Annotated in this window: 119 protein-coding genes and 1 pseudogene; 16 read left to right on the plus strand and 104 right to left on the minus strand. The window is 45.0% G+C overall.

Annotated features, from left to right (window positions below):
* Positions 1–259: 259 nt before the first annotated feature.
* The 15 genes from AC6CIF_RS16150 to AC6CIF_RS16220 all read right to left on the minus strand — a co-directional run bounded on the left by AC6CIF_RS16150 (position 260) and on the right by AC6CIF_RS16220 (position 20,101).
* Entirely contained in the window at positions 260–907 is a 648-nt protein-coding gene (locus AC6CIF_RS16150) for a nucleotidyltransferase family protein (RefSeq protein ID WP_498200427.1), read from the minus strand.
* Positions 873–2,150, minus strand: a complete 1,278-nt coding sequence (locus tag AC6CIF_RS16155) for an XdhC family protein (protein ID WP_498200428.1) — start codon at positions 2,148–2,150, stop codon at positions 873–875. The genes AC6CIF_RS16150 and AC6CIF_RS16155 overlap by 35 nt, the downstream gene beginning before the upstream one ends.
* A 42-nt stretch (positions 2,151–2,192) precedes the next feature.
* Entirely contained in the window at positions 2,193–3,515 is a 1,323-nt protein-coding gene (locus AC6CIF_RS16160) for a 5'-deoxyadenosine deaminase (RefSeq protein WP_498200429.1), read from the minus strand.
* Between the two features lie 137 nt (positions 3,516–3,652).
* Complete coding sequence (gene ggt, locus AC6CIF_RS16165) at positions 3,653–5,248, minus strand: gamma-glutamyltransferase (protein WP_498200430.1); 1,596 nt, start codon at positions 5,246–5,248, stop codon at positions 3,653–3,655.
* Positions 5,242–6,483, minus strand: a complete 1,242-nt coding sequence (locus tag AC6CIF_RS16170) for a pyridoxal-phosphate-dependent aminotransferase family protein (RefSeq protein ID WP_498200432.1) — start codon at positions 6,481–6,483, stop codon at positions 5,242–5,244. Before AC6CIF_RS16170 ends, ggt begins: the two co-directional genes overlap by 7 nt.
* 6 nt (positions 6,484–6,489) lie before the next feature.
* Complete coding sequence (locus tag AC6CIF_RS16175; RefSeq protein WP_498200433.1) at positions 6,490–7,797, minus strand: M20 family metallo-hydrolase; 1,308 nt, start codon at positions 7,795–7,797, stop codon at positions 6,490–6,492.
* Positions 7,794–9,197, minus strand: a complete 1,404-nt coding sequence (allB, locus tag AC6CIF_RS16180; protein ID WP_498200434.1) for an allantoinase AllB — start codon at positions 9,195–9,197, stop codon at positions 7,794–7,796. Before allB ends, AC6CIF_RS16175 begins: the two co-directional genes overlap by 4 nt.
* Positions 9,198–9,240: 43 nt before the next feature.
* Positions 9,241–9,618, minus strand: coding sequence for a hydroxyisourate hydrolase (uraH, locus tag AC6CIF_RS16185; protein WP_498200435.1), 378 nt, complete (start codon positions 9,616–9,618; stop codon positions 9,241–9,243).
* Positions 9,618–11,123, minus strand: coding sequence for a factor-independent urate hydroxylase (gene pucL / locus AC6CIF_RS16190; protein WP_498200436.1), 1,506 nt, complete (start codon positions 11,121–11,123; stop codon positions 9,618–9,620). Before pucL ends, uraH begins: the two co-directional genes overlap by 1 nt.
* 239 nt (positions 11,124–11,362) lie before the next feature.
* Positions 11,363–12,985 carry a PucR family transcriptional regulator gene (locus tag AC6CIF_RS16195; protein WP_498200438.1) on the minus strand — a complete coding sequence of 541 codons (1,623 nt, stop codon included), beginning with the start codon at positions 12,983–12,985 and terminating at the stop codon, positions 11,363–11,365.
* Positions 12,986–13,206: 221 nt separating this feature from the next.
* The gene (locus AC6CIF_RS16200; protein WP_498200439.1) at positions 13,207–15,951 is read right to left on the minus strand and encodes a CHASE3 domain-containing protein; all 2,745 of its coding nucleotides are present in this window, start codon (positions 15,949–15,951) and stop codon (positions 13,207–13,209) included.
* 176 nt (positions 15,952–16,127) lie between these two features.
* Positions 16,128–17,516 carry a class II fumarate hydratase gene (fumC, locus tag AC6CIF_RS16205; RefSeq protein WP_017688147.1) on the minus strand — a complete coding sequence of 463 codons (1,389 nt, stop codon included), beginning with the start codon at positions 17,514–17,516 and terminating at the stop codon, positions 16,128–16,130.
* Between the two features lie 132 nt (positions 17,517–17,648).
* Positions 17,649–18,659, minus strand: coding sequence for an aldose 1-epimerase (locus AC6CIF_RS16210; protein WP_498200441.1), 1,011 nt, complete (start codon positions 18,657–18,659; stop codon positions 17,649–17,651).
* A 179-nt stretch (positions 18,660–18,838) separates the two neighbouring features.
* Positions 18,839–19,648 carry an MBL fold metallo-hydrolase gene (locus tag AC6CIF_RS16215; protein WP_339297056.1) on the minus strand — a complete coding sequence of 270 codons (810 nt, stop codon included), beginning with the start codon at positions 19,646–19,648 and terminating at the stop codon, positions 18,839–18,841.
* Between the two features lie 180 nt (positions 19,649–19,828).
* A complete protein-coding gene (locus AC6CIF_RS16220; protein ID WP_047843332.1) occupies positions 19,829–20,101 on the minus strand; it encodes a hypothetical protein in 273 nt (90 codons plus the stop codon).
* A 210-nt stretch (positions 20,102–20,311) separates the two neighbouring features.
* Between AC6CIF_RS16220 and AC6CIF_RS16225 the strand changes: the two genes are divergently transcribed.
* From AC6CIF_RS16225 to AC6CIF_RS16240, 4 genes are all read left to right on the plus strand, one after another.
* On the plus strand, positions 20,312–21,544 hold the full coding sequence (locus AC6CIF_RS16225; RefSeq protein ID WP_498200443.1) for an aminopeptidase: 1,233 nt from the start codon (positions 20,312–20,314) through the stop codon (positions 21,542–21,544).
* Between the two features lie 90 nt (positions 21,545–21,634).
* The gene (locus AC6CIF_RS16230; protein ID WP_498200444.1) at positions 21,635–22,867 is read left to right on the plus strand and encodes an aminopeptidase; all 1,233 of its coding nucleotides are present in this window, start codon (positions 21,635–21,637) and stop codon (positions 22,865–22,867) included.
* Positions 22,868–23,114: 247 nt separating this feature from the next.
* Entirely contained in the window at positions 23,115–23,705 is a 591-nt protein-coding gene (locus tag AC6CIF_RS16235; RefSeq protein WP_498200446.1) for an RNA polymerase sigma factor, read from the plus strand.
* Complete coding sequence (locus AC6CIF_RS16240; RefSeq protein WP_498200447.1) at positions 23,683–24,636, plus strand: hypothetical protein; 954 nt, start codon at positions 23,683–23,685, stop codon at positions 24,634–24,636. Before AC6CIF_RS16235 ends, AC6CIF_RS16240 begins: the two co-directional genes overlap by 23 nt.
* 2 nt (positions 24,637–24,638) lie before the next feature.
* Here the strand turns inward: AC6CIF_RS16240 and AC6CIF_RS16245 are convergent, their stop codons facing one another.
* The gene (locus AC6CIF_RS16245; protein WP_498200448.1) at positions 24,639–25,151 is read right to left on the minus strand and encodes a hypothetical protein; all 513 of its coding nucleotides are present in this window, start codon (positions 25,149–25,151) and stop codon (positions 24,639–24,641) included.
* A 233-nt stretch (positions 25,152–25,384) separates the two neighbouring features.
* Here AC6CIF_RS16245 and AC6CIF_RS16250 point away from each other — a divergent pair, with 233 nt between their 5' ends.
* The gene (locus tag AC6CIF_RS16250; protein WP_498200449.1) at positions 25,385–26,035 is read left to right on the plus strand and encodes a hypothetical protein; all 651 of its coding nucleotides are present in this window, start codon (positions 25,385–25,387) and stop codon (positions 26,033–26,035) included.
* 69 nt (positions 26,036–26,104) lie between these two features.
* Here AC6CIF_RS16250 and AC6CIF_RS16255 read toward each other — a convergent pair whose 3' ends face one another.
* The 24 genes and pseudogenes from AC6CIF_RS16255 to AC6CIF_RS16370 all read right to left on the minus strand — a co-directional run bounded on the left by AC6CIF_RS16255 (position 26,105) and on the right by AC6CIF_RS16370 (position 47,035).
* On the minus strand, positions 26,105–27,421 hold the full coding sequence (locus AC6CIF_RS16255; protein ID WP_036613746.1) for a hemolysin family protein: 1,317 nt from the start codon (positions 27,419–27,421) through the stop codon (positions 26,105–26,107).
* A gap of 371 nt (positions 27,422–27,792) precedes the next feature.
* On the minus strand, positions 27,793–29,376 hold the full coding sequence (locus AC6CIF_RS16260; RefSeq protein WP_498200450.1) for a sigma-70 family RNA polymerase sigma factor: 1,584 nt from the start codon (positions 29,374–29,376) through the stop codon (positions 27,793–27,795).
* 233 nt (positions 29,377–29,609) lie between these two features.
* Complete coding sequence (gene gerQ, locus AC6CIF_RS16265; RefSeq protein WP_036613981.1) at positions 29,610–30,068, minus strand: spore coat protein GerQ; 459 nt, start codon at positions 30,066–30,068, stop codon at positions 29,610–29,612.
* A gap of 75 nt (positions 30,069–30,143) precedes the next feature.
* The gene (locus tag AC6CIF_RS16270) at positions 30,144–30,566 is read right to left on the minus strand and encodes a cell wall hydrolase (protein WP_076217086.1); all 423 of its coding nucleotides are present in this window, start codon (positions 30,564–30,566) and stop codon (positions 30,144–30,146) included.
* Positions 30,567–30,726: 160 nt separating this feature from the next.
* Positions 30,727–32,412: a hypothetical protein gene (locus AC6CIF_RS16275; protein ID WP_498200451.1), complete on the minus strand. Its 1,686-nt coding sequence runs from the start codon at positions 32,410–32,412 to the stop codon at positions 30,727–30,729.
* 204 nt (positions 32,413–32,616) lie between these two features.
* Positions 32,617–33,366: a glucose 1-dehydrogenase gene (locus AC6CIF_RS16280; protein ID WP_498200452.1), complete on the minus strand. Its 750-nt coding sequence runs from the start codon at positions 33,364–33,366 to the stop codon at positions 32,617–32,619.
* 146 nt (positions 33,367–33,512) lie between these two features.
* Entirely contained in the window at positions 33,513–33,905 is a 393-nt protein-coding gene (locus tag AC6CIF_RS16285; RefSeq protein WP_017688132.1) for a DUF2500 domain-containing protein, read from the minus strand.
* A 306-nt stretch (positions 33,906–34,211) separates the two neighbouring features.
* Positions 34,212–34,685 carry a hypothetical protein gene (locus AC6CIF_RS16290; protein ID WP_498200453.1) on the minus strand — a complete coding sequence of 158 codons (474 nt, stop codon included), beginning with the start codon at positions 34,683–34,685 and terminating at the stop codon, positions 34,212–34,214.
* A gap of 227 nt (positions 34,686–34,912) precedes the next feature.
* A complete protein-coding gene (locus AC6CIF_RS16295) occupies positions 34,913–36,007 on the minus strand; it encodes a collagen-like protein (protein ID WP_498200454.1) in 1,095 nt (364 codons plus the stop codon).
* Positions 36,008–36,325: 318 nt separating this feature from the next.
* Positions 36,326–36,919: a C39 family peptidase gene (locus AC6CIF_RS16300; RefSeq protein ID WP_498200456.1), complete on the minus strand. Its 594-nt coding sequence runs from the start codon at positions 36,917–36,919 to the stop codon at positions 36,326–36,328.
* A gap of 41 nt (positions 36,920–36,960) precedes the next feature.
* A complete protein-coding gene (locus tag AC6CIF_RS16305) occupies positions 36,961–37,455 on the minus strand; it encodes an AAA family ATPase (RefSeq protein WP_498200457.1) in 495 nt (164 codons plus the stop codon).
* Between the two features lie 143 nt (positions 37,456–37,598).
* Positions 37,599–38,345 carry a class I SAM-dependent methyltransferase gene (locus AC6CIF_RS16310; protein WP_498200458.1) on the minus strand — a complete coding sequence of 249 codons (747 nt, stop codon included), beginning with the start codon at positions 38,343–38,345 and terminating at the stop codon, positions 37,599–37,601.
* 34 nt (positions 38,346–38,379) lie between these two features.
* A complete protein-coding gene (locus AC6CIF_RS16315; RefSeq protein WP_498200459.1) occupies positions 38,380–38,802 on the minus strand; it encodes an NUDIX hydrolase in 423 nt (140 codons plus the stop codon).
* Positions 38,803–38,827: 25 nt separating this feature from the next.
* Positions 38,828–39,254: pseudogene (locus AC6CIF_RS16320) on the minus strand (NUDIX hydrolase).
* Positions 39,255–39,318: 64 nt separating this feature from the next.
* Positions 39,319–39,954, minus strand: a complete 636-nt coding sequence (locus AC6CIF_RS16325; protein WP_498200460.1) for an SMI1/KNR4 family protein — start codon at positions 39,952–39,954, stop codon at positions 39,319–39,321.
* Between the two features lie 207 nt (positions 39,955–40,161).
* Entirely contained in the window at positions 40,162–40,941 is a 780-nt protein-coding gene (locus AC6CIF_RS16330) for a phosphotransferase family protein (protein ID WP_498200461.1), read from the minus strand.
* Positions 40,942–40,962: 21 nt separating this feature from the next.
* Positions 40,963–42,756 carry a serine hydrolase domain-containing protein gene (locus tag AC6CIF_RS16335; RefSeq protein WP_498200463.1) on the minus strand — a complete coding sequence of 598 codons (1,794 nt, stop codon included), beginning with the start codon at positions 42,754–42,756 and terminating at the stop codon, positions 40,963–40,965.
* A 260-nt stretch (positions 42,757–43,016) separates the two neighbouring features.
* Positions 43,017–43,190, minus strand: coding sequence for a hypothetical protein (locus AC6CIF_RS16340; protein ID WP_498200465.1), 174 nt, complete (start codon positions 43,188–43,190; stop codon positions 43,017–43,019).
* Positions 43,191–43,571: 381 nt separating this feature from the next.
* Positions 43,572–44,939: an RNA-binding domain-containing protein gene (locus AC6CIF_RS16345; protein ID WP_498200466.1), complete on the minus strand. Its 1,368-nt coding sequence runs from the start codon at positions 44,937–44,939 to the stop codon at positions 43,572–43,574.
* A gap of 377 nt (positions 44,940–45,316) precedes the next feature.
* Positions 45,317–45,427 (minus strand): YolD-like family protein, encoded by a 111-nt coding sequence (locus tag AC6CIF_RS16350; RefSeq protein WP_498200468.1) that lies wholly within the window; start codon positions 45,425–45,427, stop codon positions 45,317–45,319.
* 96 nt (positions 45,428–45,523) lie between these two features.
* Positions 45,524–45,817 carry a hypothetical protein gene (locus AC6CIF_RS16355; protein ID WP_498200470.1) on the minus strand — a complete coding sequence of 98 codons (294 nt, stop codon included), beginning with the start codon at positions 45,815–45,817 and terminating at the stop codon, positions 45,524–45,526.
* 2 nt (positions 45,818–45,819) lie between these two features.
* Entirely contained in the window at positions 45,820–46,023 is a 204-nt protein-coding gene (locus AC6CIF_RS16360; RefSeq protein ID WP_498200471.1) for a hypothetical protein, read from the minus strand.
* Between the two features lie 147 nt (positions 46,024–46,170).
* Positions 46,171–46,524: a DUF1878 family protein gene (locus AC6CIF_RS16365; protein WP_315936587.1), complete on the minus strand. Its 354-nt coding sequence runs from the start codon at positions 46,522–46,524 to the stop codon at positions 46,171–46,173.
* 19 nt (positions 46,525–46,543) lie between these two features.
* A complete protein-coding gene (locus AC6CIF_RS16370) occupies positions 46,544–47,035 on the minus strand; it encodes a YqxI family protein (RefSeq protein ID WP_211085464.1) in 492 nt (163 codons plus the stop codon).
* 480 nt (positions 47,036–47,515) lie between these two features.
* Between AC6CIF_RS16370 and AC6CIF_RS16375 the strand changes: the two genes are divergently transcribed.
* A complete protein-coding gene (locus AC6CIF_RS16375) occupies positions 47,516–48,187 on the plus strand; it encodes an SOS response-associated peptidase (protein WP_498200473.1) in 672 nt (223 codons plus the stop codon).
* A 67-nt stretch (positions 48,188–48,254) separates the two neighbouring features.
* Here the strand turns inward: AC6CIF_RS16375 and AC6CIF_RS16380 are convergent, their stop codons facing one another.
* Entirely contained in the window at positions 48,255–49,037 is a 783-nt protein-coding gene (locus AC6CIF_RS16380) for a hypothetical protein (RefSeq protein WP_341130522.1), read from the minus strand.
* Between the two features lie 218 nt (positions 49,038–49,255).
* Between AC6CIF_RS16380 and AC6CIF_RS16385 the strand changes: the two genes are divergently transcribed.
* Both AC6CIF_RS16385 and AC6CIF_RS16390 read left to right on the plus strand, forming a co-directional pair.
* Positions 49,256–50,437 (plus strand): AAA family ATPase, encoded by a 1,182-nt coding sequence (locus AC6CIF_RS16385; RefSeq protein WP_341130521.1) that lies wholly within the window; start codon positions 49,256–49,258, stop codon positions 50,435–50,437.
* On the plus strand, positions 50,430–51,170 hold the full coding sequence (locus tag AC6CIF_RS16390) for an HNH endonuclease (protein WP_498200476.1): 741 nt from the start codon (positions 50,430–50,432) through the stop codon (positions 51,168–51,170). The genes AC6CIF_RS16385 and AC6CIF_RS16390 overlap by 8 nt, the downstream gene beginning before the upstream one ends.
* A gap of 13 nt (positions 51,171–51,183) precedes the next feature.
* Here AC6CIF_RS16390 and AC6CIF_RS16395 read toward each other — a convergent pair whose 3' ends face one another.
* The 25 genes from AC6CIF_RS16395 to AC6CIF_RS16515 form a co-directional block, all read right to left on the minus strand.
* Entirely contained in the window at positions 51,184–51,363 is a 180-nt protein-coding gene (locus AC6CIF_RS16395) for a hypothetical protein (protein ID WP_341130519.1), read from the minus strand.
* Positions 51,364–51,507: 144 nt separating this feature from the next.
* Entirely contained in the window at positions 51,508–52,854 is a 1,347-nt protein-coding gene (locus tag AC6CIF_RS16400) for a GH25 family lysozyme (RefSeq protein WP_498200478.1), read from the minus strand.
* Positions 52,841–53,287, minus strand: a complete 447-nt coding sequence (locus AC6CIF_RS16405; RefSeq protein ID WP_498200480.1) for a phage holin family protein — start codon at positions 53,285–53,287, stop codon at positions 52,841–52,843. Before AC6CIF_RS16405 ends, AC6CIF_RS16400 begins: the two co-directional genes overlap by 14 nt.
* Positions 53,288–53,344: 57 nt before the next feature.
* Positions 53,345–53,554 (minus strand): hypothetical protein, encoded by a 210-nt coding sequence (locus AC6CIF_RS16410; protein ID WP_411734877.1) that lies wholly within the window; start codon positions 53,552–53,554, stop codon positions 53,345–53,347.
* Positions 53,551–55,197 (minus strand): hypothetical protein, encoded by a 1,647-nt coding sequence (locus AC6CIF_RS16415; RefSeq protein ID WP_498200481.1) that lies wholly within the window; start codon positions 55,195–55,197, stop codon positions 53,551–53,553. Before AC6CIF_RS16415 ends, AC6CIF_RS16410 begins: the two co-directional genes overlap by 4 nt.
* Positions 55,190–55,510 carry a hypothetical protein gene (locus AC6CIF_RS16420; protein ID WP_113054531.1) on the minus strand — a complete coding sequence of 107 codons (321 nt, stop codon included), beginning with the start codon at positions 55,508–55,510 and terminating at the stop codon, positions 55,190–55,192. The genes AC6CIF_RS16415 and AC6CIF_RS16420 overlap by 8 nt, the downstream gene beginning before the upstream one ends.
* Complete coding sequence (locus AC6CIF_RS16425) at positions 55,510–56,163, minus strand: hypothetical protein (RefSeq protein WP_498200482.1); 654 nt, start codon at positions 56,161–56,163, stop codon at positions 55,510–55,512. Before AC6CIF_RS16425 ends, AC6CIF_RS16420 begins: the two co-directional genes overlap by 1 nt.
* Positions 56,160–56,984: a baseplate J/gp47 family protein gene (locus AC6CIF_RS16430; protein WP_498200483.1), complete on the minus strand. Its 825-nt coding sequence runs from the start codon at positions 56,982–56,984 to the stop codon at positions 56,160–56,162. The genes AC6CIF_RS16425 and AC6CIF_RS16430 overlap by 4 nt, the downstream gene beginning before the upstream one ends.
* Entirely contained in the window at positions 56,981–57,424 is a 444-nt protein-coding gene (locus tag AC6CIF_RS16435; RefSeq protein WP_498200484.1) for a DUF2634 domain-containing protein, read from the minus strand. The genes AC6CIF_RS16430 and AC6CIF_RS16435 overlap by 4 nt, the downstream gene beginning before the upstream one ends.
* 3 nt (positions 57,425–57,427) lie before the next feature.
* Positions 57,428–57,751 carry a hypothetical protein gene (locus tag AC6CIF_RS16440; protein WP_498200485.1) on the minus strand — a complete coding sequence of 108 codons (324 nt, stop codon included), beginning with the start codon at positions 57,749–57,751 and terminating at the stop codon, positions 57,428–57,430.
* Positions 57,751–58,731: an XkdQ/YqbQ family protein gene (locus AC6CIF_RS16445; RefSeq protein ID WP_498200486.1), complete on the minus strand. Its 981-nt coding sequence runs from the start codon at positions 58,729–58,731 to the stop codon at positions 57,751–57,753. Before AC6CIF_RS16445 ends, AC6CIF_RS16440 begins: the two co-directional genes overlap by 1 nt.
* A gap of 11 nt (positions 58,732–58,742) precedes the next feature.
* A complete protein-coding gene (locus tag AC6CIF_RS16450) occupies positions 58,743–59,396 on the minus strand; it encodes a hypothetical protein (protein ID WP_498200487.1) in 654 nt (217 codons plus the stop codon).
* Positions 59,397–59,399: 3 nt separating this feature from the next.
* On the minus strand, positions 59,400–62,834 hold the full coding sequence (locus AC6CIF_RS16455; RefSeq protein WP_498200489.1) for a tail tape measure protein: 3,435 nt from the start codon (positions 62,832–62,834) through the stop codon (positions 59,400–59,402).
* Positions 62,835–62,980: 146 nt separating this feature from the next.
* Complete coding sequence (locus AC6CIF_RS16460) at positions 62,981–63,391, minus strand: hypothetical protein (protein ID WP_211085483.1); 411 nt, start codon at positions 63,389–63,391, stop codon at positions 62,981–62,983.
* Between the two features lie 71 nt (positions 63,392–63,462).
* Positions 63,463–63,702 (minus strand): hypothetical protein, encoded by a 240-nt coding sequence (locus AC6CIF_RS16465; RefSeq protein WP_211085484.1) that lies wholly within the window; start codon positions 63,700–63,702, stop codon positions 63,463–63,465.
* Positions 63,703–63,803: 101 nt separating this feature from the next.
* Positions 63,804–64,247, minus strand: a complete 444-nt coding sequence (locus tag AC6CIF_RS16470) for a phage tail tube protein (protein WP_211085485.1) — start codon at positions 64,245–64,247, stop codon at positions 63,804–63,806.
* Between the two features lie 3 nt (positions 64,248–64,250).
* The gene (locus AC6CIF_RS16475; RefSeq protein WP_498200491.1) at positions 64,251–65,603 is read right to left on the minus strand and encodes a phage tail sheath subtilisin-like domain-containing protein; all 1,353 of its coding nucleotides are present in this window, start codon (positions 65,601–65,603) and stop codon (positions 64,251–64,253) included.
* On the minus strand, positions 65,584–65,829 hold the full coding sequence (locus AC6CIF_RS16480; protein WP_498200493.1) for a hypothetical protein: 246 nt from the start codon (positions 65,827–65,829) through the stop codon (positions 65,584–65,586). The genes AC6CIF_RS16475 and AC6CIF_RS16480 overlap by 20 nt, the downstream gene beginning before the upstream one ends.
* Positions 65,826–66,293 carry a hypothetical protein gene (locus AC6CIF_RS16485; protein WP_498200494.1) on the minus strand — a complete coding sequence of 156 codons (468 nt, stop codon included), beginning with the start codon at positions 66,291–66,293 and terminating at the stop codon, positions 65,826–65,828. Before AC6CIF_RS16485 ends, AC6CIF_RS16480 begins: the two co-directional genes overlap by 4 nt.
* Positions 66,293–66,817, minus strand: coding sequence for an HK97 gp10 family phage protein (locus tag AC6CIF_RS16490; RefSeq protein ID WP_498200496.1), 525 nt, complete (start codon positions 66,815–66,817; stop codon positions 66,293–66,295). The genes AC6CIF_RS16485 and AC6CIF_RS16490 overlap by 1 nt, the downstream gene beginning before the upstream one ends.
* Entirely contained in the window at positions 66,807–67,130 is a 324-nt protein-coding gene (locus tag AC6CIF_RS16495) for a hypothetical protein (protein ID WP_341130501.1), read from the minus strand. Before AC6CIF_RS16495 ends, AC6CIF_RS16490 begins: the two co-directional genes overlap by 11 nt.
* Positions 67,127–67,513 (minus strand): head-tail connector protein, encoded by a 387-nt coding sequence (locus AC6CIF_RS16500; RefSeq protein ID WP_498200498.1) that lies wholly within the window; start codon positions 67,511–67,513, stop codon positions 67,127–67,129. The genes AC6CIF_RS16495 and AC6CIF_RS16500 overlap by 4 nt, the downstream gene beginning before the upstream one ends.
* On the minus strand, positions 67,491–67,811 hold the full coding sequence (locus AC6CIF_RS16505; RefSeq protein ID WP_498200500.1) for a Rho termination factor N-terminal domain-containing protein: 321 nt from the start codon (positions 67,809–67,811) through the stop codon (positions 67,491–67,493). The genes AC6CIF_RS16500 and AC6CIF_RS16505 overlap by 23 nt, the downstream gene beginning before the upstream one ends.
* A complete protein-coding gene (locus tag AC6CIF_RS16510; RefSeq protein WP_498200501.1) occupies positions 67,811–68,758 on the minus strand; it encodes a phage major capsid protein in 948 nt (315 codons plus the stop codon). The genes AC6CIF_RS16505 and AC6CIF_RS16510 overlap by 1 nt, the downstream gene beginning before the upstream one ends.
* A 23-nt stretch (positions 68,759–68,781) precedes the next feature.
* The gene (locus AC6CIF_RS16515; RefSeq protein WP_498200503.1) at positions 68,782–70,032 is read right to left on the minus strand and encodes an XkdF-like putative serine protease domain-containing protein; all 1,251 of its coding nucleotides are present in this window, start codon (positions 70,030–70,032) and stop codon (positions 68,782–68,784) included.
* A 65-nt stretch (positions 70,033–70,097) separates the two neighbouring features.
* Between AC6CIF_RS16515 and AC6CIF_RS16520 the strand changes: the two genes are divergently transcribed.
* Positions 70,098–70,382, plus strand: a complete 285-nt coding sequence (locus tag AC6CIF_RS16520) for a hypothetical protein (protein WP_127550611.1) — start codon at positions 70,098–70,100, stop codon at positions 70,380–70,382.
* Here AC6CIF_RS16520 and AC6CIF_RS16525 read toward each other — a convergent pair.
* From AC6CIF_RS16525 to AC6CIF_RS16570, 10 genes are all read right to left on the minus strand, one after another.
* Positions 70,379–71,209: a phage minor head protein gene (locus tag AC6CIF_RS16525; protein WP_498200505.1), complete on the minus strand. Its 831-nt coding sequence runs from the start codon at positions 71,207–71,209 to the stop codon at positions 70,379–70,381. The genes AC6CIF_RS16520 and AC6CIF_RS16525 overlap by 4 nt on opposite strands.
* Positions 71,202–72,683: a phage portal protein gene (locus AC6CIF_RS16530; protein ID WP_498200507.1), complete on the minus strand. Its 1,482-nt coding sequence runs from the start codon at positions 72,681–72,683 to the stop codon at positions 71,202–71,204. The genes AC6CIF_RS16525 and AC6CIF_RS16530 overlap by 8 nt, the downstream gene beginning before the upstream one ends.
* Positions 72,684–74,375 (minus strand): terminase large subunit, encoded by a 1,692-nt coding sequence (locus AC6CIF_RS16535; RefSeq protein ID WP_498200509.1) that lies wholly within the window; start codon positions 74,373–74,375, stop codon positions 72,684–72,686. It lies immediately after the preceding gene.
* Entirely contained in the window at positions 74,369–75,262 is an 894-nt protein-coding gene (gene terS / locus AC6CIF_RS16540; RefSeq protein WP_498200511.1) for a phage terminase small subunit, read from the minus strand. Before terS ends, AC6CIF_RS16535 begins: the two co-directional genes overlap by 7 nt.
* 308 nt (positions 75,263–75,570) lie before the next feature.
* Positions 75,571–75,780: a hypothetical protein gene (locus tag AC6CIF_RS16545; RefSeq protein ID WP_498200513.1), complete on the minus strand. Its 210-nt coding sequence runs from the start codon at positions 75,778–75,780 to the stop codon at positions 75,571–75,573.
* A gap of 131 nt (positions 75,781–75,911) precedes the next feature.
* Positions 75,912–76,949 carry a DNA cytosine methyltransferase gene (locus AC6CIF_RS16550; RefSeq protein WP_498200515.1) on the minus strand — a complete coding sequence of 346 codons (1,038 nt, stop codon included), beginning with the start codon at positions 76,947–76,949 and terminating at the stop codon, positions 75,912–75,914.
* The gene (locus AC6CIF_RS16555; RefSeq protein WP_498200575.1) at positions 76,946–77,482 is read right to left on the minus strand and encodes a ParB N-terminal domain-containing protein; all 537 of its coding nucleotides are present in this window, start codon (positions 77,480–77,482) and stop codon (positions 76,946–76,948) included. The genes AC6CIF_RS16550 and AC6CIF_RS16555 overlap by 4 nt, the downstream gene beginning before the upstream one ends.
* A gap of 53 nt (positions 77,483–77,535) precedes the next feature.
* Positions 77,536–78,354: a hypothetical protein gene (locus tag AC6CIF_RS16560; protein ID WP_498200517.1), complete on the minus strand. Its 819-nt coding sequence runs from the start codon at positions 78,352–78,354 to the stop codon at positions 77,536–77,538.
* Positions 78,355–78,606: 252 nt separating this feature from the next.
* Positions 78,607–78,975, minus strand: coding sequence for a hypothetical protein (locus AC6CIF_RS16565; RefSeq protein WP_498200519.1), 369 nt, complete (start codon positions 78,973–78,975; stop codon positions 78,607–78,609).
* Positions 78,976–79,101: 126 nt separating this feature from the next.
* On the minus strand, positions 79,102–79,440 hold the full coding sequence (locus AC6CIF_RS16570) for a hypothetical protein (RefSeq protein WP_017687522.1): 339 nt from the start codon (positions 79,438–79,440) through the stop codon (positions 79,102–79,104).
* Positions 79,441–80,412: 972 nt separating this feature from the next.
* On the opposite strand from AC6CIF_RS16570, the gene AC6CIF_RS16575 reads away from it, so the two are divergent.
* The gene (locus tag AC6CIF_RS16575) at positions 80,413–80,979 is read left to right on the plus strand and encodes a hypothetical protein (protein ID WP_433581280.1); all 567 of its coding nucleotides are present in this window, start codon (positions 80,413–80,415) and stop codon (positions 80,977–80,979) included.
* A gap of 272 nt (positions 80,980–81,251) precedes the next feature.
* Here AC6CIF_RS16575 and AC6CIF_RS16580 read toward each other — a convergent pair whose 3' ends face one another.
* The gene (locus AC6CIF_RS16580; RefSeq protein ID WP_498200521.1) at positions 81,252–81,731 is read right to left on the minus strand and encodes an ArpU family phage packaging/lysis transcriptional regulator; all 480 of its coding nucleotides are present in this window, start codon (positions 81,729–81,731) and stop codon (positions 81,252–81,254) included.
* A 256-nt stretch (positions 81,732–81,987) separates the two neighbouring features.
* Between AC6CIF_RS16580 and AC6CIF_RS16585 the strand changes: the two genes are divergently transcribed.
* Positions 81,988–82,299 carry a hypothetical protein gene (locus AC6CIF_RS16585; RefSeq protein ID WP_498200522.1) on the plus strand — a complete coding sequence of 104 codons (312 nt, stop codon included), beginning with the start codon at positions 81,988–81,990 and terminating at the stop codon, positions 82,297–82,299.
* A gap of 42 nt (positions 82,300–82,341) precedes the next feature.
* Here the strand turns inward: AC6CIF_RS16585 and AC6CIF_RS16590 are convergent, their stop codons facing one another.
* From AC6CIF_RS16590 to AC6CIF_RS16700, 23 genes are all read right to left on the minus strand, one after another.
* A complete protein-coding gene (locus AC6CIF_RS16590) occupies positions 82,342–84,432 on the minus strand; it encodes a DNA cytosine methyltransferase (protein WP_498200524.1) in 2,091 nt (696 codons plus the stop codon).
* 57 nt (positions 84,433–84,489) lie between these two features.
* Positions 84,490–85,362: a hypothetical protein gene (locus AC6CIF_RS16595; RefSeq protein WP_498200526.1), complete on the minus strand. Its 873-nt coding sequence runs from the start codon at positions 85,360–85,362 to the stop codon at positions 84,490–84,492.
* Between the two features lie 20 nt (positions 85,363–85,382).
* Entirely contained in the window at positions 85,383–85,808 is a 426-nt protein-coding gene (locus AC6CIF_RS16600) for a RusA family crossover junction endodeoxyribonuclease (RefSeq protein ID WP_498200528.1), read from the minus strand.
* Positions 85,805–85,963, minus strand: coding sequence for a hypothetical protein (locus AC6CIF_RS16605; RefSeq protein ID WP_498200530.1), 159 nt, complete (start codon positions 85,961–85,963; stop codon positions 85,805–85,807). The genes AC6CIF_RS16600 and AC6CIF_RS16605 overlap by 4 nt, the downstream gene beginning before the upstream one ends.
* The gene (locus tag AC6CIF_RS16610; RefSeq protein ID WP_498200531.1) at positions 85,947–86,096 is read right to left on the minus strand and encodes a hypothetical protein; all 150 of its coding nucleotides are present in this window, start codon (positions 86,094–86,096) and stop codon (positions 85,947–85,949) included. Before AC6CIF_RS16610 ends, AC6CIF_RS16605 begins: the two co-directional genes overlap by 17 nt.
* Positions 86,097–86,149: 53 nt before the next feature.
* Positions 86,150–86,308 carry a DUF6906 family protein gene (locus AC6CIF_RS16615; RefSeq protein WP_162842437.1) on the minus strand — a complete coding sequence of 53 codons (159 nt, stop codon included), beginning with the start codon at positions 86,306–86,308 and terminating at the stop codon, positions 86,150–86,152.
* A 13-nt stretch (positions 86,309–86,321) separates the two neighbouring features.
* The gene (gene dnaB, locus AC6CIF_RS16620; protein WP_498200533.1) at positions 86,322–87,740 is read right to left on the minus strand and encodes a replicative DNA helicase; all 1,419 of its coding nucleotides are present in this window, start codon (positions 87,738–87,740) and stop codon (positions 86,322–86,324) included.
* Positions 87,706–88,044 carry a replicative helicase loader/inhibitor gene (locus tag AC6CIF_RS16625; protein WP_074092989.1) on the minus strand — a complete coding sequence of 113 codons (339 nt, stop codon included), beginning with the start codon at positions 88,042–88,044 and terminating at the stop codon, positions 87,706–87,708. The genes dnaB and AC6CIF_RS16625 overlap by 35 nt, the downstream gene beginning before the upstream one ends.
* Positions 88,031–88,966, minus strand: a complete 936-nt coding sequence (locus tag AC6CIF_RS16630; RefSeq protein WP_498200535.1) for a DnaD domain protein — start codon at positions 88,964–88,966, stop codon at positions 88,031–88,033. The genes AC6CIF_RS16625 and AC6CIF_RS16630 overlap by 14 nt, the downstream gene beginning before the upstream one ends.
* Positions 88,967–89,017: 51 nt before the next feature.
* Positions 89,018–89,299: a hypothetical protein gene (locus tag AC6CIF_RS16635; protein ID WP_498200537.1), complete on the minus strand. Its 282-nt coding sequence runs from the start codon at positions 89,297–89,299 to the stop codon at positions 89,018–89,020.
* A complete protein-coding gene (locus tag AC6CIF_RS16640) occupies positions 89,296–89,490 on the minus strand; it encodes a hypothetical protein (protein WP_498200539.1) in 195 nt (64 codons plus the stop codon). Before AC6CIF_RS16640 ends, AC6CIF_RS16635 begins: the two co-directional genes overlap by 4 nt.
* Positions 89,491–89,492: 2 nt before the next feature.
* A complete protein-coding gene (locus AC6CIF_RS16645) occupies positions 89,493–89,681 on the minus strand; it encodes a hypothetical protein (RefSeq protein WP_498200541.1) in 189 nt (62 codons plus the stop codon).
* A gap of 5 nt (positions 89,682–89,686) precedes the next feature.
* The gene (locus AC6CIF_RS16650) at positions 89,687–90,394 is read right to left on the minus strand and encodes an MBL fold metallo-hydrolase (RefSeq protein ID WP_498200543.1); all 708 of its coding nucleotides are present in this window, start codon (positions 90,392–90,394) and stop codon (positions 89,687–89,689) included.
* Positions 90,394–91,422, minus strand: coding sequence for a recombinational DNA repair protein (RecE pathway) (locus AC6CIF_RS16655; protein ID WP_498200545.1), 1,029 nt, complete (start codon positions 91,420–91,422; stop codon positions 90,394–90,396). The genes AC6CIF_RS16650 and AC6CIF_RS16655 overlap by 1 nt, the downstream gene beginning before the upstream one ends.
* Positions 91,423–93,501 carry an ATP-binding protein gene (locus AC6CIF_RS16660; protein WP_498200547.1) on the minus strand — a complete coding sequence of 693 codons (2,079 nt, stop codon included), beginning with the start codon at positions 93,499–93,501 and terminating at the stop codon, positions 91,423–91,425.
* Positions 93,498–93,701, minus strand: coding sequence for a hypothetical protein (locus AC6CIF_RS16665; RefSeq protein WP_062319452.1), 204 nt, complete (start codon positions 93,699–93,701; stop codon positions 93,498–93,500). The genes AC6CIF_RS16660 and AC6CIF_RS16665 overlap by 4 nt, the downstream gene beginning before the upstream one ends.
* A 93-nt stretch (positions 93,702–93,794) precedes the next feature.
* A complete protein-coding gene (locus AC6CIF_RS16670; RefSeq protein ID WP_339309759.1) occupies positions 93,795–94,055 on the minus strand; it encodes a hypothetical protein in 261 nt (86 codons plus the stop codon).
* Positions 94,056–94,182: 127 nt separating this feature from the next.
* Complete coding sequence (locus AC6CIF_RS16675) at positions 94,183–94,419, minus strand: hypothetical protein (RefSeq protein WP_498200550.1); 237 nt, start codon at positions 94,417–94,419, stop codon at positions 94,183–94,185.
* Entirely contained in the window at positions 94,416–94,688 is a 273-nt protein-coding gene (locus AC6CIF_RS16680) for a hypothetical protein (protein WP_498200552.1), read from the minus strand. Before AC6CIF_RS16680 ends, AC6CIF_RS16675 begins: the two co-directional genes overlap by 4 nt.
* A gap of 10 nt (positions 94,689–94,698) precedes the next feature.
* Positions 94,699–95,214: a helix-turn-helix transcriptional regulator gene (locus AC6CIF_RS16685; protein ID WP_105599227.1), complete on the minus strand. Its 516-nt coding sequence runs from the start codon at positions 95,212–95,214 to the stop codon at positions 94,699–94,701.
* A 91-nt stretch (positions 95,215–95,305) separates the two neighbouring features.
* Entirely contained in the window at positions 95,306–95,551 is a 246-nt protein-coding gene (locus AC6CIF_RS16690) for a hypothetical protein (protein ID WP_105599228.1), read from the minus strand.
* Positions 95,551–95,868, minus strand: a complete 318-nt coding sequence (locus AC6CIF_RS16695; protein WP_498200554.1) for a DNA-binding protein — start codon at positions 95,866–95,868, stop codon at positions 95,551–95,553. Before AC6CIF_RS16695 ends, AC6CIF_RS16690 begins: the two co-directional genes overlap by 1 nt.
* A 22-nt stretch (positions 95,869–95,890) precedes the next feature.
* The gene (locus tag AC6CIF_RS16700) at positions 95,891–96,118 is read right to left on the minus strand and encodes a helix-turn-helix domain-containing protein (protein WP_498200556.1); all 228 of its coding nucleotides are present in this window, start codon (positions 96,116–96,118) and stop codon (positions 95,891–95,893) included.
* A gap of 170 nt (positions 96,119–96,288) precedes the next feature.
* Between AC6CIF_RS16700 and AC6CIF_RS16705 the strand changes: the two genes are divergently transcribed.
* The 4 genes from AC6CIF_RS16705 (at position 96,289) to AC6CIF_RS16720 (ending at position 99,299) form a co-directional block, all read left to right on the plus strand.
* Positions 96,289–96,618, plus strand: coding sequence for a helix-turn-helix domain-containing protein (locus tag AC6CIF_RS16705; protein ID WP_339309765.1), 330 nt, complete (start codon positions 96,289–96,291; stop codon positions 96,616–96,618).
* Positions 96,619–96,652: 34 nt separating this feature from the next.
* Entirely contained in the window at positions 96,653–97,381 is a 729-nt protein-coding gene (locus AC6CIF_RS16710; RefSeq protein WP_498200558.1) for a hypothetical protein, read from the plus strand.
* Between the two features lie 78 nt (positions 97,382–97,459).
* Positions 97,460–97,843 carry an ImmA/IrrE family metallo-endopeptidase gene (locus AC6CIF_RS16715; protein ID WP_498200560.1) on the plus strand — a complete coding sequence of 128 codons (384 nt, stop codon included), beginning with the start codon at positions 97,460–97,462 and terminating at the stop codon, positions 97,841–97,843.
* Positions 97,844–98,093: 250 nt separating this feature from the next.
* Entirely contained in the window at positions 98,094–99,299 is a 1,206-nt protein-coding gene (locus AC6CIF_RS16720; protein WP_498200562.1) for a tyrosine-type recombinase/integrase, read from the plus strand.
* An 85-nt stretch (positions 99,300–99,384) separates the two neighbouring features.
* Here AC6CIF_RS16720 and AC6CIF_RS16725 read toward each other — a convergent pair whose 3' ends face one another.
* Positions 99,385–99,594, minus strand: coding sequence for a hypothetical protein (locus AC6CIF_RS16725; RefSeq protein ID WP_091029464.1), 210 nt, complete (start codon positions 99,592–99,594; stop codon positions 99,385–99,387).
* Positions 99,595–99,741: 147 nt separating this feature from the next.
* A complete protein-coding gene (locus tag AC6CIF_RS16730) occupies positions 99,742–101,022 on the minus strand; it encodes a WD40/YVTN/BNR-like repeat-containing protein (protein ID WP_498200564.1) in 1,281 nt (426 codons plus the stop codon).
* A 337-nt stretch (positions 101,023–101,359) separates the two neighbouring features.
* Here AC6CIF_RS16730 and AC6CIF_RS16735 point away from each other — a divergent pair, with 337 nt between their 5' ends.
* Complete coding sequence (locus AC6CIF_RS16735) at positions 101,360–102,289, plus strand: L-lactate dehydrogenase (RefSeq protein WP_076217081.1); 930 nt, start codon at positions 101,360–101,362, stop codon at positions 102,287–102,289.
* 180 nt (positions 102,290–102,469) lie between these two features.
* On the opposite strand, the gene AC6CIF_RS16740 is transcribed toward AC6CIF_RS16735, so the two are convergent.
* On the minus strand, positions 102,470–103,678 hold the full coding sequence (locus AC6CIF_RS16740; RefSeq protein WP_498200566.1) for a hypothetical protein: 1,209 nt from the start codon (positions 103,676–103,678) through the stop codon (positions 102,470–102,472).
* A gap of 63 nt (positions 103,679–103,741) precedes the next feature.
* The coding region (locus AC6CIF_RS16745; RefSeq protein ID WP_498200568.1) for a hypothetical protein at positions 103,742–105,260 on the minus strand (1,519 nt) is incomplete at its 5' end.

The following is a 105,260-nucleotide window of genomic DNA, read 5'->3' on the forward strand; positions in this document are numbered from 1 at the left end:
CAGGAAATTCAACCGTCTGATCCAGATAATTCTTCAAATCATATGAGAGTTCAGCAGCAACGTCAATTACCTTTACATCGTTTTGGATAAATGTATAAAACCTGCGTTTTATTTGTGCTTGATGCATCATGATCTATCGAAAGCTAACATTGGCTCTCTTTCACCATACTTGAAAAGAAGACAAACAGGCCAACCAGACTGCCTGGCTGACCTGATCATGTAATTAAATTATACATAGTCATTAATCTTCTCCTGTTATTTAGTCTGTCTGCTGTGATTCATATACATGACTCAGAATGCGTTCCAATTCCGGTTCTGTATCCGCATCCCAGAAACTAGTCTCAGACAGTGGCACATGTACACCTGAATAGTTAGCGCTGCGCATAATCTTACGTGCCCCCTCATCTCCATGCAAGGATAACAGAGGTCCGAACATATGGGAGCGAAAAGCAACGGGCGGCTTGCCTCCCTCACCGTCGGTAGCTGCGACATAGTCACACAACTTGTGGGAAGCCAGTGCTGTGGTCACCTGATTGATATCCTGTGCTTGTAATAAAGGCTGATCCCCCAGCAGCATGAGGATGCCCTCCGGTTTGTACTCCATGGCGGACAATACGCCAGAATGAAGAGAATTGGCCATGCCGCAGGCATAGTCAGCACAGACCACAATTCGAAGTCTCGCTGAGGGATGATAGGCATACGCGGCAGAATCAAACCATTTTACAGGCAGCCATGCCAGCGAATCTTCCGGTTTGACCACACAGACCACTTGATCCAACTCCGAATTCAGCGCAGCTTCCAGTGACCATGCAGCCAGGGACCTCCCGTCAGGCATGACAACCGAGAGTTTATCCCGACCAAGGCGACGACTCTTACCTGCTGCCAGAACTATGCCCGTCATTCGCATGTGCAACGCTCCCCCTCTGCACCTCAGAACTCAAGGAAGAAACCTTATGTTTACATGCGATCAATTCCGCTGCAATGCTGATGGCGATCTGTTCGGGACCGTCTGCTCCGATGCTCAAACCAACGGGAGAATGCACATATTTCAACGGTGGTAAGCCATCCAGCAGACGGGCTGTTCGTGTTTTGGAACCCATGATGCCAAGATACGCGTACTCACAGTCCACTACCATCTCCAACAGTTCACGTTCGCGGGGAAAATTGTGACTCATTAAAATCAAATAATCTCCGTTGTTTACGTTTAACTGAGGCATGATCTCACATGGGAAACCAAGCACAAGTTCAGTTTCTGGGAACCTTTCCGAGGTGCACAAGGACTCTCGCCAATCGGCTACCACAACACGGAATCCTGCAGACCCGGCGAGTCTGACAACAGGAATAACATCATTCCCGGCTCCGATGATAATCAGGCGAGATTTAGGCGTGTACAGCGAAGTAAGTTGCTGCGGAAGCTCCCAAGGATTCGTTGAAATCCCGTCATTTGTAGGTATTTCAGCATCAGTATCAGAGATATGTTGTGAATCACCGGATAGATGGGAAGAGTGAGATTCGTTTGACGTAGCAGTTACCACTTCAGGCACAAGCGTAAGGCGAGGTATGTCGGGAGAATGTTGTTTTGATACCGCATGTTCATACTTGATATTCCCACTGCTGTGTCCATCAACCTGCAATGAAGCTGGATTATAATTCGCCACGCGATCATGAGGAGGGACGAGCGAAGGACGCAAGATTGGCTGACGCCGAGTACCCGTTGGTTCAATCCGTTTCCAGTTATATTGAACCTTCGTATAATCATCTTGGAACGTTCGTGTTAACGCTGTTGCGATGCCGGATTGAAAACACTCAAGCATCTTCTGTAACGTATATCGGAGTTCACCACACACAGGTTCAAGCAACACAACAACGAGTCCGCCGCAGCCAATCGTCTCACCCCAGGACAGATCATCCTCGGGACGCATGTCGTATTCCGCGAATTCCATCTGCTTCGTATCCAGCACATGGCTCACCCGGGCCTGAAGATCACTCTCCAGACATCCCGGACTGATACTGCCAACCATTTTACCATCCTCGGTCAACAGCATAGAGACTCCCTGCTTACGGTAAGCATGACCCTCTACCTTGATCGCTGTTGCGAGCACGCAGCGCGTTTCACGGGCTGCGATTGCACACAGATCATGCATTTCCATAGTGGTCTCCATCCTTTCTGGAATTGCATAAACTTCCTTCGATCAGATACGTTTCATCAATCTTGCAATACTCTTATCCGACTCACGCAGCACAATGCCACGATCAATCGTCTGAATCTTACGATTCTGGAGCACGATACTTCCGTCAATAATAACGGTATCCACACAGCTACGTGTTGCGGAATACACTACGCGGGAATAGACATCCGTCTCATAGGAAGGGTACGTGTGGAAATCATCCAGATCCAGCAGCAGCATATCTGCCTTTTTGCCCACTTCGAGACTGCCAATTTCCTTCGACAAGCCAAGCACCTCTGCTCCTCCCATGGTAGCCATGCGTAATACAGTCCGGGCATCCATCACTGTTGGACCATGAGGAATCTTCTGCATCAGGGCTGTGAGGCGCATCTCCTGAAACATATCCAGATTGTTGTTGCATGCGGCACCATCGGCCCCAATCCCAACGGCGATCTGACGATTCAGCAGATCCGGAATATCGGCTACCCCGGAGGAAAGTTTCATATTCGATCCAGGGCAGTGGGTGACTTTGACTCCGCGCTTGCGGATGATCTCTTTCTCTTCTTCACTCAGCCATACACAGTGTGCCAGCACCAATCTGGGGGTCGCCAGACCGATATGATCGAGGTATACGATGTTACGCATTCCGCGTTCGTGTTCTACCAGTTCGATCTCTCCGCGATTCTCGGAGGCATGGGTGTGGACTTTGACATGATATTTATTCGACAGGTCGCGCACCTCTACCAGCAATTCTTCGGTACACGATACAACGAAGCGTGGACAGAAAGCATATTGAATGCGACCTCCGCCAAACCCGTTCCATTTCTCCAGCAGATCCACACTCTGTTGCAGCGAAGTTGCTGTATCCTCACGCAGGGGTTCCGGAACCTCGTCTCCATGATCCATCATTACCTTGCCGGAGATGACCCGGATGCCACTCTGTGCCATCGCCTGAAACGCCGAGTCTGTGTGATGTACCGTCTCCATATCAAGAATGGTCGTGGTTCCGCTAGAGATCAATTCGCCCAATCCGAGCATTGCCGAATAATACACGGACTCCTCATCATGCGCTGCTTCCAGCGGCCAGATACGTTGACGGAGCCAATCCATCAGTTCCAAATCATCCGCACGTCCACGGAACAAGGTCTGACACAGATGAATATGCGTCTGGATGAAGCCTGGCAGCAGCACTTTACCACGAGCATCCAAGACCTGGTCTGCCTGAACGTCAATGCGAGCTGCAATCTCCTTAATTTTGTTATCCTCGATCAACAGATCTCCAATGAACACTTCCTCTTCTGCATTCATCGTCACAAGCTGTGCGCCTTTCAGCAGGATCGTTCCCATGCCAATCTCCCCTATCTGTGTCTGTCTATATAGTACAACTCATACATATTTACACTTTCACTCCGATGACAGGTTAACCTTCTGATTGCTGTTATCGTGTAAATATCTAGTTGAACTTATAAGTGTTCATGTAGCTGTTACCACCCAATAGCCATGCCATCGCCTCTGGGATCTGCTGCGCCACTAATCATGCCGTCCTCACGAATGACAATGCCTTGCGATTGTCCCATAATCCCGTCCCACGGCGCTCTCGCTTCAACGTTATGTCCCCACTGGGCAAGGGTTGCACATACGTCATCATGATATCGGTTCTCCACACGCATCGTATCGCCTTCTTCGCCCCAGGTACGTCCGTACACCCAACGCGGCAGGCTGATTGCTTCCTGAATGTTCAGCCCATAATCAAGCACTCCGGTAAGCACAGATAATTGTGTCTGCGGCTGCCCTTCTCCCCCCTGTGTACCCACGAGCATATAAGGTTTGCCATCTCGTGTAACAAGGCCCGGCATAAGGGTGTGGAATGAGCGTTTGTTCGGTTCCAGTACGTTGGCATCCCTCGGATCTAAGGAGAAAAAAGACCCCCGGTTCTGCATGATAACTCCCGTATCCCCCGGAACATAGGCTGCACCGAAGTCAAAATACAGGCTTTGGATGAATGAAACGGCATTGCCTTCGCTATCAACAACCGCTGCATACGCCGTGTCCTGGCCTATTGTTTTGGACAAAAACGGCTGGGCCACAGGTGGAGCAGCCTGAATCTCATTCCACAACTGGTCTCCATAACCCTTGGATAACAGATGTTCCAGCGGAATGTCCCTGAAATCAGGGTCCGTCAGATAACGGTCACGATCACGAAACGCCTTTTTTACCACTTCCGCCATCAGATGATAGAATTCCGGTGAGGTACGTGCAACCGAGGACAGATCAATATGCTCCAGCATATTTAACATCATTAACATGGAGAAACCCTGCGAGTTGGGCGGCATCTGATGAACTTCATAACCACGATACCCCGTACTAACCGGCTTCACCCACTCGCCACGATGACCCGCAAAGTCTGCTGGTGCAAGCATGCCCCCATCCTCACGAATAGCCGAAGTCAGACGAACTGCAAGTTCTCCTGTATAAAAAGTATCTCGCCCTCCCGTCTGAATCAGACGAATGGAGGCAGCAAGATCAGGTTGGATCAGCAGCTCGCCCTCCTGCAAAAGTGTACCCAAAGGCGCAAATACCGCTCGCAGCGGTGTATGCCCCATAATGAAATCTTCATCCCTTTCCATCCACAGGCGGAGATTCCGAGATACAGGGCATCCTTTTTCTGCATACTGCGCGGCAGGTTCAAGCAATTGCTCCCACGGTAACTTTCCGTACCGAGACCATACTTCCCACCAGGCATCCACCATCCCCGGAACTGTAATTGCACTAAGGACACCGCGCTGAGGGATAGCATTCATGCCCATCGCTTTGAACGTATCCGCATGAATGCCTGCGGCTGAGCGGCCACTTCCGTTATAAGCGGTAATCTCACCGCTGGCTCCGTCATGAATCAGGAAGAAAGCATCCCCTCCAAGTCCGGTCATATGCGGATATACCACACCCAGCGCTGCACTGACCGCAACAGCAGCATCATAAGCATTCCCGCCCTGTTGGAGGATGGAGCTTCCCACTGCACTCGCCAGATAATGAGGAGTAGTAACCATGACTTCTCTGGAGATTGGCATCTGATTTAACATAAAGCGCCCTCCTTCCCTGCATACACATCCATTGCCGCCTGCACTGCTTCACCGGCAGGTAACACGTGACGATGACGGAGAAGAACAGCTTCCAGCGCTCCCAGCACATGAAGTACGTTCTTGCGTTGGCAGCTGAATCCCATCGTACCGATCCGCCAGATCTGCCCTTTCAACGGGCCAAATGAACTGGCAATCTCAATGCTGAAATCGTTCAGCAACATGCTGCGCACCGATTCACCATCAATCCCCTCCGGAATTGTGATACAAGTGACCACCGGAAGTTTACTGGACATATCCCCATACAACTGCAATCCCATTCCCTGAATTCCGGCAACCAACGCACGTTCATTCACCCGATGTCTCTGGAACCTGGCCTCCAACCCTTCTTGCAGCAGAATGCGCAACCCTTCGTGAAGACCGTAGAGCATGGAAGTTGCCTCCGTATGGTGGTTCAACCGTGCTGAACTCCAGTAATCCTGCAATTGGCTCAGGTCAAAATAATTGCTGGCAATGGTGCGGCCTTCTGCCCGCGCACTGGTTGCATCTCGCAGTCCGCGTTCAACTGTTTTGCGGCTCATCAGTTTCTGTTCCACACGACTGTTGTACGTGAGAGGTGCCATCCCTGAAGGAACGGAGAGGCATTTCTGCGTTCCACCCATCACCGCATCCAGATGCCAGGCATCCGTCTGTACCGGAGTCCCGCCAATGGTTGCTACAGCATCAACAACGAGTAAAATATCAAGGTCGCGACAGGCTTTGCCAATCTCGGCAAGGGGCTGCATCTGACCGGTGGAAGTCTCACCGTGAACCATCGCAACCAGACACGGTTTATGGGTATGAATCGCCTTGATCACTTCTTCCGGATCAAATACCGTTCCCCATTCCGTTTCGAAGAAGACGACCTCCGCACCACAGCGTTCCGAGATTTCAACCAGCAGATGTCCGAATCGTCCGTAGATCGGGACGAGAACTTTGTCACCGGGCTGGATCAAACTAACCAACACAGCTTCAATGCCTGAACGGGAAGTACCATCGACTGGATAACACCACTCGTTATCTGTCATATATAACTCACGCAGCATCGCCATCGTCTCGTTCATCAAGGATGTGAACTCCGGGTCAAACTGCCCCAGGATCGGAAAGGATAATGCTCTGAGAACACGTGGATCAACTTCAACCGGTCCCGGGGTCATAATGGTCCGCAAGGACGGAGATAACTCTTTATAGGTGGACATCTTCATTCAACTCCCGTAACCGTATTTATAGAGTAGCCGGACCAGAACCCGAAAACCGTGCATCAGGTCTGCTTCAGCTGTATATTCAAGTGGATTATGACTGATACCGTCCTGACTTGGCACAAATATCATGGCTGTTGGACAAGCTGGCTGAAAAATCTGCGAATCATGTCCCGCGCCGCTTGGCATCAGCCAATAGGACAACTGCTCCTGCTCACAGGTATCCTGAATGTCTGAGATCATCTCTGCATTCATAGGAATGGGCGTTACCGACAGATGTTCTTCCCAGTCCAGTCCGAGCTGCTGCTCGGCTGCGATTCGACTAAAAGCCTGAAGCATATCCTGCCAGCAGCGATCAATACTCTCCTGCCGGATATGGCGGATATCCAATGAAAACACCGCCCGTGCTGCAACCACATTCCCAACACCTGGATCGGCTGTGATTCGCCCAACCGTGGCTACCAGCGGTTCTCCTGCTTCCAATGCGATATTTCTTACTGCAGTAATCATCTCGGCTGCTCCGGCAAGTGCGTCTTTGCGCCAAGACATCGGCGTCGTCCCCGCGTGATTCGCTTCACCGCTTACGGTGATACTGAACCGCTTCTGACCTACAATGTCGGATACAACTCCAATCGAATGTCCAAGACGTTCCAGAACCTGACCTTGCTCAATGTGAAGCTCAATAAAGGCACCGTAATTTTTCGCGGCAGGTCTATATGCACTATCGGGTCCAAAGCCTGCATCGCGGATCGCTTGTGCAAAGGTAATGCCGTCTTGATCCTTCAGATGCTCTACATCTTCCAGAGTCGTGATTCCTGTTATACTGCGTGAACCCCAATACGCAAAAGGGAATCGACTTCCCTCTTCTTCGCATAACGATACCACTTGAAGTGTGCGCTTCGGTGCTCCGAAATGCTTCTGTAAATATTCCAAAGCAAGGACACCCGCCACCACACCGTAAGCACCATCATATTTGCCGCCATACACCACCGTATCAATATGTGATCCGGTCACAATCGGTAATACTTCAGCACCCGTCGCTGATTCCTTACCCTCGCTCTTGAGTGTGCCATACAGATTACCGGACTGGTCAAATTCGGGAGACAGCCCTTTCTCCTGCATTTTGGCAGCAAGAGCACCTTGTGCTTCACACCAAGCCGAGTCATACAACAGTCGTGTGACGCCACCCTGTGCATCCGCACCATAGGTCGACAGCCAGTCAAGCATGGCTTGCAGCTCCACCTGTTCCACATCTGGCAAAGGAAGAGGTGCGTTATTTGTACCGGATGACCGGTATACTCCAGACTCATTCATGACGTCTCCTCCGTTCCCGCTTCGATGGGACTAGAAGAGTAAGCCGCAATGTGTTGCCCGATAGGCACAGGAGATAACCCGGATTCCGAGTTGTAAACGCGCTGCCCACGGCAAAATACGTCTGCAATCTGACACTTAAATGTACGTCCCACATACGGGCTCTGTTTATGCGTATAGAGCAGATCCTCCGTGTTCAGGATTGTGCTCTTCTCCCAGTCAATCAGGACCAGATCTGCATCCTTGCCAATGGCAATCTCCCCTTTACTCTCCAGACCAAGCCTTCTGGCAGGTTGCAGGGAGAGAACTCTTCCGAGCAACGGGAGGTCGATATTTCGCTGAAGATGTCCATCCTCCAGCATGATTAGCAGTGTGCTTTGTGCACCGGATATGCCGCCCCAGATTTCAAAGAAGTTATCAGATTGTTTCATGGATGGTGGACATGGAGAATGGTCTGAGGCAATAACATCAATCAATCCCGAAGTCAGTGCATCCCATAACTGCTCCTGTTCGGAAGAGCTGCGAAGCGGTGGAGCGCATTTCGCCACAGCACCCAAACGGACCACATCCTGATCGACCAGCGTCAGATAATGAGGGCATGTCTCCGAAGTCACATCCTGCCCACGCCGTTTTGCTTCTGCAATTAGATCCAGTGCTTCCCGGGTGCTAATATGCACAAAATGCAGCGCACACTCGGTCTGTTCACCGTATTTCAACGCTCGCGCAACCGCGACGACTTCGGCTTCCACAGGACGGGACCGGACATAGTCCATTGGTCCAGTCTTTCCCTCCGCAATGCTTTTTGCACCAAGTTCGGCAACCATGCCTTCGTCCTCTGCATGAAGTGCCAGCACACGGTTTAATGTTGCAATTTCGTGCATTCCGTCCAATAGCGTGTGGTCATCGGCCCTGGCAAAGATATCTTCCCCTTCGCCTCCCGGCTCAGACATAAATGCCTTGAATCCGGCAGCACCCAACCCTGCCAGTGGAACAAGTTCATCACGATTGCCGGGAACCAAACCTCCCCAGAACGCATAATCAACATAGGATTGGTCTGCAGATGCTTTCTTTTTCATCTCCCATGCTTCCGGCCTTGTGGTTGGTGGTACCCCGTTAAGCGGCATATCGACATAGGTCGTGATTCCCCCTGCGGCAAGGGCTGCCGAACCCGATCGAAATCCCTCCCAACTGGCGAGTCCGGGTTCATTGAAATGTACATGAATGTCCACGACACCCGGCATCACTGTAAGCCCCTCAGCTTCTATGATGCAAGTCGCTTCACCAGCGGTCAGCCGCGTGGATAGTTCCGTTATTTTTTCACCAGTTATGCCAATATCCAGTTGTTCTACCCGATCTCTCAGCACTACCCGGGCCCCCCGGATGATGGTATCAAATGTTGTCATGTGGATGACCCTCCCCCTGAATCAGAACCGGATGTGTGCATATTCAGCTTCCCCGGTATGTACTGTAACCTCCTGGAGCAATCAATAATGGAATATGGTAATGGCTTGATGCATCAGATACGGCAAAACGAATTGGAACGACCGTCCACAATGCCTGCCCCAGCTCCTCCAACGAACGCTGTCCATAATAACTCTCGACATGGAATTGAAGCTCATATATGGCTTGCTCCAACTTGCCTCCAGCCAGCAGCGGCGCATCCAAACGCCCATCCGCATTGGTCACCGACTCAGCAACTTTTATCTTGATTTCCTGCTCTCCATCCCTCTTCAGGATATACAGTTTGATCCGAACACCCGCAGCAGGCACGCCTTTGGATGTATCCAGCACATGTGTCGTAATACGTCCACCAGATATCGACATCAGACGTCACCTGCTTTCCCGGCGTTTCGGCCGTGTGTTCCCAGATCATCTCTTGTCATCGAGAAACCCTGGAATCCATATGGCGGTCTAGGCTCGGTAAATACTTTGCCTTCCCCCTCTTTTACTTCCTCCAGCACTGTCTCCCATGTCCGATTGTTGGACTCAAATGAAATCTCACTCAGTTGCTCAAATCGACTTAACAACCTTCGTCCAATCTGATAGATCAGATGTTGAATAGAAGCGGATCGACACTCATGAAATACAGCAGCAGCCAAATCTCTGACTTGTTCCGCCGCCACATACCGTCCGCGCTGATCGTCGATGCCATCTCTCGGATCTTCATAACGCCAATTGATGTTCAGAAAAATAAATAACGGTCGATCCCATGTCTCTGGAAGAGTGGTATATTCATCCTGCATGAATCCGGCAAATTCACTGCCTTTGACCTTGATCAGTCTCAGATCGGCTACACCACTGAAATGGTTGCTGAGTTCAATCGAGTCTCCTGATCGTTCTGCTTCCACGGCAGCTGTCGCCCGATCATTCTGCGAATAACGAAATACGAGCGCACTCGGTCGATATCTCCCTTCTAATCCAATGGGTATATCTTCAAACGGAATCTGGTCCGCTGTCATCTGAACCTTGCTCATCTGCGGATACGTCTCCAGGAAACGCCGACTTACCAGCGCAAGAAATCCTTCCACCGTCGCTCCTGTGTAATCCGCTGCATGTTTGAGAATGAAGTTTTTCATCGAATCGGTTGCGACCACCAGCGAATTATCCCCTTCTGCAAAAGAAGGCAAGAATTCATCCCCCTGCACAGCCACCTTGATGTTCAATCCAAACAGAATATTACTGCGTCCCATAAAAGGAGATTCCGGAATGGACTGTATACCCGTCAACGGTTTGGCGTAGGAACGGTACATCCACACATCCCCTTTACCGTAATACATCGTCCGCTGCTGCACTACGGCTCGCTTGCTCACGAACTCATGTTCATGACCGATCTGTGCAAGCCACTGCTCCAAGCGAATGCCCGCGATCTTGAATACTTCCTTCAATGCAGTCTCGAATTCTTCTTCCTTGCCTCGGCGATGACGTTGCCTCATGGATTCGAGGATGGAGCTTGCGGTATGGCCTTTTACGGCCAATATGAAAGGAAAGCCAAATTGGCTTGTGTATGCTTTGTTTAATTGTTGAATTTCGTTGAATTGTTCCTGTGAAAGTGAATCCAGCCCTGCACCAGCCTGCTCCTGAACGGAGTTGCTGCTCATGCTGATTCGTGCTCCAAGATCCGGGTGATTTCGAAGCAACTGCAACTTCACCTGGTCATCCGATGCCTGAACCACGTTTTTCATCACTTTCATCATCTGTGCAAATGAATCAAAAGGTCGTAAAAGCCCGGCTCGCTCAGCCACCCATGGTGATTCCTCAAATAAGCCGCCAAACGTATGCACAAACTGTGTGATAGACCAGTTGTTAACAAGTTTAATTAAGTCGCTCATGTTAGAACCTCCGGTCTGTTGTGGATTATTGTTCTTCATTCTAAGTGCCGTTCAATGTCGCGACAACAATATTTACGCAATTTTGTAATATAACATAACATCAGAGTTGTGATTTGTTTGCTGTGCACGGGAAGAGCAGCTTTTGTTACCCTTAAACATGAAAAAACCGCACTCCATCAACGGAATGCGGTTCTTGGGGGTATGACCCTGTAGCATTGTCATGTTGCACAATGTGCGGTCTAGAGTTGGACATTGTGCGGTCTTGAAGCTGTTTTGTCCCGCACAAACTTGCGGAAGGTGAATACCAGCTTTAATTTGAGCAGATCATTCGTTTTCTTAAAGTCCATTTGCAGCAAGCTGCCGACTTTCTCCATACGATAAGTGACCGTGTTGCGATGCACAAACAGTTGCTTGGCAGCTTCATTGATCAGTCCATCATTCTCGATAAAGGACTCCAATGTATTCATCAATACCTGATTGGGGTCACCGTCCCTGGCAAGTAACGGTTCAAGTACTTTATTGCAGTAGTTCTCCATGATGTTATCCGGTACGTGTTGGAACACATAGGCAAATTCGAGCATTTCGAATTGCAACGCACGGTCTTTCATGCCGAATCGACGAGCCAGTTGCCGTGTATCCAGACACTCCTGGTACGCTTCACGGAGCGATTTGGGTTCATGTTTCATTTTGCTGATCCAGAAACGCGGAGCTGGTGCCCCTTTTGCTTCTTGTGCTGCCAGAACATCACCGAACCGGTTCAACAGAAAACCTGACAGTTCCTCTCCATAATCTCGCCCTGTTGGACAGGTATAGATGGACAGGATGCCATCTTCGATCTGAAAATGCTGTGAGGCCGTGAACTGCATCAGCGGATTGTATTGCAACTCACGATGAATCTGTTTAAGCAGCTTCCCCTCGGCAAACAGAGTCGGCTCAAGCGTAATCAGTACGCATTGATAAGTTCCCTGGAACAAATGTACACCTTTGTTTTCACTCAAAGTGGTCATTTCCTGGATGGTCATTTTGTTATCCAGATACTGTGAAAGCAGCGTACGCATCTCATCTTGCACGGTTGGATTAATATGCTCGCGATAAGTCATATCCATATAAAATGCCAGTACATCGGCAGCCTGCTGGAACAGCTCTTCTTCCGCTCGAAGGGATAAGGCTGAATCGGTAAACACAAGCAACGATCCGTATTCTTCATCATTTTGTTTAATCGGTACGCGATGACAACTTCCCTGATTCCATTTCACTCGGTGCATGACGGATTTCCAAGGCCAGCCTTGGGTTACGGCATCCCCTGCGATGCCTTCACTCCCATAGAGCACATGCCCACGTGAACCAATGACGGCAAGCGGATAGTTCAGCACCGTGGCAAGTTCGGCAAACACATTCCGATGTGGCTGCTGTTGCAGTGCAAACTGCATTAATTTTTTCTGCTTTTGCACAACCTCATGCAACAATCGGTTGCTACGTTCATGTTCAGCCTTGAACAAGGCATTCATCTGGTCCGAGAAGGTGAATTGAAAGGGGAGTTCAAGCAGCGGCAAACGAAGCCGATCAGCTTCCTCGACAATACCTTGGGGAATGGACTGCCAGAAACGTCCCAGCTTGATGCCGAGTCCTGCACAGCCGCGTTCATTCAAACGTCGCATCAAACGCAGTGCATCCGTTTCACTGTCTTTCATAATAAAAGCGGTGGTGAACAACATTTCTCCGGATTTGATCCAATCCGCGATATCAGGAGCGTCCATGACGTTAACGGATTTCATCATCCGTGAAGTCCCTTCTCCACCCGCAACCAGTTTGGCCTCTGACAACGGGTATACCTGTAAAGCCTCTTTAACCGTAAGTTGCATGGACACTACCTCCCATATATATAACACGATATTATGTCATTCTGATTACTATAACTAAATTTCGCATTATTTTTCGAATTAAATCCATATTCAGTCGTTTAACTTTTATTTGTTGTTAAGTATTATAACATCAATTTCCTAAATAAAGCTTACACGACAAAAAAATAAAACCTATGACCTAATTACAGCGCACTTCCCTGTAATCGGCATAGGTTTTTAGATCAGATTTCCATGGTTTCGTGATTCATCCATAATTTCATACGGGATAATACATCTTTGATATTTAGGGGTTTGCTGAGATAGTCCGAAGCACCTGCAGCAATACATTTCTCCCGATCCTCTTTCATGGCCTTGGCTGTCAGTGCAATAATCGGAAGCTGAGTCATGCCAAGCCGTTCACGGATCTGGCGAGTTGTCTCATAACCATCCAGTTCCGGCATCATAATATCCATCATGATGATATCAGGTTTGACTCCTCCACGCTCCAGCAATTCCAGACATTCATACCCATTCTGAGCTGAAATGACATTCATGCCGTATTGCTCGAGAGCGTTAGCCAGCGCATATACATTTCGAATATCATCATCAACGACAAGCACTTGACGACCACTGAGCAAAGATTCTTCCAGAGGTGTCAATAAAACATCAGTTTGTTCGGAAGTCATTGAAGGAAGTTTATTAATCTCAGGTGTAGTGCTAGCCACTTCATTCAGGAACAACCGCGATACGTTCATAGTCTCAGGTTCATCTCTTCGCAGAGGCAGGAACAGCGTGAACACACTGCCATGTCCTTCACGACTTGTTGCCGAGATTGACCCACCCAGCAAAGTTGCAAGCGATTGAGAGATAGACAGGCCAAGCCCTGTTCCGCCATATTTACGTGCCGTAGCCCCATCCGCCTGTTTGAATGCATCAAAGATCTGCAGAAGTTTGTTTTCCGCTATGCCAATCCCTGTATCACTGACGGAGAAAGCAATCACGTCGGTCTCTTGGTCTTTCACCTCAGGATGAGCCAGGCTCATTCTAGAGATCGTTAGGGCAACTTCACCCTCACTGGTGAACTTGAATGCATTCGAGAGCAGATTTCGGAGAATCTGATGCATTCTCATCTCGTCAGTCACGATGGTTTCCGGTAAAGGACTTTGGAGCTGAATTCGGAAATCTATTTTTTTCTGCTCAGCTGTTTTTAGGAAATACTGATTCATGACTTCAGGCAGACTGCTCAGATAGACATCATCAAAATCCACTTCCATCTGTCCAGCCTCTACCTTGGATAGATCCAGAATATCATTGATCAGATTCAACAGGTCCTTGCCTGACTTGTGAATGACCGAAGCATAGTTCTGCTCTTCACTATTCAAGTGTTGATTTTTATTTTCAGACAAGATTTCGGATAAAATCAACATGCTGTTGAGCGGTGTCCGCAGTTCATGGGACATGTTCGCCAAGAATTCGGATTTATACCCCGAGCTTGTTCGTAACTGATCTGCCACAACTGCAAGTTCATTGGCTGATGTCTCAGCAGCGCTCTTCTGTATTTCCAGGCGTTCATTAAGCATATGAAGCTCTTCGGTCTGCATTTGCAGTTCCTCCGTCTGAGACAACATTTCTTCGGTCTGAGACTGTAGTTTCTCCGACTGTGCCTGTAATTCTTCATTCAGAACTTGGGATTCGTCATATAATTGCTGTAATTCCATACGAGTGACGGTCGAGTGCAGTGAAACTCCAAAAATGTCCGTCAGTTCTTGCATCAGCTTCATATCATTCTCTTGCAATGGCTTCATTGAAGCAAGCTCAATTACTGCAATCGTTCTGCCTTCGAACAGGATCGGTACTACAGTTAGTGATGTGGCAGATGTATACCCGAGACCCGAAGAGATTCGGATATAGTTCTGGGGTAGATCATTCATGCGTAGAACTCGCTTCTCTACAGCACTTTGACCTACAAGCCCCTCACCTGGTGCAAGCGACACTTTACCGAGCGAACGTTCTTTCTCTCCATCCCCAGCATATGCAGCCACGCGCAGCAGTCGATTGTCTTTCCAGTAATATAAAACGCTATAGGGAACTTCAAACAACTTGGCAAGCTCGTTCAGGAACAAGCGGGACAATCCCTCCAGATTGGTCGGGTTCTGTAAGAGTGTGGCAATGCCTGTGATCTGGTCCTTGACCCGATTCTGTTCCTGTACTTCATCCAGTAATTTGTTGGTTTCGTGGCCCAGGTCTCCCACTTCATCATGTGTGCGCACCTGAATCCGCTGCTTCAGGTTTCCACCTTTGGAGATATCACTAATGGTTTGCATAACATCTCGCAACGTTTTGACGATATTTCCTGATATCACAATCGCAGCTGCAATGGATAATGCTGCAATAATACCCCACAGCGTGTACATAATCGTCAGCAGTGTGGAACTGCGTCTGGCAAGTTCAGTAACCCTCGCTTCGGTCAGAGCGATCTCTGTGTTACGGAAGGTTGTAAGTTGAGAGCGCAGTAGATCAATTTCAGTTTTACCCGGATCAGATTGAAAGAATGCAACAACTTTCGCTTGATCCCCTTGCTTTTTCAAGTCCACCGACGGCTCCCCAGCAATCTCAATCCAGCGTGTAATATGTGATTTGATGCTTTGCAAACTCTGCTGCTGGGAAGGATTGTCGCTAATAAGAGCATTCAACTGATCATAGTTGGAACTCCACTGGGATAGACCTTGGGAATAAGGCTCCAAGTAACTCTCATTGCCTGTAATCATGAATCCACGCTGTCCTGTCTCCATGTTCAAGACATTTTTTTCAATCGCGTTGGTCAGATTATGTACTTCCAGATCATGATGGGAGATAAAATCATTTTCCTTCTGTAACACATTAATTTGGGCCGTAAGCACTAACAGAACAGCTCCAAACAAAAGCACAACCACAAGATAGCCCAATAAAATTTTGGAGCGTATCGTAAATCTTCTCGTTTTTGACAACGCGGAAACCTCCAAATATATGAATCCCATTCAATTAAATTAAAACTGGTGCATATGTAGTTTATATGTATACGTATAGTCTGACAAGCTTTAAGTTCATCGATTTGCATTAGAAAAACGACCTGCTTGTGCAGGTCGTCCTCTTCAGTGATCTATATTGCTCATTATGGCTGATTTTAGGCCTTTGGAGCGATCATTTTGGCCGGATCGACATATTGATCAAATTGCTCTTCGGTAAGCAGGCCCGTTTGTAACGTCGCCTGTTTCAAAGACAAGCCTTCTTTATGCGCAAGCTTCGCAATTTTGGCTGCATTCTCATAACCAATGTGCGGATTGAGAGCGGTAACCAGCATGAGTGAATTATTTAGATTATGTTCAATCTGATCCAGGTTAGGCTCGATGCCTACGGCACACTTGTCATTAAAGGCAATAATGGAGTCCGCCAGGAGTTGCACGGATTGCAAGAAGTTATAGATGATAACCGGTTTGAATACATTCAGTTCAAAATTACCCTGACTTGCCGCGAAACCAATCGCTGCATCATTACCCATGACCTGCGTAACCACCATAGTAATGGCCTCGCTCTGAGTTGGGTTGACTTTACCCGGCATAATAGAGCTGCCTGGCTCATTCTCAGGAATACGGATTTCGCCCAATCCACTACGAGGGCCACTGGCCAACCAGCGGACATCATTGGCAATTTTCATCAAATCAGCTGCAAGCGCTTTAACCGCACCGTGCGCATACACAACTTCATCATGACTTGTAAGTGCGTGGAATTTGTTTGGTGCAGATACAAAATCTTTCCCCGTATGTTTGCCAATCTCCTTGGCAGTGAAGTCCCCAAAGTCCGGATGTGCATTAATGCCCGTTCCGACAGCTGTACCGCCAATTGCAAGCTCCTTCAGATACTGTACACTTTCACGGATCATACGCTCACTCTTGCCCAGCATGGCTTCCCAACCACTAATCTCCTGACCAAGCGTAATTGGTGTTGCATCCTGGAGGTGAGTACGTCCAATCTTGATAATATCCTTGAATGCCTCCGACTTGTCTGCAAAAGTAGCTTTTAATACCGCAATGGCCGGCAAGAGTTGATCCTCAACAGCCAGAACACCTGCGACATGCAGAGCCGTTGGGAATGTATCGTTGGAGCTCTGGGACATATTCACGTCATCATTTGGATGCAGACGCTCTTCCTTGCCCTTTTGCTCCAGCAGTTGGTTCCCAAGATTCGCAATCACTTCGTTCACGTTCATATTGGATTGTGTTCCGCTTCCCGTCTGCCATACTACCAGTGGGAAATGGTCATCAATTCGGCCTGCAATAATCTCGTCTGCTGCATAAGCAATAGCATCGGACTTAGCCGCAGATAATTTACCTAATTTATGGTTACTGGCCGCAGCACTTTTTTTCAAAATGGCAAGGGCACGGATAACTTCCATCGGCATATGTTCATTGCCAATCGGGAAGTTCTCTTTGCTGCGCTGCGTCTGAGCTCCCCACAGCCTGTCGGCTGGTACTTTCATTTCGCCTAACGTATCTCTCTCAATGCGGTATTCCACTTGCTTGTCCTCCTCCAAAAAGATGGTTTGGGTCTCTACAAAGCTTGTGTATCTCGTCATATTATACATGATTTACGAGCAGGTTTTCACCTGTTCGACAAAATTGTAAGCGTAGCGCAAAATGAGCGTGAATTATTTTTGTGACGCAATTGGATACAATCGGCTGCTCTGTTCGAATAATTCGCCTGGTTCCAAACCGATCAATCCGATTTCTTCTGCAGGGATGCCTTCAACATTCGGGGCATTAACCAGGTTCATCTGTGGTTCAGGACAGAAGAATTCGCCACCCATGTTATTGTTCCAGATCATCCAGTGTTTGTACGATGTACCCACATCATATACCAGTTTGTCTCCAGTACGGTGATCCGTAAGTTCCATATAGTTACGTCCATTCTGCGGCTCTGCTGTGTAATGATTATCCATGGCAGCAAAAAACGGACTAACCCCATCTTTTTTCATTTGTTCTTCCTCAGGTGTAAGCGGTTGAAATTGTCCTGTTGGCAGAGAACGCTCGTTCAATTCACGACGTTGTCCAATCGTAACTTTGGCCGTGTAATCCGAGGCTTGACTGTCCGGTGCAAAAGGTACAGCAATTGCCGTGTGGAATGCAAACAAATTCGGCATATATTCAGTCCCGTTGTTGCGGACGATCAATTGTTGCTGGAGTCCTTGGTTACTCAAAGAGTAACGAAGCGTCACCGTGAACGTAAACGGCAGGTACTGATGGAATGTATGCCCTTCTTTCACGTCCTGGCTAAGCAACACATAACTCTCCAGCTGATCGGAACCGTATCCTTCCACCTTCCACTCGGCATCATGCAAAAATCCATGCAAATGGTTACCTGTAGCCGGTTCGTTCACAGGCAACTGATAAACTTTACCATTCCAAGGGAAACGTCCATCCTCATAACGGTTCGGTGGAGAAAGAATCGGAATTCCATAAACCGCAGGTGCAGCCATAAACTCATCCATCTGATCCTGGTTCGGTTCTCTCAAGTAACGGAAACCCTTTTCTGTATCACGGAAAGCAACGAGGTTGGCACCCACGCTAGGAATAACTGCCGCTTCAAACTGATTGAAACGAAGCCAAACGGCCGGTATCCCTCCAAATTGTTCTTCAAATGCTGCATTTTGTTGTGTCATCGTTATATGTACCTCCTGCATACTAAGGTTATATTATACGGCTCGACTATATCATGCCCGAGCGCAAAATACCAATCTATGATAGAGAACAAATTCATGATAGAAAGTAAAAAAAGACAGAAAAAAGACAGCTGTAATCCGTTACGGCTGTCTCTGCTGTCTTTCATATGATGGTTCAATTAATCCACATATTTGCCATGATCCGGCACAGTGCTCTCTTCAAAGTCCAGATCAAGCCGCTTCAAGGATTCACTCAGCATATCTCCACTCAAGGCATGCCCATGGCCGGTAATCGCAAGCTTCGGCTCCAGATGCCTTATATGCTGGACAGATTGATGAGCAGCCTGCCAATCGGTTGTGAAATAAGATGGTGGGCCATGCAACTGTTTGTCCTGAAGCAACACACTCCACAGCGACTCCTGCTTCACTGTGATGATTGCGTCTCCCGCAATTAACAAACGGTCTGCTTCTCGAAACAGCGACACATGTCCAGGCGTATGACCTGGCGTGTGCACCCACTCCCATCCTGATACGCCTGGAACGGAATGATCTTTGGGTAGACTGAATATCCGATCATCCAGATTGATCGCCTCATTAGGATATGCGAATGACAACCTGGACATTAAACCTCCACCTACAGAAGGGTCCGCTGGCGGGTAATCTTTTAATCCCGTTAAATACGGAATTTCAAGCGGATGAGCATACACTGGCACACCCCAGAATTGTTCCAGCTCAATAACGGTTCCTACATGGTCGAAGTGACCATGCGTCAATATGATCGCAGACGGCGGACCTTGAAATCGTTCTGTTGCAACCTGAACAATATGATCTGTAAACCTCGCCATTCCGGTGTCCACGAGGACCCAGTTCCTGCTTCCTGGCTCTCCGATGAACACGACATTAACGAATAGTGTACGTAGACTGAGAATATCGGGCGCGACTTCTTCAAGTCCCGTCAACCCTTCAGTAATCAGATTGTCAGATGCCATTCACGGTTACCTCCCATTAGGCGGATTGTCTCTCTGGTTCCATTCATCTCGTAGACTTCCCTTTTCTGGATCATCTATTCAACATTTCCAATAAAATAGACGGTATACACCCTGTTTCGGGCATACACCGTCTAGTATAGTCATCGACACAACACAATAGAACAAGAACATCTCGGCCAGTTAAGCCGGAAATGCCTCCAAAGCAGCATCGAGCAATTGATTGTACAGATCGTCATCATTCTCAAGCAACTCGTCCATACGCAGTAACTCTTCTTCATCACCGGATTGCTCCGTGAAATGCAAGCTATAGTCCCAATCTTTTCCGTTCTTGCTCATGAAGGTAATCTCATATACTGACTTTTCGCCTTCTGTGCGGTAAACGGTATTTCCCACGTATCCTTTTTCACCTTCACGGCGCATTTCAGCACTTATAATTTCAATATTCACAATCATTCTCTCCTTTAATCTTTCATCTACAGTCGGTCTCCAACATTTCTGGTAAACCTAGTTTGGTAATTATTATTGGTTAATTGTACAATATATAACGTAGCAACGTATACCTTATTCAATGAAGGAACCATTCTGAGTCCTTACATAGTTGTAATGAGGACTATAATAGCCAACAAGCTACGATATTATTATCACATTGGAGGAAAAAATAGCATGAATACTTTTGAAACGAATCTGCAGCAATATGCTGAACTGGCTGTGCAAGTCGGTGTCAATGTCCATCCTGGGCAGACACTCGTGGTTAACGCTCCAATCTCGGCAGCACATTTTGTACGACTGATTGTCAAATCGGCTTACGGTAAAGGTGCGAAATTGGTCAAAGTAAACTGGAGTGATGAAACCGTTACACGTCTACATTACGATCTTGCACCTGATGAAGCCTTCTCCATTGAACCGAAATGGTTTGCAGCTGAAATGACTGAACTGGTTGAAGAAGGTGCCGCTATTCTGCACGTCATCGCTGAAAATCCGGATCTGCTGAACGGTGTAGCGCAGGAACGCATTATTACCAGCCAAAAAGTGCGTGGCAAGGCGCTCGAAAAATATCGTTCTTATCAGATGGCTGACAAATTCAGCTGGTCTATCGTGGCCGTTCCTTCTCCGGAATGGGCAGCTAAAGTATTCCCGGATCTGCCGGAAGCGCAACAAGTCGACCGCCTGTGGGATGTCATTTTCAAAACGGTACGGATCGGTGAGCAGGATGCTGTTGCCGAATGGAAAACCCATTTGCAAAACCTGGATTCCCGCGCTGATCTGTTGAACAACAAAAAATACAAGAAGCTTCACTATACAGCTCCAGGCACAGACTTGACCATTGAACTTCCAGAAGGCCACATCTGGGTATCCGGTGGAAGTGTGAATGAGCAAGGACATGTCTTTATTGCCAATATGCCTACGGAAGAAGTATTCACGGCTCCGCTGAAAACGGGTGTTAACGGTACAGTGCGCAGCACGAAACCACTGAGCTACGGCGGCAACCTGATTGACGGTTTCTCACTAACATTCGAGAACGGCCGAATTGTTGACTATACCGCCGATCAAGGTCTCGATGCACTCAAAAACCTGATCGAGATGGATGAAGGCGCACACTATCTGGGTGAAGTAGCCCTCGTTCCACATCAGTCCCCAATTTCCGATACCAATATTTTGTTCTACAATACTTTGTTTGATGAAAATGCCTCCAACCATTTGGCGATTGGTAATGCCTATGCCTTCTGTCTGGAAGGTGGTAAAACGATGTCCAAAGAAGAATTGATTGAACGTGGCATGAACTCCAGCCTCACTCATGTAGACTTCATGATTGGATCTGGAGACATGAACATCCACGGCGTGACCTCCGAAGGTGCAGAAGAGCCAATCTTCCTGCAAGGAAACTGGGCATTTTAATCCCGTTTGATGTGATTTAGGAGAGAGGAGATTACTCCTCTCTTTTCCTGCGTCAACAGGTCAAAAATTCAACAATTGGAGGGAACTCATATGTTAAGTTTTGAACAAAAACTGGATCGTTACGCCGAACTTGCTGTAAGAGTAGGTGCTAACGTGCAACCAGGGCAAGTATTTGTTATCTCTGCGATGATTGATAACGCTGAATTCGTACGTTTGCTGGTACGTAAGGGATATGAAGCTGGAGCCAAGCATGTGATTGTAAAATACGGAGATGAAACCGTCAATCGATTGCGGTTTGAGATGGCCCCAGAGGAATCCTTCCAAGAGCCGCCGAAATGGCATGCAGCGGAGCTTGAAGAACTAGCGGCCAATAATGCAGCCTTTCTGACCGTATTGTCATCCAGCCCAGACCTGATGAGAGGTATTGACCCGGAGCGGATCTCGACCCATCAGCGTACATATGGTCAGGCGATGGCCAAGTACCGTCAGTATCAACAGGCGGATAAAATGAGCTGGACGGGTGTGGCATGTCCTTCGCCCGATTGGGCAGCCAAAGTATTCCCGGATCTCCCGGCAGCCGAGCAGGTTAGCCAGTTGTGGGAAGCCATTTTTGCTGCGGTGAGAGCCGATCTGGAGGACCCTGTAGCGGCTTGGGAACAGCATATTGAACGACTGGAGACCAAGGCTGTTGCACTGAATGACAAAAAGTATCAAGCATTACATTTCCTCTCTCCGGGGACGGATCTTACTGTCGAGCTTCCTGAAGGTCATATCTGGGCGCAGGCGGGTAGCGTAAATGAGCAAGGTATCCCTTTTGTTGCCAATATCCCGACAGAAGAAGTATTCACCGCTCCAGCCAAGCATGGTGTTAATGGCAAGGTGTCCAGCACCAAACCACTCAGTTATGGCGGCAGTATCATTGATCGTTTTTCACTCACATTTGAGAACGGACGTATCATTGATTTTCATGCTGAAGAAGGTCAGGATATGCTGGAAAGACTCATTTCCATGGATGAAGGATCTCATTACCTCGGCGAAGTCGCTTTGGTTCCCTTCCATTCACCGATCTCTGAGAGTGGTATCCTGTATTACACTACATTGTATGATGAGAATGCGTCTTGTCATCTTGCGATTGGCAGTTCCTATGCATTTAATATCGAAGGTGGCAAAACGATGTCTCCGGAAGAACTTGCAGCCCGTGGCATGAACACCAGTATTACTCATGTGGACTTCATGATGGGCTCACCCGAGACGGACATCTACGGTATCACAGCAAACGGCGAACGTGAAGCCATCTTCCTTAAGGGAGACTGGGCGTTTTAACTGATCACGGAGAGTTATCTCCTGTAATGTATTTTCTCTGAACAGTCGAAAAGGCTGTCTTGCAACCATGTTTTCATGGTTGACGAGACGGCCTTTTATTAATCTTCAGCAAACTTTCCCGCATGTTATACACACTTCCCTCATCTGGTTTTCCTCGGACCAACCTCCCATTGTATCGTTTCCATATTATGTTGTAAAATGTAATGATACCAATGTTTGTGGATTGTTCACCAGAAAGGAGAACATCATGGCCAATCGGCTTCAGTTATTACTCGCCTCAGATTTCCATAATTTAGGCTCTGCACTTCAGGAAGAAGTGTATTATGAATATTATAATATGGTACATGGTCTTATTGTTTATATCATCAAGGAGCGTGCTGCAGCAGAAGATATTATTCAGGAAGCTTTTATCAAAATCATTAAAAATAAACCCATTTTCGAAGACGAGGTCAAACTGAAAGCTTGGCTCAAGGTCGTCACGCGGAACACAGCTATTAATTATCTGAGAAAAAATAAAAATAACCGTAACCAAGTGGATACGGATAGTGTTTTTATAGATATGGAGACGATGAATCAGACGGCATCTTCCGTGGAAAGCATGGTAGAAACGCAGATGATGGAAGAGTCTATTGAATATTATCTCAGACAGCTCAAACCGGAATACCGTGTACTGGTGGAGTTACGGTGGAAAAAAGGTCTCTCTTACCGAGAGATGGCCGAACTGCTGGATACCTCCGAAGACATTGTGAAGCAACGTTTGTTCAGAGCCCGTGGCAGTATCAAGAAGAAATTACATAAGGAATGGGGTGGAGGCATTGAGCAAAGGCAAGTCCGATAAACATGTGGAGCCATTCGATTCAGAACTGGAAGATGAATATTTCGACGCTGCGTTTGATCTGGCTTTTGATGAAGCTTTCCATCAGGCCGTCTCTGCCCCTTCCGCCTCCCATACCGAATCCATGCAGCAATCCTGGCAGAAGGTACACAGGGAAATTAACAGAATCGGTTTACGTAAAAAAAGAATACGTACTTTACGGCTGTCTGTTGTAGTCGCTGCATCCGTGACCATCGGGGCCGTTATTTTCAGCCTGCCGTCCGGTACGCAAGCAGTATCCCCTTTTGTGCAATCCATCAAGGATTGGGGCAATGGCATGAAATCCATTATTATCGAGGATCGCACGACCCATCTGGGGGCTGATCCATCAACAGCCAAAACGCCTCCACCACCGGAAACCAGCTTGGACGACATTCTTAAAGTACAAGAAGAAGAGGCTCTTAATACACCTTCGTATGAGTTATCGAGCCATCAGTTTCGTCCAGTACTTGTTACGGAAGAGATTGCACGTGAAGGGTTCATGGGTGACTTTCTGTTATCCAAGGCCATTCCCCAGCGATTCAACAAGGTCAAATTCGAACTCGTGCTTGATACTGAAAACCCTGTGAATCCAGACGATTATTATGAGTCCAACCAAATGAGAGTCCAATATACCAGTGAAGGCAAAAGCATAGAAGATGAGATTATCCAGTTTGATTATATCTATGTCATGCCTGGGGAGAAAATTGAAGGGGCCATGCTTCGTGATATGAGCACCGTAAAGCTGGCGGACGGCACGGAAGCACTGATGTATATCGGCCCACCCTATAACTCCTTTCAATGGATGATGGGTTCCAACAATATGAGTCTGTTTGGCACCCTTTCGGAAGAAGAAATGACTGCTATTGCAAACGATTTTCAAGAGCAGAAGTTTCCCGGCAGCACCCGCCGATAAGATCAGAATAATACGGTGCCAGAGACATGTTTGCTTGTTTCCGTGGTACTTCCATCATACGCTGTATGGATACTGGTAACGCGATAATAGTATCCTGGCATAACGGTCCAATCCGATGTGGCATTCAGTAAGTTTGTATTCGTTGCATTGTTGGAACTGGCTTTAAAAGTTACCCATGCTGTTCCTGTCCAGCGCTCAAGTCGATAATCTACGGAAAGTGTCTTCATTGCTGTATATGTCATGGTCTTGGTATTGACGATAGCCGATAGTCCACCCCCTGGAATGACTGCACCGACCGCTTGATAGATATGTCCAAGTTCTCGAGTGTTAGCAAGCGAATGGATGGATGGTTCTGGCGGTGGCGGAGCTGTAAGGGCACCAGAGGACACGTTGATCATCGGACTTGCAACGGCTGGTTCGGACGTAGGTATAGCCAGGATTGTTGGCACCATTAACAAGGCAACAAGGGTTATTTTTAGTATAGATGCTGCACTCTTTGTTTTCGTTTTCCGCATATTGATCCATCCTCCGCTTCCATATTTGATTTTGTGTAAGGGTATAAACGGACGGATCGGGTGGCAGGTTTCAAAAAAAATTTAGACGCTCCGATGTTTCTGTCGGCAGCGTCTTTTGTCTTTGCTTGCATCTCCAGCATGGTTGAAACCTAAATTATTCCATCCCGTATGTATTGGGTAATGGATACACGAAACCATATGAACCAACCAGATTTGCAAATGAGGTGTGTAACTTGAGTAAATTTCAATCCAAATCCAGAAGGCATCGTCACAGCTCCAATCCGAATCAACTACATATCGAAGTTTCCGGCTCGTTCAAACGTTGGCTTGTTATCTTGGTGAGTGCGCTTGCCGCAGGGACCTTAATATATTTCTTGGCTACAGCTCGGGAAAGCTGGATAAGCATGGGGATTGACCGCTATGTATTGCCCTTTATGATCTGGGGACTTGTACTGTCCCCCATCCTTGCTTTTCTTTTCCTCAAGCAGAGCGGACGGACCCTTTCCCATGTCAAATTTTTACGTGTTTTCGGGATTGCTTTCTGCCTTCTGCCTCTGGTACTTCTGTTTTATGTGTTACCGGTAACACTTGGCATGGTGAATGATCACCTGACCCAGTTTAAGCAAAATCCCGTGTTATCCACCACTAAGGTGGGGGACTACAATTCTTACGAGGTTACTTTTGTCGATACGCCTATGTACGCCATCATCACCATTAAGACACCGACAACAACCCAATCCACTCGAAAAAAGCTGAATATCCAGCATGATCTGGCTCCCGGAGAGAATGTTTACGTCACTTATAAGCGAATTTCTATCGAGAATAGCTTGGTCACGGAGAATCGTTACGCCGATATTGTCATTCATGCACCCAAAGAATCATGAGCATGCAAAAAAGCTGTACGATGACCATTACGTCACCATACAGCTTCATTTGTTACAATTTCGATCTGGCTACGCGCCTTCTTCTTCAACCAACAGTTCCAGCTTAATCACATTTACTCGGGAAATCCGCTTATGCTCTGTCTCTTGAATGACAAATACATAACCCCCATACTCAACCGATTGACCGACCTCAGGTGGAATGGCATCTACTCTGGAGTACAGCCAGCCCCCAATGGTATCGTAATCGGCACGATCCATCTCCAGTCCGAATCGTTCGCTGACTTCTTCAATCAGCATCAATCCATCAATAGAGTATTCCATCTCATCCACTTGTTCAATGACAGGACGCTCATGGTCGAATTCATCCTGAATCTCGCCTACGATCTCTTCCATGATATCCTCAAGTGTGACAAGCCCGGAGGTTCCCCCGTATTCATCAATCAGAATCGCAATCTGTGTCTTGCTACGCTGCATACGCTTGAGCAGATCACTGATCAGCGTGGTATCTGGCACAGCCAGGATGGGCCGGATCACGGAGATGGTATCCGTGAGTTGGGATCGCATTAGATCCTTAATGTGAATAAAACCGATAATATGATCCTTGTCTCCGTTATATACTGGATACCTTGTTCGCATACTCTCACTGGCAATCTCCAGATTCTCCAGCATGGACTCATTGGCATTCAGACAGATCATTTCCGTCCGCGGAATCATAATTTCACGGGCGGTTGTATCCGTAAAATCAAATATATTATCAACAAGTGCTAATTCAGTGTTATCAATTAAACCGCTCTTATTGCTTTCTTTCATCAGAATGCGTATTTCATCTTCGCTATGTGCGGAGTCCATCTCCGAAGCAGGTGCCATTCGGAACAGTCTCAACAAACCGTTAGCCATACCGTTCAGTGCCCATATGAATGGATACATTAACTTGTAGAAGAACGTTAGCAAAGCCGCAGACCACAACGTGATCGTCTCAGACTTTCGAATCGCCATCGTTTTGGGAGCAAGTTCTCCCAGTACAATGTGCAAGATCGTAATAATCACAAATGCAATGGCAATAGAGATTCCATGAACGTAGACTGGTCCCAGTCCAAATGCGGTAAACATGGGCTCTAACAGATGTGCAATTGCCGGTTCTCCCAGCCACCCGAGTCCCAGTGAAGCCAAAGTTATACCTAGTTGGCAAGCTGATAGATATGCATCCAGATTACGTACGATATTGGAAGCATAGATGGCATTTTTGTTGCCTGTTTCCACCAAAGCCTCAATCCGGCTTCCACGAACTTTCACCATCGCAAATTCCGCCGACACAAAGAAACCATTCATTAATACAAGTAAACCAATGATTACTAAATTTAAAATACTCGGTAAGGGGTCACTCAAATTTTCATCCTATTCGCCGTCATTCTTCGGCAAATAGGTCCACCTCCTTCGAAAATGTAGGATATTTGCCATTCTGCCGCTCATATGCAATTTCAACTTCCCAATGCTTCCACCTCCACCTTGTTCTGTCGAATAAAAAAGATATGCTTCTTTTATTATATAATTCTAAACTACACAGTCAATCCGTGTCCTATGACAACGAAATGGCACAAACGCCTTTTTTCTTTAACAAAAGTCTCGATTACGCTGTTTTTTTAACATTTCACAAACAATGATCTAACCAAACCAAAGAGAGTATCCTCGCTCATGCTTCCGCATGTCTGGATACTCTCTTTTTGCAATACTGTTATTTTCTTAAATTCTATCGCTGATTACGATGTGGACTCAATCTCCACTACGGTTTCCGAAGCGGGGTTCCAACGCCATCTGGCTTGTTTCCCGCTTTCGTTATGCAATCCACCGATCCAGAATTCATCCTGCTTCAGCAGTGCCCAATCGACTTCTTCATTCAACACCTTAATTCCGAGTTCCGTTAGCGACAGGACACCGTCACGGAATTTTTCATCATGCTGCTTGAAATTAGGGAACGTGGTTGCACCGCTCATCTGAAGCAGGGCATGAGGTCCTTCTGTCATCCGCTTCAGATGTGCCCAGTATTCAAGATCACCTAGACCGAGAATATGCAGCTTGTCCCCTACCTCGCGAAATAATGGATACGGATGCTCCACACCTGCTCTAATGGTCTCTAGTGTTGTCTGCTCAATGAGCCCCAGACCGTTCGATACAGATGGCAGACGGGACAAATGTGCCTTAAAGGCAGCTTTTGCAAAGGGTAGCGCAGAAGTGTCTGCCTGCAAGTAATCCAGATGATGCCGGAAATCAGTCGATGTATAGGCTTCCCAGAACTGTGCACCGGCTTGTAACTCGTTTTTCTCAATCACATGCCAACTGCCGGACAGACGTTCAATCTGTGTGGAGGTAAGCTGTCCCAGTCCTCTAAAGTGCTCAATCTCTGGATACGAGTCAATGCAGAGCAGATTCAGTTTCGTATTCTGGAGTGCTTGTCCTTTGAAATAATGCAATAGATACGATAACATTGTCTGGTCATAGAGATCATATTCGAACCATAAGACAATTTCCTTGTATTGTTGAAACGAATTCAACTTGCGTTCAAGTTCCTCAATCTTCAAGTATTCCGCCTGTGGAATGCCCAACTGCTGCTCTAACACGGATGCCCGGTTCTGCCGCTCCTTCGTATCTCCCATCTCTTTGGCTACCGGGCCGAACGTATACAACTCTCTCCATACCAAGATGTCTCCCTGAATTCCACTCTCTCTTAAACGATTGGCAGCGTGATCCCCATTCATAATGTGTAACAATCCTTTTCCTCCTTCATACAAGTCACTGAATACAGAGACCAGATCCCTTACAGGCATAGAGCGCTTGAGTTTGGATCGGGCATCGAACAATCTTTTCTTTAATGCAGGTACTTTGACCCCGAGGAAATCCGATATTTCCTTGAGCGAGTATCCTTCCAAATAAAACAGTTCAACAGCAATCCGCATTGATGATGGCAGTATTGCAATGGAATCACGCAGCGTACGATGCATTTCATTTTGCACCGCTTGTTTTTCTGGATCATGCGCCTGATCCTCTTCATGGAATACATGCTCCAGCTCCTGAACTGGAATCATGGTATGCTGCTTGCGTCTTAGCCAGCGATAACACTGCCTCTCCACGATTACCTTGAACCACCCGGGAAAAGCCTCAGGAGCTTCCAGCTTGGACAGATTGCCAAAGGCTTCAGTAAATGCTTCCTGTACGACATCTTCAGCCCAAAATGTATCTCCTAAACGATTATAGGCAACAGCAAGAGCCATCCCGCGATATTGAGACATCAGTTGTGCATAAGCTTCCGTTTCGCCCTTCATCGCTCCTTCAATCCATGAATTCAATGCTATGGACTCCCTTCATATAAGCATGCTGCTTGTTCTATTCATGTATAAGTGCCATGTTATCGCCAAAAGGTTACGTATGACTCTAAACCTAGAGTAACCTTCGTATATATGTTTATGTAAAAAGCTGTCCTGTCTGCGGATTACCTCCACATTCAGGACAGCGAAGTAAATCAGTATGTGTTAGACATGTGACATGTCAGTTATCAATCAACATGATGAGGTGCCAATGATTATCTGCTTGGAGCTTGCGGGTAATTGCCTACTACGCCCGGATATTGATACAACAACGGCTCATCAAATGTAGCATAGTCGAAGTTGACCATCAACAGCATGATCCGTCTTCCTGTCTTCGGATCACTGATGATAATATGATCACGGCCCGCTGCTTCAATAATCCCTTGGAATATGCGAGCGTTCCATTCTTTGTTGCCTTCATATGTCATGTAGAACGTACCGAATTTCCCGAGATTCAAACGTAAAATATTCTCAATGTATGACTGCTCAAACTGTGGAGCCGTTGTTGTAATCACTGCACCCGTTGGTGTCATTGGGCTACCACTGGATACGAGTGGGGGTACACTTGTGGAGCTTGGTGATACCATCCCTGGCGTTGGTGACATGGCAGGCATTCCGTTACCGATTTTGTAAGACGTACCTTGAACCTGAGAATTGGCTTGTTGACCCAACACGGAATTCGCTTGCTGACCCAGTGTTTGAGTTGTTGGTTGATAAGGCTGATTAATCATGATGATTCCTCCCAAAATTTAATATACTTCCGGACAGTCTTCGCCTGAAGGACTGAAGAAACAATGCGCTTTGAAACGTCCTGTATTTTGCTGGTCATACCACGTTGCCGGACACTCGGCCACAGGTCGGAAGAACCACAATGAATTGCTGGCAGGCCAGAAGCGCTCTCCATTGATCACCCGTTGTGCGAGACGAATCTCGGACTGTCTTGCCCGTTGGTAAAAGTACCCCTTCTGTGTTGACTCGTATCCTCCTGGATTCTGGAATACCATACGATTGATATCGCGAATATCCTTAAAATCCAGACAATCCACCAGCACCCGGTTCACACTTACATTGCCCACAAGCAACATACCCTGTTCGCCGTCACCTTCAGCCTCTGCCCTCATGAGCCTAGCCAGCAGCTTGACGTCCTCTGAGTTGGCTTTAATAACAGCCATAGTCTGTTTCCTCCCTTGTTTCAGCTGTTCATCACCGTACATCGTATTGTGCAGGAGCCCATTCGGTGACACGATTCCATCTTTTTTCCATAAAAAAAAGCCCGGAACCTCACCCAAGGTGAAGTCCCGAAGCAACTCGTTTCTTATAATACTCGCCTGTTTAAGGCTTGGCTTCAATCCAATAATCATAGGCATGAACAATGTTGCCTTGGTAAGCCTGATGTTCGGCCAGCAGATCCGGAAGCTTGGCAAGCTGAAGTTCCATCTCCGCTGCCCCTTTCTCATAAAAAGAAATATGAGGACCTTCGTGGTTCTGCTTCATTTCAACCGAAATCATCAACCTTTTACCGAAACGATCCGCAATCTCCATCTCCTGACCCACAACAGCAGCAATCCCATTGGAACCTTCGGCGTTGTTACGGAAAGCCATCAGCGACACATGATCGAGTGTACGGATCATAAATTCAGCCACAGATGTATCCTTTCCTGGCAACGCGAAGCTATCCAGCCATACAGCAAGGTCTGCGCTTGTTTCGAGATCACTGTCCTTCTTTGTTTCTTCCTGGAAAAATGTAATGTTGGCAGCCCATTCGGTTAATAAGGTGTCCCGACTATTCTCCCACTCTGGCAATGTGTAAGGCTCAATATCCAGATGGATGCCTTCAAATCGTTCATCCGGTTCGGACTCGGCATTATAGTTTTTCACATAATCAATCAATCGCTGAATGCGTGGACGATTCTCCTTTTTGCCCCAGATGGGGTGTCCACCCATCGCATGGATCTCAATGCCTTGCGCTTTTGCCCGTTTCACAAAACTGCGGTAACTGGAATAAGGTTGATCCAGGTCCAAACGGACATACAACCAGTTAATATTCTGCTCTCTAGCAAACGCTAGTATGTGCTCTCCCCCGTCATTCGTCACCTGAGAGGCCTCCCAGATATACGTTCCCCGAATCTCTGGCTGATTGGATGGAATCTCCGGTGATGGCAGTTCCGACGGCTCCAGTTGTCCCCAGTATACGATGTCATGTACGGCAGAACCTGCGTAGGAACTATGCTCGCTGAATGCGGAGGCGACTTCTTCGATAACGCTTTCCAGTTGCGCTGCACCTTTCCCGGCAAATGTCGTGAACTCCTCGCCAGGCATGGGCTTGGTGTTCAACCCAACCGTAACGCTCACATTGCTGGTATCGGCCCAGTTCATTTCCTGTTCAATCAAACGTATGATACCATTGTTCCCTTGCGCGTTATCACGGTAAGCGAGTAAAGTGACATGCTCCACTCGTTCAATGAACCAACGTGACAATGGTTCGTTATCTGCATCCTCAGAAACTCTATTTCCTGTGATGGTATAGGAATCCAGCCAAAATGGCAGGTCAATATTCACTGCAACTGCACCATCCTGTCTCACTTGCTCAAATAACAGATTCATATTGGCTACCCATGATTGCACCAGTGGCTTGGCATCTTCTTTCCAGGCTGGTAACACATAGGGTTTGATATCCAGATGTATGGCATCAAATTGCTCGTTAGTCTCAGCAGCTTGATTGTAATCACTTACCCACGACGCTAATCTGAGCATGGGGCCTTCACGGCCACTGAGTGCCCAGGATGGATCGCCTCCCAGTGCTTCAACCGTAATACCCGCACGGCTGGCTTTGGCTATAAACGTCTGGTATACCTCCTTGGACAGCGTCATGTCTACATTCACGTACAGCCTGTTTATCTTATGTTTAGCTGCATTGGCCAACAGCTCATCTCCGTTGCTAACAGACTGTGCCTGCCATACCCAGGCCGCCCGTATATCTGCGCCGTCTGCTTCAGCAGGTGACTCATTCCCTATCATTATCATCCCTCCGATCAGCAGTAACAGCCAAAATACCTTCCGGGATTGTTTCCCGAACATATACTCCCTCCATTCCTCTACTGTTGTAAAATCACATTTATTATAGCAACCGAGTTATTAAAAACAAATAAGCCCAAGTGCTTAACTTGGGCTTATTACTCTGAAGTTGGGACAGCTTAGGGCTCGCCCGGTTCAATCCCGGTTCTAGTCCTCATATATCATTTTTCGGGTCATGCCTCCATCAATAACGAGGTTGGTCCCTGTGACAAAGGTATTGCTTGGATCAGACAAATATAAACAAGCACGGGAGATATCCGAAGGAACACCCACACGACCGGAGGGATGCTGTTCATGATCCTCCTTTTTCAATTTCTCCACGTCACCTGTCTCAATCCATCCCGGACTGATACAATTGACCCGAATTTGGTCCTTGCCCAGTGAGACCGCCAGCGCATGTGTCAGAGCTACAATCGCTCCTTTGGATGCGGCATAAGCTTCGGTATCTGGTTCAGACATCAGCGCACGGGTAGAAGCCATGTTGATAATGACACCTCCATGTTCATTGCTTTTCATATGTTTCGCTGCTTCCCGACTCGCCAAAAAGCAACTTCTCACATTGGTATTGAGCACATCGTCCCATTCTTCCAGCGTTAATTCATAGGGGGACTTCCATTTTGCAAGCCCTGCGTTATTCACCAGAACATCGATTTGCTTGAATTCTTCCACGGTTGTGCGAAAAAGATTTGTAATATCCTGCTCGCTCCGAACATCACATTGAACAAAAATGGCTTCTCCGCCTTCATTACGAATGGAAGCTGCGGCTGCGGCACCCTCGGCTTCCTTGTGATCGGCAAGTACAACTTTGGCTCCAGCGACCGCATAAGCCTCAGCCACACTTCGTCCTATTCCCTGAGCGGCCCCGGTTACAACAACGACCTGATCTGTAAATGACATATTGTTTGCCTCCTCTATGGTAATGATCCTTCGATCATAATCTTATAAGCCTCTTCTTATATAAAAACACGTTAGGCCCATTAAGAAACGCTTGTCCAACAAATAATCAAAAAAAACTCACGCCATTCTGGCGTAAGCTGCTCAGTTTAACCCCGTAGGCGTTCGGAATATACGCGATTATATCGCTCGAAGCCTACATAACGTGTTCCTTTGAACGATAGCCGTCCTTCATCCCCCTCAGCGCACAAACCATACTCTTCGCCATTGACTTTGAATTCGAGCCGATCTCCACTTTCTACTTCAAAGGTGACGTAGTATAACGTTCGTGCTGTACTACCCGGTTCAGATTGCGACTGACTCATCTTCATCCGTCTGCTGGTGATTCGTGAAGGCACGGTCAATAGCGGCTCCGAGTTGTTGCGTCCCCACCTCCATACCTCCTTTCCCATCGACAGAAGGACTATACCTATAATCAGAACAAATACAACCGGAAAGACGGTTCCAAACAAATCAAACATCCAGGATGATTCAATGCCCATGTCTCTCCCTCCGTTCATACAACTTAGGACAGCCGGAGTCTTGACCCGTCTCCTGTAATGTATATGCACGTAAACAAGGAACTTGTTATCCGGATTGAAATCGAACGGTGTGAAGGGGAAAACCCTCCGGCAGAATACCGAAGGGTTGCTTTATAGGAAAAATAAGTACTATTTCATTATCTAATACCCTGCTGCCTGGCAGCCATGTTTTACTTAAAGGTTGTTGCAAATCGTTGATCCGACAATATAACCTGATTAACCTGTCCATCTTTTGTCAGCATGAACGATGCACGATAGATAGCCAGATCATCTTTTTGCCGCTTGCAGTGACTTCTCATCCAGGAATGTTTCCTTCTGAATATGATAGGCATAATCGATATTACGTTCAGATTCGACTAAAACATATTCCTTGCCATACAGATCGAGAATCTCTTGATGTGTCATCCCCGCCTCTGCCCCGCGAGCCGTCTTAAAGTACCCTTTCGAGTCCTTATTCAAGATGATACTAACGACTTTGGCATCCCTATAGCCAATCGTGATCCCGTTATTGTATTGATAGGATTGACCCACACCGGTTGATGTTCCCTCACCGAGGATTTTCTCCACCTCTTCCTGACTCATTCCATACGTAATCTTATCCTCACTGTCGGTCTTCGTCACAGCCAGATCCTGTTCTGAAAATTCGTTTGGATTGAATTTGCTATTGCTGCAAGCCGTGACCATGATTAATAATAATGCCGCAACAACCCATGTAATTTTTCTCCAGTGTCCATTCTTCATGTACTCACATATTAACTACTGAAAAAATAATTAGTAGTGACGTTTTCACCATTCCTCACAAAACAAAAAGGGTATCCGATATGTAGTTACTCCTGTACCATTATCCGCTCCAACTGAGATAACAGCTTCAAGGAAATACTGTTATCTCAGTTCAAGCAAACCCATGTTACCATTGTGGATGCATATTTAATAAAGCTGAGGACAATTAGCCTAGCCTATTACCGGATTCACGCTAATTGTGTGATCACAAGATGTGCCGATACAGGTCTAGTTCCGCCTGCAAGTGGCGTAATTGTTAATGCAGTAGCATTACCAGCCGGGTTCCGCACGGTCAGAATAGAATTAATTACGGTTGTCTGCACCAAAGCCATACCAACAATCTGAGACGTTCCCGTTGCTCGCCCAACTACTGTGGGAGCCAGATCTGCCCCATTGAGGGTTAAGATTAGTTGACCCGCTTCATCGATGCTCACTTGGAACAAAATCTGATACGTACCAATAGCTGCCAGATTGAAGGAACTAGGACCCGTGCGTGAGATAGTTGTTCCACTTGTTGGCCCATCCTGAGGAAAGCTTACATCTGTACCGGGAGCAACCGTTGCTGCATTATCAGGTGGCATCAGCGCGAAAAAGTCAGCGAATCCCAGTACGCTTCCGGCTGCTCCTGTTGCACCTGTAGCTCCCGTGGCTCCAGCAGGACCCGCTACTCCTGTCGCACCTGTCGGGCCTACTGCTCCAGCAGTACCTGCCGCTCCTGTTGCACCGGCTGGGCCTGCCGGGCCTACTGCTCCAGCGGGTCCTACCGCTCCTGCTGCACCGGCCGGGCCTGCCGGGCCTACTGCTCCTGCAGCTCCTGTCGCACCCGTCGGCCCAACAGCTCCAGGAAAACCTTGAGGCCCAATTGCTCCAGCAGGTCCGGGATTACCTTGCGGACCTTGTGGCCCTACAGCCCCTGCTTCTCCCGGAATCCCCTGTGCTCCCATAGGTCCAGCAGGTCCGACCGGACCTTGAGAGCCTACCGCTCCAGCAGGACCAGGCTGTCCCTGAGGTCCTTGTGGTCCAGGTGGCCCCCCCGCTGGTCCTTGAGCTCCAGGTGGCCCTTCAACCCCTTGTCTACCTGGAATACCTTGTACGCCTTGTATACCTTGGGGTCCTGTTGGTCCAACAACAGTAGGGGTAGATATATTCACTTCTGGAGGCGGACATTTTACTTGAACGAACTTTTTGACCACTTTCAATCGGCGTTCTTTTCTTTTAACTTTACACGGATGGAATGTTGCCTTTTTTCTCTTCATACGTTTCTTCACTTCTGAATGACTCACAGTGTGGACACCTCCCTATAGACATGGTTTAACGTACGTATGTAGATGAAAAGATGCGTGGACGAACAACCATTTTAACTAAAAAACTCCGCTAATTATCAGGTAAAACAATAAAATCAGTAGCAACTGCCTATACGTTTGATCTATTTTGTTCATAATCATCGATTCAAGCAAGTTGATTTACATGAGGAGACTTGTTCACAAAAAAACTCATGCCATTTGGGCATGAGTTTCAGGATTTAACCACGCAGACGTTCCGGATAAAACCAATTAGTTCGTTCAAAGCATATATATTTTGTCCCTTGAAAGAGGGCCGTCTTAAATCTGTATCGGATGGACGACGATATAGGAATTTTGAGAAAAAGGTAACCATGACCTCCATAACATGTTGAGTTCACTTATGCTGATTTTTCGATTGTAATATTCTTCATCACAATTAATCTTGTGGTCTAACGATTCTGCCAAGTAAAAATGTGTTTCATCATAGCCAACGACGGGAACAAAATGCAAATAACGTTGTTTGGGATATACTCTAATAAATAAAATCACAGGCACACCCTGGCTGATCTGTTTTTTCAACGTATTCACATTTCCTCGTAAGTACATTGCCTGATATCCTAGTTTTCTGAAAAAAACAACGACCGCTTTGGGATATACTGTGCCATCCAGTAATTTGCGAGGATAGGTTTCATATAGCTTTGTTCCGTTGGACTCCAAACCGAAATGTCTCAAGACAAACGCACTGGAAAATGCAGCGCATTCGTAGTTTTTCTGAATATCCAACCGATTTGAAGATTGAATGAAATATGTACGTGGCACATTGACTGTGTACATGCGATCTTTCTTAGGAAAACTGAAATAAAGGGAGATCACCCAGAGAATAATCAACCAAAGTAATACATTGAGAAACAATTCGTGACCTCCTTCGTCTCATCATGATGTCTTTTAGGTGTTCATTCCTCGCACCAGTTCTTTAAAACCCATTCTTTAATTTGTTCAGCTACTCCCACTGCTGTAAGCTCTGTCGTATCAATTGTTTGCATTGGCGGGTCAAACGCAGTTTCCGAATTCTGGAGTAACCAATTTGCAAAATTCTTGTGATCTTCAATCAAGTCCACGTCCCATCCACGGGCTCTTAAACGCGTCTCGCGAGTAACATCGTCACAATGCAAGTTCATATATAGAATCCGATCAAATCGATCTATGTAATCAGACGATGCAATGTTTTCCGGCACCATCGTTCCGCATAAAACAGTCCCTCGTCCACTTAGCGATATGTTATACGCAATCCTCAACCAATTCTCTTTGGCAATCTGCCAATCCACGTTATCGATGATATCCATATCAAAGACGTCAAATTCGGGAAGTTGCTTGCGAACAAGCGAAGAGATCGTTGTTTTTCCTGTTCCACTTGCGCCTGTCACTATAAATAGCGGTAATTTTCTCATAACTAGCTCCTTTAGTTAAAATAAAATTTGATTTATTACGTTCTCCATTGATCTGCTTTCAACCCATAAATAATAGCGATACATAGGTAGCAGTATCCATTTGATATTTAAACATAGCCCACTCTCCGATTCATTTCATTTATTCACCGTTTTCTCGCTTTAATCACAAAGGATACAGGTAACATCTTCGCTCTTTTAAGGAGACTATCGCTATTATTATGTAATTGCATGATATCCTCATCGGATTCTTCTATCATTTGTTCAATGACAAATCCCGCTTTTGCTAACGCATTTACATAGGTTGATATTTGACGATCAGCTAAAACTAATTCTCCCTGACAAAAATCAGGAGACACCGCATACCAAGATTCATCAGAATATGACTTATTGAAAACAAATCTATCATTTTCTTCAACGACACATCTATGAATTGGATGAGACCAGCTGAAAATAAAAATGCCATCTTTCTTTAAATAAGAAGCGATTCGGCTGAAAGTAACATCAAGATCAGTTGTCCAACCTATGGCATAAATTGAATACACAGTGTCAAAATAATTAGTAGGAATACCGCATTCCTCTTCCATGGGTGAACATATCAATCTTGCAGGAATTCCGTATGTCCTCAAGTGTTGTTGTGTCTTTTCTATCTGTTTCTGGGATATATCCATACCCCATAGCTCACCTGCTTTGCGATCCCCATGATACTGCAAGGATTGACCATTTCCACAGCCCACCTCTAACATCTTTAATCCTGAGACATCACCAAAAAGTTGGTGTTTTTCTTCTGAGATAAATGCTCCATAATGTGGAAGCACGATTGCACTCAAAAAGTCATTCCCTTTTGTATCCCAATAAAAGCTGTTTGTTTCATAAACACTGTGCTTGTTCATCTGATAGCCTCCTTTATACACTACATTCAGAACATTACTTGTTACCTTCGTTGAAATATGTAATCTCATTGCCATTAAGTAAGCTTTTAAAGCCGTTCTTGTAGTAAGGCATAAGCTCATCTGCCTGTGTTATATCCAACCATGCAATTTCAGAGATTTCATCTGGTCTTGATATCTCCTCATTCCCTCCGACGATTTCCGCTCTGAATGTGATAAAAATGGCATGTTCTTTGATTTCTTCAAATTTACACTCGTTTATTGCTAAAATACCGTGGACGCCAACATCAAGTCCTGTTTCTTCTTTGGCTTCCCTGATTGCTGCTTGTTCCCATGATTCATCGGCTTCAACAGCTCCGCCAGGCAGCGACCAGCTTGAACGTTCTACATTTCTTACTGCAAGGACTTTAGATTTGGATGGATTGGTTAGTAGTGAGTAAACTACATCGACTCGTTTCATAGATTGAACTTCCTTTCCGGAAACATTAAATATTATTCTTATCACTGAACTCAATGCAAAAAGGTTGCATCTCAGGGTTTAAGCAATACTCTATTCTTTCTCTGAAGTTTTTCCATTCGACTTTTAAAATGGCTTCTTCGATCGGAAAGAAACCAGACTCTAAGCTCTCCGTTGATGTGATTAATTCTCCTCCTATTGGTCTGGCTAGAAATAATGTGTTACATATTGAATTCTCGATATTTTGAAATATTCCACAGAATTTGATGATTTCGATGTCGATTCCGGACTCCTCTTTTGTTTCTCTGATCGCAGCTTGACTTAGAGATTCTCCTTCTTCCACTTGACCACCTGGCATTTCCCATCCTCTTCGGGGTCCTCCTAATAAGTAATAATTCATTTTTGTCGTTTATCACGATTGCAGCGGCAGATAAGATATGTTTTGGAGGGCTCATTTGTTTTACTCCTTCTAAAGAGATTGGATATGCATTTGAAGTTCTTTATTCTAATACGGAGTCATTAATCTTTCTTTGACAAAGCGAGTGTATAGTTCTTGCCATCATAGTTATTCATATTTTCAATGTGTCCTTGTAAATGCCTATAATAACGTTCAGAATTTTCATTATTCCAATTCCAGAAATGCGCACCATTACATATAATCAGTCTTTCAAACCATCTCTCAAAATTCATATTTATCTTAATTGCGCTATCAACGAACAACATTTCAGTCCAATACAAATAACTAGAAAATCTATCAATGCATTCATTCGTATTTATAAAAAGCATATCTCCATTATCCGAACCTATTGGAATCCAACCCTGCGGTATCATGCTAACATAATCATAATCAATGTATACCTGTCGAATCATGTTTAAGCTATACAATTGGATCCCCCCTCCATAAAAGGGATGCACGAATAGATCTGCTCCATTATGATTTAGTAAAAAAGCTTTATAGTCCCAAGGAATAACTAAATTTAACTCTTCAAATAAAGCATCGATCTCTTGATTTGATGAACCCGGATAAAACGTAAATCTTGCAGGCTCACTATAACCAGTTGAACCTTGTATTAATAATGAATTATTACTATCTAATCTTTTCTTCAAACCCTCTAGAGTTAACTCAACTATATTGAAGATTTCCGAAGATTCCATAAGATTTCATCCCTTTGCTTAAAGTTATCGTATACAGGTCTTGAGTTCACGACTTCCTCCGATTAAGCTCAATCGCTAGTTGCTATGTGGATAGTCCATGCGGTTGTGTTCGTGTGAACTTACTTCTCTAATGCACTCAACAGATCAAGAATCAAATGACTGAAACGGAACATTTTTTAATCTGAAAGAACATGATTTTTAGCCAGACTAAAAGAAGTTATATATCCCTTCTTCAAAATAATTATATTCTTCATCCGTTATTCTTGACTTTCCATACCCGTTATAAAATATTTCTCTATCTCTTTCATTATCAAACGCATTATGTTTCGGTCTAATGGCTAATGCTACATCATATCTTGGATCGCCATAAGCGGCACCTGCCCAGTCAATAACTCCAACAATATTGCAATCATTAACTAGCACATTATCTATAGTAAAATCTCCATGAATGAAAGTGTTTTCTATTGGTTTTGGTTTTGTTTCTTTTAACTGTTGAAGTAGTTCTGCTGATCCGTCTACAGCAAAGTGAGTTAGATTATATTCTGCTTTATTAAGCATTGTATCTAACCAAGGAGTGTCATTGTTCAATAATTCAACAGGACAAGAGCATTCATGTATTTTCTTTAAACAAAGCCCAAAGTTAAAAATCGCTTTTTCTTTACTTTGGAGGTCAGGCATCGTAGAGAGAAATTCTCTTAAACTTATTCCATCAATGTAATCCATCAGAAGCCATCTTGATGTCTCCTCAGTATGAAATAAATATACCTTTGGAACAGGGAGTCCCGTTTGGTAAAGGTATTGGAGCACCTTATATTCATCGGATAACCATTCATTATAAAGATCGTTTTCTGTCTTCTTGATGATGTACTTTTGATCAAACGTATCCAGTATAGCCACAGTAGAAGTATGACCTTGCTTAGGAAAAGTGATTTTCTGGACTTCCCCTATATGTTCTTTTATTTCAATTGGGAGATCTTGAATGTTCATGGTTTCATCCTTTCTACTGCTCTAAAAGTACAAATCCCATCCCATAATAAAAGCAGCAAATAGGAAAGCAGACATGCCAGACATGATGTATACCGCCTTTTGCTTTTTACTATAGCTTCTTTTCAGCAGTTTGTAGAACAACAAAACAAGATACGCCACAGCTAGAATCACATAAACCAGGTTCAAAATGAGATGTATGCGTAATGAAGAATAGGGGGAGAAGCCTAAGGCGCGCATAAACAATAGGATCGTATTTAAAATTAATGCCAGACTGGCAATATTAATGGCAATATGATATTTATCAAATCCTGTGCCGGGTCTTTCCCAGTTTTTTAATCTGTATTTGGATAACCGAATAAAATAACCAATTATCGCCCTCAAACTGAGTAGGATGGCTACTGGAAGAGCAATAAAAGATGCTTTGATCAAGTTTATCGTTAAATTGGATACGGGCAAAAAGTCATTATAAGAAATGGAGACCTTTTCAACAGTGCCGTTACGCTCAACAACATTTGCAAAATTACTAAGGTCAAATGTTGTATACTTCTGCAAACTTAACATCGAATATGCCTTCGTAAAACCGGAAACGACCCGTCGGGCAGGCAGATAATATCCTCCACTCTCAGATGTAACCAAATTTGTATTGAAACTACTTCCAAACACCTTCTGGACAAGACCAACGTTATAAGCCATTTCATTTGACTGGTTTGTCATGACTACTAACCCAAAATTAGACTCCGGGTCAAAAACAAATTTACTTGAAAATCCCGCCGTACTTCCAGCGTGTTCTAGTGCAGGCACCCAGTACTCTACTTCAAAGAAACCATGCGCAATTCGAGGAGTAGAAGTTCCATCATAATATAGACTTGTTGACAGCATCTCTTCTAACGTGTCCTTGTTCGTGAATAATAAATTGCTACGATCCACCGACATTAAGGCTGCGAGGAATTTAGCTGCATCCTCTGCCGTGCCAATGGCGCCCCCTGCAGGGTATAAGCTTATGTATGCTCTGTTCTTAGGGATGAGTTTCAAATTCGTAGTGTACCCCTGAATCTCGTTTCTTCGTTTCAAGATGTTTAGATTATCATACTGTGACGGGTGAATCGAAGTGTCTTTCATATTCAGCGGTTTAAATATATGTTCATTGACGTATTTATAAAAGGGTTGTCCGCTTTGTAATTCAACGATGTAAGCAGCCATAGCCGTACCATAGTTTGAATAAGCAACAACACTCCCAGGTTTATCGATCTGCCTTGGTTCAAATTTTTGTAAAGCTTCACCTAATTCCACAATATCACTCTCGGATGAATACCATAAATCGATCAATCTATCCTCCCATCCTGCGTTATGATGCATAAGGTTCATTAGGGTAATGGGAGCATCGTATTCAAGTTTCTTTAGAAATCCTTCCGGCAAATAGTCCTGAATATCGGTATCCAAATCAAGCTTTCCCTGTTCTACAAGCTGCATAACACTCGTCCAGACCAATAGTTTAGAAGTTGAACCCCATTCAAATACAGTAGAGGTGTCTGCCTTTCTCTGTTGCTCAAGATCTGTGTATCCATAGGCCTTATTTACAATGGTCTCACCGTTCTTGATAGCTACAACCGAAACGGCAGCGGTGTTCTTCTGATTAGTAGCAACATATGAATCTATCGTTTCCTCTAACGATGACAACGCAATTCTGGAGGGCGTAGTCTCCACATTCTCTACCTCAGCGTTTACAGGTACCGCACATGTCATAATGATTAAAGCGAATGACAGAAAACAAGTAATTGCTTTATAAACATAGTAATATTTTCGATTAATCTTCATTAGCTATCCCCTTATTGTTCTACTATAGTTTTCGTGCCTTTATCACATAGGTTGCAGGGAGCATCTTTGCCTTAGTGGCAAAATCATCATTTTGCAGTTGCATCAATTCATCATCAGAGTCCTCAATGATTTGCTCAATGGCAAACCCAGCTTTTGCTAACGTATTTACATAAGTTTTACGATCCGACAAGGCTAGCTTACTTTCGCCAAGAGTTACCGAGTACCAAGATTCATTAAAGTAACATTTTTTTAAAATAAGTCTACTCTCTTCTGCAGCAACACATTTGTGGATGACAAAAGTTGTTTTGTTTTTTCAATTTGATTCTCCGATAGATCCGTCCTCCATAAATCGGAAGTGCTGTTGCTCCTATAACATCATTTCCTTTTGTATCCCAGGACAGGCTATTGGTTTCATGAATACTACGTTTATCCATGTCACCTTCCTCCAAACTAAGAGTCAATAAAACAATTCCACATTTTGAGTAATTTACCTTAATTATTTCTATAATAACCCATACTGCAATATTTGCGTAGTACATTTAAAAGCGCATACATTTCTCTACAAATCAAAAAGAACTCTCCCGCAGGAGCGTTCTCCGTGATTGATCCGTGTATCATTAGCCTAAGCGTACATTAGGTCCATCTTGCTATACTTCTCGCTCACATACGTTTGTAGTTGTACAAGCTGATTTATTGCTTCCCATCTGAGTTCTAGTTATAGAAAGTATCATTTATATCTGGCTTTGTTCGCAGAGATTGTGATCTTTTATGTGATGTTATTCATTTAGTATTGCTGATACAAATAATTTAGTTTTCTACACTCGTTTCTCATGTATTACTAATTTCAAATCTTTCTCTTTGTATTCTCTTCCATTAATTTTTTTAGCTTTTATTTCTTCGATAAAATGATATTTCACTTCTATACTTCCGTGTGTTATTTCAATTGATTTGATACTTTCATTTATTAGACGACAAACTAACTCTTTTCCAAATCCAACTAAACTAAATAAGAAATGTTCTTCTGGAAGCCAGGTACGATCCTCTTTATGATATACTTTTTCGATTATCTTGTAGTGTTGAACACTTAAAGAGTCTTTAAAGTCTATTACTTCCTCCTGAGACATATCAGACAAATAATCATATAGCTCAAACGCTTTGGGTTTAATAGTAAAAATATCAGTAGATTCCCTTGCTTTTAAATAATCATTATAATCCGTTCCCATCCATTCAACGAATAAACAGATATTTTTAGCCATGTCCCACAGTACATTAGAAAAGAATGGACCTAAGTCCATTGTAAAAAGTTCATTTTTTTGTACAACATGTTGTATTATACTGAAATTAACCAAAGCTTCATCCCATATAGGACCTCTTCCCATATAGGAGGCTTTGAAAAAGAATGCTAAAGGGACATCGAAATACTTTGAGGCTCTTAAAATATGTTCTAACGTCGGAAACGCAAGTCCATTAAAATAGTCATTTATTTTATCCTCTTCAAAACCTAGCCATTTTGCTACTTCTAGTTTATTCAGTTTGGATTGATAAAAACATAATTCCTTAATCTTGTCTCCGAAATTCATTGCAGTAAATTCAAAGTTTCCATTCAAGTAATTATGAAAAACTTTATATTCAGTGTATGCTGACTCCTTATTAGCTTTTATAATTTCTTGTTCTTTTGGTGTAAAATTATATGAAGAAATTTTGTGTACTCGCGTTATTATCTGATTTAATTGTTCTATAGTCGCTTTAATGCTTCTTGTACCTCTTCTTACGTAAACAGCTTCCGATTCTATAATTACACCTTTCTCAGATGAATATGTTTTAGGAGAGTAGAACAGGCGACGAGCACTTTTAACTTCAAGTAACCCAAACTTTTTAATTTCTCCGTTTAAATTATCTTCAAAGTAAAGTAATTTAAAATCAATAATCGTGTTTAAAGAAGATTCAATTTTTTGGGATAATTCTGCTTCATCTATTTCGTTTTCTACTCCTACTAACTCATGAGTTTTATCTTTAACTCCAAGTACTAAATAACCCCCATCAGAATTAGCAAAAGCTAGCATATCCTTTAAGACGTTATAGAACTTCTGTTTATTATCAATTGATAGGTTTTCTTTAAAGTCCCACTTATCATCTTCCCTACCCTTAGCCAATATTTCATAAAACTTGTCTTTATTTATCATGTAATCAGTCCTTTTTCGAGTTGATCTTAATTTAAAAGCAGTATTTCGCCTCAGATTTCAACTGAAATCGTAATGTTTTAACCGCAATCCTTCTCACAAATTAATCTGATTCATTTCCCTTGTAAATTTTTGTTTACTTATGTAGCAGAAAAACACTTGACTAAAAATTATACAGACTGAACAATCCAGATTATAACAAGAAGTGTCCTGGCTATAAAGACCAAGGCACTTCTTTTTTTATATGCTTGCTTTTATGATCTCTTCTATTCTTAGCCAACTGTAGTCATCACCGCGTTCAATTTTGACTCTCCTGTTTGGCTTATCGATCGATGTGACAACGCCCCGCAGCTCCTCGTCATCAAACGGGTTAAATACAGTCAGAGTGTGATAGCTCTGCATTCGTGGTACGATTCCAAAATCGCTTGCTCGATCAGCTGTACTTCCTGTTCGTCCAGAACCGGCTTCCCCCGTCTCTCCTGTTCACTCATCGCCTTACATACGCCCCACGATGTTCCGGAAGGTTAATCCGTGATCCTTCAAAGATCCCGTTACCCGTTAATTTGCTTGCCATAGTTAACGCCTCCTTAATATTGAGTCCAATAACTTAAATCGTTTGGCAGAGCTGGTAGCGGTGCCTTTGGAAGCTTAGGCTTCTCCGACTCACGTTCCCAACCTTCCAGGATCACAATATTGGCCGTGTTAGACTTATCCTCCCAGTGTATGTATGCCGCAGCCACAAGAGCGTCCAAAGCAGTCATAACATCCGGCTTCCCCTTACCTGTCTTAACCGTAAGTTCATGGATTGTTGGTAATCGTCTGCGGCCGCTACTGTAATTAAACAAGATCCTTAGTACTTTCCGTTCGTAATCAGTCAACATGTTTATGCCCCCTGTGCTGTCGTTCTAATTGGATAACATGCCAGTAAGCCGGATTCGCGAAATGTCCGCGGCTGCCCCGACAACAGATCATCAGCTTTGATCATCCCGGATCGTATGCTTTTAACCTGGATACGACGTTTCGTGATCTTTCCGCTTTGGTCCTCATAAATGATTTCAACTAACCGACCCAAGTATTTCACTGGCATGTATATCCCTCCAATAAGAACATTTGTTTGTATTATATGCGAATGTACGTTCGTTATTCAACATGAAAAAAGCTCCATCCGCAGATTTACTGCAAGATGAAGCTTTTCCAAAACCCTTCAAAGTCAAAATTCGTTGCTTTGATACGCTTATAAGTATTTTTGTAAAGATAGGTAAGGTGTCATTTTCACAGCATTTCTTAACAGTTCGATAACACCCTTAGTATGTGCTATTCTCGGATTTGGAGATAGAATTGGGACTAAGTCATCAACCAGTTCTTCCAATGTAGGAATTTTCACAGATGGATCTTTCTCGGCCGCAAGATTTGCTCGAACACATAATTTTAATACATTCTTAATTGAATTATACTGATCAACGTTTAGTTCATTTGCAATCACCCAATCCCACAATCGATATTCCTCGGGATCTACAGCAATTTGCCGTAGGAGCGTAACGTATAGTTCCAATCTTTCCACTTTCTCTTCTAGTGATTCGTTTGGCATAGTATTATATTACTCCTTTTTATAAGAACAACATTACTACATTAGCAATTCTATTAGCCACTGAACTGCTAATAGATCCTTGAGCTACGCCCATAATAGCTTGTACAATGGCATTTTGGACTTGTTCTTCAACCGCATCACCTAAAGAAGCTAAGAAATCCAATTCATTAGTAATATTCCAACTTGCTTCATCCCAGGCATCTTTCAGTTTATCGCCAGGTAAGAGATCACGAATTGTATCCGAGTTATTCTTTACGAATTTGGACAATGCCTTAATTGTAGCGGCTGCAACCTTTGCCTTACCTTGAATTTCAACATTATCGTTACCAGGGGCTGCATTAATAGTTTCATTTACAATAGGATTTACTGAAGGCGTTGAAATAGTAGTTTCAATATCAGTAATGATTTTTTCTTGTGGCAAACTAGAAGCAAAGGCACCGACCGATGTTCCTACCATCATAACACTTGATAATGCGAAAGCAACTCCAACTTTCCACGCTTTGTTCAACAAAAATATCACTCCTTAATTGGGATTATGTTACATTTTTTATAATATATCAATTCACACACTCTATCAACCACATATTGTAAATAATTGTGTATATTTTGTTAAAATGGAAATGTATTCTTTTCTATATCGCGCAAAAAAAAAAAAGGAACAACTGGATTACTCCTGCTGTTCCTTTTTATATTCAATCAATTGCGTTATATCGGTAAGTTCTAACGCCACCATGATTTTATTCAAATTCTTAGGTGACCATGCTTTTGACTTGTTCGCAGCCATTAGATAGAGTATTCCATTTGATCCCTCTTATGCTGCTTATCTGGCGAGGATTCAGCCCTTGTTGGTTCATAAACGTTCAATCTCAACCTAATCATCGTCATCAGCTCAATAATATCATGCACGTTCCCTCCCCACAAATTACCCGTTTTTATTCATAGAGATTTGAGTAAAATTACATAGTATAGCATCTAAGAAGGAGGCATTTTTATGTGTGGTAGATTTACGATTATAGATCCAATCGAGCAAATCATGGACCGATATATGGCTTCCACTGCTGATGGATTTGAGTACAATCCTAATTACAATGCAGCGCCCATGCAGTACATCCCCACAATTATCAGTAGCAAAGAAGGAAATAGATTGGGTGCACTTAGATGGGGGCTAGTGCCTTCCTGGGCAAAGGATGACAAGATCGGTAATAAGATGATCAATGCCCGGGCCGAGACATTGACTGAAAAGACATCCTTTAAACGATTGATCAGCTCCAAGCGTTGTATCATTCCGACAAACGGATTTTACGAGTGGAAGAAAGAAGGATCTGCTAAGCAGCCAATGCGGATTCTGATGAAGGATGATAGGATATTTTCGCTTGCTGGTTTGTATGATACCTGGACAGATCCGGAGGGGAACAAACTGAGTACTTGTACAATCATCACAACTGAACCTAATGAACTGATGAAAGACATACACAATCGTATGCCGGTTATTCTGCGCCCCGATGATGAGGCTGAATGGCTCGGAAGAGATAATAATGATGTTCAGTCGTTGCTCCGTTTGTTGAAGCCGTATCAAGCATCAGAGATGCGAGCGTATGAGGTTCCTAAAGAAGTGGGTAATGTGCGGAATAACAGTGAAGATCTGATAAAAGAAATCCGATAGGACAAAAAGAGCAGTGAGGTTATCCCTCCTGCTCTTTAATGTGTTATTTAGTAGTGTCAATGTACTATTATTTTTTTAACGCATTATCTCTTTCTTCAAAATTTAATTCCATTAACTTTCTTGCCTTTATGTAATTCTTTTCCGTAGATTCTGAGCCAGATATTAGTTTCTCAATTTCAAAGAGAATCTTTGTTTCTATCATATCAATGCAATTATTTAACGAGCCAGGAGATGCAATGTTAATATCCCTGATTTGATCACCAAGAATGTGATCAACAATGCTAATTAGGTGTTGATCGGTATGCCATTCAGTAATATTGTTCGCTTTCTTATGATTATCAAATTTAATTCGTAGCCTTAGAATAAACCCACGATAGATTCCAAATAGATTATATATATATTCACCCACGTATAATCGATGAATCTCAATTCTCTTATGCTCTCTTTTATACTCATTCATCTCATTCTCATCCAGTTCTTTATAACTAAACAACTTAAAGTAATCTTCATTAGGCTCGTTATATTCTTGAGGCGGTATCGAGGAAAGATACATTCTAACAGGTGATAATCCCTCTCGTAGTTTGATAATATGATTCCAAATTTCTTCAACTGCAACAATTTGTTTTTCTAAAAGTTTTTGATTGTTTGACGAAAGGTTTGAAAAAGCCAATTTAACAGTTTCCTGATTGCTTGTAAGGTTTGCTTTAATGATTTCAAGTTCTTTTTTATAAGTATGGTCCCAACTCATTTGGATTTTACTTTGCACTAACCCACTCAACCACTTTACGATCCCAATTGTAACTATTGATGTCCCACCGATACTAACTAATATTGTCCAAATTGTATTCATAAAAATTATCATCTACCCTTCAATATAATTGCATAGTGGAAATAAAAAAAGACACTGCCAGCATTGTGCCAGCAGTGCCCTTTTAACCGATGCCTTCGGATTTGTTTATTATTTTAACCTATTACCACAGTTTTGTAAATTGTTTCAAAATAATCTAGAAACATTTTCTTAGGTCTGATAGACTATTTAAATAATATTTTTTCAGGGAGGGTTAATTAATGAAAATGAAGAGTTTAAGTATTTCAGGCATTGGGGGAATAGAGGATTTGGTTCTCAATTTCAACTCTAATATGAATATCATTTGCGGTCCAAATGGTATTGGTAAAACAACTATTCTCGAATGTATTGCTCAGTCTTTCACATTTAACAGCCTTACTTATGTAAGAAAAAAAGCTGATCATGAAAGAGGGTCATGGGAATTAAGTACTACAGACGGAGAAGTCTACTCTGTTCAAAAAACTAATTTTCACCCTAATGAAGATCAATCAATTCAAGAACCACGCATTGGCTATAAGAAAGCCAAAAACATTATCTACATAAAAACACAACGCTCTTTTGATTATATACAGCTCACTTCAATAACTAGTGATATTCGTGATATAAACGAAGATGAAAGGATGTTGTTAACAGGGATGCCGATAACAGATGCCAAGAACTGGTTTGTAAGTCGTCACCTTTGGTCTGCGCATAATGATGCTCTCACCACTGCCCAAATCCATAATCTTCAAGCTGCAAAATCGATTTTTAATAAGACAGACCCTGGAATATCCTTTTCAAGAGTGAAGGGAGGAACCAACGATATTCTTTTAAAGCAACATGATGGAACCGAAATTTACTTTGAATACTTATCCTCGGGCTATAAAGCCGTCATATTCATTCTTTTGGGTTTAATTAAGGAAATTGAACACAGATTTTCAAATGATAATTTGGAGATAGAGGATTTTGATGGAGTGGTTTTAATTGATGAATTAGACTTACATCTACATCCTCAATGGCAAACTAGCATCCTATCAGTTCTCAACGAAATTTTCCCAAAAGCACAGTTTATTACAACCACTCACAGTGCACACATAATCCAAGCTTCTGATCCCAATCAGATAATTTCATTGGCTAGAAATAACCATGGCTTGGTATATCAGAGGGATTTGGAATCTTCCAATTACGGTTTTAAAGGATGGACTGTTGAAGAAATACTAACAGATGTCATGGGGCTTCAAGAGACTCGCTCTCTACTATTTGTAGAAGCAATGGAACAATTTGAGTTAGCATTAGATAAAGAAAATTTCAATTCTGCACAGAACGCTTATAATGAACTCAATGAAATGCTGCATCCAGAAAACACTCTACGCAAACTTTTAAAAATCCAACTTGCATCATTAGGAAGTGTAATCAATGATTAGGATAAAAAAGTCCTCTCGTCCTCTTGAGTTAACAGATCAATTAGTTTTCGAATTGACTGACGAATATAAAAAAACAGGCAAATCAGTTTGGAAAAAACCTTTCATTGAAGACGCTTTGTTAGAAAGCTCTCATTCTAAATGCGCCTATTGTGAGTGCAAGTTAAACATTGAATCAAAGTATATGGAAGTTGAACATTACCACGATAAAAGTTCCTTTCCAGATCAGGTAGTAGCATGGGATAACCTGTTGCCGAGTTGTAAGAGATGTAATGGGAGAAAACACGGTCATAATACTGTTAAAGACCCTATAATAAACCCAGCTACCATGGACCCCAAAGAACACTTATTAATGAAATATTATAGACTACATGCAAAAACAATCGTTGGTAAGGAAACAATTGAAGTTCTGATGCTTAACGACACAAGCAAGGTCGTGAAAAAACGCTTTGAAATATCTCAACTTGTCCATGAGAAGATTGAGGAGCTCTGTGAGAAGTGTAAAACTTTCTCATCTGGAGAAAAAACTACAAGACTCCGAAATAGGATTGTTCAAACAACAAAAAACATCTTAGAGGAAGCTTCACCCCAAGCTGAATATGCAGCATCAGTAGCAACTGATATTATGTGTGATAGTAATTTTACAGAAGTCGTTGATATTCTTAAATCTGAAGGACTCTGGGATCAGGAATTAGATAATTTATTCAGAGTTGCTAGCACCCTCTCACTACTTTAACAGCAAAAGGCCACTACTTGAGTGGCCTTTTGCTGTATTCTAATCCTCCAATAGAAACGTATTGATCCTCAAACTCATTTTTTAAAATAACCTTATCTGTCTCTGGTTCTGCACTTGAACGTATCATAACATACTTATTATTCGGGGAAACCGATACTAACGTATATGTTACATCCTCTTCTTTTTCGCCCACAGTGACACCTCCAATTGATTATATTTATTACCAGAATCACTTGATATAGAACCTATAGATCACTATACCGATTCTAAAAACAGACGAAGACAATCTTTCGGATGAAAAAAGTCTGATTTTAGTCGATAATAAGACTGTATTAATCTACTCCGATTCTATTTTTCGGAGACTCTCACCAAGCTCCTTCACATCACCGTTAACCCCCGCAATCAGTTTCAGGATATTTTTCCTGAGTCTATTTATCACGATTGCGGATTCCTCTCGTGTAATCACCGCTCCTGGACGTGTCCCGTCAAAATACCCATTGGCTGTAACCTCTGCCCATGCCGCTTCTGCCCACTTGCTCGGCACATTGATATCCCTTACCGTCACTGGCTTGTCCTCCTTAACGGGCGTTTGCCCATAATAGTTGATTAAGTATTGTGTCGGCTCCACAACGCCCGCTTCGGTGGCAGTGTAACCAAACTGAGGTGTGTAAGCTTTACGCACTTCATAATGAAGGTGTGCCCCACTACTGATGCCGGTACTGCCTTGCTTACCGATCAGTTGACCACGTTTGACTTGTTGGCCAACTTTGACGCTTGCAGATGAAAGATGGGCATAGACATGCAAATAACCCTTGTCATCTTTGATGGCCACAACAATCCCATAATTACCGAAGCCGGATCCAGACACGCCCATTTTAGCGTGAATGACCTCTCCAGCTACAAAAGCATAGATGGGTCCATCCTCAGGTGTGACAACGAGATCCACACCCCTATGAAACTTCTTCTCTCCTGACACCGGATGTGTCCGCATTCCAAACGGACTTGTGAGCCGGTATCCTTCAAATGGATTACTCATGTTTGGCTCCCTTCCATATCGTTTCTTGAGATCCGCTAACGATCCATTGAATTCATTCAGATCCACGTTGCCGGCAATGCCCGGTACCTTACCTGAATCGCTATATTGCCATATGGTCCAGGTCTTCCATGCGGGCTGATCATCCGGAACACGAGTGTTGCTATAACGTGCAATCCAAAGATCATAACCGGAAAGGCCAGTATCAAAATTGCTTGCGAATGAATTGCCCGTATAAATGATCGGTTTGATGCCCGTCAGCCGCTCCAGCTCAGTCAAGAAAGCTCTGGCCACAATGTTGATCTGTGCCTTGCTGATCCCGTCAGGATTGTTTTCGTAGTCCATCACAGGCGGTAACTGCAATGCCCTTGCTCCGCCAATCTCCTCGAGGGATTTCGTATAATGAACTGCTTCGGCCTTTGCTGCAGCTGCCGATGTAGCCCGCAAGAAATGATATGTCCCTACCAGTAACCCAGCCGACAACGCCCCCTTAACGTTGGCCACAAAGTTCGGATCAGTGTATGTTTGGCCTTCAGTTGCTTTAATGAACACAAATTCACGTTTGTCCGCTTTCACCTGCAGCCAATCAATCTTGCCCTGGTAACGGGAGACATCGATCCCTTGAATATTTCCTTCCTTACGTGCTTGCACCTGTACCAGCTCCTTTATCGTTGTCGTTACTGCCTTTACCCTTCAGGACCTCAATTGCCTGCTTGATCACGTTTGGAATAGGCGCTCCCATTTTCCCACCATTTTCAGTGATAGAAATTAGCTCATTCGCAATGTAGAAGAACGCCACTGTATCCCTGAATAAGTAGCCATCACCCAGGATGCCATCCACCAAGTGACCGACAGCCACCATCGCAAAAATAAAGACCTTCCGAGCAATCCCGATAAGGCCAATTTTGCTTTTTAATCCCCCAATAGATCCGGCAGCCACCACACCCGTCAAATAATCCAAAATAACGAAGAACAGCAATACTCCTAACACTCCAGACCAACCCCCAAATAAGTAAGACACCAGCCAGCTGCCTACGGCCAAAACCCATTTCCCCACGTTCTCCAAAATCATAACCCCCATCATTTAAAGTAAATAGCCCCCTGAAAACTCCAGAAGGCAAAAAAAAATGCCCTTCGGCGCTTAATTGATTTTCAGATTAATAGCCATGATAATTTCTTCCTCTGTTGCTTCAAAGTGTAATTCAGATGGTACAAATTTAAAGGTCTGATCCGTACCATCGATGTCGGCAATAACTCTGCGCCCGTAATAATGTTCTACCACCGCCCGAGTCGGTTGGCCTATTTGTGGGTTACGAAATTGAATAACAGACGATTTGATATTGATACTCATTTTGATATGACCTCCTTGAATTCTTCAATTTCTATGATTTCTTCCACTTCAAACACATATGTTTCACCAAGCCAGCTTTCACCTATTTCTCGTTCGACACCCTTGATATACCAATCCTGAACATTGTCATCATTTCGCGTCCCTATGACGAGGGCTTTGTAGGTTCCGGCCTTTTCACACGTCATTTTCAGTGTGTCGCCTTCTACCCAACCGAAAGCACGACCAAAATGCATGTGCCCGTTCACCCAAACATCAACGTTTATGTTCAGATATTCAAAGTAATCGGGCAACTGTATTTCAACAGTTTCCCCATCGATAGCTGCTTCAACGGTGTATCGATAGAGCGTATCCCCAGAAGTCGGGCTCTCTACAGCTCCGTGACGGATGACGTGAGTAGCTTTCTTGTGTGGAGCTGGATGTGGGATTTCAAAATTTTTAGTCCCTGCTACAGATAAAGAACCAGGCACTTTCCAATTTTTTGTGGTGTGTGATGCGCCTAATACTCCTTCATAATCGTTTAGTGAAACAGCCGTATCACCTATTGCCACTGATCCAACTCCGCTCGCCCTTGCATTATCTCCAATTGCTATGGAACTGTCGCCTGTAGCTTTGGCGATATAGCCAATTGCTATGGAAGTAACTTGCGTAGCTTCGCAAGAGACGCCAATCGCAACGCTAAAGCTTCCTGTCGTTGTAGCCCTATCACCAATTGCCACTGACTGTGCCGCACTCGCAGATGTATGAAAACCTATACCTACAGCACGGATTCCGGTCGCTGTGGCATTTGTAGCCAAAGCTAAATTATCTGTGTTTAGTCCAACAATGTCTTTGCTTGTCAACGAAACTGTTCCGGTCTTTCCAGCAACACTAGTTACTGCATTTACTTGTGCCCCAGCTTGGATACCGTTGATCTTATTCTTATCAGCTGGACTCATGAATCCAGCTGTTGTAGATGTAACTACTGCATGTGCATTTCCGCCGGTCCCCACATGTTCATTAAACTCAGTCTTTGTTGCTTGCTGGATGTTATCAACGTTTCCTAACCCAATCTGCTCCTTGTTTACTTCGTGTGGGTTATCTTTACTAGTGGAATGGAGCGTATTCGCATCGATCTCCTGACGAATCTCATCCATTCCGATGTTAACCCGTTGATCGTTGGAAGATATTACACCACTTGTGTCGGTGGCCACATAAAATAGCACCAGCCCCGCTTTAGCTGCGGCCTGTGATGATGTCTTTTTAACTACTCCACCAACGTCCACATAAAGATACTGCCCTTGAGTCGGATTCAAAGCCATTTCTCCTGCAGACACTTCGTACCGCCGCCCGCCTACATACCCCACGCCAGCCGTCCAATTCGCTTTTAATCCTGTAGCACTGCACGTTAACCCCATCACACCGTTATTTGAGACAACAAAGTTACCAATCGCCTCATTACCAAGTTTTTCGACAAGAGTGTGTGCTGCCGCAATACCATTTTCCATTGTGTTCAGCCGTGTCGATGTAATTCGTGTCCCAACCTGAACCAATTCAAACAAAGGTCTGCCTGTTTGCGGGTCAGTTTTTTGTTTACCCGTGGAAGCGTCCATAATCGGTTTGGTCAGGTCGGGGATCTCATCTTTCCATTCCTGTTTGTTATACAATCGTCTTCACCTCCAATTTGATACTGAACTCAAAGCCGATCAGAAAGCCCCGATCGTTCTTAATGACGTTCAGAGCCTGGTTCGCCAATGTTCGCCCCTGATTATCCATAAGCGAGGCACCAAGGATCTGTTTCCCGATGACTTCAGTATCGTTCAAAAACACGTACTTACGGATCGATCTTCCGGAGATGACGGTATTGTGGATCGGATATTTCACCAGCTCACCACTGACGTTTACCAGGGCGTGGTCAAAATGTGAATCCGCATCAGTCACTGCATAATCAAGCATTAGCGGTTGAATAACATCTGCCATTAAGGCGTCCCTCCTTGCATGGGTATTTCAAATCCTGTAATTGGACTGTCAATCCGGGCGTATGATGTCACTGCGCCAACCGTGACGTTCTGAGTAGCCAATACGCCACTCGTCCCCAATTCTAGGGGCATTTCTAATCCGCAAATTGGGAAATCAACTGAATGCGAGTACCCCTTCCCTGTCATTGTTATTGCTGGTGTTGTGGTTTTGGCCACCGGCACAGCTCTATTGATATGAACTGGTCGAATATATTCAAAATCAGTAAAAAGCCCCGCCATATTGATGGGGGAGCTGCCTTCATATTCGAAGTGGATCTCTTTGGCCAAAAACTCCTCTTTCACCTGTAGGAGCTTTCCATATTGTGCGCCTAACTGCCGTAGGATCGGAAGTTTGAACGGCTTTTTAGCCAGTCGTTTCCTTCGGATCGCTTCTCGACGGTTAGCCAATGGACCTACCTGTTCCGTCCTGAAGTAGATCCATTCCCACAGATCCAAGCCCCAAGTTGACCGCTGCAGTAAAAATTGATTCACGAGTTCCCTCATTTTCTCTGCTCGCAGGTTGATTTCTTCTTCCATTACTCCGAAATGCCAGCCAGCTACTTCGTTCTCATACCAGTACGGCGCAAGTACCTCGCGGTACCGAACAGGAATCATAACAACATTACCTCAACCTGCAGGAACGAGACAGGCGGCACATCAATGTCCTCAACATCATCATTAAGGGTAAAGTCATTGTAATTCTCCACGCCTGGTACAAGCAGGAGAGCCGCGATATAGTTGTACAACAACTTGCTACGTCCGTTGGCATATGCATTCACTCGTTGACGAATCAGTTCGGCCAGCTGCGGTAGATCTTCAGTTGTTTCCAACCTGGCTTTAACGGTAACAAGGAAGATCGGAGCGGGATGCACAGCCAAGTCATGGCCAGCAATACGATAATCATCCCACATTAACGTTTTGACTGTCTCCGCAAACTCGGCTGTGATCGGTTGACCAACCATGTCTGTTAGATACAAATCAATAGAATTGTCATGATGTTCCTTCTCGACCGCCACCGCACCACCCACGCCCTGGATCTCTTTAGCCCAGATTTCATAGTCTTTACGACGGCCATTGCCCTCTTCTGTGAAAGCCCTGTCCAAGATACGCAGCCGGTAATCATCGTTGGATTCACCATCTTTCCGGACCATCCCATCAGCCCATCCATGGGCATCCAAGAATTCATCATCTGCCCAGATCGGTGTCGACTGCAACACGCCATAGCCCCACAACTCTTGTTGTTCGGCCAACTCTTGGGCTATGGGGTACCAGAGATCATAAAAGTATTCACCCTCTCCCACAGGTGGTGGTGGCAGCCCCCTTTCGTTGGCCATCGTAATAGCCCGATTGACCCATCGTTGATAAATCATATCCGGGGTTTCTTCAAGTACGGGCACAACGGGGAATTTAGGCAAATCATTCATAGTTAGACTCATGCATCAATCACCTCATTCAATTCGACCACGCCCACAAGACCTGTAATTGTGATGGTTAGATCCATTCCCCGATCAACACGTATCATTGATGTCACCTCAGCTTGCTCAATCTCTGGGTGAGCGGTCAAAGCTTCCTCGATGTCACGAATAATCTCAGAGTCTTCCCAACCTGGCCACTCAGATTTTTCAACGCCGATGTCAGCACCGTATACAACGTATTGGAATCGCTCGGTGCAAAGGATCTTCATGGCGGTTTCAACAAGAAATTCCTCATAGCTGGTTGTCCGGACTGGACGCCCCGACTCATCCAGGACAGCCCTGCGGTTACGGTAATCTATTTTGTATGTCCATTTAGTCGCTGAAGGAATGTTATCCACCAGATCGGTGACATCTACCTCTTCCAGCTCCATTTCAGGAAATAACGTTTCGTATTCTTCCATAGATCAACGCTCCTTTCCCAACACGTAATACCGTTGTCCTGTCATACGCGATACCAGAAGTCGATCACCCACCTGCAGGGGGCTTGGAATGATCATTTTGCCTTTCAATACAGAAGGAGCCGGCTCCAATACATCAAACGTGACTTCAATCTCTTGTTCCTGCAAGTAATCTGCAAAGACCAAGCTTCTCGACTCATAAGGGTGAGGATCACCATCAACTTCAATCTTCGCATCCGGCCAGCTCAGAAGTGTGGCGCGTTCAGTGTCCCGCGCATCGATGTGGCCAGCCAACTTCTCTTTCAACAGTTGCATTGCTTCACCCATCATTACGCTTCCCTCCGTTCCAAGACCATCTTGACCGTGAATATCCCATTGCTCCAGCTTGTGTCGGCACTCTCCACAATCCATTTGGTGACGACAGTCGTTTTGATCAGCACGAGCCATCCAGCCCGTAGTCCCGACAAAGTATGATCCTCATGACGAACAGTAATCTTCTTAATCTGCTTAGGCTTTGACATCGCCTTTACCCGCTGCGTCGCAATGGTCGTCGGGTTTTCGTCTTCTTCTACCTCGATGATCTCTTCCATACGGCCAAACGTCTTCAAGGCGCTAGCATCTGTTTTAGTCACTGATGCTGATAACTTGTCATCCTTGTATTTTTGCGCAGTCACGACTGTATATGTGTCTTCAATGTTGTAGCCGGAACTGCTGGCTTCCATTTGTTCAGGAACAAAAATAGGCACCTTTTCATTGGTGCCTTCCCTCACGACCTGCATGTAGAAATGTTTCTCGGTCCGGATGACATCCACATGATACCGGTAGCCGCTACGCTCATATGCTTTTTGGAGCACATCCAGGATGATTTCGGAATGTGCCATAGTCCCATATCTTTCATCCAGGTTAAAGCCGAGTTTAGGACAACGAAAATCAACACCCGTCGTCTGAATGTATTTCTGTAGCTCAGCCCCTGCTTCACCCTTCAGATATGGACGAGTCCCTTTGTTCTTGGCCAGATACCAACCGATCTCACGGGCTTTGATCTCCCATACACCTGAGTATTCGTCTTTCTCATAGTCAATAATTGGACCATGGAAAAATTGATTCTTATGGTGAAGGAGCGCTTTGCCGATCCGGTGGGAAAAGCACATCAGCATACCGGCCACACTAGCCGTAGGGATATCACGCAGCCGCACGGTCATGCTTCGCGCGATTTCGTCCCTTTGGGATGACCAAGAAATGTCCGTTATAGCAGGAGTCAAGGCAGACCTGGCATCCTGTTTACCGTATATGACTGCAAATTTATCCATGGTCTACCTCCTTACTTCGCTTTATTGTTGGCCGCAGCAATCTTGTTCTTTTGTCCTGTGTAATCAAACGCACCCGTTGCATTATCTGCAGCATCCTTGGCAGCAGCTGCGCTTTTCTTTTTATCCTCTGACTTCTTCTTATCCTTAGATTTCTTTGTCTTATCCTTTTTATCTTTTTTACTGGTCGTGTTCGGCCTGCTCTTACTGGCCTTAGTGATGATCACGCCTGGCTTCAGGAGTTGCTTTGTATTACTGTATGAAATGATCTTCACTGGCTTGTGTTCAACCAGTGCCATAGTGATATGAATATTTCCTTGGCCATCCTTATAAACGATCTCCATGTTTTCGATTAACATGGTCTGGGAAAATAGTTCTTCGAAATTAAATACCACGGGTTTGGGCTTCCACTTCTCCAGCAGTTGCCACGTGGTTTCTGGCCGCTTATACGTGACGGTCTGTTTCTTGTCGGTTTCCCACAATTCACGCCACTCGCGGGGCAGAATGGTCGCAAAAGAAACCCGCTGCAACTTGGCAGTGGGTTTCCCTGTCCGTTCTTGTCCGGTAATGACGTTAAATGTGTCCACTTCATTCCCGGTTGTGATTTGTACTTCTGCTGGAGTGATCGGGAAGGTCAACCGAATCGCTCCCTGAGACATTGCAAGCATGAGTTAACCCCCTGTCTCCAATGCTTTGTATATTTCTTCTCCTGCTACATCACGAATCAGTGCGCGCCCTTCAGGGCTTGTCAGAGCCTTGGCGAAGGATTGGAAGTCTGTTATGCCCGCTGCAATCCCTCCGAGATCGATTGTGACATTGCCTATCGTTACAGACTTGCTTCCACTGGTTGCCCGCGCAGACAACGGAGTCGTCCGGACCGGAATGGCACTGCCGGACGAATTCGGACCTTCAATACCATCTACACCATCACGCATCGTTCCCGCGATCAAATTCATACGTTGTTTAATAGAGTCCGGCCGTAATCCATCTGAAAACATGGATACAAAGTTTCCCGCCCATCGATCCGATTTGCTGGCAGGTCCCTCCTTTGTCGGAGAACTAAATCCAAGGTAATCCTTGATTACGCCTGCGGCCTTAGATACGATACTGGTCAATGTCGGGAATTTACTTTGCATTCCCGCAGCCATCATACTGATCAGATTGCTACCCCAGGTGCTTCCTTTGCTTGAAACAGTAGAGAGCGATTCAAGATGTTGCCGAGTAAGATCAATCGCACTTTTGGCCGATGAGCTCACACCGCTAAAACTTAATGCAGCTTGGCCGTTGCCGCTGATAATATCCCTTGTGCTATTCTTCGTAGTAACACCCAGATCCTTGGCTTTCTGTTCGGTTTCCTTGGCTGCCGTACCTACGGCTTTGACGTTACTCTCAGCCTCTTTGGACTCAGAACCTTTGAACATGCCAACAAGCTTATCTTTAATATGATCTGCGGCTTGGGTAATGCCGCTCTCGTTCATTGCATCTGTAAGACCTTGCTTCAGTCCGCTTTTCTGGACATTAGAAACAACACTTTCCATCGTTTCCTTGATTTTTTGTTCGCCTTCCTTAGTTGTAGAAGCCGTTGTAGTGATAAATGATTCTTTGGGCAACTGGAGTATAACTGGCTTTGGCTCTTCCTTTGGTCCAAAACCCATCCAACCCTTGATAGAGTCCGTAAGAGATGAAACACCATCCACGATGTCACGAGTGATACCGCTTGAATCAGCAAGTGCTCCAAGCTTCTCTCCTGCCCAGTTTCCAAAGTAAGCACCTGCAGCAGTTCCGAGTGGGCCAGCTAACGATCCGACAATACCACCCAGCGTACCTCCGATGGCACCACCTGCAACTGAACCGCCTTTCGTTGAAATAGCCTCCTTCCATCCGGTCTCCTTTGCAGTTTGATACAAATCATATGCTCCGAAACCCAAGGATGTGGCAGCCCCAATTATCCCGCCAGCTTTCAACATTTTCGCATTCGATTTTAGAAAATTTCCAAGTTTCCCACCGTTCGGTACATCAGGAGTAGGTGGAGGAGTTGGCGGATTTGGTCGACGTACACGATATGGATTTTCACGCGTCCCGCGTCTGTTCGGGTCACGTGTATCAGGAGAATTGTTTCTATTCCGGTTACGATCTCCCCCTGAACCTCGGTTATTCCCGCCGCCACCTCTTCTATTTCCACGATTTCGACCATTACCTCTACCTCCAGATGAAGATCCATACACATTCACTCGATTGGCATTAATAGTCATCGTGGATGAGCTACGAACTCCACCTAATGGGTTACCTGAGCTGTTTCGGTTACGACCTAAGTCACCCCTGATTCGGCGGTCACCTACTTGATTACGGATACGATTAGCACGTTCGGCAGGTGTTTCCTCCGTTGGACCAGGTGTTGGTCCGGATGATCTGCCCCGAATGCGATCCCATCCGTTTTTAAGCCCTTGACCCGCCCCGGTAACGATATTCTTACCTTTTTGTCCTGCCCATCCAACAGCTCCGGCAAGATCTGAATTGAGTTGACGCACTCCCTGGCCAAAAGAAACCAGTCCTTTTATCACAAGCACACTGGCCAACCCAATCAATGCTGCATTAATTAAACCAGCGTTTTCCTTATAAACATTGGTCACTTTTGTAATTGCATTTACAACACCTACACCAAAAGCTTCGATGCTGTCTTTGTTCTCAGTGATTAAGGTGTTAAATTCTTTAAGCGCCGGCAATGAAGCTTGCATGATATTTCCGCCGATGTCTTGCATCTGCATTTGCATTTGAGCTTGGATCTGGTTGTATTCGGTCATGGGGTTTGCTTGTTGTTGAGTTGCAACCAATCGATCAGTGGTTCCGGTCATATCCGGTGCTTTTTCGAAAGGTAGACTATACGTACTCAGAATCGAATCTGAATTATCCTCGGCAGCAGCTGATCCAAGAGTTACAAGCGATTGCTTTAAATCACTTCGACTTTGACTCGCTAAATCCGCAACTAATGCCGCTATAGCTCCCTGTGCTTTTTGCTTATCCCCAGAGTTAATGTCTTCTGTGAATGCTTGAGCTTGACTAGCTGCATCCTTTTTACCTGAACCCCTGCTAACGAAATAATTAGCCATGTCATCAGCATTTAGGGCTTTTACTCCAAAAGTTTCTTTAAAGAAATCACCAGGCTTGTCGAAGTTGAAAGCCCCACCTTGGACCGTTTTTGATAAAAAATTACTCATCTGAGCAGAATCCGTACCGCTACTAGCAAAATAAGGACTATATTCCCAGAATGTATCGAACAAATCTTGCTGACGATCGCCCACACTTTGATAGGCATACATCATGCTATCTGCGATCTGAGTAGGCGTTTCTTTAAATGCATTACTAGCTTGGGCTAATGCACGGTTGACTTCCTCTGCTCCAGCGTCAGGACGAATGTATTGAATCTTTGATGAAGCCGCGATTGCTTCACCGATCATAGATTTATCAGGGAACATCGGTGCAATGTCGGCCAGATTACCCGCACCAGCTGCACGGTCTGGAATGATCCCTTGAGATACAAGATCATCATTTATTGCGAGTGCTTTTTGCCGTTCCTGAGCAGGGATATAAGGTGCGCTGCGCGCTGCTTCCGAGTAATAGTCTGTTACACCACCAAACAGCGCATCTGACATTCCACCGCCAAGCACAAGCCCCCCAGCTACAGTCGCCAAAGCTGCAATCTTGGCAGATATGCCGTCTACTAATGGGCTAATCTCGTCATTTGCTCTGAGTCGGACATGAGCATCACTTATCCCGCGGATCTCGGCATCGGCACGACTTGCAGACCGCCTTAAATCATCGGCCCCAGCTCGCGAACGACGAAAAATATCATCCACTTGGACACGATTGAAATCCCGTACTTCATCTGCTGCACCATGTATTCGTCTGCCTAAATCATCTGCTGCATCTCTAGCTCTGCGACTACTGGAAACTATATCATCGCCCATGCTACCGGCAATGCGTCGAAACTCTCTCACGTCATCTGTGGCTCTTTGGATCAAACTGCGCATGTTTCGCACAGCACCAGATATTAAATCTTTAGCTTCAAACGGGACGGTCACCCGACTTGTGGCTGCGATATTGTTCACCCCCTTTCCATGCTACTTGTTAAGCTTCTTCATCTCTTCCTCAGCCAGCATCGATGCGGCAAGACAGAAATGATATTGTCTGTTCCGATTTACTTCATATGGCAAGACTTCGGCAGGCAGCTTCTTCTGATTAATCCAAAAGGATGCTATCCAGCTTGCTTCTCCGTCTCGCCGGATGAGTTTTTTGCTTCTTTAAGCAACGCATCCTTAGTTTCCTGAAAGTTCCGGACCGCTTTGGCCAAGATGGCATAATGATCTGGATCATTCAACACCCGCGGTGGCAATTCATTTTTATTGATGCAGTTGTATGCCTTCAGGAGTTCGATGTTCTTCCAATCAAAATCATGCTCTGTGGCTTTTACGATCATTGCATCAATGTCATTGAAAGATCCTTTTGCAGTGCCGTCATCGTTGTATGCTGATTCATACGCTCGGCGCAGGTCTATGGTGGTCAGACGACGTACAGACCATTTATCTCCGTCTACCTCAACTTCAATCTGTTCAGGTTTGGCCGCCTCTGTACCGGCCGCAAGATATTTTTGTAGTTTGTCGCTCATTGTGATTCCTCCAGTAATTTGATTTTGGAAACAAAAAGACCGCCAAATAAATGACGGTCACGGTAAAAGTCTTATAATAATGACGTTTTGACAAGTGTGATTATGCAAAAGATAGAAACTGCTAAAAAAATAATCGCTGTGTAGCGTTGGCTCTTCCAAATTCGAATCCCATTAGCAATAGTAAGGATGAGCATTGCAATGGCATTTAATGCAGTGGAATACCCTTGAACCGTGTTAACAATAAGCAAAATCATTACCACTACCCAGGCAAACCAGAACCAAAGTGGAAACTTCTGAAAAAACTCTTTCATCGCGATTTTCTCCTTATGGCATTTATTCTGTCTGTAGTAGGGTATTCTTCAACTTATATCAAATTCCTTTATTTGGATTATAATTCGCTACAAAATTAATATTAAGCCATGTAATCCGGGAACTGTTCCACAAATTCAAAGTCAGTAGCCGTTCCCTCCAACGTGATATCAATCCCCGTGTTACTGTCGATCTGGGCAACCAAAATGTCCATGTTGCCGTGAATATGAATCCCTGTCAGAAGGACTCGCTCCGTATTGCCTGTCTGCATGTCCTCCAAGGAACCAGTGATGCGATCGAGGAACATGGTTTTACCTGCTTTAAAGTCTGTCAACAAGCGGTACCGGAGCCGTGATTCCAGTTTGGACATGACCAGTTTAACCGGGATTTCATAACCCACGATTTGTTTTGTCTTCGCCATTCGGCGAGCTCGGACAACATCCAATGTTTCAGGATTCAGTGTGACTTCAATTTCCTTGATAGTCTGCACCGCATCCCCGTTATCGTCTTCAACAGAGAGATTACGGCCAATAAGTTCGCGTTCCATGTATTAAGCCACCTCCCAAGTAATATAGAATGCTTCGATGGCATCAAGCGGCTTGGCGAATAGCTTGAAATACGCGTAATCGAAGTCACTTACATTGTTCGGATCTTCCGTGAAGGTATAACCTTCATCAATTGCTTTTTGGCTCCTGCGGATTGCCAGGTATTCAAGCACAGCCGCAATAAACATACCCCGACCATCCTTGTCATTGTCCAGTTTAGCCTTCCACTTCTTCGCCGTGGAATAGATGTCGTTCAGGACTTGGTCGATCGTCATAGAAACACGAATCTTACCAAAGTCCTCACGTTCACCTGCACCCATCGTTGTCAGCGTATTGACCGCTGACTCAATGATATAGTCGTAACCGTCTCGTGTAGCCATCAGAGTTCCTTCAGCCAATCCTTTAATAACTTCGCTATGGCTCCAATCGATGGCAGCCTGTGTCATTGGGACCTTAACCCCTGTAAAGGACTTATTCGCAGGTGTACCAGCCATCAGACCAGCCAACCATGCTCCCCACTGCACCGAGTTGTACGTTTTCCCGTTCGTGTGTGTCCCAGCTAGTGAACAGTTGACGATGTACCGCGCGTTCATAGCCCGGCTACGAACATTATGCTTATCAATGTCGGTATCATCCAGTGGAGGGCCAGCAACGACCAACTGAGCGAGCCTACGGGCCTTCATGCGGCGATCAAGCAACCATTGTTTAGCAGCTGCTTGAACAGCAGCATCCGTGGAAGGTAAATAGAACACATCGAAGGTCAAACCGTCCACCCGGTTAAAGATCCGACTCCAGTCAGCCGCTGTAATTGTCGCTGAACCAGATACGGCTCCCGTAAGCGCCGTATATGCCGCGTCTGCCAAAACAACAGCGCCTGTGGACTTAAAGCGGACCATATTAGACTTCTTCAATGCTTCTTCTGCAACAGTCTTATCGGAAACTGTGAACGTCTCTGTGTCATAAATCCCTTTGGTATCGCGAACGATGATTTCCTTTTTGGTGGCATCGACCAAGCTGGCACGAATCATGTATTCAAAATCATTGCCGCGCAATCCTGGATAACGTGCCTCAATCATGTAGCTGTCTGTAACAGATACGGAAGCAACCTTTTCCAAGCCACTGGTGACACGGTAACCAACCACCGTTGCCCCCGTTTCCGAAGCCAGCTCCAATTCATCAACCTGCAGGCCGCTTTCCTTCAAGCGTTCGGATGTGTCGGCCATATCAATAGCTTGGTTGGCCGCCCCCCATTCCGCTTGGTAAGGGATCAGTACGCGGCCTGTCACTGGCACGACTCTAGCCTTGGCCAAAGCGATCAACTCAACATATCCCCCTGGTCTAACCCTCTGAATCGACATTCAACGATTCCTCCTTTTGTACCGCTGGTTGCAAATATGCTTCCAGTCGGTTTTGTACTTCCTGCTGGGATAGCAGGGTATCTGAATTGCAATCAAAAAGGGCTCCCGCCACCTCAAAGCGTTCATGCTTCAAGGCAACTGCACCCTCAATCCATTCTTGCTTGGTACGCTTGTTCAGATCCTTCTGGACAGCGGCAGCAAGCCTTTCCTTGCGTGGTGTACTCATGGTGTGATCTCCTTTCCATATCCAATGTGGAATTCATTGATCTTCGGTACCGGAACCTTCGGCACTGCCAGAAGATACGAATACCTGCAGGTGACTTCAATCCGATCCTTTTCGGGTCGGTTACGCGGTGGTTCCATCACCAATGCCACACCGAAGCGTTTTGAAGCGTAGCAAAACCGCTTTTGGCGAAGGAATGTGAACAACGGTTCCAAATCAAAGGGGATGGGTTCCCCCTCGTCTTCTTCCGTTACTCGCTCCTTATCAAAATGGAAGACAAGTCCTACATCCTCTACGATCCGGTCAGCACGCGGGGTATGGGTCTTATCAGAAACAAGATCCGTTTCTATAAAAACGGAAGGTGTATCAAAATTCCCGGCCAGCCATTGCGTCTTATCCCGCAAAATCGTCAGATCTGGGTAAACAAGCCGCACGATTTCTGCCCATGACTTCAAACCTTTATCCATCAGCGCAGCACCCTTTCCAACTCAATTTCAAGCCGCCTTATGATGAGCTGATTCATTCCGCCTTCAAACTGGGTCACGGCAATGTCGAAATACTTCCGACCGATGAAGCTACGCGGTTTCGCCATGAATCCAGTCTTGGCATTTAGGTCATACACAAATGATTCACCGCTGTTCCAGTAACCTGGTACCCAATGGGCTTTGTGAATCGTGTAACCGTCATTAATCAAACGCGGGTATCCCCATGCCCCTTGATCGTTTGAACCGGACCCAAGATCAGATCCGACTTCCAATGTGATAGAGTTCCTGTCAACGTCCCATTCCCATACGTTTCCGTCGCCACCACGGGTAAAGGAGTTCCACATCAAACCTGTATCAATAAGGCCTTGCCTATCGATTTCGTCAATGATGTGGTTTAACAACGTTTCACCCAAAGCTTCGGCAATGTTGGTCAGAATCCGCTTCATCCCTTGATCAGCTAGTTTTCTGAATCTACGTGCCAACCCATCAAAGTCATTAACGATCATTGCCTTTCACCTCACATGTCATCAGCAGCTCCATCCAATAGCGGCGAGGATTCGCATCGATGACGAGATAACGACGACCGAACAATACAATCTCATCGCTGATTCTCACATCAGCCGTTTTGGCCACGCCGATCGTTTTCTTCACGATGTACATCACGGGTTTTGCATCAGCCTTGTCGGATGTCTCCGTCTTGATAACATGGCATTTGAGATCCGCAATTTTGCCGCTCTTCCGATCATTGAACAGATCATCACCGTCCCGCTTGCTGCCTACCCGGTAAACGGCAAGTGGCGTTTTAAATCGATGATTCACAACAAATAGGCCGTGATGTTGCCATCGTCCGGCCCTTCCTGTTGTTTCTTCACCCAAAGGAACAAGATTGCGTCCACGTCCGGGTTACCCGTGGTCATGCCTGCAATCGCTTGTCGGGTGTATGTCCAAGCCCCATCGCTCTCAGAAGCATAGTTCCGAGCGACAGCAGCCAGATATTCCTCACTGTCCTGTAGGGCAAGCCCTTCAGCCAGCTTCACCCATGCGAGCATGAGCTGCCGATCCACATCCTCAGGAAAGGGAATGGGTAAATACAACTCAATACGCACCTGGGCGTCATCAATGTACTGTTCCAATTGCTCCGATGTAGCTTCCTGAATAGGTGAGACACGACTACGAGTTTTAAGAAGTTGGGGCGTTAGCATAAGGATCATCCTTCTGCGGCAGTGCTGCCAGTGCATCGGTCAGTTCTTGCTTATTCATGGATGAAAAACCTTTGATGCCCTCAGCCTTTGCTTGTTCCTTCAATTCCTGAAGGGAAAGACCATCATCTTTGCCGTTATCGTCTGCCCCTGGAGCAGGTTCACCTCCAACCGTGAAATCCTGCTCTTGCGCCAGTTTATCTGCAATCTCATCAGCAATCATGATCGGCTTGTTAGGCTCAAAACGAATGCCATACTTTGTTAGTGAAGTATTACTACCTTTAAAGGTAATCTTTTTCATTAGAATTGCACCCCTTCTGCCATTGCAACAGCACCTGGTTCCTCGAAAATGAAATCCCCATCTGCATGCGTAGCATAGAATCGTTTGTCCTCTGTTACAGCCGCTTTACCTTCGGTTGTCTTACGGATAATCATGTCATAAGTATTTACAATGACAAAGTTTGGTTTATACGTGAATAGAACTGCACCCTCAGGCATATGTGGCACTTCTTCCACATCGTAGTTGTTGATTCTCTTTTGCGCCCCTAAGATTTGAATTTGAATCGAAGCACTGGTATCTTTCAAAGCCAATTGTTCCAAGCGCTCCGAGAATGTATTGGGATGCATGAAATATTTGAACTGTCCCGCACTACGCAATCTTGTTGGCACAGAACGTTCTAGTCTGAAGAAAATACCGAGCTTACCAGCTGCGTCAAGTGTAGACCAATCAGTGAAATTCCCAGTCGAGCGAGCTTTTTTCAACCAGCCATCAGCAATGCTCAGGAAGTCATAATCAGGATCAGTGTTCAGAGTGCTCATATTACCATTAAAGCCCAAGTCCTGCATGTTTTCGCCAAAGTTTCGGGTCATGCCACCCATGATGATTTCTTCAATGTTCTGTTTCCGAACCCGCTGTTCCATCCGAATCTTTTCTTCCGTGATCTCATATTGGAGAGTTACAGGAACAACAGAATAAGGAACTTGTTGATACACAGGTTCAGTTTGCTTACCAGCGGGATTCCCCTCTCTTTTCTTACGTAGGTTTCGCCCTGTCACGCCGATCTTGTCAATAGTCCCCTTCGAACCGTCACGGGTTTCAGTACGGATTCCTTTCAAGAATTCTGTGGATTCGTATGCCATCTGCAAAAATGCATCGACTTCCTCATAGTTCATTGCTGCTGGATCAAGACCGGTATGAATTGTACCTTTGCTAATGCTGCTATTTGCGATTTGTCCGTTGTATCTCATAGTTTTATATTCCTCCTTTTAAATTAAACGAAGCGGGCCAGCGTAGAAGTGCCAGATGCTTTCTGAATTTGAGTTTCTTCTGCGCCACCTTGAGCAGATCCACCGCGGCTGTTTTTAACGATCTGCACATCAGCAGCCAACGTAGTCATTTGCTCAGTCAATGGAGCGAGAGCCTTGGCAATGGCATCTGTAACAGCATCTGCTTCTGGATTAGTGCCCGTTCCCGCACCCGATGTTCCAGCGTTTGGATCTGGATCATCTTCGCCATCCTGTTTCTTCAGTTCAGTGACATCAGCTGCCAGTCCCTCCATTTGTTTAACAATAGGCCCAACAGCAGCCTGAACGGCTTTTGCAATATCTTCTGGTTTCAAATCGTCTTCCTCCTCAGGCTCTTCTTCAGGAGCCGTTTTATTTTTAAGGTCGGTCAATGTAGCAATCGCATCATCAATGTGTTGCAGGTTACTGGCAGAAATCTTTTTGCCCGCTTTGACAATGGCTTCAGGCGGTTTACCTATCGCCTTCACGATATCTTCCTGCACCAATACGTCTTGGGCAATTTCAACAAAATCTTGCAAGGCCTCGCGAATGATTTCGGCGTCTGTCTCCATCCCGGATTCCCAGGAGTCCCAACGAAAAAGAACCGCGTTTAAGGCGTCCTGCGCTGCCCAAAACTCACGGTTCTTCCGGTTCTTATTGTATTTGTCGGCTACAGCCCCTTTGACGATCGGAGACAAGGCTGCATTGATAGCTTTCTTGATGTTGTGAAGCAATCCCTTGGAAACTTCCTCTTCATCCTCGACTTCCTCACGCTTACCCACGCCAAACATTGAAAATCCTGTAATGTCACCCTTTTGGATTTCTTCCCAGGCACCGTCGTCAGTGACCTTCACACCAGCAACCCACGACCCTTTTGCAATCACTTGGTCACCTATCTCCATATCACACGGGGCAATGTAGGATTCAACAACGTATCCTTTGTCAGCGTCCAGATCGTGCTGCTTATCGATGTTGTAGGTATGTTGGTTCTCCATGAACAGGTGCGCCGCTTTCTCAATCTCCACAGCGTCCATCATGTCGCCATGGACATCTTCGACATCTGGCTGATATACCACACCAATAACGATGTGTTGTGTGTCATCCACTTTGGCGATTTGGACTTCCTTTTGAATAGCGTTTTTCCCAGCAGCTTTAATGATGGCAAATGGCACACCATTAGCGCCCTTATCTACCAGCGACAAGTGCGTAATCTTTGCATCCTTCATTTTGTAGGTCATTTCTCATCTCACCTCCTCTCAGAGAAACATGGTATAATATCCCAAAATAAATAAGGAGTGATTTCATGGCTACTTGGACCCCCATTGAAAATGCTAAAATTGTAGGAATACTGCCCGATTACAGATTGTACAAACAGAATAATAGCGATAGTTCAGCCGCTAAGATCTGTGCTCAAAATCTTGTGAATAACGATGTATTCGGGATTCTAACAGCAAGAATAAATAATAATGTTTCTGAACCGCATGATGCGATTATCCAACACATTAAACATATGGATAAAATAGCTAGTGGAGAAATTCCACCCAATCAAGGTGATGAGTATGCATGGGCTAGTTGCCTCAAACTTTAATCCAGTACCAATTGCATTGTACATCGACAATTGACTATTTCTTTAGCTTCACCTGAAGGATCACCGGGATACATCAGCTTGCTTTTGCCGACCTTAAACGGTTTGTCCAAATCAACCACTTGACCATTTGCCTTGCGGTGAGTCTTCCGCGTCCTACTGCCGGCTGCAGAACGCCATTTCTTACCCTTAGCAATCTCGGACTGCTTCCAACCTTCAAGCTTACCTCCATTGACTGCTGCTGTGCTCATCGTTCGGGATACTCGTTGCGCTCGCTCCATGCTGAAAGGTCCATCTTCACCCGTAGCAGCAATCGCGCTGATCTCCTGAACAAGCAAAGCCCGCTCTGAAGGCGTGTTCCCTTCATCAATCGCCTTTTCGAAGCTTCGCAAGAGTGTATCCGTTGAAGACTGGTTCATATCGGGTACCAGGCTGCGGATCTCCTTAACAAATTTCTTAGCCGCCTTATTCTTAGTGCTCCACACCTTTTCATCATCAAGCTCAAGCAGCTCAGACTCTCCCGCCAGATTGAACAAAGGTTCGAATGCTTCCTGTACCGCCTGTTCAAACAGATCCCCGAAGACTTCGGATGTGTGTAAAGCAACCATGACCTTGCCCAACTCACCGATATCACCAAGAGATTCCTCGCTCAGTTCAGCGATAGCTTCCTGAAGGGCTTCTCCCTGAAGCTCAAGGATCTCCATGATCCGGTCTTCACCCTGTTTGTACAACTCTTCAAGCAACTTGCGTTCCACATATGTCAGCTCAAGACTATCAAGAAACTCATCGTCATCAGCTTTGACAATCAGTTCCCAGCAAGCTTCACACATGAGCGCCCACCCCAGCTGATCCTTTTCGCAGTAAACGCTTAGCGATGATCGAAACACGCTCCTGCAGGTCGTCAGCATCGCCGTTCCCTTCCGGATCAAGAATAGCCGGTTGGCTTCCTGCTAATTGTGCAATCGGCGTATCAAGGTATTTCGGACTGAACTTACTTTCATCAATCGTCGTACCCAAAACATCCTCAGCAATCGGGATCAGGTCACGGACCAACATAATACCGCGGTCAGCAATAAAGTCCAACATTGCCTTGCGGTCTTCTGGATCAATGATGCTCGGTGCTCGAAGCACTGCTTTCACTCGGAAGATTCCCATGGCTGGGAACAACCGCTTGTTGAAAATCTCGTTCATGATCCACTTGCGGTAAGGTTCAAATACTTGTTCTTCAGCGAATGCCAACGCTGCTTGAGCTGTCGCCCGGTTATAGTCTGAGCTTTGGCCAACAAGAATCGGCGGTAAGCGGAAGGATGACAAGATATCAGCTTTCTTTTCCTTTCCATAATCAAGGAAGAGCGCATCTTGTTGCAGAAGGTCATTGAGCTTGTCCATCTGGATAGATACTTTCTCGACCTTCTCGTCTAATGGTCCGCCTGTTTCTTGCCCTTTGGCTTCAAGGTAAAGAATACCCCCTTGGGATTGAGATCCTTTGACCTTACTCAATAGCTCCATGGATTGTTGAGTGAGTCGTCCATTCGTCACAGTCAGGATCATGGAAAGCATTCGACCATTTGAGAAATAGGATACGTTCAATTCCTCAGCTTCACGAGAGCCGACTACACCAGGCGCGTTCCCAAACCAGCGAGGTTCACCATAGGCGCCGTCATTGCCAACCTTCAACGGAATGACCTGATTCTCGGTACCATCAGTACCGAACAATCGAAACCAAACTACCGATGTCCCGCGCTTCATTGCATATCGACGTGCATAGATTTGTTGAGTGAATTCCTCAACTTCTCGGGTAGAGCTGATCCGTCGTTTGCGTTTAAATGTCGCAAGTTTGCTTTCCTTAGTGTATCGTACATACTTCGGGTCCATCCGGAAGATCGTCGGGAACTCGCTCCCACTCGGCCAAGCAACTTCCATGTTGGCCATCCCCGTGCTTTCCAAATCCTCAATAAGCTGGCCTATGATCTCTTCAGGATTATCTTCGAGGTTACAAGTCTCCAAAAAGCGTTCTGCGCGGTTCCATTCTTCCTTTGCAGTCTCGTCACTCTCGCCTGGCAAGTACTCCAAAGCGATGCCATGTCCGGCAATGTTGCGCTTGTATGCTTCAATACACTGAGGAATGATGTTGCTGTTTTTGACAAGCAACCTGCAGGATGTAGGGTCATTGCCTGAATCAAACTCTAACAGCCCGTGATGATCGTATAAGCTGTCGAATACATCGGGAAGTTGGGCACTGGATGGAATGTGCTTACCTTCTTCCTTCGCAAATGGAACCCATGATGCATTTCCTTCACTCAATTAAATCCACCCCGCTCCCCCATTGTTTTCTTCATGCTTCGATTCCTCCCGTTGCTGTTGTTTTTTCTTAAACCATTCGAACCACTTATCGGCTACCTGACGCACCTGCAAGGCAATGGAATAAGCCATGATTCGGTCATCGTGACAACCGCTGTCTGCTTCTGCCTTGCCTTTGTTATCGATGAACGTCATACACTCACCGAACAGTTCTGGACAGTAAATATCATAAAGCTCATCACGAATGGCTTCTTTGAAATCACTGATCATCACGGGACGGGTTGCCTTATTGGTTTCCCATCCAAGCTTGCCCTTCTTATGAAGGAACAGCAGCGGGTAATGACAAGTATTGAACAAAGTGTTAAGCACTGATTCACCAGTGTTGTTGTTTTCCACTGCCAGCAAAGCTGTGTTGTAATACAAGCCCAACATGTTCAGCTTTTTCCCGAACAAGTCAGTGTCCCACTTGCCATGCAGAGCGGCGCACATTTCGCCTGTACGCGCATCGATCACATAAGCAGCGTCATAATCGCCATCTTCGGTACCCTTTGCTGTATCTGCAGATAAAATATATCGTTTCCCCTGCTCTGGAAGGTGATAGATAACCAGTTCCCCATTCAGTGTAGGGATAACATCTTGCTTAACAAAGTCAATTTCATACCGAATGCCTGATTTCTGAATCGCATCCCGCAGTCGCTTAATAAACTTGTTATCAAAGATACTTTCACCTGATAACAAGAACGCTTCGTCAGGTTCAGAAGGGTATTCCTGTTCAAACTGTCGTGAATCACCGCCGCAATCGTTCCGGATGGTGTACCGTCGCCATTGCAACTGCTCATCGTCCAACCCGTATTTTGCCTTCAGTTCCAGTTCATCTTCGCTCAGCTCGAAGCCAGGCGGAACGGGCTTGCGGTAGTCGGGCATCTCAAACCATGCAAAAAAGAGCGGAGAAAAATCATTCTCGCCCTTCACGGCTGCATCCCATATTTGCTTGAACTCTTCCATGCCGTTTGCTGTAGATTCGATAATTCCAATGCTTCCTGGCTCTTTGGACAAAGCAGCAAGAAGGGAAAGCAAATGTCGCTTCTTCTTCTTGGCTGGCCAGAACGCAACTTCGGAAGCATGCAGATAATGTATCGTGTCCGAACGGGCAAGTACCCGGCTTTCGGCTGTCTGAACGGTGATCTTCGACTTTAACCCCGGATTTCTTCGACGGTCTGCCGTCCGGATCGCGGGGTTCTCAAAAGTCAGCTTTTTGGCGTTATTCTTGCGAGTCATCGGCTGTATGACTGATGGCACTCGTTCATAGTAAAGCTGGAACATATCGAACAAGTTACTTGAAGCATCGGAAGACTGAGCAACGATAAAGGCATTCTTTGCTTCCTGTAATGAGGTGAAATAGTAAATCAATGCTTCCGTCACCGTTGAAAAGCCCATTTGCCGAGCTTTCAGAATGATGATCCGAACGGGCTTCCCTGCTTCCAGATCCTCAAATACCTTTGCAGCATAACGCCGCTGGGCATCATTGAGGATCAACCTTACCATAGCACCTGACTTGTCCTTGATCTTGAGCATCCGGTAACAAAACTGTTCGAAGTCTAACAAGATCGCTTTTAACTCAGTGAGCTTGTCCGGTCGTTGTTGCAGCCTACGCTTGATTCGACGACGGTGTTCCTTAGCCAGTGCAATTACCAATCTAAATCATCCCCATCGTCATCTTCATCGTCTACATCATTTCCGCCCCCGCTTTCATCCCCATGGCCCAACGCCTTGTATTTATCCAGCTCAAGACGTTCACGGGCGATTCTTAATTTCTCTTCTTCTTGCTGCAAGCTGGCGATCAAATTGATGACCCGAAGCTTCTTATCCCGTGTTTTGACCAAGGCTTCCTCTTGTTTGAGAATCTTGTCCAGCTTGGACGTGACTACGGTCGTAATCTCGGTGACCTTCATCCCTTCAGTGGTAAGTGGTACCGTGATTGCCTTTCCTGTCTTAGGGCTTAACATAGAAACCTTGTCCTGCCGCTGCATGAGCTCTTGCTTTGTCTTACGCTCTTCGTCAGTAAGACCGGATTCAAGAAGCTTAACCCGCTTCATGTGTCGCCGCTCCTGCAGTGATAACATGATTAACTGTTCATTGAGCTGCGCAAGGGGGTCAGTATCGATCTGATCCATCATATCCTGTTCATCAGGCTCCAACGTATCAAGAAAGATCGTTTCATACATCCCTGTCTTGAGCGCATGCTTGTTGCGATATGGACCACCATCGCCACCACGGTTACCCACAGCATTCCGGTTACCTGGTGGAGCACCACCCCGATTGCCAGATGCATTCTTGTTGCCTTTAGGCGCTCCCCTTGATTTCTGAACGCTCCCATTCGTTCCATTTGGAGCGCTCCCTTTGGAATCCCCCGAAACGCTCCCATTGAGTTCATCTTCCCAGCGATCCATGGACTTCCACTTGCGGACCCTGGACTCGGGAATAGAAAAAGCGGCGGCGATGTCTTTTAGCTTCATCGTTCCGCCGCTCTCCAGCCACATCAGTTTAGCTTTGTCCCGTTGGGGACTTCTCTCTCTGGCCATCTACATTCATCACCACCCCCAACACGAAAAAAGCATGGGTTATTAGCTCCAGGCTTGTCCATCTAATTTTTTGGTCATTAACACACTAAGAAAAACATAATTTTAAAAAGGAGGGAGGGGAGAATTTGAGAAAAATTAAACGAATCACTATCAGTTTACTCGGTGTAAGTATTTGTATTGAGTATGCATAATTAACTGTTTTCATCTGGGGTGGAGCCAGTATCTCTGCCCCTTCAGCCCCCCTCACTCACTTCTTATTACATGTGTATTTACTAAAGCTGAAAAAAGTACTTTTATTATTTTAGTGTTTAAAAATCGTCTTGCTGAAGCTTGATATCCAACTCGATGAGACGTTCCAGATCCTGAACGGTCTGCATCTTTATATTTCCAGCCTGCAGGTCTTTCACCCACTGGGCAATAGATGCCTTGACGATCTTCCTGTACTGCTCTTTACTCTCAAGGATACCTTCCATTACAGCGAGTTCATGTTGCAATAAATCTTCATCTGGTGTTCTCATGCGTACCCCTCAGCTTTCCGTTATGATGGAATGCGAGATAGCGGATGTCTGCAAAATGCCACGCGTGGCGGGCCGCTATCTCAGCCGGGGGATACCCTGGGTTGTTGGGGGGACGTTACTGCGTCCTCCCTTTAATTTTGTTTAAACCATTGAAGATGGATCTGCTCGGCAATTCTCTGCATCATCACCGGCGGAACACTCATACCGCATACATATTGCACATTGGCGTCCATGAAGTCATAATCGTTTGGAAATGTCTGCATTCTAATAGCATCCATATCACTGATATGCTCAGGCACATCATCCCTCAGGAACACCGATGAGCTGGCAAGCGTGTTGGCCACTTTTTGGTCTTTAAGCAGTATAGTATTGAAGTTGCTCATTTTACCCTCTTCACGTTCTGTCACATCGCCCATATTGAGGTCAGGCGGTCTCTTCTTCAGCCAACGCTCATACGTCAGGCTTTCCTTCGTAATCGGCCTGCCTGCTCCACTACGGATAGATCCATATAAGACAGGCTGCTCATTAAAATCCAAACGAAGCGGTGGAAATGGCATGTCTTCCCGAACCGCAATGAAGAAGACTCGTTCACGCTTTTGGGGAACTCCCATTGTGGCAGAGTTAAGGAGGAATAACTGCACCCTGTATCCCATCTCTCGGAAGCGGGAGATCACCATACTTACGAATCCCCGGGCTTTGCCAATAACCATACCTCTGACATTCTCGGCAACGACCACCCGCGGCTGAAGCTTCTGCACCACTTCAAGAAACTCAAAAAACAGGTCATCCAGTTGTTGGACGGCCTGCCCTTCTCGGAAGGCGTATTCCCCTCCCCATTTATCTTCACGATCACCAGCCGTTGAAAATACACTGCAGGGCGGTGAACCATCCAAGATGTCCAAGTCAAACAGTTCTGGTGGTAGATCTGCATCAGGGATGTTCTTAAAATCCTGAATAGGCATCAAGAACGGATGGGGCGGGTTATGATTCTGTCTGTAAATCCTCATCATCTGCGGATCGATCTCTACATTTCCCAGCATTGTGTATCCTGCTAGCTTATATCCCATTGTTGAGCCACCGCCGCATGAGAAGCACGAAAACACTTTATGACCATGTTGCTTTACATCCTTCAGATCGGCCAGCTTCCATTCCCATGATGGCTCCTTCATGATGTTTCCGCCTGGTCATAAACGAATCCACACCGCGGACATTTACAATCAAAGTTCGATTCGTCAAAGTCGGATACGTCCAATTCTTTATTAGTGAAATCTCCTAACTGATCCTCTTGTGGCTCCGTGAAGTCGGCTAGAAGCCTGGCAATCTCCGTATCATCAAATCCAGACAGCGCCAGCTCAGCACCTGCACCCTGCAATTCATCCAACAGGCCAGCCAATGCTTCCTCATCCCAATCACCTGATACCTTATTCAAAGCAATATTCAGGAGCCGTTCCTGCTGATCGTCCAGATCCACCACGGATACCTGCAGCTCAGTGTGGCCAAGCTCATTGACCATAATCTTATACCGTTGATGGCCACCGACCATATGCCCTGTGCGTTCGTTCCAGACAATCGGCTCCACATATCCGAATTCCTCTATGCTGCGGCGAAGCTTTTCGTATTCCAGATCCCCAGGCTGAAGGTCAACACGGGGGTTGTAAGCTGCTGCATTAATCTGATCGATCGGCACGATTCTGATGTTTATATCAATTACCTCCTTGAATTTAGAGCAAAAGAAAAAGCCACTCATTAAGTGACTTATTTCAATTGCTGATGTAATGATGCTAGCGCTTGAGTAGCTTCCTTCTTCTTTCTTTCCCGCTCTCTTTTTGACAACTCTTCATCTAAGATTAATTCAATCCCTATCCGAACAACTGGGAAAGCTTTTAAGCACTCTTCTTCAGTGAGTTCATGGACACCTTTACTTAAGATAGAATAAATCATCCTATTATCAACAAGAAATTCAGGTAAATATCCCTTAAGAAGTCCTATCTTTTCATTCATTCTTGCAGCTTGAAAACTTGGCTCGTCCCATTCTGTGTCAGTCAATGCCTCTATATGAGCCTTTTCAATCAACTTTTCGAAGACTCTTCTTAGATAAACAAATGAACCAACACCAACTCCGTGGGCATTTAAACCTATAGCTCTATTAAATTCACGATTATCATCTACTCCAAGAATTTTACGATACCTTTTAGTATCCGCGTTTGTAAGATCTGCATCAGAAGGGAATTGTCCTATCTTTGTGAAGGATATATTACTATTGTCATGCTTAAAAATAGTAAAGGTATATAGAATTTTGTGTTTTGAACCACGCGAACAAACCAAAATTATACTCTTGAAATAATTCTCATAGCTTGGTGCTTCTTGTGTCACTTTTGTTTGGTGGACATTCCCACCTATTGTTTTGAACACAGCTTCTTTATGGAAGACACTCTCACTCTCACACCATGGACAGTACGAGTCGTAAACGAATCCATCTGCGAATAGCTTGTCTAATTTCCAAAAATCATGTAATTGGAATTTTCTTTCTTGGTACAGAGCACTTCCAAGTAAATCTAAAACATAATCTTGCATTATGTATTTTCACCATCCTCTCTTTTGAATTATTATTCGACAATAAAATCGCATTACCTTCATCCAGCTAAATTGTGTTGAGTTGGTTTCAACGTTTGGGTGACCATCATATGCATGCATAGGCTCACTCAGACGCTGTTCTCCGCTCTTCAATGAACTGATCCCTGCAAACGGACGTTCTCTTGCTAAGAAGCTCAGAACGGCTCACATTCTGGTATATGAAAGCAAAAGAAAAAGCACCACGATGGGTGCTTAATCTTCATCTTCTTCATCTGAATCAAGCTGTTTCAATTCCGTTTCAATTCTATCTTGAATACTCTTAGCTGTAACTTTGAAAGCATCGGCTTCTTTTACTAAATTATTTGCTAAAAGTAATTTATCATGGAATTCTTCAACGACTGGTCGAAGCTGCTTTAATAACATGTTATGTTCTGGAGAATCAGTTCCGGCAGATTCATACATGGAAGCAAGAATTTCTCTTTTAACATCTAACGCAAAAGCTTCGTCTCTGATCTTCTTAGCTTCATATTCGAGATTAGTGACTTGCGTATCCAGTTCTTCCTTCCACGCCTTTAAAGTCTTAACCCTTAACGATAGATTATTCTCGGTATCAAATTTCATCACCTTACACCTCCTCTAACAATATTAAAACGTGCTAGAGATAATATACGACCTTGGAACATTTTGGTCGCAAACTATTTTTATTCATTCGAGATAAAGAAAAAGCACCCCGAAGGATGCTTACTTTTAATTAACTTTAGGACTGGGATCGTACAGTCCTTCAACTACGAATTCAAAACCGAAATCTGACTTCAACTCTTCCAACGAATAGATGTCGCCTGGAACTTTACCTTCATTAAGGTTTTTGATCTTTGCCTTAAGAATATTTGTAGCTTCATGAGTGAGTACCTCGTGCTGATGTTCTCGGTAATAATCATCAGTCAAAATACGGTTACTCGAAAGTTTAACAACTGCATTCACAAGCACAACCTTGCTATTTTGATTATCAACGTACAAAATATCGTAATAATTTCCAAGCTCGTCTTTAATCAAATCTCTAACAGGTAATAAACGAGGTGTATTCATGCTAGTTTCCCCCTCTCTCTAAGATGACTTTCAGGTATATTTTACCTCTTTTGGACAAATGGGTCTACTACAGAACTGTTTAACCCCGTCGAAGCGTCCCCATACACAACCTTTGCACTTCTCTGGCTGCTTGTTCGGGCGAATGCGTATCTTCTTCCGTCTTCTGCTGATCACTTCAATTCCTCCAATGAAAAAAGCCGATCCATGAAGGAACGACTTAAAATGTGATATGTATGATGTTGGTGTTACGTCATAAAAGCTTGCGCCCGAAACGGTCGCCGCAAAAACGCTGCGCTCTTTGCTTTAAATGCATACGTACTATGTAACTATAGAGGAAGAACAAGACCATTTTACTGAAGCTACCAAATGCGGGTCAAGGAACAGAAAACGGGTGAGTCCCGATCTACCTGAACAAACATCCTATTTCCTTTGAATCCCTCCCTATTTGAATAAGAGAGCTTTTGATCTTATGATATAATAAACCATTTTTATCCAAATGGAGGTGCTTGTTTGAACATGAAAATTAAATGGGGTATGTTAGTCTTCGTTATTACTATGCTAGGTTTTTTTATTACACGAACACAAAGTGAGACATTTCAAACAATATACAATCTTTCAGGCATCCTGATTATCATTGTGATTTCCCTTTTTATGTTTTTGGGAAAGAAACGTTAAATACAGTTAGCAGAGTAGAAAAGGCGAGAAGAGGAACGCCCCAGTCATATGCCGCTTTTGCAGCTGTGCGTTTCATTCTCGCTCGATTTCCACAATACAAATATATCACGTCTAAAGTCCAGCGAACGATCACTATTCATTCAAAATAAGGTCATTAATCAGTCAACAAATTCAAGAGAACACTTTGTAAACTTAATGTAAAATTTAAGGTAATACACCCATAATTTGTGTTTGATAGATTACTAGTGATATAATATTCCTGTAAAAACCAAATTTTATGAAAAGAGGTCTGAATCTATGAAAAAAATTAAGCAACTTGGAATCGCATCACTTTCCGCACTCTTACTGTCATCATTTACACTACCCGCTTTCGCCAGCGCTCAAGTTGCTAATGGCACTTCACCTGTCAACACAGGGACACAAATTGAATTGCCCACTGGTCCTATTAACAAAGATGCCAGAATTGAATTAGAATTAAGACAAGTTGATTACGACGCTCTTTTTAGAACTGTTGGTTCTGAACTAGGAATGACTACTGCTGCTGGAGAAGTCGGTACGCTTGGTTGGAAAACAAAACTGGCAAAAGAAGTAGCACAAGAATTAATCAAAAAACTCAAAAACGTTGGGTCACGTGCTTGGAATGAACAGATTAAAGTGTACGTAGATAAATTACCATTGACAGCTGGTGCAAAAACTACTTTGAAAACATACCTCAGCTATCAAGTACTAATGCAAGCTTTGGATATCATGGTAGATTTCTCAGGTACTGCAGAAGATGGTCTTTCTAATGCCTTACAATCCGTTGGTGTTCCATCATGGTTAAGTGATCCAGCTGCAAGAGCAATTGTCTTCTTCCTGCTATAAAATCGAACTTAGGGAGGACTAAACGTGTACATACTCGCACTGTTTATACTCATATCTACAGGTTTGGTATCCATAATCGATATTCTATTTGGTATAAAAGATTCTGGTGAAGGAATCAGATTACTGGTAACTATCTCACAGGCTCTATTCTTCTTATCTTTGTTGTTCTTTGTGATTAAGATGCCTACTAAAAAGAAGTAATAACGATACTCTATAAAAAAAGCAGGGTAGACTGGTTAATCCATCAGTCATACCTTGCTTTTTCATATAAATCAACAAACGCCTTCCTTTACTTGCTCTTGTATGACTTCTAAGCCCAGTGCACTTGCAAGTACACTCACCGCTTCAAGCTTAATTCTTCTAAATGTGCTTTCGCTTATACCCATCTCTCCGCAACTGATATAATCGAACTCGCCTTCATTATCCAAATAACTACGTTGAATAACTTCACGTTGAACAGAAGATAACTTCTCCATTGCAAGACTAAGTAACCGATCCTTCTCCTTCAGTTCCGCTTCCTTATCTACGTTGTAAACAGCAATGTTCTCCGTTTGCTTATTAATTGCATTAGTAGATTGATGTTCTCTATAAACATAAGCCTGCGTGACTGCTGCCTGCCGTCTCACGAAACCGATCTGCCGGTACTGCCGAACGGTTTCAATATATTCCTCCACAGCGCGGCGGGTAGCTTTCTCGTCGATCGGCAGTATGTTAAAAGTTAATTGTAAGTTGTTTTTTCGGCGTTTCCCCATTTTGATCCCCTCACCGTGTTATAATTTTTGGTGAGGTTTAACTGATGAGTCCCCCGCCTGGCCGCCAAGCTTGCGGGGGATATTTCTTTGTGGACTATTCCCATTTCTTATATTTAAATAGCTGAAATACTTTTCAACTTAAATGGTTATTAAATCCTATCCAGTGAGATTTAGGCTTATACATAACGAACAAAATTGATTTTATTTAATACATTGGACTGTGACCTAAACTTATTTCAGGAGGCTGATTAATACTATGGGTAAAAATCACAGATCTGTTGGAGCACGTATCCAAACACCAAACCAATTAGAAAAATGGAAAGGTATCCTTGTTGATATCACACTGATTAACGGGACAGTAGTTAATGCTGTAATCATCGAAGAAGTCATCCCCATTGATGCTATCGAATCAGAAGTAACATACGTAAAATATCATAATGGTATACCGTTAAAGAATACCATCCAAGGAACCCACATCGTAAATGTCCAACAATCAATGGGGCCAACTAATCCTCCTACCTGTAATTGGGTTTGGACCACACATGGATGGCAATGGGTCTGTCGTTAACATAATAAATTTGTGTCCCCAGTGAATCGTCGAGGAAATCCACTAATGAATTATTACATGGATCTCCTCCTTTGCTGGTGACACCCAAACTGGGTCCCAGCTCAGTGCGAATGATATCCCTGCCTCAGCTTCTGCGGCAGCCAGTAGGAGGACGTTGCCCATCTCTTCCTGCGCATCAGGAGGTACGGCGTTTCCGATGTACTCCCGTGCCTTTGCATCCGAGCAATCAACCAGTTGGAACGGTCGTCCGTCTGGAAGGTGCGTTGCGAAACTCTGAATCATAGCTAGTTCATACGTCGTGAGTGGTCGGTGCCAAGTACCATCAGAGGCAATTATCATCCAAACCCCTTGTTCTTTATCAGAAGGTATTCTTGGATCTGCAACTGCTGCAGCGCCGGCATGAACATCCATACTTCCAGTCACGGTTTTAGCTGTTGAATTCCATTCTTGAACACCCATCGTATCTGCACGTGGTTTGCTTTTAATCCGAGGATCTGCAATGACCTTGCCTTGCCCTGCAGATACACCGCCTGTGGTTACTGTTGGGGATGTATTTTCCCAGTCTGATACCCTATAAGCTCCGTCGTGATAATGACCGGACACGTTCGGATCTGCGATGAGCTGCGCGCCGTTTTGTACATCAGTCGATCCCGTTACCGTAGCCGCGGGACCATCAACTGACTGCATCCGGAACTGATCCGTATATCGCCCTGGTCTATCCGGTACCCGTGGATCTGACACGCTGCCAGCAGATTGCATAATGCGGTTTGCCGAACGAACGGTTTTAGCTGTAGCGTCCCAATCCTGTACACCGTAACTGTCCGAATGCAGTTTAGTGTTAACGCGTGGATCTGCAACTGCAATTGCACCGGATCCGAATCGTGTTCCTGTAACGCATGGAGCTGGTTCATCTGCAGGAACAATCCGGTAGACTCCTGGATGTCGCCCTTCCCTGTTGGTAAGGTTAGGGTCGGAGATATTAGTAGCCCCCTGATTTGGTCCAGCTGCGCCGGTGATGCACGTCGCTGGGTCATCGCTGAGCTGAACGCGGAACAGATTCGTTTTCCCATCTCCGTTTATCTGCAGACGCGGGTCCGATATGGCCGCTACGCCATTACTTCGTCCAGGTCCCGCCGTGCTTGTGACCGCTCTGCTCGGTTCCTCCCAATCCGCTACCTCGTAAGCACCACTACGTGGTTCATGCACTACGCGAAGGTTTTCCCAACCAATAAGATTAAGATCACGCCAGTCGCCACCTGCAGGAATCAAGGCCAACCTCATCCACGTTTTCCATTGGAGCCTTGGAAGCTTATGAAGTGGACCACCTGCTACGATGTCACCCGGTTCTGGTAGATAAGCAAGCACGTTACCGATAGAACGCAATGACTTTTTAAGCGGATAGTAAATGACATTCGGCATCTGTGCTTCGTGTCTGGCCAGAATGAGGAAACGCACACGGTTTTGGCCAAGCCCTCCGATTTCCCCAAGGTTGTGATCTGAGCGGATGCTTACGGCGTACCCATGTTTCTTAAGTAGCTTCTTAATCTTGGCCAGAAGTGGTTTTCCTCTGCTGGTGATCCGCGGCACATTCTCAAGCTGTATAACTGCCGGTACCGAACCGCCATATTCAAGGCATGCACGCAACGTCAGTTCCAACCCATGAACCGTTAAATAGTTAAGGGCTTGGTACTTGTCAGACGCCGCTTTGTTTGCTGGCAGAAGTCCGCTCAGTCCTTTACATGGCGGGGACAAGAACAAGAAAAACGGGACTTGCTCCTTGAATGCCTGCCATACGTCCCAAGCTGTAACCTCTTGCCAATCCTCTGGCGGCTCGTGACCGTGCCAAGCTTCGTATTGCCATCGTTCGAATAAATCCATGCAGACTGATGTTTCCTCGCCAGTGATCAGATCGTGATTTCTGCAGGCTACTGGATCGGAATCAATCGCACAAAGCACCTTGAACTTGTACAACTTGCCGCCGTATTCCACTTGGCTACGCATAGCACCTGCCGTTGCTCCACCAACTCCAGCAAACAGGAAGGCGGACGTTTTATACTCAACGTTGTTCAATAACGCTCCCATGAAATCGCCCTTTCTTGGTAATTTTGAGATCATACGTTCTGTTTGATGCATGCAACTGGTCACCCCGGCCAACTTTCGACCGGGGGGATGCTGCTATATGAATGATGCTTAGACTGCTACGCCATCCTGCATCATTTTAGTGACGCGCTTTTTGTAGGCGTTGAACTTGGAACTGATTTGCGAACTTGGGATGTTCATTTCTTTTGAAATCTCCAACCATGTCTTGCCTTCTACCTTCCGTTGCTGAAGCAGTGCAGGGAAATCGGCAGGACCATCAGCAAGTTTGATATCATCAAAGATTGGGCGCTGAGCAAGGATGAATTGTTCAAGTTCTTCCTTATCGATCTCAGCAGGTGGATTTGCTTTATCAACTGCAGGCGGATCTTGTTGTGTTACGTGTTGGGTATCGGTCGGCGGTTTGTCACCTTCTGAACCATCTGAAGAAGTAAAGTCCATTTCCTTCGATCCGGACTGATCATCGCCGCCATCCTTCATCCAGTCTGGAATGTCATTGTTATCGTTATCACCGTAAGGATCATTTGGATCAGTACCAGGATCATCGCCGCCTGTCGGTGGAACAGTTGGCTGGGCGTCACCCTCACCAGTTTCCTGACCGTCTCCAGTTGGTTGCTCTTGATCAATTGGCGCTTCAGCTGGTCCAAACAACTGAGCCTGATTCTCGTCCTGCTCAGGTTCGTCAGCTCCCTCAATTCTGGTCACCACTCCTGATGCATCGGTTGTCACAAGACGACCCCCGTTCCAAGTACGGTACATAGCGTCCCGTTCATCCTCTTCAAACTCAAATGCTGCTTGCGGATCTCCAAGGAACACATTGATTTTCTCACCTTGGTTAGTGGACAAGAACATGAAATTATCCTGAACAACCTTCAACGGCAAAGTAAGTTTAATCTCCACATCAGACTCGCCGACTTTAAATCCTTTTCCCATAGTTGCGCTGAATTTTGCAAAGTTTTTAATCATTTCAGTCATCTCCTCAAATTTTATAATTGTGATAATTCCTTGATTTTCACTTCAATGCGTGGCCGAGCGCTGTAACGCTTCCGAGCAAACACTTCAACAACCTGGCTATCATCCTTCCAAATCACACCTTTCAAGGCATCCTTGACACCCTTCAGGTAATTGTCCACGTCCGGTTTGGTCGTCGGTACAATTTGTCCAGCTTCAGCGAGCATCGCCTTCTTTGGGCTTTTGCTGATAGATTTTGGTATAGATCGGTAAACCGTCAACACCATTCCTATCGGACCTTCTAGCAATGCCTTCGGCGCATGTTCAGCAGCTGCCAGCTTCACGTAATCTTTGTAATCCTTAGATTTCTTCGGATCGTACATCTTCACAAAACCTGTGCTGGTCGAAGCTTTTGGACGCCCCTGCGCCACCGGCTCACCATATACTGTGAAAGTGATCATGTGCGTCGCCGTCCTTTCGATCTTTCTCTACGCCGTTGACGTGCAGGAAGCATGTCCCGCTTAATGACAAACACCTCGGCCAGTTTGCGGCCATCGTCCCCGCGGACTACATAACTTAAATGTGTCTGATGGTGCGGATCAATCAGCTTTCGCATGCTGCACCTCCAGTTCCGGCCATTCGCCAGCAATTGCATCAAACTCAACGATCCCTTCGTTGAGTTCAGTTTGATCAATTCCCTCGAACTCTGCCTGCAGCTCATCCCGATTAGGAACCTGTCCGGTCCGCATGAACCGCTGCCTCATGTACTCCGAAACGGACCATCTGTTATAAGCGTTGTTCATCATGCTCCCCGCCGAATAGTTCTTGGCTTACCTGAGAAGCGGTGAACAATGACCATTTGATCTGGCAAGTCCCTTTCAACCAGCCAATTCTCTGCATTCAAGCCATTAGCCTTAATCTCAATCTTTTGCCGCTTTGTCGGCCGTTTCCCCTGTTTCATGTCCGTTCCCTCCCTACGCCCACTGGCGTTGTTCAATGTTTTGGGGCTGTTGTGGCGGTTTTGGCCCGAATGAATCGTTATGAGTGCGTTGGTAATTGACGAATTTATTGAACTGTTTCAGGAAGACCAGTTCAACGGTACCCACGGGACCATTACGTTGTTTACCGATGATGATCTCGATGATGTTCTTCTTCTCGGTCTCCTGGTTATAGTAGTCATCCCGGTACAGGAACGCTACGATGTCGGCATCTTGCTCGATCGAACCCGATTCCCGCAAGTCACTCATCATCGGCCGTTTGTCCTGACGTTGTTCGACCGCTCGGCTGAGCTGGGACAATGCAACAACCGGAACATCCAATTCACGAGCCAATTGCTTCAACGTCCTTGAAATCTCGGAAACCTCTTGCTGTCGATTCTCAGAACCTTTTCCCTGACGACCTGCGATGAGCTGAAGATAGTCGATGACGATCAACCCCAGTCCTTCCTGCTTTTTAAGGCGGCGACACTTCGCGCGGATTTCGTGAACAGTAATACCCGGCGAATCGTCGATACGGATATTTGTTGCACCCAGGATTCCGACTGCTTCAGCAAACTTTGTCCAATCGTCTGAAGCAAAATCGCCCATCCTCATGTTGCTCGCGTCGATGTTTCCTTCGGCACACACCATCCGCTGAACAAGCTGAGCTGCTGACATCTCTAAACTGAATATGGCTACCGGTTCGGTATTCCGAATGGCCACGTTTTGGGCAATGTTCAGAGCGAAGGCCGTTTTACCTACTGATGGTCGAGCAGCAACAATAATCAAATCACTCTTTTGCAATCCGGCTGTGATACTATCCAAATCGGTGAAGCCTGTTTGAATACCTGTGACTGTACCGTTCTTAAAGTTGTCAAAACGAACCTCAGCAGATTCCACAACTTCGATCAACACATTTTCAATGCGCTTAAAATCCTGTTTTGGTGCTGCTCGATCAGTTAATTTGTTCTGTGCTTGTTGAACGCTGGACATTAACTGCGACAGTTCGGTTCCAGCAGCTGCTTGCTGTATCAGAAGAATATTAGTCCGGATCAGATCCCTGCGAACTGCCATATCCTGAAGCTGTTCGAAGTAGTAACCGGCATTTGCGGCAGTAGGTACTCCCCCCGCCAACTTAGCAAGGTAACTCACTCCACCGATATCATCCAGTTCACCTTTTTCCTTCAGGCTTTCCGTTACTGTAACGAGATCGATCGGATTTTGCCCTTCAGCCAACCCTGCAATCGTTTTGTAAATTAGGCTATGGGCCTTATCGTAAAAAGCATCTGCAGTGAGTATCTCTGCATGTTCCAAAGCTTCCACTGACTTCAGTATCAATGCACCCAGGGCAGCCTGTTCAAACTGCATACTGTGGGGCAAGTTATTTTCTATGTCGAAGCTTTGCAAGTAACTCATCCTTCCATCCCGGCGGCGGCGGGCAAGCTTTAAGAGCCGCTGCTTCTCTCTCCGCAAAATATGTTTCTGTTAAATCTCGCATCCGTTCACGTTCAATCTGTTCGCCAAGTCTTCCGCGGATCTCCGAGATGGTCGGCGGCCACTTTATAGTCTTGATATGCTGATCTAAGTTTTGAATAGCTGCTTCATACGGAAAATCTTGAAGATGCTTGTAGTGGCGATCCACATTCTCCTCACTGTCATCGAAAGTCGGGTATTCGTCGGTGATCGCCATGAACAATCGAATAACATCAGCCTTTTCCACGGGCTTCCTCCTCCCTCAGCCTTTGTTCTAAACTGTCCCTCTTTTGTTGCCTTAACGGTTGCTGTCTCCGACCACTCGGTACAGAACCTGTTGTAACTGAAGAACCTTTCCTTGCTTCGAAAGCATCGTCCAACGCTTTGGCTGCTTCAAATGTTTTGGCCCCAGACCTCAGATAATCTCCAAGGATTTTGGTAATAAGGGTGAACCTGTACCCTGAAGCAGCCAATGCTGCACGTTCCATTGCACGTATAACCACGGCCTCGTCCATGTTGTCCTCATCGATGTAAACAATAAGTTGCTGTGCTTGGAATGGATTGCATTCAAATCCAAACACTCGCTTGTGAGCCGAGTAAAATGATTCATACTCCGGATCAGGTGGTCGATCAATTTGATTCTCGTCTGCAGTAGCAGATGATGAAGAAGAAGAAAGAAGAAGATCTTTTAATACAGGGTCTAAATTTTGTTCCACTTTTCGTTCTACTTGCGGAATGTGGTTTAATTTTTGTTCCACTTTGTCACCTATCCCGTCAAAGTGGTCTAAATTCTGTTCCACTTCCTGTCCTACTTCGTCTGAGTAGCTATTGAAGTGGTTCAAATTTTGTTCCACTCCGACACCCAACAAGTCGAATTCGACGCTGTAATCTCCTTTGGATTGTCCTCTTGGCGGTTGAATGTAACCAATCAATCCTGCTTCAACTAGCTTTTTTCGATGAGCATTTAGCGTACCTTTGTTCGTAATTCCCGTTTGGACCATGAGATCCTTATTGGTCATTTTCCACGCCTTACGCCACCCAAGCTTTGCACTGCGGCGCCATAAGGCAATCATTATTGCTATCCCTTCAGGACCAAACTCTTCCGGCCCGCCAATGGCTTCAAATTGTTCCAGAAGCCCGGAAAGGGTCGGTCTGGCTGTCTCGGTCACTTGCGTCTCCCCCTCCCGTAGCAGCCGTGATTTCAGTTCCATAAACCAATATTATTTCTGTTGAACAGCGTAAACAGCGACTTCGAACTTGCTTTCATTGCCCGTTATCTCCCGAGTAATAGTCTGAATTCCACGGCCGAATTGAGTAATCAAATCATTAATGGATTGCGGCATATGAGCAGGATCTGACGACGCTGCCGCCTGTGCCCCCAACGAGAAAGCAACGTCTCTTAAATGGGACTGGAGAACCTCCGGCCCTTCCATCGCGGCGTCTTCAAACATTTGTTGCAACTGGTTGAAGACTACCTTTCTACTTTGTTTAGTGTTACTCACTTTGGTTGCCCCTTCCCTAATCCCTTACGAACCTGATCTTGTACCCTTGCCCAAGCATCTTCATAAACGACGCTCGGATCATCATCGTCAAGCAGCTCCATAACGATGCTCGCTTCAACCTTCAAACTTTGAAAATTGCCAAGGTTTTTGGTATATGAAGCGCCGACAGATATTTGTTTTACCTTGGGCATCCTCAATGCCCCCTTCTGTGTTGTAAGAATACATGCGGATACTTGACCCGTTTTACTTCCCAATCCGGGTACCCGCGTTCAAAATATGCGATAGTCTCGCGTTGAAAGGCCACTTTGTCAGAATCAAATAGTCGCCAGATCCGCTCGCCCATCATGCTCTTCAGGAGCGGCTTGCCTGACAGATCGTTCATATCGATCACCTACCCGCTACATATACCAATTTGCCTGTCAGTGCTGCTATCTCTCGTTTGAACAGTGCTTCGTCGCTGTTGTTGTCTGACAAGTGAAGCAAGTGAATCTCTTGTACACGCCGCATGTCATTCGCTCTGATGAATTCCTTCACATTCTCGAGCGAGAAGTGCGAACGCAACAATCTATGTTTCATCACCGCCGGCACATGGCCAGCGGCGATATTTTGGTTAAGGATCTGAATGGAATAATTGCATTCCACCATGATGTGAGTGAGTCCAGTAAATCGATGCTTGATGTAATAGGTGTCTGTCGCAAACAGAAGCTTGTCCCCTGCCGTATTAGCCAAGAGAAACCCCAAGGGCTCCGCTGCGTCATGCTGAACATCAAAGGGTAGAATTGACCAGGTACCAATGGTGAATGGCTCAAGTGCCGATACACGCCGCACACGGTGACTGTCTATCCCTAAAGCATCAGCAGTGCCGGAACTGGTGTATATGTCCACTCCAGCCTTGATCAGATCCTTGATAGCGACACTATGGTCTCCATGTTCGTGACTCACAAGGCATCCGGCCAGCTCTGACACACGGAAGGCAAGACCGCGCTGAATGTCTTTATAGCGAAGCCCTGCATCCAGCAGGAACGGCGTTTTTCCATCCGTGATTCGGTAGGCGTTACCCGCGCTGCTGGAGCCGAGAGAACTAATCTCAATCATCAGAAAGGCGCCTTGTCCGATTTCCCGTCATCCGGATCACCGAACTCCATCTCAGGCTGACCATCTGATACATCGTTTGGAGTATCATCCAGGTGTGGCGGGGTAACATCGATTACGTCACGATTTGCATTCGCTCTAATCTCTTCTGAGACCTCAGCATCTGACAAGTCGCTCTCTATCTGTTTCAGGCGCAGATAATCATCGTCTATCTTCTGTGAGTCAATGGTGATATCGTTGTGCGCCGCACGATAAACGGTTTTCCAACACATTTTTTCGTGCCATCCTTCAACGGTCTCCTTACCAACCTTTTTTCCGTTCTCCCATTTTTCTTTCTCACCGCCCCAGAACTCCGCACTTGCATGGTCAGGCTTCCTTTTTTCAATCTCTTTGAGGGTCATCATTACCAACTTGTTTTTCTCAGGAGATCTGATGAAGGAGTGAAAATAAAATCCTCCCAATATAGTTCGACGATTAAATGGGTTCTTGATCTCGAATTCATAACTTTCATGCTTGTTCTTCGCGTCCTTTTTAAGAGGTACGAAGTAGTCAGTGGAATAAACCAGTTCAACAGTCACATGATCGGGAACATCTAAACCGTATTTCACAGACTTGAGTTCAAGACCGCGATATCCTTCAATGAAGGCAATATCATATTTACCAGTGTTATTGTTTTTGAAAGGAATTAAATTGATATGGTTTGCTTGAGCTGGGTCAAATCCAATCCGTGCATAAGCAACAACATCACGAGACAACTTGTCCATGTTCACATTCGCCCAAGTCATAGCGACTGGGTCACGATACTTTTCAGCTTTCTTCATACGTTTCTCTTCTGCAGTCTTCAATACTGCATCCAGTGCTATAAAGTAATTCTGAGCAAGACGTTTCTGGAAGTTGGTAAGAGCAACTTCGCCAACGCTTGAACCAAATTCGGAAATGACTTTGGTCATAAAACGTTCAGATTGTGTCGGCTCTGTTTTAGCAATTGCTTGCTCCCCTGTTTGGGGAGCTTGTTGTTTTTCTGTATTCAATTAAATCGCCTCCTGGATGTCGTTATGCTCTAAGCGGAGTTTCTTGTTTCTGTCCCTCCAAGCAGCTTCAGCATCTTCATAACTGCCATGTTGTTTGCTGAGTTCTTCCTGTACCTCTTCTGGCAAACTATTGAATGCCGGTGGAACAACCAAACGAATCATTTGGGCATCTGTATCGATGAGTTGCGTCACAGCTTCGGCATTGTCTACGAAGATCGGTGCTGAGAATCCGTAATGTTGTCCCAGCGTGTTGATGATGTCCAAACCAACATTGATTCGAGCAGCGTTGTTCAAACCGCCCTCATAAGGCACACCGTTGAACAACGTCTTGCACACGTCCTTCAGACCACCGTTGATCTGTTCCTCAAAGAGTCTAAACCGGGCATATTTGAATTTACTGTTGATTTTGGATTCCAACATGCTGACCTTTGTCCGAGTGAATTCTTCTGTGAGGTAGAGCTCGTGTTCCAGCTTCTCAAACTCGCCTGCAAGCTTACGCTCCTGTTCAGCCAGCTCAGCGATGCGTTCCTCAGTTGCCTTAACTGTCGCCAGCTTCGCTTTGTCTGCTTCAAGTTCATCCACCTGACCGCGGAACAATCGGATCTCGGCTTGCACTCTGCCAGCCGCATCAGCAGCAGAAGAACGAAGCTGTTCGATCTCAGCACGTACGTTTTCACTTTCTTGCTTTTTGGCCTGGTATTCGGCATCATCTGCCGGATCGGAAACCGCTTCTTGCAGGCTTTGCAAGTTTGCTTCAGCTGCAGACACTTCTGCTTGCTTGGTTGTCAATTGCTCTTGAAGCTTCTTCATGCTCTCTTCCAGATCAAACATGGAATGTTTCAGCTTTCGAACTTCTTCAGCAGCTGCTTTTCCGTCGGCACTGATCCCTTCAAGTCGTTTGGATTTATCAAGGTTGAAGGTTTCCAACGCTTTGTCCTGAGCAGCTTGTAACTGATCATCAGGGAGCGCTTGTCCACATGTTGGGCAATTGGCATCATGTTCATGATCGTGGACAGGGTATTGAAGACTATCAACCGTTGCCCATTCTTCACGTAATCGAGTGACTTGGCTATCCGCACGGGTAATCTGCCGTTTGTATTGTTCAACCTCTCGTTGTCCTGTAGAGATCCGAGACTGCAATTCAGATGCTTCGTTTTTCAGATGCATCACACGTCCACGTTGTTCAGTGACTGCTTGTAAGCCATCTGCCTGAACACGATGCTTGATGTCTGTAAGTTCTGCGTTGATCTCCCGCAAGCGGATCTCCTTGGCCGACAACTCACCACCAGATTGAATTCGTTGATGCTCAGCGGTCTTGGCATCAACTCTGCCGCGCATCGTTTCAATGTCCTCCTGCAGAAGTTCAGCGTCTAGGTCGGATACGTCTGGCATACTGCGACGAGCTTCATCGATGCGGACCGGGATCTTTTCAAGTTCCTTGTTGATCTCAGTCCGACGAGCTGCGATGACCTTGCGGTGATCCTCAAGGCTGCGATCTCCAAGAATGTCAGCCAATGGCGCCAGTTGCTTGCTGCTTGCAATGATTTCGTTATCCGTCATCTCGCCGCAGACTTCCAACAACACTTTGCGGCGGGCATCCGGTTTAAGGATCTCGTTAAAGTAGGAGGGATTAGTGAGAAGTTTGAAAACATCCTCATTAATCAGTGCATCCACCTCAGCTTTGTACTGTCCTTGCTTAACCGGCACACCATCAACGTAATAATCTGTTGTATGACCACCAAATTCTGCCGCTGCTTGTCCCCGCTTACGCGTCCACTTCTCGGCAAACACTTTTTTGAAAGAACGGCGACGACGGTCAACCATCAGGATTGCTTCAACCTCATGTTGCAGGCCATGTTCAGCAACTTTCCCGGCTTCATCCAGACCTTTTATTTCAAAGTCCGTGCGATTTTGGCTGTCTTTACCGAACAGCGTCCATATGAATCCATCGAACAACGTTGTCTTACCAGTGGCGTTGTCACCGTAAGCAGCAACACTGCGACCGTCAGCTTCCAATACAAAATCCCGTAACCCCTTAAAATTGCGAAGGATCAGGGATACCAAAGTAATTTGTCTCATGCACTCTTCTCCTTTGATTTGAAGTGCTGGCTGATTGCATCCGCTACAGCCGCAAGTTGATCGTCATCGGCCATCAGTTCAACGGAACCAAATGTTCCCGAGACGGAAAGAATTGCTGGCGTGTAGTGCATCGCTGGTTTAACAGCAGCGTCTATGGTTTGAGCGGATAAGTCGACAGTAATAGCAGTCGTTTTACTCATAACGTCCTCCTTGTTTGGAACGGTCACCCATGGTAAGATGACCGTGTATCCATATTTAATTTTCAATGCTCTGAAATAGCCCGGTGCAACGGGCTATTTTTCTTTTGTAAAGATACTTCTTGGTGCTTCCCCATCTTCTGCGATTGTCTTCCAATCAAGAATCACAGGAGCATTTTCAACACTTGTAATCAGTTGGCCATCACCATCCATTACATGAAATTCTGAATGGACATGATCTTCGTACTCAGCACCAACTTGCTTGATCTCAATAACCTCGCAGCCTTCGATTTCGGTACCCACTTCGAAAACACGAGTGGGATTGCTGACAACAGTCAGCCGATGAATGATTTGCACGAGTTATCCTCCCTTCAAATGTATTGATGCGTCAGCCGCATCTTCCGACGCCGTACGGGAGTTGGTTATGAAACCGTCCGACGCCGGAAGACAAGGCCGACAGGCTTGTCTTGTTCTTTTATGTGTTCTAAATATGGTCGATTGCACTAATCGCAAGTGACATATATTCCATGGGTAGCTCACGAAGGCTCGCGGCAGCATTCTGCCAGCGGTGATAAATCATATCCCGTTCCCGCCAAAGGGCTTCGAAATCCGATCCATGAACGAATCCATTGAAGGACATCACAGCAACTGTGTTCTCACGTAGGGCCTTGGCTGATTCCGTATAATTAATGATGATTTGGATGTATAATTGATCTTTCATACCGATTCCCCCTTGCGCTTTTGCTCGGGAGACTGTAAAATTTGCAGCACAAGAGACTTTAGTCGAGTTCTCAAACCAAGTGTCCGCCCTGCCAGGCGGGCATTTTTCATTTCTACTTCCGCGAACCGGATCATCCTATTAAGATACTGCTCCGCATCATTCATCTTCCCAGGCAACAATTTCTCAGGCCGTTTGCGGATCAGTTCCAAGTTGTGCTTCGAGTTTCTTCCAGCCTGCAATGCTTCATATGCCAACTGTTCACGAGACATTCAATTAACCTCATTTCATATATTTTTTAGCCTTTAGCTCGGCCCGATGCTCTTTCCAGATCCCGAACCAAGAGAACGAATACTCTTTGCACAGCACGGCTGCAAAGTGCGTGAGCGCCGTTATCGCTTCGACCGTCTCCATCAGAAGCCGCTTCATTATCTGCCGATCAGCTTCGGTGAGCTGGTCGCCCGTCTTATTGATCGGCACCTCGGATGACAGGTCCAAAACTTCCTTCATTTCCTCAACCGTTTTAAAAAGCACCGATGCCCTATGTAAGTCCACATTGTCCAGCCAGGGAGCAAAAGCGCCACCTGTGACTTCCCCAGCTGCAGCAATGTATAACTGACCATCATCGTAATGTTCAGCCGCGCTACGCATTAGTTCTTTCGATGGATTACGCGTCCCTTTGATCACCTTTCCAATCTGTGAGCCATCCATGTGAACCGCTTCTCCTGCCTTCGCCAGAGTATCGCCGGTACGTTTGAGAACTTCACCCAATGCACCAGGAAAATGTCCAATTGTCATATCTACGAGATCTCCTTTGTCCGTTTTAGTCTGATGAATTTGGACAGAGGGTTGATGTAATATTGTGTTGTAAGGTCTTCCCCTGATCCCTTCATCGTCCGCCGGCAGCCGGTACAGCTCCGGCGGATTTTCTTATTTGCTCAAGGTGAGCTTGGGTTGTTTCCTTCAATGAATTTAGTTCGTCAAACGTAATCTCTTCCGGATTGTCAGTATGACGACCGTTATATAACGTTTGCTGGAGAGCTTCATCAGGCTCGATGCCTTGAAGTAAAACTCTTATAGTTGCTCCTGCGACACATGCGGCTGGAGAAGTTTCGCGATACCAGTGTAGTGGCATTAAGCAGTGCCTCCTCGCTGCTCCCAATAGCCTTTGGCATTGGATTTCACCCACTCAGTATGTTCGTCAATCCAAACCATTAATGAGTGAAAAGGTACTCTTGGGTGACCAAACTCTCTAATCACTGGGAAATCCTCTCTGTTCAAAAGCTCTGCCGCTTTCGTAGCGCCGATCTGTAGCAACTCCATTAATTGCTTCTTATCCATCAGGGTTGGATGAGTTTGTGAAGAAGCAAATGCTGATTGTTCAATTGCTTTGTGAACAGCCGACATAATCATTTCTTCCAGTTCACTGGGATTGACTTCGATTTTGAACATGTTAAGTCTCCTTTCAGAAGTATTACTTTGCTGTTTTAGCAAAGTTCTCAGCAAAAAAATTACTAAGATTACATTCAAGTTGTTTTGCCAAAACTGGCAAGTGTACTGCTTTAAAAGAATACTCACCATTTTCATATTTCATATAAGTCGAAGCATTCTTCATGTCTAGTGAATCAGCCATGTCTTGAAGTGTTTTACCTAATTTCTTGCGTCTTTCTTTTATAAAGTGAAGATTGAATTCCCTAAGCATTTCTTCACTCCCTCTCTTTGCTGATTTAGCAATCTTCTTGTTCCATATATCACATTGCTAAATCAGCAAAGTCAAACTAATTTTTGCCACTTTAGCAAAATTGTTTTTTCTAAAATAGAAAAATGGTATCATTAAATTGCTGTTTTAGAAAGAAAGGGAGTGTTTTTCCTTTGTCCGTAACAGGAAAACGTATTAAGAACTTGCGTGAGGAAAGAGGTTTAAGTCAGCTTGAATTTTCAGAACGTATCGGTATGAGTAATAGTGTTCTATCGAGAATTGAATCTGGAAAACGTCCAATAGAAGATAACGAAATCAATATTTTTGCTGATTTTTTTGAAGTATCAGGTGATTATATTTTAGGTCGCTCAATTTCAAAAACTCCTTCAGGTGGTAGTGCTTACTTGGATGGCGGGAAGAGTTGGACTGAAGAGGAAAAGCAGGTCGCAGATGCAGCAATTCAGGCTTGGAGAGAAATGAAGAAAAAGCAGCAGGATAAATAATTGCTGGTTAGTAGGATAATTAAGAGGTGAGATTTTGCAAGATTTATTCACAATACTATTCTTAATTGGTTTCTTTGCATTTTTCATATTTGTTGTTCTTGCTGTCAAATCCGTAAAAAAACAAAACGGAAAAGCTAAAAGACATTGGGTTTTAACAGGTATATTTCTTACAATATGTTGTGTTGGTCTTTTGGGCATTCGGGCCCTGGCTGATAATTCTATCAACGCAGTGTCGGATCAGACTGAAGATACGCCAGTTGCATCTACCATTGTTGAAAATCAGAAAGATTTAATGCAGAATGGTCTGTCACTCTTTAACATGAAGACGGATGAATTCAAGAATGTGTTCAATTCAATCGTGGGTAAGTACCGCTTAAATGGTTTAGGTATAACCAAACTCGATTTAACTAAGTCTCAAGAGAGCGATACAAGAACTTTCAAATATACTTTCAATGATGACTTAAGTATGGTTGGTGTATTAAACTCCAATGAAGAAATACAGGAAGTTATGCTAATAGGAACTGATGGTTTCAGTGAACAAACTGGTGGAACGCTAATGACAGCCATCGCTACACTGATCATGACAACTAATCGTGAGTACACATACAACGATGCGCAAGATGTTATAAAAGATATAGGTTTACTCGATAGCGATGTAAACTTGAATGCTTTTGATGGAGCGACTGTAAGAAATGGTTTTAAATATCGATTCAAAATCCAAGACAATAACATCTCTACTTTTGGTATCACAGCAGCAAAGTAATCCGACAAAGCCCTTTTGGGCTTTTCTTTCAAACCAAAAACCGAACATATGTACTATTTTACAAGGGGAAATGGAATAATGCTTCCATATTATGAACCAACGGATACAGAACTGTTGATCTGCGATTTGTATCAAGTGTTTGGAATTAATCATCCGCATGAGCTGGATATCGACCTAATTGCCTCCATATGGGGTGCAGACATCATTTATTACAATGGAAAACCCAAATCTCATTGGGAAGATTGGGGGAGTGTTATTTTTTTAAATAAAGATACTTCTCTCATACAACAAAGGGCAGATTTCTTTCACGAGCTTGCTCATATCGTTCGTCACGAAGGACACCAAGATGAGCTACCTAAGCTTTTTATTGATCTTCAAGAGATCCAGGCAACAAACTTTAGATTAATAGCTTCTATGCCCTACTACTTGCTCCCTACACCCTTAGATATGACTTGGGCTTGAATATATTGGACTTCTATCAGAAGAGTTTAGAGTCCCTATTGAGTTGGCTGCAGACCGTGCTGAACAGATTGCCTCCAGATTACACGAAGAATACCACAGCTACCGTGAAGATGTTGAACTTATGAAAGGTAAAATTCAAATGGCAGTCAACCTGTTTCGCTCAACAAAACCAAGACAGACTTCAAGTGAAACAAGACGACTTCTCCAACAATTAAAAAATCAAACTAGTTAATTTGAGGAGCTGATCATCATGGCATCTTATACAAAGATTAAGGCTAACAATAAACAAGGATACAAGTGGATATGTACTTTAGAGGGTCCTCCTGATCCTTTAACTGGAAAGCGGAAACAGATACCTCGAAGAGGTGATACTCAAAAGGAAGCATTCGCTCGTGCTCAAGCTGTGTATGATCAATTATCGAGAGGTATTAATGCTAAGAAGAATAAGAGTTTACTTTTTGAAGATGTGGCTGAAGAATGGTTTAGAGTTTATTCTAAAGGTAAGGTGAAAAAACGAAGCATTATAACCAGAGGAGTTGAAATCAAGAATTTAAACAAACACTTTGCAAAAAGAAAGATCTCTACTATTACTCATAGAAATTTTCAAGAGTGTCTTTATCAGTTGTTTGAACAAGGATATTCTTTCAATACTATAAGCGGTTTTAAAACTACTGCGAACATGATCTTTAAATATGCTATTAAAAACAAATACATTCTTGATAATCCAACTACGGACTCTATTATTCCAGTTAAGATGCTTACTGTAGCTGAAATAGAAAATAAGGATCAACTTGTTGAAGAAAAATATTTAGATCGAGTTGAGCTAATAAACTTTTTCAACGTCATAAATATTTATGGAATATACTTAGACAAAGAGATATTTAACCTCTTAGCATTCTCTGGATTTCGATCTGGTGAACTATGTGCACTTAAATGGCCAGACATTGATTTTGAAGCAAATCATATTAGAATAACCAAAACTCTTCATGCGAAAAGCTTTATTAATTATGAATTAACACCACCGAAAACAACTTCGTCAATAAGAGTCGTACCTATAGACGAATCTATAATGAATATGTTGAAGAATTTTCAGGAACAATCTGATAGTAGTTATCTTCAACATAAAAAAATGTATAAGCATTACCACGATGAGAACTTTGTTTTTAGAAAACCCGACGGATATCCTATACATCAGAAGTACATGCAACAACTTATGAAGAAAACAACTATAAAGAAGCATGCTACACCTCATATTTTCAGACATACTTATATCAGCATGCTTGCTGAGGCAGGTGTTGATTTAATAACGATTATGCAACGAGTGGGGCATCGGGATGAAAAAATAACTCTCGGCATATATACTCATGTCACTCAGAAAATGCAAAATAATGCGGACCAAAAGTTAAAAAAACATTTTGCTGAAGTGTTAAATATGAGTGTGCTGCAGGAAATGTGATTTTTTCAGTGATTTTTTAAAATAAGAAAGCCCCCTGTTGGGGCAAAACGTTGATATATCAGCTTTTTTCGATCAGTTTTGATAATTAAGCGTACATTAGGTCCATAAACCCGCGAGTTACTTCTCCACCTTCGGCTGGTTCGGGCTGGTCTGCCTGTGCGTGTTCTGCCATGCAAGCCTTCACCGCTTCCTCTGTCGTACAACGATTCGCATCGTCACATGTGTAGCATAATTGAAGCATATATCTGGTTAATTCATCCGCCTGCGTGAATTGAGTTTGACCGTTGGTTCTCATCTTCATCACTCCTTCTCTTGTTGAGTTAAATATATCACCTTCTAGCGGATTTAATTGTGATTTATTTCACAAACTAAACAAAAAAGAAAAGGAACCCTGAGGCTCCTCTCCCTTCTCCTATCTATTCACACCGATAACACTCTACGTTTATAATACTTTCCAATGTACACCGCCATCTACCGTTTGCAATAACAACGATCTTTTGGCATCTGTATTTTCAACTAATATCCAGCCAAGCTTGGGGGTAACCATCTGCATCTTCACAATCTCCGGATAGTCTTCGAGAATTTTCTCCAGTACACTGCTTGCAGGAAGAGAGCTCCACGTTTTGCCCGCGTCCTTAGTGTGGTAGGTTATGCCCTTTTGCATCGCCCAACCTTCCGATGCGTTCAGAAATACCGGTGAGAGGTTACGATTCGGACCCGTTTGTTTGTTTAAAGTGAAATTGGACAGCTTCCAGCTCTTTCCGCCATCGGTGGTAAAGAATCCATTGAATGTCGTGCTCTCCCCTTGAGAACAGGACATTGACATCCAGGCTGATTGCGCTTCACGTCCAAAAAATTGTGGTGAACTAACACTGAAATTACCACACCCGTTGAATTTGTTTCGATCAAAGAAGGATGGTCCAGTATTCCAGTTCTCTCCACCGTCTGATGTTACATACAACTTCGGTGTGCCGAACTCCAGCGCTGTTAAGAAACCATGTTTTGGATCCGAGAAAGTCATCCCTGTTGTATATCCACGTTTGGAAATCTCTTCTGCTTCCTGTTTGCCATCTTCATCACTGGATGACATCCGATTCCAGGTGATTCCACCGTCCTCGGTGAAGTAAAGTTTCTTGTCCTGTTTACCAATAGCGGTATCGACCGTGGTGAGAATCCAGCCTTTTTCAGGAGATACAAATGAGATCGCAGTCACTTTATCCGTCTTGGACAGAGAAGACAGGCTCCAGGTTACGCCCCCATTGTTGGTGCGAAGCACCATGGTATCTGTTCCACCCATGCCTTCACGAACAATCCAACCATGTGCACGATCTACAAAATAAATGCTTTGTCCATATTTAGGGTTAGCCGGAAACTGTACATTTTCCGAAGGTGAAATATTGGTCCAGGTCTTTCCCTGATCCTGAGTGTAGTACAGGCGCAGCGCATTCCGCGTCACACCCCACGCCAATCCTCCGTTGTCATTGAGCAACTGAAAATCGGTCAAACGGGTCTGTATTTGGTACTTGGCCATATCTGCAGATTCTGTACTGTTCACAGGGGGAACGACAGTTAATGTCTGCCCTGTATTCCCGACGTCCTCCTGCTGCTGCTGCGGAGGTTCTGCTTCCGGAGGTTGATCTGAGTCGGTGCATGCAGCCAATACAGCTGCTATACATATAGACAGCAATGCTGTCTGCGCGATTTTAATCCATTGCAAACGCAAGTGGGTTCCACCTCTCTCATCCAATATACAGGCGCGCATGCCTGTCCTATGGCGTTTTATTTACGATTCATCAGAATCCACTGCTCCTATTCTACCACAAACCTTATGTAAAAGGCTCATTGCCTACTGATGGTTGGCCCGCTCCCTTTTTCCAACTCATACTCTGGGCTATAGGTCGCACATTTATTACCATTAATTTCACCCTAAACTGTTTTTCGACGGAATAATTGGTAAAAAGACATGAAATGTGAACTATTTTATAGACAACACTCGCTTTATATTCTCTAATCCCTTAATATGGATGGGAGTATAACCCAAAAAGGAGAGGATATTGAACATGACAAATAGTGCAGCTCTGAAACCAAGTCGTGTCGTGATTGTAGGCATGGGTGCGGTGGGAACAACAACGGGATACACGCTAATGTTGAGACAGCGTTCGTCCGAGTTGGTATTTGTGGATGTGAATCATGATAAGGCAACCGGCGAAATGCTGGATATGAACCACGGTCTTCCATTTACGGGAGGCGTGAAAGTATGGGCTGGCGATTATTCCGACTGCAAAGATGCAGATATCATTATTATTACAGCCGGTGCTTCCCAGAAGCCGGGCGAAACCCGGATTGATCTGCTGAAGAAAAATGCAAGCATTTTCAAAGATATTATTGAGCGCATTACTGAAGTGAATTCTCATGGTATTTTGCTGATTGCAACCAATCCTGTAGATATTTTGTCCTATACTTCATGGAAACAAAGCGGATGGCCTGCTTCCCGTGTCATTGGTTCAGGTACATTGCTCGATAGCGCACGTTTCCGTTACCTGATTGGTAAGAATAAAGGGATCGACCCGCGTAGTATTCACGCCCACATTATTGGTGAGCATGGAGATTCCGAAGTACCGGTATGGAGCCTGGCTAACGTTGCAGGAACAGATCTGGAATTGGATGAAGAAACACAACAGGATATCTTCGACCGTACCAAAAATGCAGCGTATGAGATTATTAATGCCAAAGGAGCGACTTCCTATGCAATCGCCCTTGCTCTGGACCGCATTGTAGCTGCAATTCTCGGCAACGAAGGCTCCGTTCTGAACGTATCCACTTACCTTGAAGACTACAATGGTGTATCGGATGTTTATCTGGGTGTTCCATGTGTTGTCGATCGCAACGGTGTGCGCGAAATTCTGCCTCTTCCGCTGAATGAATCCGAGAAAGTGGCTTTCCAGGCTTCTGCTAACAAATTAAAAGAACAGATCGCTGGATTGGAATAATCCACGTATAAAAAATAACCACCTGTATTCCTGTAATAAGGAGTATTAAGGTGGTTATTAGCTATCCAAATTTCATTTGGTTTACATAACATTTATTCCGTTATTTCTTTTATCTTTGAACATTTTTTTGATTTCTGGATTTTGAATCATTCGATGTCAATTGTTACAGTGTATTACTAATTACCAACTCTCCGTTACTCTAAATACCACATCAACTGTGTTCGAGCCTGGACCACCAATATTCAATACGGCTAAAGTTACAACCTGATTTTCCGGAAGAGTGAAATCCAAAAGTTCTGAAATGGCCAGTATTTTGGTATTCCCTGCTCCCCCTCCTGTAATGCCTTGAAACACCACTTCTCCACCTGTAATTGTTGTAGAGGTATTGTTGACTAGCAATGCGGTCTCGCTATCGGGAATAATCGTTGTAGCTGTGGGATAATTAACAAAAGTTCCATTTAACGTCCCTCCCACAAGCACTTGGTAACTTAGATCTACGGATGAAATAACATTAATTTCTTCCAAATTCACCTGTACCGAATTCGTTCTAGCCGAACCCGCTGGAAACACAGCTTTTCTTGTAAATGAAATGACGGGTGTTAATGTTGATGTAACATTTGTTATTCTTCTTCTTTCGGAAGTGACTCTATAGGTTGGTTCATATTTTCCGATAATACTATATTGTCTTCCACCCACAAATATATTATAAGCAGCACCAGTTCCATTATTAGCGACTTGTGCTCTTAACGGAAGATTTGGATCAACAAAGCTTGTTTGCCCTGTTGGGGAGAATCGATGAACGGTAACTACCTCTTGGGCTAACGTTACGGGATCAGGGATAACCACTCTAAATTCGATCACTCCGTAACCATACCATGTAAACAAAATTTGGTATATGTTCCCTTTGGACAAGTTTAATGTAGCTCCACTCGGCCCTGTCCCGTTTAATGGATCTACATTCCATAAGCTTTGTGGAACTGTCGTATCAACTCCTGCTCTACGTACGGTTACAAACACCGTAGTACTGTTCACTCCAAAAAAGGCTCCGTTTTGAGTATCATATAATCCCCATTGCGCCACTTGGTTACCTATTGGCAGAGAAGGAATTCGAACCCCTATCCCCGCCTCTCCTGCATAACCCGGTTCATATCGTCCTCGCAATACACTTTCTAAAACGGCCGAGTCCACCCCACTGGCAGTGTTGCTCACATTATACTCAGTCGCATCATTGGTAACCGTGCCAGCCCCAGTAGTCGTAACTACATCTCTTAGAATCGATAAACCATACACAGAGGTTAGCTCCACAATTGGAGTTTTTTGTGCTACACGCATCTCATCGAATTGCGAACTTACATTTGGTCCAATATTGGAGATGATAATATCTGACAATGTTTCTCCTCCTTTGCAGAAAGAGGGAGAAGAAGTGAATATTCTTCTCCCAGCTTTTATTGACTACCATTCTTCAGTGACACTAAAGGTTGCGGTGACAGAATTCGTACCACCACTTAAGTTAGCTACAGCCAGCGTGACAAATTCAGTGTCTGGTAATTGAAAATCCAATAATGACGCGGAAGCTAATATTCTGGCACTGCCTTCTACGCCAGCTGCTAAGCCTTGTAGTATTACCTGACCTCCAGTAATGGTCGTTAGCGTACTATTTACTAACAGACCTGTCTCCGAGTTTGGAATATTCGTCGTTGCCGTTGGATACGTTGCAAAGGCTCCATTAATGGTGCCCCCTAATATGACCTGGTAGTATATATCGTCTGAGGTTACAAGGTCGATGCCTTCAAGTTTTACACTGACTGAATTCGTTCTGCCAGAACCTGCTGGGAAAGTTGCTTTCCTTTGGAAGGCCAAAATTGGTGTCAGAGTCCCGGTTGCAGTTACGGTTCTTCTTTCAGAAGTAATTCTGAATACCGGGCTATATATTCCCACAATACTATATTGTCTTCCTCCAACAAATAAATTAAGTGCAGATGCTGTTCCACTATTCGAGATTTCAGCACGAAGAGGAAGATTAGGATCGGCCAAACTTGTTTGCCCGCTTGGTGAGAATCGTTGAACGGTGATTACTTCTTGTGCTAAAGTCGTAGGATCAGGAATAACAACTCTAAACTCAATGACCCCATAACCGTACCAAGTAAATAAAATTTGAAATATATTCCCCTTAGCCAGATTAAGCGTAGCTCCGCTAGGACTAGTTCCATCTAATCTATCAACGTTCCAGGAAGCCTGAGGAATAATCGTGTCAGATCCTGCTCTTCTGACTGCTACAAATATTCCGTTTGCCACACTCTGGCCAAAAAACAAACCATTTTGGTCATCAAAAAGCCCCCATCTTACCACTTGTGTTCCTGTAGGGGCAACAGGTAATCGCACACCGATCCCTGCTTCTCCAGCATACCCTGACTCATACCTTCCTCGCTCTGAGCTTTGCAGTATTGCCGTATCTGTTCCAGATGCTGTCGTGGTTAATTGAAACTCTGTGTTGTTGGTTCCAACCGTTGCAGCACCCAACGTAGAGACGATATCTCTTAGGTTAGATAGACCATATACTGAAGTCAATTCAATAATCGGCGTTTTTTCACTTGCTCTTAATTCGCTAAATTCAGAACTAACATCTGGGCCTACTCCCACTATAGTTACGGTAGGGTCTACTGTACCAGTTGCTCCTGTTGCCCCAGTAGCTCCAGTTGCCCCAGTTACACCAGTAGCTCCAGTTACTCCAGTAGCTCCAGTTTCTCCAGTCGCACCAGTTACACCAGTAGCCCCAGTTTCCCCAGTAGCTCCGGTTGCTCCAGTTTCCCCAGTAGCTCCAGTTTCCCCGGTTGCTCCTGTTGCTCCTGTTACTCCAGTAGCTCCAGTTACACCAGTAGCTCCAGTAGCTCCAGTTGCCCCAGTATCTCCGGTTGCTCCAGTTTCACCGGTTGCTCCAGTTACTCCAGTTACTCCAGTTTCTCCTGTTGCC

Source organism: Paenibacillus sp. GQ49, assembly GCF_059759055.1.

Excerpts from the sequence above, each read along its gene's own strand:
- AC6CIF_RS16690 (WP_105599228.1), bottom strand. The coding sequence starts at position 95,551 with ATGCCACTACACTGGTATCGCGAAACTTCTCCAGCCGCATGTGTCGCA.
- AC6CIF_RS16465 (WP_211085484.1), bottom strand. The coding sequence starts at position 63,702 with ATGAAAGAGTTTTTTCAGAAGTTTCCACTTTGGTTCTGGTTTGCCTGG.
- AC6CIF_RS16510 (WP_498200501.1), bottom strand. The coding sequence starts at position 68,758 with ATGAGATACAACGGACAAATCGCAAATAGCAGCATTAGCAAAGGTACA.
- AC6CIF_RS16660 (WP_498200547.1), bottom strand. The coding sequence starts at position 93,501 with ATGAGACAAATTACTTTGGTATCCCTGATCCTTCGCAATTTTAAGGGG.
- AC6CIF_RS16420 (WP_113054531.1), bottom strand. The coding sequence starts at position 55,510 with ATGGCAGATGTTATTCAACCGCTAATGCTTGATTATGCAGTGACTGAT.
- AC6CIF_RS16305 (WP_498200457.1), bottom strand. The coding sequence starts at position 37,455 with ATGAGAAAATTACCGCTATTTATAGTGACAGGCGCAAGTGGAACAGGA.
- AC6CIF_RS16335 (WP_498200463.1), bottom strand. The coding sequence starts at position 42,756 with ATGAAGATTAATCGAAAATATTACTATGTTTATAAAGCAATTACTTGT.
- AC6CIF_RS16235 (WP_498200446.1), top strand. The coding sequence starts at position 23,115 with ATGGCCAATCGGCTTCAGTTATTACTCGCCTCAGATTTCCATAATTTA.
- AC6CIF_RS16560 (WP_498200517.1), bottom strand. The coding sequence starts at position 78,354 with ATGCAAGATTATGTTTTAGATTTACTTGGAAGTGCTCTGTACCAAGAA.
- AC6CIF_RS16285 (WP_017688132.1), bottom strand. The coding sequence starts at position 33,905 with ATGGGCATTGAATCATCCTGGATGTTTGATTTGTTTGGAACCGTCTTT.
- AC6CIF_RS16460 (WP_211085483.1), bottom strand. The coding sequence starts at position 63,391 with ATGAGCGACAAACTACAAAAATATCTTGCGGCCGGTACAGAGGCGGCC.
- AC6CIF_RS16575 (WP_433581280.1), top strand. The coding sequence starts at position 80,413 with ATGAAAAAAATTAAGCAACTTGGAATCGCATCACTTTCCGCACTCTTA.
- AC6CIF_RS16245 (WP_498200448.1), bottom strand. The coding sequence starts at position 25,151 with ATGCGGAAAACGAAAACAAAGAGTGCAGCATCTATACTAAAAATAACC.
- AC6CIF_RS16430 (WP_498200483.1), bottom strand. The coding sequence starts at position 56,984 with ATGAGTCTAACTATGAATGATTTGCCTAAATTCCCCGTTGTGCCCGTA.
- AC6CIF_RS16520 (WP_127550611.1), top strand. The coding sequence starts at position 70,098 with ATGGCTACTTGGACCCCCATTGAAAATGCTAAAATTGTAGGAATACTG.
- AC6CIF_RS16345 (WP_498200466.1), bottom strand. The coding sequence starts at position 44,939 with ATGATAAATAAAGACAAGTTTTATGAAATATTGGCTAAGGGTAGGGAA.
- AC6CIF_RS16220 (WP_047843332.1), bottom strand. The coding sequence starts at position 20,101 with ATGATTGTGAATATTGAAATTATAAGTGCTGAAATGCGCCGTGAAGGT.
- AC6CIF_RS16525 (WP_498200505.1), bottom strand. The coding sequence starts at position 71,209 with ATGTGTGAAGCTTGCTGGGAACTGATTGTCAAAGCTGATGACGATGAG.
- AC6CIF_RS16280 (WP_498200452.1), bottom strand. The coding sequence starts at position 33,366 with ATGTCATTTACAGATCAGGTCGTTGTTGTAACCGGGGCCGCTCAGGGA.
- AC6CIF_RS16695 (WP_498200554.1), bottom strand. The coding sequence starts at position 95,868 with ATGTTCAAAATCGAAGTCAATCCCAGTGAACTGGAAGAAATGATTATG.
- AC6CIF_RS16350 (WP_498200468.1), bottom strand. The coding sequence starts at position 45,427 with ATGAGTGAACAGGAGAGACGGGGGAAGCCGGTTCTGGACGAACAGGAA.
- AC6CIF_RS16665 (WP_062319452.1), bottom strand. The coding sequence starts at position 93,701 with ATGAGTAAAACGACTGCTATTACTGTCGACTTATCCGCTCAAACCATA.
- AC6CIF_RS16150 (WP_498200427.1), bottom strand. The coding sequence starts at position 907 with ATGCGAATGACGGGCATAGTTCTGGCAGCAGGTAAGAGTCGTCGCCTT.
- AC6CIF_RS16675 (WP_498200550.1), bottom strand. The coding sequence starts at position 94,419 with ATGAAAGATCAATTATACATCCAAATCATCATTAATTATACGGAATCA.
- AC6CIF_RS16355 (WP_498200470.1), bottom strand. The coding sequence starts at position 45,817 with ATGTTGACTGATTACGAACGGAAAGTACTAAGGATCTTGTTTAATTAC.
- AC6CIF_RS16570 (WP_017687522.1), bottom strand. The coding sequence starts at position 79,440 with ATGAATACACCTCGTTTATTACCTGTTAGAGATTTGATTAAAGACGAG.
- AC6CIF_RS16550 (WP_498200515.1), bottom strand. The coding sequence starts at position 76,949 with ATGAAGGAGCCATCATGGGAATGGAAGCTGGCCGATCTGAAGGATGTA.
- AC6CIF_RS16485 (WP_498200494.1), bottom strand. The coding sequence starts at position 66,293 with ATGGATAAAGGTTTGAAGTCATGGGCAGAAATCGTGCGGCTTGTTTAC.
- AC6CIF_RS16700 (WP_498200556.1), bottom strand. The coding sequence starts at position 96,118 with ATGCTTAGGGAATTCAATCTTCACTTTATAAAAGAAAGACGCAAGAAA.
- AC6CIF_RS16440 (WP_498200485.1), bottom strand. The coding sequence starts at position 57,751 with ATGATGGGTGAAGCAATGCAACTGTTGAAAGAGAAGTTGGCTGGCCAC.
- AC6CIF_RS16600 (WP_498200528.1), bottom strand. The coding sequence starts at position 85,808 with ATGATCACTTTCACAGTATATGGTGAGCCGGTGGCGCAGGGGCGTCCA.
- AC6CIF_RS16315 (WP_498200459.1), bottom strand. The coding sequence starts at position 38,802 with ATGAAACGAGTCGATGTAGTTTACTCACTACTAACCAATCCATCCAAA.
- pucL (WP_498200436.1), bottom strand. The coding sequence starts at position 11,123 with ATGAGCGACTTAATTAAACTTGTTAACAACTGGTCTATCACACAGTTT.
- ggt (WP_498200430.1), bottom strand. The coding sequence starts at position 5,248 with ATGTTAAATCAGATGCCAATCTCCAGAGAAGTCATGGTTACTACTCCT.
- AC6CIF_RS16595 (WP_498200526.1), bottom strand. The coding sequence starts at position 85,362 with ATGATTAAAAACTTTGCAAAATTCAGCGCAACTATGGGAAAAGGATTT.
- AC6CIF_RS16325 (WP_498200460.1), bottom strand. The coding sequence starts at position 39,954 with ATGGAATCTTCGGAAATCTTCAATATAGTTGAGTTAACTCTAGAGGGT.
- AC6CIF_RS16585 (WP_498200522.1), top strand. The coding sequence starts at position 81,988 with ATGGGTAAAAATCACAGATCTGTTGGAGCACGTATCCAAACACCAAAC.
- AC6CIF_RS16590 (WP_498200524.1), bottom strand. The coding sequence starts at position 84,432 with ATGCATCAAACAGAACGTATGATCTCAAAATTACCAAGAAAGGGCGAT.
- AC6CIF_RS16470 (WP_211085485.1), bottom strand. The coding sequence starts at position 64,247 with ATGGAACGCGAACTTATTGGCCGTAATCTCTCTGTTGAAGACGATAAC.
- AC6CIF_RS16175 (WP_498200433.1), bottom strand. The coding sequence starts at position 7,797 with ATGAATGAGTCTGGAGTATACCGGTCATCCGGTACAAATAACGCACCT.
- AC6CIF_RS16365 (WP_315936587.1), bottom strand. The coding sequence starts at position 46,524 with ATGCCAAACGAATCACTAGAAGAGAAAGTGGAAAGATTGGAACTATAC.
- AC6CIF_RS16680 (WP_498200552.1), bottom strand. The coding sequence starts at position 94,688 with ATGTCTCGTGAACAGTTGGCATATGAAGCATTGCAGGCTGGAAGAAAC.
- AC6CIF_RS16385 (WP_341130521.1), top strand. The coding sequence starts at position 49,256 with ATGAAAATGAAGAGTTTAAGTATTTCAGGCATTGGGGGAATAGAGGAT.
- AC6CIF_RS16160 (WP_498200429.1), bottom strand. The coding sequence starts at position 3,515 with ATGGGAACGATCCTGCTGAAAGGCGCACAGCTTGTGACGATGAATGCA.
- AC6CIF_RS16645 (WP_498200541.1), bottom strand. The coding sequence starts at position 89,681 with ATGAACGATCTGTCAGGCAAGCCGCTCCTGAAGAGCATGATGGGCGAG.
- AC6CIF_RS16615 (WP_162842437.1), bottom strand. The coding sequence starts at position 86,308 with ATGAAACAGGGGAAACGGCCGACAAAGCGGCAAAAGATTGAGATTAAG.
- AC6CIF_RS16155 (WP_498200428.1), bottom strand. The coding sequence starts at position 2,150 with ATGGAAATGCATGATCTGTGTGCAATCGCAGCCCGTGAAACGCGCTGC.
- AC6CIF_RS16515 (WP_498200503.1), bottom strand. The coding sequence starts at position 70,032 with ATGACCTACAAAATGAAGGATGCAAAGATTACGCACTTGTCGCTGGTA.
- AC6CIF_RS16715 (WP_498200560.1), top strand. The coding sequence starts at position 97,460 with ATGCTTCCATATTATGAACCAACGGATACAGAACTGTTGATCTGCGAT.
- uraH (WP_498200435.1), bottom strand. The coding sequence starts at position 9,618 with ATGTCGATATCTGGTGGACGTATTACGACACATGTGCTGGATACATCC.
- dnaB (WP_498200533.1), bottom strand. The coding sequence starts at position 87,740 with ATGAGTTACTTGCAAAGCTTCGACATAGAAAATAACTTGCCCCACAGT.
- AC6CIF_RS16505 (WP_498200500.1), bottom strand. The coding sequence starts at position 67,811 with ATGAAAAAGATTACCTTTAAAGGTAGTAATACTTCACTAACAAAGTAT.
- AC6CIF_RS16720 (WP_498200562.1), top strand. The coding sequence starts at position 98,094 with ATGGCATCTTATACAAAGATTAAGGCTAACAATAAACAAGGATACAAG.
- AC6CIF_RS16390 (WP_498200476.1), top strand. The coding sequence starts at position 50,430 with ATGATTAGGATAAAAAAGTCCTCTCGTCCTCTTGAGTTAACAGATCAA.
- AC6CIF_RS16435 (WP_498200484.1), bottom strand. The coding sequence starts at position 57,424 with ATGGAAGAATACGAAACGTTATTTCCTGAAATGGAGCTGGAAGAGGTA.
- AC6CIF_RS16310 (WP_498200458.1), bottom strand. The coding sequence starts at position 38,345 with ATGAACAAGCACAGTGTTTATGAAACAAACAGCTTTTATTGGGATACA.
- AC6CIF_RS16580 (WP_498200521.1), bottom strand. The coding sequence starts at position 81,731 with ATGGGGAAACGCCGAAAAAACAACTTACAATTAACTTTTAACATACTG.
- AC6CIF_RS16725 (WP_091029464.1), bottom strand. The coding sequence starts at position 99,594 with ATGAGAACCAACGGTCAAACTCAATTCACGCAGGCGGATGAATTAACC.
- AC6CIF_RS16270 (WP_076217086.1), bottom strand. The coding sequence starts at position 30,566 with ATGGCTGTTATTAAAGCCAACTCAGAGGACGTCAAGCTGCTGGCTAGG.
- allB (WP_498200434.1), bottom strand. The coding sequence starts at position 9,197 with ATGACAACATTTGATACCATCATCCGGGGGGCCCGGGTAGTGCTGAGA.
- AC6CIF_RS16490 (WP_498200496.1), bottom strand. The coding sequence starts at position 66,817 with ATGATCGTTAATGACTTTGATGGGTTGGCACGTAGATTCAGAAAACTA.
- AC6CIF_RS16225 (WP_498200443.1), top strand. The coding sequence starts at position 20,312 with ATGAATACTTTTGAAACGAATCTGCAGCAATATGCTGAACTGGCTGTG.
- AC6CIF_RS16330 (WP_498200461.1), bottom strand. The coding sequence starts at position 40,941 with ATGAACATTCAAGATCTCCCAATTGAAATAAAAGAACATATAGGGGAA.
- AC6CIF_RS16360 (WP_498200471.1), bottom strand. The coding sequence starts at position 46,023 with ATGCCAGTGAAATACTTGGGTCGGTTAGTTGAAATCATTTATGAGGAC.
- AC6CIF_RS16275 (WP_498200451.1), bottom strand. The coding sequence starts at position 32,412 with ATGATAGGGAATGAGTCACCTGCTGAAGCAGACGGCGCAGATATACGG.
- AC6CIF_RS16230 (WP_498200444.1), top strand. The coding sequence starts at position 21,635 with ATGTTAAGTTTTGAACAAAAACTGGATCGTTACGCCGAACTTGCTGTA.
- AC6CIF_RS16195 (WP_498200438.1), bottom strand. The coding sequence starts at position 12,985 with ATGCAACTTACGGTTAAAGAGGCTTTACAGGTATACCCGTTGTCAGAG.
- AC6CIF_RS16380 (WP_341130522.1), bottom strand. The coding sequence starts at position 49,037 with ATGAATACAATTTGGACAATATTAGTTAGTATCGGTGGGACATCAATA.
- AC6CIF_RS16500 (WP_498200498.1), bottom strand. The coding sequence starts at position 67,513 with ATGCTAACGCCCCAACTTCTTAAAACTCGTAGTCGTGTCTCACCTATT.
- AC6CIF_RS16640 (WP_498200539.1), bottom strand. The coding sequence starts at position 89,490 with ATGCCCAAGGTAAAACAAATATCTGTCGGCGCTTCATATACCAAAAAC.
- AC6CIF_RS16475 (WP_498200491.1), bottom strand. The coding sequence starts at position 65,603 with ATGTCGATTCAGAGGGTTAGACCAGGGGGATATGTTGAGTTGATCGCT.
- AC6CIF_RS16445 (WP_498200486.1), bottom strand. The coding sequence starts at position 58,731 with ATGGATAAATTTGCAGTCATATACGGTAAACAGGATGCCAGGTCTGCC.
- AC6CIF_RS16290 (WP_498200453.1), bottom strand. The coding sequence starts at position 34,685 with ATGAAGAATGGACACTGGAGAAAAATTACATGGGTTGTTGCGGCATTA.
- AC6CIF_RS16545 (WP_498200513.1), bottom strand. The coding sequence starts at position 75,780 with ATGAGAACACCAGATGAAGATTTATTGCAACATGAACTCGCTGTAATG.
- AC6CIF_RS16565 (WP_498200519.1), bottom strand. The coding sequence starts at position 78,975 with ATGAAATTTGATACCGAGAATAATCTATCGTTAAGGGTTAAGACTTTA.
- AC6CIF_RS16410 (WP_411734877.1), bottom strand. The coding sequence starts at position 53,554 with ATGAGTATCAATATCAAATCGTCTGTTATTCAATTTCGTAACCCACAA.
- AC6CIF_RS16480 (WP_498200493.1), bottom strand. The coding sequence starts at position 65,829 with ATGAGTACACCACGCAAGGAAAGGCTTGCTGCCGCTGTCCAGAAGGAT.
- AC6CIF_RS16210 (WP_498200441.1), bottom strand. The coding sequence starts at position 18,659 with ATGACACAACAAAATGCAGCATTTGAAGAACAATTTGGAGGGATACCG.
- AC6CIF_RS16735 (WP_076217081.1), top strand. The coding sequence starts at position 101,360 with ATGACAAATAGTGCAGCTCTGAAACCAAGTCGTGTCGTGATTGTAGGC.
- AC6CIF_RS16340 (WP_498200465.1), bottom strand. The coding sequence starts at position 43,190 with ATGGATAAACGTAGTATTCATGAAACCAATAGCCTGTCCTGGGATACA.
- AC6CIF_RS16650 (WP_498200543.1), bottom strand. The coding sequence starts at position 90,394 with ATGATTGAGATTAGTTCTCTCGGCTCCAGCAGCGCGGGTAACGCCTAC.
- AC6CIF_RS16605 (WP_498200530.1), bottom strand. The coding sequence starts at position 85,963 with ATGCGAAAGCTGATTGATCCGCACCATCAGACACATTTAAGTTATGTA.
- AC6CIF_RS16685 (WP_105599227.1), bottom strand. The coding sequence starts at position 95,214 with ATGACAATTGGACATTTTCCTGGTGCATTGGGTGAAGTTCTCAAACGT.
- AC6CIF_RS16375 (WP_498200473.1), top strand. The coding sequence starts at position 47,516 with ATGTGTGGTAGATTTACGATTATAGATCCAATCGAGCAAATCATGGAC.
- AC6CIF_RS16610 (WP_498200531.1), bottom strand. The coding sequence starts at position 86,096 with ATGCGGACCGGACAGGTTCCTAATCGGGATGAGCTGCAGGCAGAGTTC.
- AC6CIF_RS16405 (WP_498200480.1), bottom strand. The coding sequence starts at position 53,287 with ATGATGGGGGTTATGATTTTGGAGAACGTGGGGAAATGGGTTTTGGCC.
- terS (WP_498200511.1), bottom strand. The coding sequence starts at position 75,262 with ATGGCCAGAGAGAGAAGTCCCCAACGGGACAAAGCTAAACTGATGTGG.
- AC6CIF_RS16215 (WP_339297056.1), bottom strand. The coding sequence starts at position 19,648 with ATGGCATCTGACAATCTGATTACTGAAGGGTTGACGGGACTTGAAGAA.
- AC6CIF_RS16450 (WP_498200487.1), bottom strand. The coding sequence starts at position 59,396 with ATGCTTGCAATGTCTCAGGGAGCGATTCGGTTGACCTTCCCGATCACT.
- AC6CIF_RS16425 (WP_498200482.1), bottom strand. The coding sequence starts at position 56,163 with ATGATTCCTGTTCGGTACCGCGAGGTACTTGCGCCGTACTGGTATGAG.
- AC6CIF_RS16170 (WP_498200432.1), bottom strand. The coding sequence starts at position 6,483 with ATGTCCACCTATAAAGAGTTATCTCCGTCCTTGCGGACCATTATGACC.